The organism is Streptomyces sp. NPDC001135, assembly GCF_053598395.1.
Genome location: NZ_JBSFKD010000037.1, coordinates 1 through 93,955, shown reverse-complemented (window position 1 = coordinate 93,955; position 93,955 = coordinate 1). Strand labels below are relative to the sequence as shown.

The following is a 93,955-nucleotide window of genomic DNA, read 5'->3' as shown; positions in this document are numbered from 1 at the left end:
AGCGGTGGACGGCGTCGTAGTGCTGTGCCACGGGGTAGCTGCGGTTTCCGCTTGCGCTCCAACCGCGAAGCCTCGCGCTGCGCGCGAGGCAAGCGGGCCGCGCTCCGCGCGGCCGAGCTGGCAGCAGGGTAGGTCAGATGCCGGCTGGACGGGTCCGTATCTCTTGGGAGGTGGATGTGTAGATGACCAGGCGGCTAACGGTAGACCGGTGGAAACGGATCAGCAGGGGGCGTTGGGGGTGTGGGGATCGAGGGGGGCCAGAAGGGATCGTTCGGCGGGGTGTACGGCTTCGTCGAGCTGCCAGGACGGTGGGTAGGAAAGTGAATCTTTCCTGCGACCCACAGGAAGCCTAACGTGATCACTGTGGCCGCCACGATCGCCACTAAGTGGTAAAAAGCCCTCTTCAGCACTCCCTGATCCTCCCTCACCTGCTTCGCTGGATCAGCACCCGGCTTCTTCCATACTCATACCCCGCCTGCCTCCTGGTCTCCCGGCCCGGAATGTGGGACATCGTGCCACATCCAAGGGGCTCCCGTGAACGGGTGGTGCTTCAAATTGAAGTGGAGATAGACTATGGAATGGTGAAGCAGTACCCGGCGAGGGAAGAAAATCGGTTCTGGTCATCCTCTCTGTGCGTTCAGAGACTGGCGTCTGGCTTCGGTCACCTTCCATTGGGGTTGCTGACTCACCATCATCAGGTGCTGTCACCTAGGGTTCTTCTGCGTGATGCCCCCGGTGTGGCCCGCAGGAGAAGGCAGATCAGAATGGCAGTGAAGGAACTCCGACCTCACCAGCGAGAAGCGGTGGACGCAGTCCTGCGGGCACTCGAATTTCCTGCAAGATCAACACTGTCTGTGCGAGGGCTCCGGACACAGGTGATCATGGCAACCGGAACCGGCAAGACACTTGTCGCCGTGCGCAGCGCTGAGGAGCTGCGTGCAGGGCGTGTGCTGGTGCTCGTACCTTCGCTGGATCTGCTCACCCAGACCGAGGCCGCCTGGCGTGAGGGGGGACGCACAGGCCAGGTGATCGGGGTCTCGTCCCTGCGGGGCGAAGAGGTGTCCTTCCCCAACACCACCGACGTGACCGAGCTGGTTGATTGGGTGCGGCCGTTCGACAAGGTCACGGTGTTGGCCACGTACGCCTCGCTCGGGCTGGGCACGCTGGAGCGGGCGCACAAGGCCGGCCTTCCGGGGTGGGACCTGATCGTGGTCGATGAGGCGCACCGGTGTTCGGGGCGTATCGGGAAGCCGTGGGCGGTCGTTCACGACAACACCCGCATCCCGTCCCTGCGCCGCCTGTACATGACGGCCACGCCCCGGCTGTGGCAGCTGGACGAGGACCAGGAGCAGGGCGCGCCGGGCGAGCTGGTGGCGAGCATGGAGGACGATCCGGACGGGCCGTTCGGCGCCCGCTGCTACACGTTGACGCTGTCGGAGGCGATCGACCGGGGGATCTGCGCGCCGTACGAGGTGGTGTGCGTGGATATCACCGACACCCAGCTCCAGGCCGCGCAGCTGTTGGGCGTGGAGGGCCGCTCGGACGCGGTCCGCGGGGCTCGGCTCGCGGCGCTGCAGACCGCGCTGGTGAAGGCGTCGTCGGAGGAGAACTTCCGGCGCACGCTGGTCTTCCACCACGTCGTCAAGGAGGCCGAGGCGTTCGCGGCTGGCCTCCCGGGTGTCGCCGCGCAGCTGCACGCGGCCGACCCCGAGCTGTACCCGCGCACGATCTGGGCCAACTGGCTGTGCGGCGAGCACAAGCCGGGTCACCGGCGGCGGGTTCTCACCGAGTTCGCCGACGGGATCGCCACGGACGGCACCGTCGTAGAAAAGGGCTATCTGGGGTCCGTGAGGGTCCTGGGCGAGGGCGTCGACACCAAGAACTGCGACTCCGTCTACTGGGCCGACGTACGCGGCTCCATGCCCGACCTCGTCCAGGCCGTCGGCCGAGCTCTGCGGATGCAGCCCGGTGAGGGCAAGGTGGCCAGCCTGGTCGTGCCGGTCCTGCTCGGGCCCGGGGAGACGGTCGACAGCATGCTGACCTCGCGGGCGTTCGGCGGGCTGGCGAAGCTGTTGGAGGCGCTCAGGGCGCACGACGCCCGGGTGGTGGAGCAGTTGGCCGAGCAGCAGGCGCAGAGCGGTGTCAGGGGCGTTCAGAGTCGCAGCGGGGGCCAGGAGGGCCGAGGCGAGGGGGAGGGGTCCGGGCCGTCGACTCCGGCCCGGCAGCTGCTGAAGTTCTCCACGCCGCGTGACCCCGCGCAGCTCGCGGCGTTCATCAACCTGCGGGTCCTCAACCCCGAGCACGCCCACTGGCGGCGCGGCGTCCAGGCGGCCGTCATCTACGCCCGCGAGCACGGCGACCTGAAGGTCCCGTTCACGTTCCGCGTGCCCGGCCGCGACGACCAGGAGGCGCAGGTCGAGGGGTGGCCGGCCGCGCTCGACCGGTTCCCCCTTGGGCAATGGATCGCCGACGCCAGGCGCGTCTACGCCCGGGGGAACATGGACGCCGACCGCGTCCAGCAGCTGGAAAGGCTCGGCATGGTCTGGTCGCACTTCGACGTCGCGTGGGAAGAGGGCCTGGCCGCCGCGCGTGGATGGGCCGAGGAGAACGGGCACCTCCTGGCACCGCTGGACGCCACTCACCAGGGCTACAAGGTGGGCATCTGGCTGAAGAACGCGCGGGCCGCCGCACGGAAGGCCGCCGAGATCGAGCAGCGGCGTGCCGAGGGGCTGTCGGTTCAGTCGGTGGCCGGCGCGCTGTCGGACGAGCGGCGCGAGCAGCTGGAGGACATCGACCCCTCGTGGTGCCCGGCCTGGCCGGTGGAGTGGCAGCGCGCCTTCCACCTCGTCCGGCAGCACCTGGAGGCCGGCGGCGAACTGCCCATGTCGCCGGGCGTCGTCGTGCACCAGGGCGAGGATCTGGGGCGGTGGGTCCGCTCAGTCCGGCTGGGATGGGACAAGCTCACAGGCGTGCAGCAGTGGATGTGTGAGCACATCCTCGGGATCGAGCCTGCGGCCGAGGACGAGAAGCCACGGCCGCGCCGTACGCAGGCAGACAAGTGGGCGATGAACTACGCGGCCGCCAAGCAGTTCTACGAGCGTGAGGGGCACCTTCGGGTGCCGAGGAAGCACGTCGAGACGAGCGTCGGCGAGGACCAGGAGGAGCGGCAGCTCCGGCTTGGTGCATGGATCGGGAACCAACGCAGCAGAGCCGCGACGCTGTCGCCGGAGCGGGTGGAGCAGCTGTCCGCGATCGCCATGCGCTGGACGTAGCCGGGCGGGCGGCCGGCTGGGGGGTGGGCGGTCAGGAACGCGGTAGCCGCGCACACCGGTACTGGAAAGGGCGATGGAATGCACCAGCAAAAGATGAAATTCACCCGAACGAGGGACCGATGAAGGCGTGATCCCTAAATTCTGGCCGAAATGATGGATGTTGCCCAGATTTGCCCTTATGGGCGGGTCAGGCGGGCGCCCCGAAACCCCGTAGAATTCCCACGGGCGTTTCCCGAAGTGTCCATCTGTCGCACTCCTCCGGGTCATATGACCGGAGGAAAGCCCTCCGGTCATACCGGAAGCAGGTGATACACCCGTGGGAGACGAAGACAACGGCCCGAGCTGGGACTACTGGACCTTCATGGTCACGCTCTTCACGTGCCTGTGGGACGTGATCATGAAGCGATAGCCCCAGTCGGGCCATCACCCACCAGGAGCCGCCTCCCAGCCAGGGGGGCGGTCTCTTGTTTTATCTACCCGCCGAACCCCACCCTAACGAATCTATGGATGCGTCCGCCGCGCGGACATCATGGTACATGACTTTCTCTCCAGGTCTCGGCATGTGATTTCATTCCTGGGCACTCAAATCGCTCCTGGAGGCTTTCAGGGGCCCTCACGGGCCTCCAGGGTTCGAAGGTTCCGCAATTTGAAATGCCCGCATGCCCGTCTTGCTCTATTTCGTGGTGATTCTCGAAGCGCTGTGCGGGCCCGTGTCTTTGGGAACCCGCCGTCTGGGGGCCGGTTTCGCAGCGCCAGGGGACAGGCTGACTCGAGTACTTGCCGCGAGTACTCACGTAAGTACGATCGCCCGGCACTGCGACTAGAGCTACACGCGTGGCGCATCGGACGGCTGCCCACCGGCCTGCTCACGGTAGTGCTGGGCAGCGGCCAAGCCCCCCCCCCCCGGCAGCAGGCACTGGAGGCGCTGCGCCAGCAGGTGCGGGCCTGGTCCACTGCCAACCGGACACCGCCCTTGGCCTTCTCGACTAGGTGGTTCCTCCAAGCAGCGGGCTCGCATCACCAGAAGCATCGGGTGGGGCCTGGGTCGTGGGGACGGGCGGCAGCACGTTCCTCCTCCGCAATCCGCTGCTGATCCCGATGCAGGGCGTCCACTCGGGCCTCCGGGGTGACGGCCTCGCCGACGGTGATCGCCGCCGTGCCGGTGATTTGCGTCAGGGAGTAGCGGACGGGAGAACGGCTGGACCGCGTCGGCAGGTGCAGGCGGGCGACGCCTGCCGGGAGCTCGGCACGCAGCGCTCCGTGCCAGCGGATCCACAGCGCGGGGCGCCCTCGGAGGGCCTCGTCACGGAGCTTGTCGACGGCGGTGCTGTCGTCCGCGCGGTCGATCTCCACGGCGATCGACGGACCCTCCTTGCGAATCAGGCGAAGATCTAGGTAAGCAGACCAAGGTGGCGACCAGTAGGAAACGCAGCCTCCGCTCATAAGGCGAGGCGGGTCGATGTAGCGCATCGGCGCCTCACATCTGACCCGCCAGCCTGACACGTGAGCCCACTGAGCTACCGCGCGGGTGATGTGCTGGGTTGCTTCTTTGCCGGTCAGGCCGGTGAAGCAGAAGCGGGTGGCGGACAGGTACGCATGTAAGGCAGCGGCGAGGATTGCGGACTCGCCTGACGCTGTCGGATCGATGGCCATCCGCTGATTCTCTGCCTGGGCACTGACAACGGCTGGGCACAGCTGCGGACCAGCTGGAACATGCTCGGCGCTTGCGTGGAAGGCATCACGGCATGACGTGGTCCTTGCCCGAGCCGATGCTGACCGTGGCCGTGGACAGCCCGGTCCTGCCCGCCGGCTGGGCGGCGGGGCCCAAGTGGGATGGTTCTCCAGACACTTGAAGTTGTCCCATCCGAGTGACAGCTCGGCGTCTCGGCACGCCTCCGATCGGCACCAGAAGACCGCACAGCCCTGCAGCCTCGCGCCACAGGCGTGGACGCGAACCGTGACGCCCACATAACATGTCACCGTTAACTTAACGGCGACAACCTGAGGGCCGCGATGACCATCACCGCGCAAGACGTCTACACCTTGGCGCCGTTCGCCAGGACGCTCGGGATACGCTTCGGAGCCCTCAAGGCCGACGCTGTCACCGCGCAACTCGCCTACACGCCCGAGCAGTCCACCGTCGGCGCCGCGATGCACGGCGGGGCACTGATGGGGCTGGCCGATGTAGCCGGCGCCGTGTGCGCCACGCTGAACGGGACCGCCGACACCGTCCCCGCGACCATGGAATCCACCACCCACTTCCTGCGGCCCGTACACGGCACCGGCGCCTTCGCGACCTCCCGCCCGCTGCACGTCGGCAAGTCAACAGTCGCCGTGGAAATCGACATCAGGGATGACAAGGACCGGCTCTGCGTCCGCGTCACTCAACTCGTCGCCCTCCGGAGGCGCCATGACTAAGGGACCCGACCAGACCACGGCCGACGCCCGCGCCAGCACAACCGAAAGCCGTCGGCGCAGTCGCGCCAAGCGAGGCCACGGCGGCCGACTGAGGGACGAGCTCGTCGAAGCGGCCGGCACGCTGCTCGACGACGCCGGCGAGGACGGCGTGACCATCCGTGCGGTGGCACAGGCTGTCGGGGTCAGCACCCCCTCGGTATATCTGCACTTCGACAACCGACTGGAACTGCTGCACACCGTGTGCCTCGGGGTCTGGGACGAGCTCGGCCGACGGATGCTGAGCATCAGCACCCAGACCACCGACCCGTTCGCCGAACTCCACCAGCGCAGTGTCGCCTACATCAGGTTCGGGCTCGACCATCCCCTGCGCTACCGCCTGGTCGCGACCGGACCCGCGACAGCCGCCACTGAGCAGGTCGCCGACGCCTGCTTCCGATTCCTGCGGGAAACGGTGCAGCGATGCGCCGACGCCGGCGTGCTCCACGGTGATGTGACGGCGCTGACCCGGGCCATCTGCGCGTGCCTGCACGGTGCCGTCTCGCTGCTGATCCTCCAGCCGACCTCGAAATGGCCCGACGACATCCCCCAGTACGCAGACGATGCCGCCACCCTCGCCTGCCAGGGCGCCGCCGCCCTCTCACGCGCGCACCATGGCCGCTACGAAACGTGAACTGTTCTGCCCTGGGCAACGCTCCGCTACGCCTCGCTGGCGTTCTCATCGGCCGACGCTTGGCGCAGCGGTCGGCGGCCGGCCTGCGCGGGGCAGAAAAAGGGCTGGTCCTCCATGCCCTTGCGGTAGTGCTGGCGCAGTTCGCCGCGCTGTCCGAAGAAGACCCGCCGGGCCAGGCGGTGGCGGGCCTCGGCGATGTTGAGCTGCTTGCCGATCATGCGCCGGTTTTGAAGTGGTCCAGACAGCGAGCTGATGTGTCATGAGACATATCGAAGTCTGGAGAAGGACGGCCACCGGACCGTGCTGAGGCGGACCAACGACGGCGTCCAGCTGCAGTGGCGGACCGGCCGCGACGTCACCGCACTCTGGATGGACCTGACCGTGGCCGCCATGCGCCTGCCGCCCGGCGTGATCCTGGACGGCGAGGCCGTGGTGTACCTCGCCGGCGAGGACGGCACCGTGCACATCAGCTTCGCCGCGGCGCAGTCCCGTGCGCTGTCCCGCCCCCGCCGCGCGAGGGAGCTCTCCGATCAGCATCCGGCGACGTACGTGGCGTTCGACATCCTGGCCCACCCTGCGGCGGGCTTTCCCGATCTGCGGCCGCGTCCGTACGGGGAGCGCCGCCGTCCTCCTGGACGTGCTCGCCGACGTCGGTTTACCGATCGTGCCGGTGTGGTCGACCACGGACCTGGACGAGGCCCTGCTCTGGTACGAGACGCTCGAAGGCATGGGTGTTGAGGGAATCGTGGCCAAGCCGCTCAGGTCGGCCTACAAGGCGGGCCGGGTCTGGGCGAAGGTGAGGCACGCGGACACAGTCGACGCCATCGTGGTCGGCTTCACCGGCACGGCCCGCCATCCGAAGGCCCTCGCCGTGCGGCTGCCCGACGGACGAGTGGCGCTGTCCCAGCGGCTGACCACGGCGCTCGCATCTGTCGTCGGCCCGCGCATGGTCCCCCAGCCGGGGCGCGCGTTCACGAAGGCCGGCGACTCCTACACGCCCGCTGGAGGTGATGCCGTGGTTGAGGTTATCGCCGCTTCTCTTGGGGTTCCAGCTGTGGCCGTGACGCCTGTCAGGAGTTGAGGCTGCTCAGCGGCTGTGGCCGACAGTAGCCTGCGCAACATCTGTGGTGCTGTCCCTCGTGAGAGCGAACTCCGCCCGGATGATGGGTAGTTACCCCAAGGCGCTGTGCGATACTGAGGGCATGGCAGACCCGGGATCGCGACGACGAGTGGACAGGCGTGCTTGGCGCGTCCTTTCCCTTGCCGTGATCCACGTGTTGGCTGCGGTCGTCGGCTGGGTGCTGTACGACTTCTGGGGTGGGACCAGCGGTCTCCGTCGGGTCCCCGCGCCTCAGCCCGCGCTCTGCGAATAGGGCGCTTCGATCTCCTTTCCTTAGGTGAAGTGGGACCCTCTGTGCGTGGGAGCGCCTTCAGTAGCAGAGGCCTTCCTCTTCACCTGCTCGTTTCGGGTGTAGAGGAAGATCGAGAATGCTTCGGAAGAAGACCCTGTCCGTCCAGGCCGAGGAAACCGCCGGGCACCCTCCGGCCCAGGCGGAGGGGGAGGCGACCGCGCTGAGCGCAGGGAACTCCTCAGACGCTCCGCAGGATCAGCCGCGCAGCCCTGCTCAGGACGTAGGCGCCGCTGTTGCTCGTGGTGCGGCCGGAGGCCTCGCCAAGGGCATCGCCTTCGGCGCGGGCAAGCGCCTCTGGAAGGTGTTCGAGGGCCTCTGGGACAACCAGTAGCAGTCGTCCTGGGGGCCGGCTGCGTCGGCTCCCAGGACGGTTCATTTCCTGGACTCGCCTGATTCAACGCGCGAGTCAGTTCACGGTTGGCTTGTCGGGCTGCTTCCAGTTCTTCGGCGCGCTTTTCGAGCTCACGGTTCCTCTCGGCGAGTTCCTGCTCCAGCGTCGAAATGCGGCGCTGGAGATGGTCGACATCGACCGAGGCGCCCAGCCCGGACTCCTCCCGGACCTGTTCACCGAAGGCTGTGGAGAGGCGTTGCTCCAGTACCTTGACGCGCGATGCGAGGCGGGAGTTGCGGCTGAGGGCATGGGCGAGGTCGGTCTGGAGCGAGGCGCGGCTGACTGCCGACCTTCGCAGCCCCTCCTCGACGGGGGTGCGGCCGCGGCATGGACGCGTTCGAGGAGGTCGCCATGGCGATAAAGGAAAGCCCGGTCGACGCGGGCGGCGCGAGCGATGCCGGAGACCGTGATGTCCCCGCCGCATCGAGGCCTTGACGACTCGTTCGCGGCGGCAGGCCGAGTCGGCCCGCCGCCCGTCGATCCCGGGACCCTGGGCGACGGCAGCACAAGGCCCGCCCCAGGCAACACCCCAGCGCGTCCTCGTTGCCGGGGGTGGCCCGCGGCGCGCTCGACGACCAGGTCGGCGTCGGCCAGGGGCGGGGAGTGCTCGACGCTCGCCCCCGCCAGCTCCCAGCCACACGGCGTCGCCGGCAGCGTCGGCGAACGCGCCAGGCGCGGCCGGCGCGCCGCCGGGCAGGCCGCGAGCGCGGCACGCCACAGGACCACCGCTGCGTCCAAGGGCGGGGCACTCGGGCGGCTCGGTGCGTGTGTGGAGCCGCTGCCAGCAGTGGCGGACGTGCTGTTCAGCCTCTCGCACAACGCAGAAGGCGTCGTCTGGGAGCGGGGCCGCGGATGATGCGGCCTTGCCGGCGCGAGGTCCGATGCGACCACGCACCAGGCGGGTAACTGGGGCGAGGCGCCTTCGGCTGCCCTGGTGGAGGACGGCTGCCCGGGCGACCAGGATCGTGGCGATGACTGCTGCAGCGGTCAACGCGGCAGCCGCGTGCTGATCGGACATGACGGTGAGGTCCTTCGTAGGGGTACTGATCGGAAAGCGGGAAGCCGGTGTTCGTGTCCTACCGGCCCTCCCGCCTCCTCACGCGCGGTCAGCCGGGCCAGGTTCCGGTCAGGCGGCGGACGGTGGTGGCGCCGACGCGGTCGACGGCCGCTTTGACTCCGGCGAAGACCGCGCCCTGGAGCGTGGCGGCGAGCAGCACCTCGCGCCAGGTGCGGTCTTCGTCGGTGGCGTCCGGGGCGTCCTCGTCGTGGCCGAGCATCTTCCACGTCTGCTTGAACAGCGCTCCCGCAGCCATGCCGCTGACCGCGCCGAGCGCGAGACCGACCGGCTTGTAGGCGATCTTCGATGCCTTCACCCGGCTCATCCCTTCCGGCGGCGGCAGGCCAGCCACACCACGACGGCCGCACCCGCTGCCGCGAGCAGCACCTTGCGGTTGTCACGCGCCAGCCGCGCTCCCTGGGCGGTCTTCTCCCTTACCGGCTCGGGCGCCTTCTCCTGCCACAGCTGACCGGCCTGAGCGGTCTTCGCCCGGGCCTGCCCGGCGGCCTGGGCGGCCTTGTCCTTGACCGGATCGGGCAACTGATCCTGCGCCTGGTGAGCCAGGTCGGCGGCCTTCGCCTTCAGTTCCCCGGCCTTAAGGACGGCCTGCTCCCTCAACTCGCCGGCCTTCGCCGCGGCCTGCTCCTTGACCTCGGCGGCCTTCTCCTGGGCGCGTGCCTTGACGTCGGTCTTCGCCGCGAGCGCCTCGACCGTCTCCCCGAGCTCGGTACGGGTCTGCTCGACCTGCTCGCGCAGTTCCTCAGGGCTGGAGGCGGTGGGTTCGTCGTGAGGCGGCTGAGTCATCGGTGCGCACTCTCCTTGATCTCGGCCACGTCGGCCTTCACGTTCTCGACCGTCTGCTCGGGCGTGGGCGGCGCGGCCCGGTCGACCTGCTTCTTTCCACTCATGGCCATCACCGCGGCGATCACACCCAGCACCGCTGTGACGATCAGCCCGGCCGCCCACACCGGCAGCGCCACCGCCAGCGCGGCGATCACGGTGGCGACCAGCGCCTGCGCCATCAGGAAGCCGACCACGCCGGCGCCGCCGAACAGGCCGCCGCCCTTGCCGTAGTGCTTGCCCTTCTCCTTCATCTCCGCCTGCGCCAGGCGCAGTTCACCGCGCACCAACTCGGTCAGCTGCTGCGAGGCCCGCTGCACCAGCTCGCCCACCGGCTCCTGGCCCAAGCGGTCCGCGCTGGGGCCGGATCCGGCATGGTGCGGCTGCGTACTCGACACGGCGGTCACCTCCCGTCCCTCTCAAGTTCCTGCGGGCCGGACCGCGTCATGCGCCCGACCACCCGATGAGGGCGCGAGTACCCCGAGCAGGCGAGTTCAGGACAGGCGTATGACAGGCGTGTCTGTCTGCTTTCGCCAGTCCGCCCGGCCCGCCCCAACCTGCCAGGGCCAGTGGCGCAGGATCAGGCACGGAGCGCGCCGGGTGAGCCAGGCGCTGGCCAGGCCGATGGCGGCGCCGGTGGCCACGTCGCTGGGGTAGTGGGCGCCGCTTTGCACCCGCTCGAGCCCAACCATGGCAGCAGGCACCGCGCATAGCGCGCCAGCGGCCCGCCACTTGGTTACCACGGCGGCGGTGAAGGCCGTCGGCGCGGTGTTCGGGCCCGCGATCGGCTCAGGGGTCGTGCGCGTCCTCGTAGTACTGGCGGGCGGACGAGCCGGCGGTGGCGGTGAGCCAGTACAGGGTCACGTGCGTGAGGACCTGGTCGTCGGTCAGGCCGTTCCCCTCGCCCATGCCCAGGATCAGCTCGTTCCAGGCCAGCTGGCCGGCCGGCGAGCCCGTCAGGGCGGACGAGAGTGTCTGCGGGCGGGTCGACTGGATGGCCGCGAAACCGGCCTTCCCCTGGAAGTTCGCCAGGACCGCCAGCCGCGCGTGGTCGTCGGGGTCAGGGACTCCATCTCCCCCGGCGCGCCGGAGGGGAAGGAGAACAGCTGGAGCACATGGGTGCCCACCAGCCCCTTGGGCCTCAGCAGCCCCCAGCTGCCGTCCGACGAGCGAACCCGCGTCGCCGCCGTGGGCGCCGTAGCGGTCGCCGTAGCCGGGCCGGTGCATCAGCGCGTCCCAGGCCCGGGCGATGCGGCGGGAGCTGCACCCGCGGTCCCGGGTCGGGCCCGAGAAGGTGTAGCCGGGCAGGGAGGGGACGGCCACGTGGAGGGCGTCGGCCGGATCGCCGCCGTGGGCGCGCGGGTCGGCAAGCGGGCCGATCGTGTCCGTGAACTCGGCGAACGATCCCGGACGGCCGTGGGTCAGGACCAGCGGCAGGGCGTCGGCTTCGGGCGAGCGGACGTGCAGGAAGTGGACGTCCGCGCCGTCGATCTCGGTGGTGAACCGCGGGAAAGCGTTCAGCCGGGCCTCGTGCGCGCCAGTCGTAGCCGTCCTGCCCGTACACGGCGAGCCGGCAGACCCCGGCGACCGCGATCCCCTACTCCCAGCCGTCGCCGGGTGCATCGGCCGGCCAGCGGGTGCGGGCGAGTCGGTCGCGGAGGTCGTCCCGGGGCGGCGTCGGCGATCTCGATGCGGAACGGCCGGATGGCGTGCGTGTCTTCGTCGTGCGCGGGGATGGCTCGTCTCCTCGGACCGTGGAGGTTTCAGGCCACCGGGCCTAGGGACGGGCGGTGTCCGCGCGTGTGCACACGGCGCCGGCTTCGTTGACGCTGCGCGCAGGACCGCCGGACGGTCGCCCGGCGGCAGAGGCCGCGTGGCGGAATTCGCGCGGGCTGATCCCGAACGCCTCGCGGAAGGCCCGGCTGAATGCCGATGCTCCGGTGTAGCCCCAGCGGGCCGCGATGGCCTGGATGGGCAGGCGGGCCAGGTCCGGCCGGCCCAGGTCGGTACGGCAGGCCTCCAGCCGGCGGCGCCGGATGGACGCCGCGACGCTCTGCGGCCGCTCGCGGAAGAGCTGGTGCAGCGTGCGCACGGAGATGTGGTGGTGGGCGGCGATGGCGCTCGGGGTGAGCGCGGGGTCGCCGAGGTTGTGCTCGATGAACGCGTCGATCTGGCGGCGCAGGACCTGCGCGCGGAACTCGGCGGGCGGCTGCCCGTACGGATCGGCCTGGCCCGCGAGGCAGGCGGCCGCCATGTCGACGGCCACGGTGCCGAACCGGGCCAGCTCGTGCGGTGTGCACTCGGTGCCGTGGCTGGCGAGCGAGCGGATGAAGCCGGCGAGGACCGCCCCCATGCCTGCGTCCGTGGCGATCCGCCGGCCGAGCAGCCGGTCGATCCGGCCGGTCGGCAGGGGCATGGCCTGCCGCGGCAGCTGGAGGATGACCACCCCGATGCCGGAGGTCAGGCTCGCGGCCTCGTGCGGGTGCGAGGTGTCCCACAGGATCAGGTCACCGGGCCCGATCTCCGTGTCGCTGCCGCGCTGGGACATCCAGTAGCGGCCCTTGGTCATCAGCGCCAGCTGGTACTGCTCGGGGTCGCTGCGCCGGATCAGCGCGGGGTTGCGGCGTGAGCGCAGCGGCGAGTGGGCGAACGTCGACACCTGTGCGGCGCCGAGGGCCAGGGCGGCCGCCTCGGCGTGGAAGTCGTCGGTGTGACGCTCGCTGCGCAGCTGCGTCGGCAGCAGCGTGCGGACCACCACGTCGTGGTACCAGTCGAACCGGTCCCTCGCCGGCAGAGCAGCGGTCGTCGCTCTCGTCCACATCCCCGTGTTCCCCCTCGACGGCCAACGGCGGCCGTCGGCCGTCATCATGGCTGGTGGGGGGCCGGTGGGCTAAGGGGAATCGCCGGGCCGGGCCGAGGGAACGGTCACATTTCTTTCAACAGGCCGGCGTTCGCGCTCGTGCCGCGCGGCGCGGCCCCGCGCAGGGACAGGATCCGGCTCACGCCCAGCGCCTGGAGGACGAAGACCGCGCAGAACGCGATCCGGTAGTCGTCGCCGGTCGCGTCCAGCAGCACGCCGACCGCCGGCAGGGTCGTCATCGAGGCGATGAAGCCGCCCATGTCGGTGATCCCGGACGCCCTCCCCTGCCGGGCCGGCGGATTGGCCGGCGGGCGAAGCCGAAGCCGGTCATCGAGGCCGGGCCCCAGGCACCGAGCACCACGCACAGGGTGACGAGCAGCCACATCGGGGCGCGCGGGCCCGGGTACGCCAGGACCGCCGCCCACAGGGCCGCCGTCGTGCCGATCGTGCCCAGGGTCAGGGGGGTCCGGGAGCCGGGCCGGCGGCCGATGATCTGGCCGTAGAGCAGGCCGAAGCCCATGTCGGCGACGACCACCAGGGTCAGCAGGCCGCCTGCCGTGGACCGGTCGAGCCCCCGGTCCTCGACCAGGAACGGCAGGCCCCACAGCAGCAGGAACACCATCGCCGGGAACTGCGTCGTGAAGTGCACCCACAGCCCGAGCGGGTGCCGGGCACCCGCCAGGACCGGGCGATCTGGCGTCGTCGGCCACGTGCTCGCTGACCGACCAGCGTGCACCGCGCTCGGCGAGCAGCGCCCGCGGTTTCCCCCGCGCGCAGCGCGCGCCGTTCGACCCCCTCCGGCATACCGTCCCCCCAACTGCCCCGTATGCCCCCAGCGCCGGGAGCGTCCACCCGCGTGCGCGGGGCGCCCAGGGGATCCGGGCGGCCGCGCAAGGGCACGGGGTGAGCGTCGGCGCGCAGTGTCAATGAACTCTGCACGCTGGGCACACCACCGTCCGTCCCGGATTCCTAGGCTCCCGGAGGTACGACAACAACGACCGAAATGAGGTCACGAATGTCCAGAACGAGCCAGACGAAGACAGCCGTGAAGCGGCGCCTGGCAGGCATGGCCGCGGTGGGCGCCGCGCTGCTCGGCACCACGGTGCTCACCGCCGGCCCGGCACAGGCGGCCGGATCCTGGCACTGCACGAACATCGGCGCCGGCGATCTGTGCGTCCGGACCGTCTCCAACGGCTGGGACGCCAAGTACGCCAAGTACAGCGGAACCCCGGCAGAGGTCGACTTCAGGCTGAGCTGCAACGGCAGCAAGTACGGAACCTGGGGTTCCGACGGCCCCTTCTGGATCTCCGAGGGCGAGACGAAGACGTACGTCTTCGCCATCGGACGCAACCAGTACGACCCCGACACCCAATGTGCCGTGGTGCTGCACGACCTCCGCAGCGGCCGTGACGTGTGGACCGACTGGGTCTAGGCGATCTTGAAGAAACGCCCCGACAGCTGTCCCGCAACTGCTGACCGAGGCCCCTGCGAAGGCCTCGCAAAGAAAGAGAACGGCCTGCCATGACACTCACCAGCACCCGACGCACCGCCCTCGCCGCCGCGTCCACCACCCTTGCCCTCAGTGGCGTCCTGACCGCCGCCGGCTCTGCCAGCGCCTCCCCGGGGCAGAGCGTGTGCAGCGTCCGCAGCGGCGTCGGAACGCTCTGCATCTACGAGCGCAGCAGCGGTTACGACGCGAAGTTCTACAGCAGCATGTCCGGGAAGGTCGACTTCAACCTCATCATCAACAGCACCCAGCACGTGGGCGACGAGGACAACTTCTACGTGACGCCGCGCGATATCCCGTACACCTACTACTTCGCCACCGGCAGGCAGAGCGACGCGGCCGTCTGCCTGTACTCGCGTGACGGCCAGCTCACGCAGCTGTGCACGCCGGTACTCTTCAACTGACGGCCAGTGACAAGCAGGGGTGAGCCCGGTGCTGCACGCCGCCCGGCAGGCCGCTCCGGGCAGCGCCGCCACCATCACTACGCGGTGTCGTCACACGGTTGTGCTCTCTCCGCCACGGGTTGACCTACGACTATGCCGCGCCAGCCACGGATCCCATCGGATGGGTCGAGAGGCGCACGGTCCAGTTGACCCTCGTCGTGGCGTGCCCATGACGTGCCGTCACGGTCAACGAACATGAGCGTCGGACCAATGAGCGTGCTCTTGCCATCCATGGGATGCCAGGCAGTCCCGCCCGGCTTCTCGTTGTGCGGGGTGTCCCACCAATCCGCACCCTTGACAGTCTGATCGTCGTACCAGAGTTGGTCTTGGCTGAACACGAGATCAGAGCAGGGCGGCAAAGTGTGGAAATAGATTCCCCATCTGGGGACACGTCCCGTCCTGCTGTCCGCAGTGATGAACTCTGCAAAGACTTGTGAGACTGGGTCCGGGCTTCGGTTGGTCAGGTGGACGCGCTGCTTCCCGTCCCGCTGCCGATCGACCCACAACCACACGCGGGAGGCTTGGTCACGTGATCTGTGCTCTTCTGCCTCATTCGATTGCTGAAGTTGGTCCTCGGCAACTGCAGCACTGTAGTACGTGGCCACCCCCGTAAAAATAAGACCGCCGATGGCCGCAAGAGCACCCACAACGGCGCCCACGTGCGCCCACGCGATCCGGCGCCACCACGAAGCCTCAGGCTCAGGCTCATGCTCGGGTGTTGACTCAGGCTCGGGCAGTGGCTCAGGTTCGGGCTGTGACACGGGTGGCTCTGCGCGGGTTCGCGCCCTGACAAGGGTCGGCCCCGTGCGCTGTCGCGCGAGACGTAGGCGGGCGTGGTGGGCGCGCATACGGCGTTCGGTGTCCGGGTCAGGGGGAGGCGAGTACACCAGTGATCTCCCGCAACTTGGCGGCGGCCAGGGGGGGTGGGCGACGGCATCGGGCCTGTCTCCAGTGTGGCGCACTGGAGACGGCGATGAGGACGTCCGTCACTCCTGGGCATGACGCGACCGCCAGAACGCACGCCTGTGCAGGGGTCAGAGCGCGGCGATGCGGACGGGGTGTTGTGTGCGGGGCGGGACGTGCTGGTCGTGGTCGGCGGTGCCGTGGGCTGCTCCGCACAGCTGCGGCCGAGGAAGGGCGCAGCAGACGTGCTGGCTTGGGCGGGCGTGTCTGGTCGACGGCCAACCTCCGGGCCGTCCAGGCCGGCGCCACCAAAGCCGCCCGCGATTTCGCCGACGCCGAACCCCGGATGCCCGAGCTGCTCGTCGACGTCGCCGAGCGGATCGTCGTCCCAGTCACCGCCGAGTCCCGCTGGTGCCCCGACCTCAGCAAGGCGCCCGCTCAACTCCTCATCAAGGCGTCCCCGACGGGATCACCGTGAGCCTCGTCTGAGTCTGCGACCTCTTCCTTCTGGTCGACCAGCCACGTGTCGCCTTGCCTGACCAGACGGAGCACGTCCTTGTGCGGCACTGCTTGAACCGTCGCCCTCGACGTCAACGCATGAAGAGCCGGGGTTCAGTAGTCGGTCACCAAGACTTCCCTCGGCTCCCATCGGGCGGACGGGAATCCGGCACAGCGGGCCGGACGGCCCGACCTCCTGTGCGTCGGCGGCACCATCACGCCAACAACTTGCCGAACTCCGACACCGCCTCCCCATACCGGGTGTTCCAGCCCTCGACCACGGCCGCCTCCAGGACACCTGTGTCCACGTCCTCCAAGAGACGCGGCGACTGTTTCCCCGGCGAATTCTCGTAGTTGAACGCGATGACGTCCAGGAACACCGGACGCTTCAACCGCGTGCTGTCCAGCCTCAGCAGCAGAGACTGGGCGAGCGCCGGGTAAGGGGTGAACTCGGGGTTCCGGAGCCAGGCGGTGAGGTCCGCCTCCGGCACGCTGTAGTCGACGGCCGCCTCCCCCAGCGCGTCGATGAACGCGGTGGGCGGCGCCTGCACCTGGAGGAGCCGGCTCAGCTCCCCGCGGCCGGTGGCGTCGAGGTCCGGCGGCTGGGCGATCAACCGGAACGCCTGCCTCAGCCAGGCCTGTTCGGCCAGCCGACGCGTCGCCAGGTCGCTCCACGGCGGCTCGGGCGTCGGCCTGCGGAACGGCGCGGGCATCCGCCGGTACTGCGCCGTGATCCGGCGCAGGCAGTCACCGAGCTTCTGCACGTCGTCGGGGTGGATGCCCTCGACCCACCCCTGCGCGGTGAACACAGCGGTGGCGGACGCCGACGTCCCCTCCCCACTGACCGTCACCACCGTGGGCGTCTCGTAACGTTCCCCGCCCCGTGTGGTGAGCGTGAGCTCGAACACGTCCGGATCGATCGTGTAGTCGAGCGTGAACGCCGTCCCGTCCACGGGAACGCTCACGTTCCCGCTCAGCGCGCCCAGCGGCACACCTCCGACGGACCAGGTGATCTTGGGCTGGGGATCGACGGGCTCGCCCCTGCCGCCGAAGCCGGAGCTGCGTATACCGAAGCGGGCCGTCGTCGAGGTGGCGAAGGTTCCCCGGCGGACGGGGTCGCCGCACGGCGTCACGGTCGTCTGGACCTCACCGACGGGGCCGACCACGTCGTCGGTCTGGAGGCCCCGGACGATCTCGACCGCCTTCACCGCGCCTGCCGTGACCGACAGGTCCACCCACTGCCGTTCGGAATCGACGGCTACGGTGCGCACGACGAGCGGTGTCGTCTCGACGGCGACATCGGTGTCCGGCGACGTCGTCGGCACCGACCCCCGGTACCACGCGCGCGGCCCCTTGCCAGCGACGTCGACGATCGAGTGGACGACCGCCCCTTCCCGGGAAAGGCTCGGCCCCATGGGGTCCATGCCGGCGTCCCAGCCCTGCGGGACGCGGTACTCGACGTAGACCCGGCCCACCCCTTTTGCCGACTCGCCGGGCGGGTGCAGCACGAGCAGGCACGGGCCGGTCGACGCGGACGCCGGCACGATGCGTGCGGTGACCGGTGCGCCCGGCTGCGGGAAGGCCGCCTCGACCACCCGACCCGCCAGCGCGTCCGGCATGAACAGGTGCAGGTTCGCGCGCGCGAGGTGCGGGCCCATGGAGGAGGCACCGGCGTACGGCCAGTCGGTGACCGTCGGCCCGATGAAGGTCGGCTGGCCAAAGTACAACGGCCCCGTGCCGAGGAAGCGGCCGGCGAAGGTGGCGGATGACATGAGGTCGTAAGGGGAGCCGTACTCCTGGCCGACGATGATGGTGGCGTCGGTCGGATCCCAGTCTGTGCCGTTGTTGTCGAGCCCGAAGGTGTGGTCCAGGCCGAGGACGTGGCCGACCTCGTGGCACATGAAGGTGAGGTCGCTCGACATCACCGGAATCACGGACACCCGCAACCCGTCGACACTGGTCGTACCGCCGTCGAAGCTCTGCGTGATCGTGGCAGGCTGGCCCGGCTGTCCCGCCCGGGGATTCGGTATGGTCCGCTGTCCCGGGTGGGTGAGGACGACCAGGCAGTTGAGTCCGGGCCACTCTGGGGGGTTGGGGAATCGGGCACGCAGCGCGTCAACGGCAGCGCGGGCCTGGGCGTCCCGGGAGGTGTCGGTCCCGATCGTCATGTCGACCCACGGGAACATCGACGAGTCGACGAAGTCGAGGTAACCCCGGGTGGTGTTCTCCCAGAACCGCAGCAGGGCGTGGTCACCGGTCATGAGCATGGCGATGCAGGCGGGATCGGGGATGACGGGCACGGTGGTGTCGTGCCGAGCCCGGATGATGCCGAGGCGGACGGACTTGGCCATGATGTTCGGCTCCTTGACGGACGGCCAACACGCCTGTATCCGGTGGAAATCCGACACCACGCCCGCCCTCCAATCTACCGTGCGCCCCGGCACCTCGCAGCCGCGAGATGGAGCCAGGTCAGGCCCCTGAGAGGCCGGCCTCACGGGTCACCTCTGGCGGCAGAGCCGGATCGAGCGGGGGCTCGGCTTCCGGGTCCGTGCTGGTGGTCCGGGGGCTTTGTAGCAACACTCACCGCAGAGGGTCCCGCAGCAAGCTGACGGACGCTCATGAACGATCGAGGTCAAAGATCTCTTGACGTCGGGCTCCGGTTGCCTCTGTGGCCACCGGGTCGCAGACTGAATATCGAAGCGCAAGCACACATCGTCGAGGACTGGTTCGCCGGAAACACGCCCGCAGGAACCAACCAGACAGGGCAGGCCCACGATACCGGGAGCCCGTACTTCGAGCGCATTCCTCTGGCCGCTGGACAGCGCGGACGTGCGTGTCGCTGCGCTACGTCGGCGGCTGCTCGACTTGGACTGGCCGTATGAAGCACGCATTGTTCCCCAGTGGACTTCTCGGTCCCGTCCGACGTACCAGTGCTTGCCAATCACATCGTGGGCAGGTGATCGCCATGACTGATTTCCACCCGGCGGATGAGTACTTCCGCTCGGCGGTCGGGTTCGTCCTCGAGGACGCCCACATCCTGAGGTTCCGCTACCACCTGCTCCGGCTGCGGCTGGCCGGCCTGACCGATCAGGACGTCGAGGAACTGACCGAGCTTGCCCGGCTGGTGTTCCAGGGCAGTGACGTAAGACAGCAGACGGCCTCCATCAGGAAGCGAGCCGACGCGAGCCCACTGGCCGTCACCATCGCCGGAGTCGTTGACGAGGCTGCCTCGGGCTTGGACTTGCCCTTCCAGGCGCCCGACCTGAAACACATACTGATGGGCGCCGTGTTCGGCGCCTACCTGAACACAGCCGAAGTGCCAGATGTCGAACCGGCCACGGTGGCGTCCATCGGCGCGCTCGCCGGGGCCGTCACCATAGCGGTCAGCACCACCACCATGGGCGCCATCGCACGGATCCCACCGGACGAGTATGTGCGTACGCAGAACTGACGGCCCGTGCCGGCGCCCGACTCGGTGCGAGCTGGCGCTGGGGCGTCCACCGCCGCGGACTCGGCTCATGAGGGTGGATGGGAGTGGGGCGGCCGTGCTGCGGACGGCGTGGCGGGGAATCCGGATGCCGCTGCGCTGGCCTCCGTCCGCTTCAGCACACGCGCCCAGACGTGGCTGTCCTCCGTCTCCATCAGCGTGTAATGAACCGCCCGGTGACCTTGGAGGCTGCGCTCCACATTGTCCTCGGCCCACCGGACCAGGCCCTGGCGGCCTCGGGAACGTCACACGCTCGCAAATGAGTAGTCGCCACGACCAGGACAACGCCTGTCATCAGGGCGAGGTATCCGGGGTCAAGCGGCTCGAAGTGCGGCTTCTGGACGTGGCGCCGCGGCATGGGGGTGGATGGGTTGCCGGGTGAGCCGACGGGTCATCAGGGTGGTCACCGCGAAGGTGAGCATCGCCTCGGAGTGCTGCGGCAGCGTCTCGTGGTCCCGCGCGTTCCGGCGAGCGTGAAGCAGCCAGGCGAGTGACCTCTCCACCACCCAACGCCTTGGCAGGACCACGAGTCCCTTTGCGTCCTTTGGTCTGCTCACTGCCTTGATCGTCAGGTGGAGGAGGGACTTGGCCCAGTTGACGAGCGTGCAGGCATAGGCCGAGTCGGCCCAGACGATGGTGATCTCCGGGTGCATCAGCCGCAGCCGGAAGAGGACTTCGCGGGCGGCCTGGCTGTCGTGCACATCGGCCGGGGTGACCATCACGAACAGCAGCAGGCCCTTGGTGTCCACGACGATATGTCGCTTCCTGCCCGGGAGCTTCTTCCCCGCGTCATACCCGGACGTGGAGCGAAGGACGGTGGCGGCGGCCTTGACCGACTGCGAGTCGATCACCACCGCCACCGGGTGCGGGGACGTGCCCATGGCCCGCCGGATGCAGCGCCGCAGCTGGTCGCGGATGAGGTCGAAGACCCCGGCCGCGGACCAGCGGGTGAAGATTCCGAACACCGTCTTGAAGGCGGGTAGTCCTGCGGCAGGGAGCTCCACTCGCAGCCGGCGTCGACGATGTAGCGCAGGGCGTCGACGATCTCGCGTCGGGGATGTGCCTCCGGGCGGCCGCCCCTCGAGGTCTGGCAGGCCGGCACCGGCAGCAGCGGCTCGACGAGAGCCCACTCGAGATCTAAGAGACCATCCCATCCGGCCGGGCCATGCTCGAAGCCCTCATCCACGGCGAAGGCGACCCCCAAACCCTCGCGGACCTGGCCAAACGCAGGCTCCGCAACAAGATCCCCGAACTTACCGAGTCCCTGACCGGACGCTTCCGCGAACACCACGCGTTCCTGACCCGCCTCCACCTGGACCAGTACGACCAGCTCAGCGAACGCATCGAAGAGGCGATGGCTCCCTTTCGCGGCGCCCTCGACCTGCTCGACACCATCCCCGGCATCAACCAGGCCGTCGACGAAGTGATCACCGCGGAGACCGGCGGCGACATGAGCCGGTTCGCCTCAGCCAAACACCTCGCCTCCTGGGCCGGGGTCTGCCCCGGCCACCACGAGTCGGCCGGCCGCACCAAGAACACGAAGGTCCGCCCCGGAAATCCGTATCTCAAAGGCGCCCTCGGCCTTGCAGCCTTCGGCGCGGTGAGAACCAGGCAAACCTACCTCGCCGCCCTCAACAAACGGCTCACCGCCCGTCGTGCCCACTGCGGGCTCTGGTCGCCGTCGAGCACTCGATCATCACCGCGATCTGGCACATGCTCACCGACCACGTCCCCTACGAGGAGCTCGGCGGCGCCTACTTCACCCAACGTGATCCCGAACGGGCCACCCGCCGGGCGATCACCTCACTCAACCAGCTCGGATACACCGTCACCCTCAACCCGCTGGAAAGCGTGGCCTGACCGACCAGAACCAAAACACCCGCCATCAGCATGGCCACAGAGCGCCCGCCCCTGCCCAAAACCACCCTGACCTGCTGCTATTTACGCGTCAGAGGCATGAACAGGGAATCGTTCCGGCAGGGTGCCTCCTGTCGTGGCGAGGAGGACGGATGAGTCTCGGTTTCGAAGGGACGGCCTTGCTCTACTCGCTCAGCCCCACGAGGCCCCAGCCTCGTCCGGCGGCTTCGGTGAGGACGTGGCCCCACTCGGCCAGCAGGTCTGTGAATGCGGTGAAGTTGCCGACCCGTCCTTCGGGATCGGCGGCATGTTCAATGAAGGCCCCTTGCATCCTCTCAAGCCGAGGCCGTACCCGCTCCCAGGTCGCGGCCAGTTCCCGCACGCCGTCTGGTGACTGTGCGAGCAGCAGCCCATAGACGCTGGGGTCGTCGCTGAAGAAGTCCGGATCCGTGTGCTGCGCTGCGCCGTCCAGCCCATCCCAGACCAACCCGAGCAAGAACGCGTCCAACTCCGTCCGAATTAGAGGATCAACGTGGTCGCGGACGGATTCCCACCGCTGCCCGGCCCAGAAGTGCGCCTTGAACGATCCAGAGGTGTGCAGGAACTCGTATACGGCGAAGAAGGCGCTGTTGCGTCCCCGTGGCCACTCCCAGTCGCCCTTGACCGTCGGCGCGTCGTGATCCCACAGCCCCGTCTCGTCGGCATACCAGGCATTCCTCAGCCGCGGCAGCCGCTCGCGGGGTGGAACCTCCCCTAGCCATGACCAGTCTGCAATCATCACCGTGATGTCCAGCCCCATGGGGGTCAGCGTACCGATCGCCCATACTCCAAGGCAGCGTCGGGTACCAGGCCCAGCCGCCCCGTGTTCGGGCTTCACGGAACTGCGGCCAGAGCCCCGAATTGGGCCAGAGGTGCTCTACTCCTCAGGTGTTCCGGCTTTGGACCGTGTGGGGAGGATGGGGAGCAAGAGCACGAGGATCTCTAAGCAGGCGTGCGAAGTGCGGTGGGGGCGCGCACTGTCCTTTCTGTTTCCTGGTTCGCAGCCGTACCACCTTGGGCGCCCTGGTGCCGTCTGGAACCGTTGCACTCATGGCCATTAGACGTATTCCCACGACGCGCCTCGGTCGCCTGGCCCTGACCGCGGGGGCTGCCCTCGCGCTCTTCATCGCGCTGCCCATGAGCAGCGCCTACGCCGCCTCCGGCACTTTCTTCTATCACTCACCGGTGGGGGACTTCTCTATCAGCAACCCGCCCCCTCCGCGTGTGCGAGCCGCTCCATGAGGGTGCCACCAATGCTTCGAACCAGACCAACGCCACTGCCACGCTCTACTTCGATGGCAACTGTCAGAACCCCTGGGGCAGCCTGCAGCCTGGCCAGTTCACCAACTTCTTCGGCGACCTCCCCCACAGCGTGAGATTCGGCTCGTAGCGGCCCCCCTGCGACGGCGCGACCCGCCGATGTCCGATGTCCGCGTCCCTGCCGGCAAGAGGCATACCGGGAACGGCGGCGGGCGGCAGCTGCCCGGGAACCCGGATCGCCCTGCTGCGGCGTTCGGGTGGACCAGGGTGACGCGCTCGCCGACGGCACCGCATGACATGGACGTCGCCGCAGCCAATGCTGATCACCCCGCTTCGCGGTCCTCCGCGTCCTTCGAATCGTACCGACGGGACTACCAGCGCGCGGTAGCGTCGGCCTCGGCCGGGCCTGTAGAGAGGCGGGAGTGAGGGACATGGTGGCACGCAGACTCCTGGCGTTCGCCGACGCTCTGGTGCTTCTCGGTGCCGAGCCGCCGCGGCTGGCGGCGTTGGATCGGGCGCTCGGTGGGGCGTTGAATCTGGCGACCGCCGGGGTCAGCGGCACGGTGATCGGCATGGCCGACGCCAACGGACGCCTCCTCGGCCTCGGACGCGACGCGATCCGCGGCGTCGGCGCCCGTCTGGACCGTACCCAGGGGCGTGCGGAGCGGACCGATGTGCTGCGCGCGGCGCACACGGTCATCGTCGTGGTGGCCTTCTTCGAGGCGATGGAGGAGTTGGAGCTTCCGTTCACCCTCGCCGAGGTGCGGTTGACCCGGGACGAGCAACTCGCCCTCGCCCGAACCGAATCGGGCTCGACCCCGCAAACGCCGGACCTGGTGTCGCTGCTGCTCGCCACGGACCTGCCCTGCCCGGCACCGCACATACCGGCCTCGGCGCTCACCGCGATGCTGCTCGCGAGTTACGCGGACTACGCCCGCAGGTTCTACGCCTTCCTCGAAGGCCTTGCTCTTTGGGAGCACATGGACGCGTTGCGGCGCCTTCGGGCCCGTGCGGCTCTCATGGATGACCTGCCGCGCGCGGCTCATGACCGATACCAGAGCCTGTACGTCGAGCTCGCCAAGGAGGCACCCGAATTCGGTTTCTGGGTCACACATGTGGCGCAGCAGGCGATCCACACAGACGTCGGCCGTGCCCTGTCCGGGATCGAGACTCTCCTCACCCGCACCACCGAGGCGCTGCGCCCGCCGGTCGACGTGGCCTCCGCGCTGGCGCGCGCTCACCGGGCGGCGCTCGCTCACCCTGTGCTGGACGCCACGTCGGCGCCGGACGGCATTAGGATTCCCACCCTTCAGGACCTCTACCTCGACCCGGACTTCCGCGTCAGTGCCGTTTCCGGGCAGGCCGCACCGGCCGACCACGAGTGGTGGGGGCGACTGCCCCTCCGCCGGGACCTCACCCGCTACCTGGCCGGGGCCCTCACCTCTCCTCAGCTCGCCGAGGCGCCCCTGCTGATCCTGGGCCAGCCCGGTGCCGGCAAATCCGTCCTCACCCGGGTGCTCGCCGCGCGGCTCCCCTCCGTCGGTTTTCTCCCCGTGCGCGTGCCGCTGAGGGACGTCCGGGTGGAGGACGAACTGCAGGACCAGATCGAACAGGCGATCCGCGCTTCCACCGGCGAACGGATCAGCTGGCCGGAACTGGTGCGCGCGGCAGGTGGCAGTACTCCTGTTCTGCTCCTGGACGGCTTCGACGAGTTGCTGCAGACGACCGGCGTCCACCAAACCAACTTCCTGGAGCGCGTGTCCCAGTTCCAGCGGCGTGAGGCGGATCAGGGGCGGCCCGTGCTGGCCTTGGTGACGAGCCGGACCTCCGTGGCCGACCGCGCCCGATACCCCACCGGCATGGTCGTCCTGCGCCTGGAGCCCTTCCGCGCCGAGCAGATCACGACCTGGCTGGCCGTGTGGAACGAGGCCAACATGGCCGGACTCTCGGCGCACAGCCGCGGCCCGCTCACTTGGCAGCACCTCGAACGGCACGCCGAACTCGCCTTTCAGCCTCTGCTGTTGACGATGCTCGCGCTGTACGACGCTGCCGAGGGTGCTCTGCGGCGCGCCGACGACGACTTCGACGTCACCGAGTTGTACGAGCAGCTGCTGTCCTCCTTCGCCCGGCGCGAGGTCGGCAAGGCGACACTCCACGCCGTCTCCGACGAGGACACGGCCGCCCTCGTCGAGCAGGAACTGCAGCGCCTGTCGCTCGTGGCCTTCGCCCAGCTGAACCGGGGGCGCCAGTGGGTGTCGGCCGACGAACTCGAGCAGGACCTCACCGCCGTACTGGGCAGGCAGCCGGTGCGGCCACCGGGATTCCGCACCCCGCTCACCGCCGCCGAAACGGCGCTCGGCCGCTTCTTCTTCGTCCAGCGAGCCCAGTCAGTCCGGGACGGCCAGGTCCTCGCCACCTACGAGTTCCTGCACGCGACCTTCGGCGAGTATCTGGCCGTACGCCTCACCCTGCACCTGCTCACCGACCTGCTCGCACCCCGCCCCGCGCTCTCTCTCGGGGACACCCGCATCGACGACGACCTCGCCTACGCACTGCTTTCCTACGCCTCCCTGGCGTCCCGGCAGATGCTGCGCTTCGCCCGGTCGCTGACCGGCAGGCTGTCCATGGCGGAACGGCGCCGGCTGACCCGGACCCTCATCCAGGTTCTGACCCAGCACACGACGCGCACCGGTGACCAGCACCCGGCCTACCGGCCCGCCCTGCTGCGCACGACGACACGCCACGGCCTGTACGGTTCCAACCTCGTGCTCCTGACGGTGCTACTCGCCGAGCGCTGCTCCGCCGCCGAGCTGTTCCCGGGCTCCGCGGACCCGCCGGGTGCCTGGCACCGGCACTGCCTGCTGTGGCGCTCGGCGATGAACGAGAGCCAATGGACGGACTTCGCTCTGTCCCTCGACGTGTATCACACGTGGGACGGCGAGGGCCGGGCCCTGGAGATATCGCTTCGCTCCGAGCCAGGCACCCCACCACAGCCCCTCGACATGAACTGGCACTTCCGCTACCCGCGAGGCAGCGCAGGCCCAGGCTGGTCACGGTCGCACTGGGACGAGCTGTGGCACAAAACGGCCGTGTCCGGCGGAACCAATGACTCGGTGATGCGGCATGCCCTGGACCCGGTATTCCGGTGGCTCGGCCAGGCCGTGACCATGTTCAGTCCGGTCGACGGTGCTCCGGCCTCATCGCTCGCCCACGACCTGCTCGAACTGCTGCTGGCCGATCGCACGACCATGAGCGACAGGAAACTCGGCGATCTCTACGACCGGGCGCTCCAGGGAACACGGCTGCTGATGGACATGCGCCACCCCCACCTGGTGTCGGCCGTGCACGCCCTTCTCACGGCCTTCGGCCAGGACAGGGGACGAGTGCCCGGCGACGCACACGACGACGTCCTGCAGTTTCTGGCACAGCTCATCCAGCTCATGTTCGGTGACAGCGAGAGGGCACAACCATTGCCGGTGACCGTCTTCGATGCACTGTCCCATGCGCTGGCATCCCACCGACCCTTGGTGCACGCCCTCATATCGGCGGAAGACCGGGCCCTGATCGCGCGCCACCACGATCCGGCCACCGGCCCGCCGGAGTGAGCAGGCGGGCCGACGGCCGGCGAGGCAGTCGGTTGGCGACCCCGGTTGCTTCGCGCGCCCGAAGCCTACGTTTGTCCCGGCTGGTTTCGCTGATGCGTATGCGCTCTACGCACTTCGAGCGACAGGTGCATCGAACCTCAGCCCGTTTCAGCCGATTTGCTTCTACCTCAAGGCGCCCCGGTGATCCGGCTCCGACCCCGCATGTGCCGGACGAGATCACATCCAGCCCGGGAGCGCGGCACACGAAGCCAGGAACGACCATGAACAGCGCAGCGTCGGAATACTGCTACTTCACCAGTAGACCCGCATCACAGTGGAGGGGATCATCGGCGCGGTCACCGGCGCCGTGACCGCGCCCCGGAGTCTCCTGCTCGGCCGGCTCGACGCGGCGGGCCGGCTGCGCCTGGTCGGCCGCTCCACGCCGCTTCCCAGGAAGGCGGCTGCCGAGTTGGGCGCCGTCCTGCGGCCGGCGGGAGCAGAGCACCCTTGGTGGGCGCCGACTGCAACGACTTCGAGACGGAGGAGGAGCACGGGCCGTGCCCGACCGACCCGTTCGGCACATTCCTGCACGGGCTGCTCACCATGCCTGATCTGTTCGCCGCCGGAGGGTTCCGGGTGACCGAGAATGCCACCGACACCGTCTTCGTCGAGCCGGGCTGCTGCAACGGCCTGGAGACCTGGCGGGACTGGCTGGAGGTGCTCGACGGCACCGGCTGCTCCTGCTTCGGCCACGATCCGTCGTCGGTGGCCGAACGCGTTGGCGACATTGTCCGGCTGACGTTCGACGCTTACGGGACGGACGGCAGCCCGGTGATCGAGCTGTCGGTAGACCAAGCACACAGGCTCGTCGCGGGCGCCCAGCAGGATTTGCAGGACTTCCTCGGTCTTGCCGGAATCTGGGCTGAACAACACCTGCCGGCACACGCCGCCGCCGTCACTGCCGCCCTGGCACGGGCACCGGACCTGGCGCCCACACAGTGACCAGCTTCCTGACCCACCGATCGCACGGGCACGACGCCCGTCTCCCCCTCCGCCGTCGGCACAGCGCGCTGCGGACCTGCATCACCCTCTTTGCTCCGTACGGCTTCCGGGCGACGTACCACCACCTCACACTCAGCGCCGCGATCCCCCGGCGGCTGGAGGCGGACCCGGACGCGCTGGTGCGGGCGGTGGAAGAACTGCATGAGGCGCGGGTGCTGTGGCTCGCGCGAGCGGAGGAGTACACCGCGCAACGCCGGGCGGAGAAGCGGGCGGGGCGGCGGGCTGTAGTGAACCCGCGACCGTGGTGGCTGCGGAGCTGGTGGGAGGGCCCGAACCGCGCCTGGTACGAAGACCCGTTTCGCCATCCGTCGCTGCGGCTGCCTGAGTATGTCCGGCGACAGAATGCGATTCTGGACGGCGCCGACCTCCCCGGCTGCCCCGCCTGCGGAGACCAGAGACCGCTGGTGTCGAACTCGACCGGGCACGGCTGGGTGGAGCTGTGCCGTGGGTGCGCGTGGGTGGTGGCGCCATGTCCGTGCGGGCAGCGGCACCGGTTCGTCCCGGAGACGCCGTTCAACTGGAAAGGGATCTGGCAGCGTGCGCACATGAGCGATGACGGCATGCCGAACCCACATTGGCCTGCGGGCTAGCCGGTTGATGCGGCACGGGGGCTTGAGTGTGGCTGATCAGCTGGGTGGGGCCCGCTCTTCAGACAGTTGCCCGCCGCGCAGGTGATCGTTGCCTGGCGCTCCTCGTGTCGAAGAGATATCACGGACGCTGCTGGGAGGTCGCCAGCTGGTCACCATACGTCGACGGACCAGACGTCGCCCCTCTGATGTCCGTCTGGATCTGGGTCGCCTGACCCGTACGGGTCAGGGTCAGCGACGACGTGGATGCGGGCGGCGGACGCGGATACGCGGTAGCAGTCCATGTCGCTCGACGTGTTGTGCTTGTCGAGTTCGATCGTGTGGCCCAGGGCCAGGATGGCGGTCTGCAGTTCCTTGAAGGGGACTCTGGGTGCGAATTCCCCGTATTCCCGCGAGAGCGGGGACGGCACGGTGCTCGGGGACTGGTCGTACAGCAGTCGTTGGATCTTCACGCCGAAGCCGAAGCACGACATCTGCCCTTGCCGCCCTGGTTGGTCCGGCGAGAAGTTGATTTCCACGAGCCCGTAGTCCCGCCGCAGTAGGCCACCACCGGGAACATCGAGGCATGTCGCCCCCAGGGCGGCTTCCCAGGCCTCCGGGTCGGCACCGAGGCCAACTCCCAGGACCTCACCGCAAACGGCGACGTGAGCGTAGAAGTCCAAAGCGGACACCCGCCAGCTCCCTCAACTATCCGGACAGGGCACCACTTGCTGACCTCCGCATAGGACAAGCGGAACAGCGCCCAGTATTCGGTGATCGTACAGAGCAGCCTGTCAGGACGGTCGCCGAGTGAGTTCGTCGCCGTCGTCGAAGTCGAAGTCCCAGGCGGGATGCGTCTTTCAGATCCGCTGTGGACTTCCCAATCCTCCTGGCAGAACCGGGCTTCGCTCACCATGTCCCGTCAGCTCGGCCGGAACCCGCGCGTGGGTCCGCCGCGGCCATCAGCTGGCATGCAGGTTCCGGCTTACCAACGTTCAGGACCCCGCGCGCTTCCGACCAGGACCACTTCAAGGCCGTGAACGACGACTTCGGGCACCCGGCCGGGGACGCCGTCCTCACGGCGACCGCCGCGCGGCTCGCCGCGTGGGCGGGCCCGCGCGTCTGCGTCGGCCGTCTCGGAGGCGATGAGTTCGCCGTCGTCCTAGAGCTGCCCGCCGCGCGCATGGAGCAGCGTTTCGCGCAGCTGGTCCGCATGCTGCGCACCCCCGTCGTTCTCGAGGACGGCCGCACCCTCGTCGTGGCCGCCTCGGTCGGCGCCGCGATCCCGCGCACGGTTGGCTCCCGCGACCTGACCGCGCTGCAGCGGGCCGCCGACGCGGCCCTGACCATTTCCATAAACTATGAATATAAAAATGCTATGCTTCGAGCATGAGTCGTCAAGACACCGCTCCTGGCGCGTCCGCCGCCATCGGGGCAGCCCTCTACAGCCTGGCCACCAGGGCCGTGAGACGCCTGCCCCGGGACATGAGCCTGACGTCCGCCGCCACCCTGGCCACCCTCGACCGGACCGGCCCGCGGCGCATCACCGATCTGGCCGCAGTCGAGGGCGTCACCCAGCCCGCGATGACCGCCCTGGTCCGGGTGATGGAGGAGTCCGGCCTGGTCGAGCGGCGGGGCGACACGTCCGACAAGCGGGTCACGCTGGTGTGCCTGACCGAGGCCGGCGCCTCCTATGTCCGGACACGGCGCCAGGCGGGCGTCCACGCGTTCGAGCGGTTGATCGGCGAGCTCACCAGCGACGAGGTCGAGGCGCTGGTGGCGGCCCTTCCGGCGCTGAAGCATCTGGCAGAGCTCGAAAGCCAGGACCGCGAAGGGCCGAAGCAGTGACCGGGCAGCCGGTCGGCGGGGTCGCGGCGAAGGCGTTCCCGGTGGGGCGTTCCGAGGCGCGGCTGCTGGTCCCCGCCCTGATGTTCATCGCTCTGGTCGTGGCGGCGGTCGCCAGCCTCGGGACGCCGCTCATCACCAGCGTGGCGACCTCGTTCCACGTCTCGCTCGGCAGCGCGCAGTGGACGCTGACCGTCGCGCTGCTCAGCGGCGCCGTCGCCACCCCGGTCCTGGGCCGGCTCGGAGCCGGCCCGCACCGGCGGGCCACGATCCTCGCCACGCTGGCGGTCGTCGTCGCCGGCAGCGCGCTCACCGTGCTGCCGCTGCCGTTCGCGTGGCTGCTGGCCGGCAGGGCGGCCCAGGGCGTCGGGCTCGGGCTGACGGCGCTGATGATGGGCGTGGCCCGGGACCACCTCCCCGAGGAGCGCAGCGCGGCCGTGATCGCCCTGATCTCGGTGGTCTCGATCATCGGGGCCGGCGTCGGCTACCCGCTGGCCGCACTGCTCGCCGAGCTCGGCGGGGTACGGGCCGCCTACGGCCTCGGCCTGGTCGTCACCGCCGTCGCCCTCCTGACCGCGTGGCGCTCCATGCCCGAAGCCCCCGAAGGCCGCTCCGCCCACGTGGACGTGGCAGGCGCGGTCGTCCTGGCCGCTGCGCTGCTCCTGGTGCTGCTCCTCGCCGGCGAACGGAATCTGTGGAGCCGGCACCTCGCCGTGGCGGCGGGCCTCGCCGTCGTCGCGGTGGTGCTGCTCTGCGTCTGGGCCGTGATCGAGCGGCGCAGCACTGCGCCCCTGGTCGATGTGCGGGCGGTGCGGCACCCGGCGGTCGCCGGGGCGAACCTCGCCATGTTCGTCGGCGGGATCGGCATGTACCTCCTGCTCACGCTCATCACCCGGTACGCGCAGACGCCGCACGGCGCCGGCTACGGCTTCGGACTGACGACCTTCGTCGCCGGGCTGGTCCTCATCCCGTTCTCGGTGCTGGGGTTCGTCGCCGGCAAGCTCACGCCGCGGGTCCGGACGCGGATCGCCGACCCCCTGCTCCTGGCCGGCAGCGCCGTCGTGGTCGGCGGCGGGTTCGCCCTGTTCGCGGCGGCCCGGTCGGACCTGGCCGAACTGTTCGCCGCGATGGGCGTGCTCGGCTTCGGCGTCGGCGGCTTCTCGGCCGCGATGCCCGGCGTCATCCTGGCCGTCACCCCCACGAGCGAGACGTCGAGCGCCATGAGCTTCCACTACGTCGTCCGCAGCGTCGGGTACTCCCTGGGCAGCGCCATCGGCGGCCTGATCCTCGCCGCGGGCACCGGCCCCGGCCACCTCTTCCCCGACGACAGCGCCTACACCACCGCGGCGCTGGTCGGCATCGGCGCCGTGGCGATCACGACACTGACAAGCCTCGCTCTCGCCCGCCGACGCTCGTCCGAGACCAACCCGTAGCTCGCGCCAACAGGCGATGTGGGGAGCCTCTGCAGCAAGGCGGGCACCGGCCCCGATGAACATGGAGTCGTGACACTCTGTGACCACTGGAGAGACTGAGCCCGTCCCGCCGTCACGGCCGTCAGCCCCCCGCCTTGGGCCGCCAACCGGAGGCCCAATCATCGAGCGGCGCGAGAGATTCTCGAAGGGTCCTGCCCTGTTCAGTGAGCAGGTACCCCTCGCCGGCGTTCTCGACCAGGTCGGCCTGTCCAAGCTCGCGAAGCCTGTCTGCCAAGACGCTTGATGACACGCCGCCACATCGTTGCTGGAGCTGGCGGAAGGTCGGAGATGAGCCGTCCCGTAGCTCCCACAGGACTCGCAGCGCCCAGCGTCGGCCCAAGAGGTCCAGGAGCGCCATGATCGGGCGCCCCGTGTGCGAGCCGCGGACCCGGCGGCCTGGGAGTGGTGTTGGTCGTGTCATCTGCTTCCCTTTCCGAAGCGTCAATGTTAACGTCCCGCTATGCCTCTGAAATCGAAGCAGCCTCGCATCGAGCCGCTCTCGCCGCCCTATGGCGAGGGAGCCAGCGAGGCCCTTGACCTCCTCGGGCATTCCCCCATCCAGCTGTTCCGGGTGTGGGCCCGCCGGCCCGAGCTCGCCCGCTCCATCGCGGGCTGGGAAAGCTACTACTTCTCTCGGCGCTCCGCTCTCACTCTGCGCCAGCGCGAGCTGGTCATCGACCGGACCACCGCGCTGTGTGGCGCCGACTACGAGTGGGCTGTGCACGTCGCGGGCTTCGCCGAGAAGGTGGGACTCGACGCGGCGCAGCTCGCGTCCCTCGCGAAGGGAAGGCCGACGGACGACTGCTGGCACACCGCCGATCGTGCCGTGCTCAAAGCGGTCGACGAGCTCCATGCGACCTTTGACCTCTCCGACGACACCTGGGCGAACCTGGTCGCTGTCACCGATGAAGATGCCGCACTCGATCTGGTCTTGATGTGCGGTTGGTACCACGCCATCTCGTTCGCCGTCAGGGCGCTCCGCCTGCCCCTTGAACCCGGCACCGAGCCGATCTCCGCACACTGATCTAAGTCACATGCACTCATCCCAACACTGGAGGTTCCATGCCCCAGGGCTACCGGGTCAGTGTCTACCGCACCATTTCCGACTCTGAGAAGCTGGCTGCTTACAACAAGCTGGCCCGTTCGACCGTCGAGGCCGGGGGCGGTCGGACCCTCGTCCGTGGCGGTCGGGTCGTGGCGTATGACGCCGGAATCGCCGAGCGCACCGTCCTGGTCGAGTTCGACAGCTTCGAGCAGGCCGTCGCGGCGCGCGAGAGTGCGGCCTACCAGGAGGCGCTGGTCGCCCTCTCCGACGGCGTCGAGCGCGACTTCCGCATCGTCGAAGGCATCGACTGACCGAGGCCCAGTCGGAGCTTCACTGAAGGCTCACAGAGCTCCAAGAGGCTCGACTCGCCGAGGTGCTGTGCAACGGCAGCTACACCCTCACCCCGCTCGGCCACGACGCCCGCGAGGCCCTGCGTTCGGTCACCGAGTGGTCGCAGCGGTGGGCTGCCGAGCTTGCCGACGCCCCGCCCACTGCCGCCGAGGGAGTCGGCGACGGCCGGCGCAACCGGTTCTGACAGCGGTCCGCGCGCGGGACACCTCAGATTTTCGGCCCGTAACCACAGGACTGGAAACCACGGACCATGACAGAGTTCCCCTCACAGGCGGCGCGAACCGCCGTCGCCGCTGCCCTGGCCGAGGATGAGTCGGGCCAGGACATCACCACCGCGTGGAGCGTTCCCGAAGGCCTGGCGGCCGTGGCCGAGATCCGCGCCCGGCAATGCGGCATCGCCAGCGGTCTTCCCGTGGTCGCCGAGGTCTTCGCCCAGGTCGACCCCAAGGTCACAGTGGAAGCGCTCGTCCCCGACGGCGCAAGGCTGACCGGCGACGATGTCCTGGTGCGCCTGTCCGGCTCGGCGCGCAGCCTGATCACCGGGGAGCGTACGGCGCTGAACTTCCTGCAGCGCATGTGCGGCATCGCGACGCTCACCGACCGCTACGTCCAGGCCGTGGCCGGGACCGAGGCGCGCATCCTGGACACCCGCAAGACGGCGCCGGGCCTGCGCGCCCTGGACAAGTACACGCTGACCGTCGGCGGCGGCCGCAACCACCGGCTCAACCTCGCGGCGATGGTGCTGCTCAAGGAGAACCACATCGCCGCGGCAGGCGGCGTGACCACCGCGATCGACGCGGTCCGGCGCGGGATGGCGCGCACCGGGCAGAAGGTGGAGACCGATGTCGAGGTGCAGACCCTTGCGCAGGCCGTTGAGGCCCTCGATGCCGGGGCCCGCTGGATCATGCTCGACAACATGCCGGTGGCCGACATCGAAATGGTCGTGAAAATCCGGGCCGAGCGTGCCGACGCCTCCCGGATCCTGCTAGAGGTCTCGGGCACCGTCCGTCTGGACAGCGTCCGCGCCATCGGGGAGACGGGAGTCGACCTCATCTCGGTCGGCGCGTTGACGCACAGGGCGCCCGCGCTGGACCTGACGATGCTGCTGACGACCGACCCGGTGCCATGCCCGAGGTAGTGGTCATCGACGCGTGTCAGCGGCAGGGCCGGGGCGGCAGCCCGACCGCTGTTCTCGACGAAGCGTCGTTCACCGACGAGCAGCGATGCCGCATTCCCGGGGAACTGGGCACTTCGCACGCCGTCTTCATCCGTGCCACCGGAGTTGAGCGCGGCCGTCCCTCGTACGCGCTCCGGTTCTTCACCGCCGAAGGCGAACTGCCTGCCTGCGGCCACGGCACCGTCGCGGCCCTGGCGCTGCTCGCCATACGCGAAGGCGGCAGCGACCACCACGCCGTGCTGTGTACGAGGAGCCGCAGCTTCGAAGGCTGGGCCATCCGAAACCGCGACAGCGTGACAGCGTCGTTCGACCCGGGCCCGGTGAGCCTGCGCGTCGCCCAGGCACCCGAGCTAAGGGCGGTCACAGCCGGCCTCGGCCTGGCTGACGAAGCCGTCGTCGGCAACGCCTGCGTGGCATCGAATGGGCGGCCGAGGCTTCTCCTGCCAGTCCGATCGCGCGCCGCGTTGGCCGACCTCTCCCCAGACTTCGCCCTGCTACGTGCCGCCTGCGACCGCTACGGCCTGTTGGGCTGCTACGCCTACTCGATCCCGGACCGGCACGGCCAGGCAGCCGCTCGGATGTTCGCCCCGTCGATCGGCGTCCCCGAGGACATCGCCAACGCCAACAGCACAGCCTGCCTGGCCGCGCACATGGCCCGATTTGGCACGGATCGCCTCACTGTCGACATGGGCGATCTCCTCGGCAACCCATCCACCATCACGGCAACCATCGACAACACCCACCTGGAACACCCAGTCCGAGTTGGGGGCCAGGCAACTCTCGCACGAACAGTCGTGCGGCAAGCTTGACGTTTGCCGTCCATCTAGTTCGTCCTTCCTGACAGCGGCTCGCCGCGGCGACTTCGAGGAGTTGCTGCGGGTACTCGATCCCGAGGTGAAACTGACCGTCGGCACCCCGTCCGGCGTGGTCGTCACCCTCGGCGCCACCAAGGTCGCAGCCGGCGCGCAACTGTCCCACAGCGCAGCAAGGCAGGGGCGGCCGGTGCTCGTCAACGGCCTTCCGGGGACCAGTTCTTGGCGCGAGCACGGCACCCCGCTCTCGGGCCTTGCGTTCACCGTTGTCGACGGCCGGATCACCGACATCACGGTCGTGATCGACCCCGCCAAGCTCACGCTGATGGACCTGCCGAAACCAGCGTGAGTCCCTGCCGAGACAGTCGCCGCCAAGCGGCATCATCAGGGCAACGGCCGTTCGCTGCGGAGCCTGCGGAGCCTGCGGATCTCACCGTGTAACTCTCGCCCAGGCGTCATGATGTGGTCGCTGCACTGGCGGAACCAGGACGTCAGCTGGGTCACATCCTGCGCCTTCCCGTCATCCGGCAACTCGCCCAAGGCCTCTACCTGGTTGGTGGCACGAGACCGTCACCGCATACCCGGACCGTGGGAGCACACATGCACGATCTAGACGAGAGACGCGAGGGCGCCGTCGCCGCGCTGGAGAACCTGCTGAGCTCCGAACCGGGCGACTGGAGGCGGATCGCCCCCGAGGTGGTCGACGGCATCGGTGCCCGACGCCTGCAGGAGATCATTGAGGCCACACGAGAGCGCATCGGTTCCTTCACCCACGTCTCCGACAGTCCCGACGGACTGCTCATCCACGGCACCGACGCAAGCGTCCTCGCCTGGGCACTGCCCGGCTCCGACGGCGCTCTCAAGGCGCTGAGCATCGACCGGGAGGTCCACCAGCCCTCCCGCTCCCAGCAATGGACGCGGTGGAGGCCACTGTTCGCGCTGGCCACTCTCAGCGCGCTGGCCGTCTGGCTGCTGTGGGAGGCGGCGACCGCCTCCTCGGTCACCGCCTGGGCCCAGGTGTGTGCCGCCGCTTTGATCGTGTGGCTGACCCTGGAGGCATTCACCGCTCCGGCGACCCTCCCACGGTGGACCGCATACCCGATACGAGCGCTGAGTGCCACTACGGTCCTCACGTCCTGGCGCCTGGTCCACCTGCCGCAAGGCCAAGACACCGTCACACCGGTGATCCTCCTGTGCGTGCTCGGGTACCTGGCCTGGTCGACGTACCGGACCCGTTCGCATCAGTGGGGCACGCCGCTGTCGGCACCGCTGCGCTGGCCTTTCGAAGACGGCGCCTGGTGTGTCTTCCAGGGAGGCGGCAAGGCGACCAACCACCACGCGTCGATTCCCGAACAGCGCGGGGCGGTGGACCTCGTGGGGGTGGCCGGCCCCCTCCTGCCCTCCCGGTCCCTGCACGCCTACCGCTGCTACGGGCGCAAGGTCTACGCCCCCTGCGGCGGACAAGTGGTCTCGGCCGCCAATCGGATCGAGGAGCAGACTCCGGGGCACATCCGGTACGCGCCGCTTTACGGCAACCACGTCATCATCGACACCGGGCGGGAACGCGTCCTACTGGCCCACCTGCGTCCCGGTACCGTCACCGTCACCACCGGTGACAAGGTTCTGCCCGGCGACCTCCTGGGGGAGGTGGGCAACTCGGGAAACACCACGGAGCCGCACCTCCACCTGCACGCCGAACGCGGCGGTATCGGCCTGGATCTGCGCTTCGAAGGGATCCGGGGAAGCCTCCACCGTGGACGTGTCATACGCCCCCGCAGCTGACCGCCTCCCCTCCCCCTCCACACACTCCCCCCTCGGTGCACGTCCCGCCGGCGCGCCGAGGGTGGTTCTACGCAACCTGCCTGGAAACCGGATCTCATGAGGCATCGCATACGCCAGTTGACGACCGCTGCGACCATGGCCGTCCTGTGTACGACGGCAACAGCCCGCCCTGCTACCGCCGACACTCCGGCGCGGCACCTGCCGCCCGGATCGCACCCCGCGTACGCCACGCCACAGGCGGACGCCGGGCCGGTTCCGGTGCCCGTTCCCATGCCGCACGCTCACCGGAGCCCGACGGGCTCCCTTCCGGCCGCCCGGACCAGGATGTCCCGCGTGGAGCCCATCCCGTACTTGTCGACGTCACTGGACAGTTCGGCCACGTTCAGCAGGAGCTGCCGGATGTCGACACCGGCGTCCCGTGCCTGCCCGCACAGATCGTTCAGGGCGACCATCATGTCCGTGTGTCGCGGCCCTGATCCTCGACGGACATCTCCAGCAGTCGCTGCCGGAAGCCCTCGGGTGTGGGCTCCAAGGGCAGCACCGTGGCCCAGCAGAACGAGTGACACCGCTCCAGGAGCGCACGCAGGGCGCTCCGCACGGCCTCATCGCCCTCCTCGTAGCGGGACAGCACGCCGCGCAGCGCCGCCTCGGCCTCGGGACGGATCCCCGCCTCGTCCAGCGGACGCGGGCCCTCCTGCATCTTCCGCCGTCAGGGTCGGTGACATCCACCGGCCTCGTCGCGATGGGCTCGATGCAGGCATCGATCACTGCGACCCATTCCTCGAGCTCCGCCAGTTCGCGCATGGCGTCCCTTCCCCGTCCGAGTCTCGCTGGCATGCCGCGGCCCCGTGCTCCACGGCGAGAGGACAGAGCCGTAGGAGCATAGGACGCCACGGCCGCGGCCCGCAGACGGACCCTCTCGCCGACGCCCGGCTCGACCTTTACCTCTTGCAGCATGACCTGGACTCCTGGGAGCAGGAACTGTCCAGCCTGGGCCCAGGACGGGACGGCCAGCATCGACGGAGACCGCGGCCTGAGCCTCGACATCCACGTACACGAAGACGACTGGCTCTCGATCCAGGTCAGCGACCCGGACCGCGTTACGACGATCCTGGGAACCCGACCCCAGGGAGACCGGCTCGCGGAGCACCGCGAACGCCTGGAACAGGTCCGGCAGACCTGGCCCCGCGAAGTCATCGAGACGACCCCAGGAACCTACGAGTGGAGCCCCAATCGCAAGCGATGACAGACGGGGACCCGATTCGAGAAGCGCACCTGTCCGAGCCCGGCCTGCTCGTCATCGACGTGGCGGGCCGTGACGATGCCACCGTCTTTGCCTTCCAGACCGCGATCGCCCGCCTGTGGGCACCTCGACCGCCGAGCACACCACCCGGGACCTCGGCCAGCCCGGTGTCCGGCTGCGGATGTACACCGATCTGCGGCAGGTCATCAAGGAGGGCGCCCCGACGGAGCCGGAGTCGACGGCCACGTAGAAAGGCGTGGTCCGACACCACGGCACCACCACCAGTGGGTGAGCGAAGCCCCGGAGGTGCTGTCGTCCCCGCACCCGCGGGGATGGTCTCGTCCTCCCGGTCAGGGCCCGGCCGCCGGCTGCCCTGCTCCCCGCCCCCGCCTGCGGCACCGGCTGCTCTCGCCGTCCCACTCGGGGTCCACCGCCTGGTCCAGGTGCACCCGCAGCCCCGGTCCTTGAACTGGATGTCCACGACGGAGCCGACTGGCGCACCGCCGGGTCGAGCGAAGTCGAAGCGGGCCTGCTCGCCCCGCTCACGGATCCAAGTGACGGCTGCGGACTTCATGTACAGATGGTCGGCGCTGGCCACACCTCGGGCACGGCGCCGGCAGATGTGGGGCTGGCCGTCCGGGTCCCGGGTGGTGGGCAGAGTGGCAGGCCCGATCGGTGTAGAGCTTCGTGGTCAACTGGCCGCCGCAGCCGCCCAGCAGCAGACCGCACCAGAACGTGTCGTCCGTATGGGGACGACGGAAAGCGTCCGGCTCGATCGCCTCCAACGGCAGCATCAGCGGCACCTCCGAGTCCGCACTGCCCAGCACCGCCGTCTGAATCTGCCGCCTGTCGTCCTGCAAGAAATCCCCGCCCTTCGCCCCCAACTCCTCATGCCACCAGCACAATTAGCGTTCCAGACCACAACAGCCGAACCCGCAGCGCCGTGGACAGAGCGCCGCTGCACTTCGCCGTACGGCCGCCACCGTCGTTCTCCGGCCTGCCCCATCGCAACCCGTGGCACGACCCGGGCCAGGTCTGCGCTGGACATCTCGCAGCCGCTCATGCCTACCCCCCACGGGGCGTAGCCGAGGTTCAGGTGCCCGAGGCCGGCCAGGCGGACCCCGGGGAGGGCGTCGAGAAGGTCGGCCTGGGCGGCGCGGATCGCGGCCTGAGGACAGGCGCCAAGAGTGCGGCGGGTCGTCACGACGATCACCGTACGGACAGCCAGACAACGATCGCCCGCTCTCGCAAAGGAGATTACTTTCTGACGAGTGCGGCGTCCGCCGCCACCATCACGATGGCTCGCACCTGGTCGATGATGTCCAGCCGGTTGCGCACGAACTCCGGATCGGTGACCGTTCCGGTCGCGGGGTCGGTGTTGCCGACGCCGAACTGCAGGACTGGGGTGTGCACATGGCCGCCGGGAAGCGTGTCATGCAGGCCCAGCCGGTCCCGGAGCAGCGTGGCCCGGTAGGCGATCTCGTTGGAGAGGTAGTTGCCGCCGCCCCCGGCGCGGGCCGTGGAGCCGGGGGTTGGGCCGTCCGGTCGTACGACGGGATCGGTGCCGCCCGCCGGGATCTCGGTCACCTCCGTGTGGTCGTACACCGGGAACCGGCCCGTGTGTGCGGCCACGATGGCGGTGTAGGGCAGTGTCGTGGTCGTCCACTGCGGTTGGCTGGCCGGATCCGTGACCGGGACAGTCTCCGTCCGAGAGACGTTGTCGTTGTCCGGGAAGCCGCCTCGCCAGGCCCCGTTGGTGCGCTCGATGTCGAACCGGCCGGCCCGGCCCTGGCTCACGGTCGTGAACAGGTCCACCTTCGGCAGGTACGGCCGCAGCGTCCGCTCCACCCTGCCATCGGCGAAGTCCTGCCAGCGCACAGGAAACACGACAGTCTCGATCCGCGCGGGCCCCTCCGCGGTCTCGACGACCGTACCGTCGAGCGCGAGCGCGGTCGCCCCGGACGGGTTGGAGATACGGATGTCCCGGTCGAGGGTGAAGGGATCGAACCCGGTGAGCAGGATGCGCTTCACGTGCGCATGCCCGGGGTACCGGATGTCGGTCTGCCCGCGCGAGGTCCGCTCCAACTGATCCAGCAAGGTGTCCCGCTGGGCGTCCGTGATTGCAAACTCCGGCTCCCAGGTGCGCAACTCCCGTGTCATCCCCAACCGGGCCCAGTACAGGGGCCGGTCGTCGTCCCGGCTGAGATCACCGCCCGCCAGCCCCTGCCCCTGCCCCTGCGCCCGCGCCACGGCCCGCCGCCACAGCGCGGACCCGTCCCGTACGACGATCCGCCGGGCTTGTGTGAAAGAGTGGGTGCTGGCCAGCTCACTTGCGAACTCCGGTGCCGCGTCGTCGAATCCGGAGCGCCGGAGGATCTCCTGCGGTACGGCCCTGTCGAGCCGCAGTTCCTCGACGGTGGGCGAAGGTGTCGTCGGAACGGCAGTGGCCGCCGTGGGCACGGACAGGCCGGTGAACAGGGCAACCCCAAGGATGCCAAGTCGAACACGTATGCATTTCAAGGCGGTTCGAGTCCTTCCATCGCCGTGGGACACGTTGTGCGGCGGGCACCGGAAGTATCCCGTGGCGCAAGTGGTCTACGCCACGGTTCAGGCGATCTTCCCGGCCTCCGTATGCAACCCCCGCCGCGGGAACCTTGAAACTCGCACCGGAACCCCCTGCCGCTGAGCGAGGGATCGGCTGCGCTGGCCCGGGTGGTTACCGGACGGGCCAGCGGTAAGAAGATCGTGCTCACCCCTGAGTAGCCGACGACCTGAGCAGGAACATCCCGCCCCGGCGCACCCGCCCGCATCGCGATCTGGGAGGCGCTGCACGGGTCACCAGTTGTCCGGTGAACAGGCGCCGGGCCGGTGCCTCCACCGCTCAGTCGCCCGCCTGAGCGCCTCTCGCTCAAGACAGCCCCTCATAAGGGCGGCGATCAATGATCTTCGCGTGTCCCGGCACGGTTCAACCCCATCGCCGGACCGGTCGTCTCGGATTCCTGCCCCTGCCCCGTGGTGTGGCACGGGCGGGTATTGGCATGATGGGGTCTACCACGCCAGTGAGACTCACCTTCAGGTGACCTGCGGCGTCGTACGCGAAAGGGCCCCCCGCCGGCAAGCTGTGAGGGCCCCTTGCCTCATGCGGTGTGTCGGTTCCTGGCTACCACTGCCAGGAACCGGCCGCCCACCAGGGGATGATCCCGGCAAGCTTGAACGTCCAGTACACGGCCACCAGCTCTACGACGCCCGCGACCTGGGGAGGTGTGCTGCTAGTTGTCCTGGCGCTTGATCCACGACAGCGGAGCCGCGCTGCCGGGTGCCTGGATCATGACGCGTGCCGGGATGAGGACCGTCTTCTGCTTCCGCTCGCCGTTGGCGGGGCTGAAGTCGAGCTTGTAGACGATGTACCCGAGGTACTGGCCGGCGTTGGCGCGTGACTCGATCCGCCCCAGCACGCCGTCCGGAATGGAGACATTGCGGCTCTGGTCCACCGTGTTCGTCCATTTGTTGGTGGTGGTGGTCGACTGGCTGTAGCTGAAGTTGGCCTCCCTGCCGGACCCGCCGCTGGCCGGCCCGGCGGTTATCTCCATTTGTGAGGAGATGTTTCCGCCGATGGACCAGCCCGTGGTCCTGCTGGTGTCCTGGCCGACCATGGCCGAGGTCTTGTAGGAGAAATCCGCCTTGCCCATCTGCGGGTCCGTGCTGTTCATCCTCGGGTACGGCGTCTCAAGGCGGCCGACGAAGCCGCAGGGCTGCGGCTCGCCGCCGGGGTTGTGGCTGGGCTGGCCGCACATCGACTTGGCGTCCCAGTTGTCCAGCCACGGTTCCTTGTCATCGCTGCTGCTCTTGCGGATGTCGGGACCCTCGGTGGTGACGCCCGATGTGGGGTTGAACCGGTCTCCCAGCTGGTTCGGGACGTCCGCGAGCGCCTGATCGTGCGGGTAAGCCTTCTCGACGTCTTCGAGCTTGACCTCCTGCGAGTCCTGTCCCTGAGCCGGGTAGCCCTTGATGGCTTCCGACTGGTTCAGGCGGTTCTGGCTCTGGTTGAGGTAGTTGATGACGTCCTGTTCGGTCCTGAGGAAGGTGTTGCCGTCCTCGGCATGGGCCGGGGTGGGGGAGCCGACCAGGGACGTGCCGGTGAGGAAGGCGGTGGCGAGGGCACCCGCCACCAGGCTGCCCTTCCGCGGCCCGCGACGAGCAGGGGTGGTGCACAGCGTGGACACGTGAATCTCCTTGGCTTGTCGGGAACTTTCCGGGAACTGCTCCGGCATCGACCGCTGGTCGGCCGCGCCGCATTCAGAGGGCTTTTTTGGGGAGATTTCGTCGGCTGGTGCCGTCCCTTGGTCAACTCGCCTGGATCGAGCGCAGCATGTTCAGGCGGGCGGCTCTGCGGGCCGGCCAGATGGCTGCCAGGACGCCGATCATCAGGGCCAGTCCCAGGAAGGTGCCCAGCCTGTCCCACGGCAGGACGGTCTCGTATTCGTGTATCGAGGTCGCGGTCAGGCCGCCTGCGGCCCAAGCCAGGAAGATGCCCGTACCGATGCCGAGGACCGCGCCGAACAGTGAGATGACCACGGACTCCAGCCGGACCATCTGCCGGATGCCGGAGCGGTCGAGGCCGATGGCGCGCAGCATGCCGATCTCGCGGGTGCGTTCGAAGACCGACATGGCGAGGGTGTTGACGACGCCGAGGATCGCGATGACGACGGCCATGCCGAGCAGTCCGTACATCATGCTGAGGACCGTGGTGACGTTCTCGTTGTTGTCCTTGACGAGCTGCTCTTGTGTGCGGACCTTCAGCAGCGGGCTGTCGCCGAGTGCGGCGCGGATCTTGCGCTCAAGGCCTGCGGCTTTGCCAGGCTCGGCCTTGACCAGCAGGTTGTCGAACTGCTTCGCCACCGAGTACGGGAGCACATCGGCGCGGGTGCCCAAGGCATCGTCGACGGCGCGGGTCTTGGCGTAGATGCCGACGACCGTCAGCTTCCGCTTCACGGCCTTGCCGCCGTCCATGGCGCCGCCCATCCCGGCGTCGAGGGTGGCGCCTAGCTGGAGGCCGGCTCGCTTGGCGAACTCGTCGGAGACCGCGATCCTCCCAGGGCCGATGTTGTGCAGCGAGCCGGCGTGGAAGTCGAGCCGTGCGACCTTGCCGAACGCGTTCGGGTCGGTGCCGGTGATGACGGCGTATTCACCGTGCACGTGGAGCTGCGCCGTGGTGACGGGGGCGTCCGCGGTGACCCCGGGTACCTGGGCGATCTTGTCGGCGGCGTCCGCGTCGAGCCCGCGGCCGGTGTTGTAGTTGACCTTGTAGTCGGCGGTCAGGCCCTGGGTGGCCTCCTTGGCCATGGCGTCCTGGGCGGAGTGGGCGCCGACGGTCAGACCGGTGATCAGGGCGAGCCCGATCATCAGGGCGGATGCGGTGGCAGCGGTGCGACGCGGGTTGCGTAGCGCGTTCTCCTTGGCCAGCTTGCCGCTGACGCCGAAGAAGCGGGTGGTGACCTTGCCCGCCAGCGCGATCAGTGGTCGGGAGAGCAGCGGGGCCAGCACGATCACGCCACCGAGGGTCAGTACACCGCCGAGCATCGCGGCCATCAGGTTCGACTCGTTGGTGCCCTTGAGCATGGAGACGTACAGCATCACCAGCACCCCGGCCCCGGTGAGCAGGGTGCCGAGCACGTTGTGGACCTTCAGGGCGCGGGCGGGCGGGGCCTGGTCGACGCTGCTGAGCGCCGCCACGGGGGCGATCTTCGCGGCTCTGCGGGACGGCAGCCAGGCCGCCAGAACGGTAATGACGACGCCCACCGCGAGCGAGGCCAATGGGGCCGCGGGCGTGATGACCAGCGGTCCGTCGGGCAGCCCGGCGCCCGTCGAGTTGAGCAGTGGGCGCATGGCGGTGGCGATGCCGAGGCCGAGCGCGAATCCGCCGACGGAGGCTCCGAGGCCGAGCAGACCCGCCTCGATGAGGACGGAGCGGACGACCTGGCGGTGCGAGGCGCCCACGGCCCGCAGAAGCGCGATCTCCCGACTGCGCTGGGTGATCAGCATGGTGAAGGTGTTGGCGATGAGGAACACGCCGACGAACAGCGCGATGCCTGCGAAGACCAGCAGCGTCTTGGTCAGGTATCCGGTGTTCCTGGCGATCTGTGTGGACTGCTCGGCGGCCAGCTCGGCGCCGCTGGTGGCCCGGGCACCCTCCTTCGGGAGCAGCGCCTGGACCTGGTCGGCCAGCGCGTACTCGTCGGTCCCCGGGCGGGCGGCGACCGCGATCTCGTCGAACTGGCCGGAGTGGTGGAACAGCTTCTGCGCGGTCCCGGTGTCGAAGAGCGTCAGGGTGCCTCCCCCAGAGGGGGTACCCCCAGCGGTGACCTGGGGGTCGTCGGTGGTGACGATGCCGACCAGTTTCTTGGTCAGGGCGGGTCCGTCGGTGGCGAAGCGGACCATGTCACCGATCCGGTAGCCGGCCTTCGCTGCGCTGCCGGCATCGAGGGCCAGCTCACCTGCGGCGGCGGGGCCGCGGCCTTCCTTGATCGGGTAGTGGCTGTCCCTGCCGTCTTTGCCAGGCTGGTAGTTGGTGGCGAGATTCTGCCCGTTGGTGTCGGCGTTGACCGGGCGGCCGTCCTTGCCGGCCAGGGTTGCCCAGCCGTGGACAGTGGGGCGCACCGAGGCGACGCCGGGCAGCGCGCGGATCTTCCGCGCCAGCGCGGCATCGAGGACGGTGGCTGACGTGCCCTCCGGACCGGCTGCCGTGTCGGTGGCGGTGGCGTCCTCTGCCCGCACGGAAACGGCCACACCCTTGAGGCTCTGGGCCGAGGCGTTGCGGAAGGCGTTCGCCGTGGTGTCGGCGAAGACAAGGGTGCCGGAGACGAAGGCGACGCCGAGCAGGACCGCGAGCGCGGTCATGATCAATCGGGCTTTGTGCGCAAGGACGTTGCGCAGGGCGGTACGCAGCATGGTGGTCGGTTCAGTCCTGGGTGCGAGGTGGCAGAGCGCGGATGCGGAAGGCGAGGGAGATCCCTGGTACGGGGCGGTGAGCGGCCACGGGCGGCTTCAGCTCGGCCGCGCCTTGGCGTCGAAGAGCCGCATCCGGTCCAGCACGGTCTCGGGGGTGGGCGCGGACAGCTCGTCGGTGACGCGTCCGTCGGCGAGGAAGACCACCCGGTCCGCGTAGGAAGCGGCAACCGGGTCGTGGGTGACCATTACCACCGTCTGTCCCAACTCCCGTACAGAGTCCCGCAGAAAGCCCAGGACCTCCGCGCCGGAACGGGAGTCGAGGTTGCCGGTCGGCTCGTCCGCGAAGATGATTTCCGGGCGCCCGGCCAGTGCCCGGGCTACGGCGACGCGCTGCTGCTGGCCACCGGACAGCTGCGACGGACGGTGCCGCAACCGGCCGGCCAGGCCGACCGTCCCCACGATCAGCTCCAACCACTCCCGGTCGGGCTTGTGGCCGGCGATGTCCAAGGGCAGCGTGATGTTCTCCAGGGCATCCAGCGTGGGCAGCAGGTTGAACGACTGGAAGACGAAGCCGATCTTCTCCCGCCGCAGCCTGGTCAGTTGGCGGTCCTTCAGCCCGGACAGCTCGGTGTCACCGATTCGGGCCGATCCGGCGGAGATGGTGTCCAGCCCCGCCATGCAGTGCATCAACGTCGACTTGCCCGAGCCGGACGGGCCCATGATCGCGGTGAACCGGCCGCGCCCGAACTCCACCGTCACCGAGTCGAGGGCGACGACGCGGGTCTCGTCCTCGCCGTAGACCTTGGTCAGGCCCATCGCGCGGGCGGCGACGGAGGGGGCGCGGAGGCCGGGTGCGGCCGTGGCATGCTGCGGCATTAGTGCTCCTGGAAGGGGTGCGAAACTCCAGACCATCGTGGCCGCGGCACACCGTCGAATCCGTCGCCCTCAGGTCGCGAATACGCCCCTGCCAACAGGGCAGAACCACCGCTGCTGCCTCGCCCTGACGGACCACGGCCCCTCTACCGACAGACAGAGCCGCCTGCTCCACCCCACGGCAGGGCAGGCGGCCCCTGCCAGGTGCTTCAGCCCATGAGCCCGGCCTGGTGCGCCAGCAGCCCCGCCTGCACCCGGCCGCCGCATCCCGTCTTCTCCAGGATCGACCGGACGTGGGTCTTGACCGTCCCCACACCGATGCCGAGCCGCCTGCCGATCTCCGGGTTCGAGAGCCCGTCCCCCAGCATGACCAGTACCTCCCGCTCCCGGCCGGTCAGCCCTGCCACCCGGCTCTCCGGAGCAGCGACCCCGCCGCCGCTCAGCATCCGCTGGATGACGGCCCCGGTGACACGGGGCGAGAGCACCGCATCCCCCGCGGCCGCCGCTCTCACCGCGCGGATCAACTCCTGCGAACCCTCGTCCTTCAGCAGGAAGCCGGTGGCACCCGCCCGCAGGGCCCGGGTGACGTTCTCGTCGTCGCCGAAGGTGGTGAGCATGACCACCTGTGGCCTGGGATCGAGGGCGACCAGCGGTTCGATGGCCGCGAGCCCGTCGAGGACGGGCATGCGGATGTCGAGGAGTACCACATCCGGCCGGTGCTCAGCCGTCAGCCGGACGGCCTCGGCGCCGTTGACCGCCTCGCCCACCACGTCGATGTCGTCGACGTGCCGGAGGATCAGCCGGATGGCGTGCCGGATCATCTCCTCGTCGTCGGCGAGCAGCACCCGGATCGTGGAACCCGCCGCGGAGCCCGCCGAGTTGGCCTGGTCAGTCATGTGTCCTTCTCCCCTGCGGCGGTTCGGTCACCTTCTCCGTGACCATCGGAACGGTGAATCGGTCGATCGCGATCAGGGTGTCGGCCCGGAAGCAGTAGCGGACGATTTCCAGCCGCCCGCCCTTGGACCGCTTGTCCACATACGGATACAGGCAGTCCGTGGCGGACACCGGCCGCGCCGGCTCACGCCCGGCGGCGGCCGCGCGCACTGTGTCGGAGTCAAAGGACACGGCCCGCTCCACCCGCTCCCGCGACATCCCCACCCGTGGCTGTTCGTTGCTCCGAGGGTGGGCACCGAGCTGTGCATTGTGCACCAGAACAAGTCCGTACAGCATCATCACACCCACCCCCGCCAGGCCGACCAGCCCGATGACGGCACCGCCGAGGCGTCGCTGGAGGGCGGTCAGCCCTCGGCCGGGCTCCTCGACGGCGTCGCCCGGCTCCTCCTCATACGGCTCGGCCGTCGGCGGCTCCGCACCGGGCCCGCGCTCGGCAGGGATGTCGGCGGTCACGGCGAAGCCGCCACCAGGCGTCCGCCCCGCCTCCAGTTCACCGCCGAGCAAGGCCACCCGCTCCCGCAGCCCGGGCAGCCCCCGCCCGGTGCCGAGGCCGGTCACGGCGGCCGGCGGAACTGGCGGCACGCCGTTGCGCACCCGCACCTCCACCCGCTCGTCGGCGTGGCGGACGGACACGGTCACGTGGGCTCCGACCGCGTACCGGTGGACATTGGTCAGCGACTCGCGCACCACCCGGTGCACCGCCCGCCGCACGCGGACCGGCCGCGCGTCGAGATCCGGTCCCTCCCAGCACAGCTCGACAGGGATGCCACCGCCGCGCGACTCCTCGACCAGCGCCTCGATGTCCGCGCGCGTACCCGTCGCGTCCGTCAGCGCCTCAGCGCCGGTGTCCTGCCCCACCGGGCCCAGGACCCCCAGCACCTCACGCAACTCCCGCATCGCCTCGCGGGCGGCACGGCCCACCACAGTCGCCTCGTCCCGCAGCCCGGGCGCCTCCTTGCGCAGCGCCAGCTCCAGCCCGTCCGAGTACAGCGAGACCACACTCAGCCGGTGCCCGACCAGATCGTGCATCTCCGCGGCGATCCGCGACCGCTCGCGCACCCGCGCCTCGCTGTCCGCCAGCCGCCGCGCCTCCTCCGCGGCGGCCGTACGCTCCCGCAACGCCCGCAACAGCCGGTCCTGCTGCCCAGCAGCAGTGCCCACCAGCCCGGGCATCACGACCGTGGTCACTGCGAGCACCGCACCCAGCGCCAGACCGAAAACCCAGCTGCCCGCCTCCACCAGTGAGGCGGACACCGCACACGTCACCATCGCCACACCGGCCGCCCCGAGCAGCAGCCCCACCCGCCGCGGCGGCTCGCACTGCCGGGCCGCGGTGTAGGCCGCCACCGCGGTCAGCAACGCCGCCGCAGGCGCCATCCCCATCAGCGCCGCAAGCCCGACCACACCGACCACCGGAAAACGGCGCCGCACCAGCACCAACGCGATTCCGACGACCGCCAGGGCCGGGACCCGCCCCGCCAGTCTGGTCTCGATCCACGACTCACCCAGATAGGTGAGCAGCACCACTACGGCGGCCAGGACCGTCTCAGCCCCCGCCCGCCACAGCTGCCACCCCCGTTCGCCGGGCCCCGCGAAGGGGCTGCGGACCAGGCGTTTCTCGATGGCTGGTGGTGCGCTGGACAACATGACGTCGATTATCGGCGGCTCCGAAGGGGGATCCCCTGCACCTCACGGAGGACCCGCCTCTACCAACAGATAGAGACCCTCTCTTGGGACAGAGCAGCCCGGCCACAGCGGCATCTGCCCGCCTCACACCCCTGCCGCACGAGTCGAGGCGGTCAGCCACGGACAACCGGGAACGCAGCCCGCCGCGTTCCCAGCAGTCCGCGCTTGACTACCCAACGGGCGGTCGAGGCGTTCCACAAGTTCAGCAACTGGCTGATGTTCGCCTCCGACGTGCTCCAGGACAACGCCCCGGACCACCAGGAGAAGACCATCAAGTTCAACGAACTGCTGGCGAACTGCCTCATTTTTCATACCGCCGTGGACATCACGAAGGTGGCCAACGACCTCATCGACGAGGGCTGGGAGGTCGACCCGGTGGACCTGGCCACCGTCACCCCGTACATCGCCAGCAACAGGTGCGCGTAGGCCAGGTTCGCGCGGGTCACGTCCGCGGCGGTCAGGTCCGCGCGGGTCAGGTCCGCGCCGGTGAGGTTCGCGTCGCCCAGGTTCGCGTTGCCCAAGGACGCGCCGGTGCGGTTCGCGCGGGTCAGGTCCGCGTGGTCCAGGCGCGCGCTGCGGAGGTCCGCGTCGCGCAGGCTCACGAGGCCGAGTTTCGCGCAGGTCCGCGCGACCCAGGGAGGCCTTGCGCAGGTCCGCGAGGGTTAGGTCCATGCCGCGCAGGCATGTGTTGGTCAGGTCGCGCCGGGCAGGTACGCGCCGATCAGGGGTGGGCGTCGAGCACCGCTGGCCAGGAGGACCCCGGTCCACCAATTGCTGGAGGTCCGGACGCGCAACCAGGGCTGGGGAGGGCGCGCAGCCAGGGCAAGGCGGCCGAGGGCGGTGTCAGGGTGCGTCTTCATGGCCCCCCCCACTCTGCGGTACGGGCGCCTGTGCCGGAGCTGAGGCCGGCCGACGGCCCTGCGCTGAGTCTGGGTCGCGGTCCCACCTCCACGCCAGAGAGGATGCCGCGTGTCGTGGCGGGGGCACCGATGCCGAAGATGAAGGCTGGCCACGGCCCATCGATCTGGCTATGCGCGGCTGTGGCCACCAGGGCTCCCCACACGAGCCCGCGACCAGTACGAACAGCCGCGGCCAAGTGTACCCGGCCGTCACGACATCCAGCGACAGTGACAGCACCGAGGCAGCCCCTCCACCTGCCAGTCCGTTCAGTACACTGCGGCACGCCGACCGGGTTCCTCCACTGGCCCGAAAAATCGAACACATGATTGAATCTGGCTATGAGCTCGATTCCCGACGACCTCGCGCAAGCCCAAGAGGAGTGGCACGCCACCTACCGGCAGCTCGCCGTACGACCGCGTACCGCGCTCCGGCAGCAGCTCATCCACTTGTCGTCGGAGGTGCTGTTCCATCCGTACTGGCAGGGCCGGCGGTCAGCGGGCTGGGCGGCGCTGCATGGGGCGCGCCATGTCCGACCTACCCTCTGACCCGACCCGACTGCGGGCGATCCTGGCGCACCTCGACAAGCAGCTCGCCGAGAACGAGACGGTCGGCATATACCTCCGACTCCAGCGACAGGCCGTCCTCACTGCACTGGGACATGCCGAACGGCCGCCACAGCAGCAGCGGCCGATGCGGAAGGTGAAGGGCGCGGGCCCACTGCCCGGCTTCGTTCCCCCACCCGTGAAGACGGGCTATGTCGTCCGGCAGAAGCGCACCCCGCACGGGTCCGAGCCCGCCTTCATCCACCTGGCCGACTGCCACATGATCGAGGGCACGCCGCACCGGATCAGGGCAGACGAGGCACGGGCAGCGCTCACGGACCCGACCATCGAGCCGTGCCAGTTCTGCCAGCCGGACACGGAACTGGGCATGGATCTGGCGTGAGCATCTCGGGTGACGACGTGGTACCCGTCGGCCTGGTCGGACGTACATTCGGGTACATGCACGAGGTGCCCCGACGCATCGGCCCCTCCACGGACCGCGCGACGGCCGCCCTCATGCTGGGCTGCTCGCCGAACCAGGTCGGCTACTGCGCACGCTGCCAGGGGCCGACGCAACGCTACGGGAACAACGCTCAGCTGGCGTGCCGGGCCTGCCGCGCAGCCGAAGCCGCCAACGGTTCCTCCAGCTGATTGGCGACGGTCACCCGGCGGCCGGGACAGCACCCTGCCCGAACGTCCGGCGCGAACAGCCAGCCCCACACCAGTACCCCGAAGGGTGATCCGAGCTGTTCGAGCGACACCGGCACGCCCCGATGCAAGGCCTGCTTGACCCGAGACACCAAATGGAACATCTGTCCACGATCTGCCCCGGATCAGCCCGTTACAGGTCCATCCGGGGGCCGTTGATAGAGCACCAGTGCCCCTCGTGTGTCCATCTGGAGGACCCCGTGAATCCCGTGCCCGCCCCCGCCAGTCCTGCCACCGTATTCGAACGTCCCCACCTGGCCGCCCTCTGCTCCGCTCAATCGCGGCACCGGGTTGACGCCGCCGAGGGCGCAGCACGACCGGATACGCGGAGGGGGGCATGAGCGCCGGCAGCGATGCGGACAGCACCCCCCAGGGGGAAGTGCCGGCCCCCCGCCGGGCAGAACTACCGCTGCCGCCCGCCGCCGTGCCCGCAGGACCTGAGGACGGTGACATCACGGACGGCCTGGCGGAGGCGTACTGGTCCGTGTATGACGGCGCCTCGTCCAAGGCCACGGTGGGACAGATCCTCGCCCGGCTGCCGCGGATCGTGCGCCAGATCGGCCGGCTGGCCTGGCACGCCGGCCGGAGCGCGACCGTCGCGGTCGTGGTCCTGCAGCTGGCCTCGGCCGCGATGGCGGCCTTCGGGCTTATGGCTTCGGTGTCGGTGCTGCGGGAACTGTTCGCCCAGGGCCCCACGCCGGACAGGGTGCGTGCGGCTGTTCCCCAACTGCTGTACGTGGTCGGGTTCCTCTCCGCCCGGGCGCTCCTCGATGCTGGCGTCGCCGTCGCACAGGCCCGGGTGACACCGAAGATCCGAACCGTCCTGGAGTGCGAGTTCCTCGACCTGACCGCCCACGTACGCCTGGAAGTCGTCGACGACGCCGACTGGCACGACGAGGCGTATCGGGCGAACGACCGCGGCTTGTTCTACGCCAGGCAAATCGTCGGCCAGGTGATCTCCCTAGCCGCTGCCCTGCTCGGACTGGTGGGTACGGCCGGCGTTCCGGGCGTCCTGCACCCGGCCTTGCTGCCGCTGCTCCTGCTGTCCGTGGTGCCCGTCGGCGCGGCCGCCGTGCGCACCGCTCGGGCCCGCTTCCACTCCTTCAAGCGGTGGAACGCGCTGCAGCGCAGGGTGCGGGTCTTCTCCTGGCTGCTGCTGGAGCGGGACGCTGCCGCCGAACTGCGCTCCGACACCGCCCAGGGGGCGTTGCTGGAGGAGCACCGCCGTCTGACGAAGCGGATCGCCGAGGAGGACACCCGTCTCGGCGTGAGTTCAGCGGGGCTGACACTGGCGGGGCGGGCCGTCTCAGGGATCGGCACCGGTATCACCTACACGGCGCTCGGCGCCATGCTGATCGCGGGCTGGCTGCCGCTGGCCGCCGGCGCGGGCGCGGTCCTCGCCATCCAGGCCGCCCAGACTTCGCTGACCCGGCTCGTCGACGTCTCCCACCTGGTCTACGAGCACGCCATGTGGGTGGACGACCTCCTCGCCTTCCAGGAACGCTGCCGCGCACTGCAGCCCCGCCGCAGAGGGCTGCCTGCTCCGCAGGCGGTCAGGACCATCACGCTGGACAACGTGTCCTTCACCTACCCGGGCAAGGACAGCCCGGCACTCGACCGCATCTCCCTGACCCTCCACGCGGGTCAGACGGTCGCGTTCGTCGGCGTCAACGGCTCCGGAAAGTCCACCTGCGCACGGCTGCTCGCCGGACTGTACGACCCCCAGGACGGGGGCGCGGTCCGCTGGGACGGCGTGGACGTACGGGAGATGGACGCCGAGTCCCTGCAGTCCCGGGTGGGCTGCGTGCTGCAGGATCCGGTCCGCTTCCCCTTCAGCGCGCTGGCCAACCTCACGATCTCCCGGGGCACCCTCACCGAGGCCGAACCGCACCGGGCCCTGGACGCCGCGCGGGCCTCCGGCGCCGAGCAGGTCGTCGCCGGCCTGCCAGGCGAGTGGGAAGCGCTGCTGTCCAAACGGTTCCGCAGGGGCCAGGAGCTGTCGGCCGGCCAGTGGGCGAAGATCGCCGTCGCCCGCGGCCTGTACAAGAACGCGCCGGTACTGCTGCTGGACGAACCGACCGCCAGCATGGACCCCCGCGCCGAACACGCCGTATACCGGACGGTGTTGCGTGACACTGCCCGCCCGGACCGGATCACCGTGCTCATCTCCCACCGCTTGGCGAGCGTGGTCGAGTGCGACCACATCTTCGTCTTCGACGGCGGCCGCATCACCGAGACCGGAACACACCAGGAACTGATGGACCTCGGCCGCGAGTACGCCGCCATGTTCACCCTCCAGGCCGCCGGCTACCGCGCCGAAGCCGGGGAGGCGGCATGATGCCCGACGGCCCTCAGCCTCAACCCGCACTCCCACCGGCCGGCGCCCACCTGTCGCTGTGGCGCCACGACAACTTTCGGGGATACCTGACCGGTCAGGCTGCCAGCGTGGCCGGCAGCTCGGTCAGCACCATGGTGATCCCCGTGCTAGCGGTGCTCAAGCTGGATGCCACCACGGGGGAGGTTGCCTGGCTCACATTCCTGAGCCAACTACCACCCGCACTCCTGGCCTTGCACGCCGGGGCCCTTGCCGACCGCCACTCCAAACGGAAGCAGATGATCACCGGTGATCTGGTCAGCGCCGCCGCGCTGGCCAGCGTGCCGGTGGCGGCCGCCCTGGACCGGCTGTCCCTGACCCAGCTGATGGTGGTCGCGGCCGTGCAGGGCGCGGCGGGCGTGCTGCACGATGCCGCCGCGATCAGCCTCCTGCCCAGCCTGGTCGACCGAGCCCTGCTCCAGCGGAGCAACAGCCGCATCGGCGGGCTCTTCGCCGTCGCGGCCACCGCGGGCAGCAACCTCGGCGCCGCCCTGACCGCGCTCCTCGGGCCAGCCCGGGCGCTCCTCGGGGATGTCCTCTCCTACCTCTTCAGCGCCTGGTGCACCGCCCGTATCCACGCCCCCGAGAGGCCTCGGCCCCCGGCGAAGGACCGCCGACTGCACGCCGAGATCGGCCAGGGCCTGCGCTACGTGCACCAAGACCACCGGTTGCACACCCTGACCCTTGTCAACGCCACGACGTCGGCCGCCCTGGCGCTCCTCAATACCCTGTGGGCGCTGTACCTGCTCAGGTCCCTCGCGATGAGCGCGACCGCCTTCGGCGTGGTCCTGGGACTCGGGGCGCTGGGCGCGGCGGCCGGTGCGCTGGCCGCCCCGTCACTCGCGGCGCGCTACGGGCCCGGGCCGATGATGCTCAGCGCGCTCGCGATCACCCCGCTCACCCAGATCCCTCTGCTCCTCGCCTCCCCGGGCGTGGTCTGGCAGTTCGCCATCGCTGCCGCCCTGTTCCTTCAGCTGGCCTGTGCCGGGGCCGCGGGGACGACCCAGCGCACCATTCGCCAGATCGTCACCGCCGACGGCATGCAGGCCCGGATGCAGGCCGTGAGTACCTGGCTCACCTCCGGTGGGCGGCCGGTGGCCGCGCTCCTCGCCGGCGGGCTCGGCACGTGGATCGGCGTGCGCCCCACCCTGGTTGCCGGTACCTGCCTCCTCATCGTCCCCCTGGTGGTTCTCTACCGCTCCCCGCTGCGCGGTCTGCTGGACATGCCCGGCTCACCCGCCGTGGCTTCTCCTTCAGCCGAAGCCGTCACACCTCCGACGCCGTCGGGGCCGATCGTCCCGAATCCCGCAGTCGCCGTGAATGTGCGGAACGACCGCTCTTCGGAAGGCGGCCCGTGAACACAAACCCGGACACGGCCCCCGGTCCGAAGCCGTCATCGGCGGCCCCGCCGTCGGGCGTGCCCCTCCTGCTCAGCACCTACTCCCTGCCCTTCAACGTCCGAGGTGATCACGTGCCGCCCACCCGCTCTCATATCCGCGCGACCGTCGAGGCCTATCTCAGTCGGCATGCCGAGGAACGGGACGCTCTGGAGGGGTTGCTGGCTGTCCTGGAAGGCACCGGCGAGCCGTCGAGCCGGGCCACGCTGCCCGGTCACGTCACCTGCAGCGCGGTGGTCATCGACCGCGACCGTCGGGTGCTCCACATCGGACATCGGGTGACGGGGCTGCTTCTCGCTCCAGGCGGCCACGTCGAGGCGGGTGACCGTACGCTCCTGGCCGCGGCCGTGCGGGAGGTGTGCGAAGAGGCCGGGCTGCGTCCCGGCGACCTGTGCCTGACTCCACAGTTCCTCGACGAGCCGATCGACGTGGACGTCCATGACATCGACGCCAATGCGGCCAAGGGCGAGGCCGCTCACCAGCACTTCGATGTCCGTTTCGCGTTCTACCTCACCTCCGAGCAACCGCCCGCGCTCGCTCTGCAGGACGAGGAAGTCGCCGGGGCCCAGTGGCTCCCGTACGCCGACGTGCGCTCGCCCACACTGCGGGCCAAGCTCCTCGCTGCCGAGCCGCACGGCCTGGATGGGCGCCCGGAGCCCGTCAGCGCCAGCGCCCTGATCCACGACGGAGCTGGCCGGTACCTCCTTCATCTACGAGATGACCGCGAAGGCATGTGGGAGCCCTGGGTCCTGGCCCTCGTGGGAGGCAAACGGTCGCGGGACGATGCCAGCCTCGAGGCGACACTGCGGCGCGAGCTGGCAGAGGAGACGCCGGGCCTGGAACCCACGGGCCTGATGCCGTTCGCCGTCCAGGAGGCGACGAGCGTCGACGGCCTAGCCGTGCCCATCAGCGTCTACGCCGGGCACTGGACCGGTGATGCCGAGGCGGCGGATCTCCGCGAAGGTGTCCTTCTGACGTGGTGCACCGTGGACATGCTCGACCGGCTGCGCCTGAGTCCCGGGCTCGGGGAGCTGATCCGGCGCCACGCGGCCGAGCACCCCGCGGCGAAGGAACTGCCGGACAGCACCGGCCCGCTGGCCGACGAGGCTCCGCCGGGGACCGAGCTGCACATCGTCGGTGTGCACCTCCATCTCCAGGACGACCAGGGTCGCATCCTCCTCGGCCTGCGCCACCCGGACTCCACGTATGCGCCGGATACCTGGCACTTCCTGGCCGGCCACTGCGAGCGGGAAACGGCGATCGACTGCCTGGTTCGGGAAGCAAAGGAGGAAGCGGGCCTCACCATCGAGCCCGAGGACGTCGATCTCGTCCACGCGGTGCACCACGTCGACTCCCCCGACGCCCGGCCGAGGATCGCGCTCGTCTTCCAGCCTCGCTCCTGGACTGGCAACCCGGAGGTCCTGGAGCCCGACCGGTGCGTGGAGTGGCGGTGGTGGAAGCCGCAGGACCTGCCGGAAGCGGTCGTGCCGTACACCCGGCAGGCGATCGACGGAATCCTTCGAGGGCGCCTGTACTCCGAACAGGGCTGGGGCGAGCGATGAGCACTCTGGACACCTGTCCCGGCGGCGGCCCGGCCGGCGGGGCCACACCGACGGATGCGGAAGCGGATCCGGCAGCCGCTCGGGCGGCGATGGTCGCTCGGCTAGAGGAGGAAGGGTCTCTGTGGCCGGGCCCGGTCCGCGACGCCCTCCTCGCGCTGCCCCGCGAAGTGCTGATGCCTCAGGCGTACGTACGGCGCGGCGGGCCGGGAGAGGAGTTGCCGCAGTGGGATCTGCTGGACTGGTCGGCGCCGCTGGACCGCCCCGAGCTGCTCGGGCTGCTGTACGGAGGGGCCAGTGTGCTCGTCCAGCACGATGGAGAGCCGCTGCTGGGCCGGGCACGCGGGACGCGGTCGGGGGCGTCGATCACGTCGATGTCGACGGTGATGGGTTTGACCGTCGAGCTGCTGGAGGAGCTGGATCTGCGCCCGGGTCTGCGGGTGCTGGACATCGGGACGGGCGCGGGGGTGACCGCCGCGGTGGCCTGCCAGGTCTGCGGCGACCAGGGGGTGGTCACCCTCGATCGGGACCGGCACCTCACCGCCGCGGCCGCTGCCCGCCTGGCCGATCTCGGCTTCCGGCCGCAGGTGGTGTGCGGTTCGGGCGAACAGGGCGTCCCGGGCCGGGAGTTCGACCGGATCTTCGTGTCGTACACGGTGGAGCGCGTGCCGACGGCCCTGGTCGAGCAACTCGCGCCCGAGGGCAAACTGCTGGCGCACGTGACCAGCGCATCCCCGTCGTGGCCCGGCCTCGCCGTCATCGAGCGCACCGCCGACGGGCGGCTCACGGCGGAGCTGCGGGCCGTGGAATTCGCCCACCGTGCCGGGTACGGCATGGCGCGGATCTGGCTCAGGGAGGAGTTCCGGGAGCGCATGGCCACCGAGCCGGGCACGTGGACCCAGCGGAGCATGCTGGCGCCGCCCGCAGACAGCGATCGCGGCTTCTGGCTGGCGGCCGACCACCTCCTCGGCGGTGGTCTGGTGCGGGACTTCGGCTCTGAGCACCTCGCGATCGGCGCACCCGGCTGCGGATCCTGGATGCGAGCGGAGCCGGTGGGCCACCGGCGCTGGAGCGTCACCGTCCAAGGGCCACGGGACGTCTGGAAAGAGATCCAGGACCTCGCCGACCGGTGGCGGGCCGCACGCTCCCCCGACCGCTACCGCCTCTACTTCGACGCGGACGGTCGGCAGCGCGCCATGTCCGAGTGCGGGCGACTGTCCTGGCAACTACCCGTCGCCAGCCCGCTCGATGAGGGAGCCACCTCGTGACCTACCCCGACGGGCCCCTTCCGGGCCTTTCACCGGAGCAGGAGGCACTGTTCGAGGGCGCGGCGTTGACCTACGCCCGCCACAGCCCCGGCCTGTCGGACGCGGTGGTGCGCCTGCTCGCCGACACGCTGCGGGGCCGTCCGTCCCCGGTGCTGCTCGACCTGGGCACCGGAACCGGGCAGGTGCCCTTCGCGCTCCTGTCCGCCGGCGCTGACCTGACGCACATCGAAGCCGTCGACGTCAGCCCGCAGATGCTGCATCAGGCCAGGCAAGCCATCACCCCCGTGCTCGGCCACTGCACCCTCACCCTGGTCAACGCGGCGGCCGACGCCTACGAGCCGCTCGCGACGCTGCCCGGCGAACCGGACTCCGGCCCAGACCTGATCACCTGCTGCCGGTCCTACCATTGGATCAACGGTCCAGCGGTCCGGGAGATGGCCGACCGGGTCGCCGCACCAGGTGCCGCAGCGGCGATCATGGGCGACGGGAGCCTGTGGACCCACGACGCCGCCTGGACCCGTGCGCCGCGCCAATTGATCCAGCGCTACCTGGGCCAAGAGCGCCGGGCGGGCGCCCGCAGTTCCTACGCCGAGCCCCGCCGCTCGTACGAGGAGGACCTCGCCGCCTCAGCGTTCAACGACGTCACCGAACATCTCTTCCCCGTGACCCGCACCTGGGCGCCGCAGGAGGTACTCGGCTACCTGCGCACCACGTCCTTCGCCGCTCCTGAGCTCTTCGCAGAGCGGCACCAGGCGTTCGAGGACGAGACCCTCGGACTTCTCCACGCCCACGCGGTGGACGGGCCCCTGGTCGAGGAAGCGACGTTCAGGGTTCTGCTCGCCAGTCGTCCGGAGGGAGCGCGGTGAGCGGCGGGCAGCGGCACACCGAGCCGGTGGACGTCCACGTGATCCTGCGCCGGGAGACAGCCGACGGGCCCCAGGTCCTGCTGTCCCGGCGGGCCGGGCAGGTGTACGCCGCCGGCCTATGGCACCTGCCGTCGGGGCATCTGGACGGACCGCACGAGGACGTGGTCACCGCCCTGATCCGCGAGGCACGGGAGGAGACCGGTGTCGTCATCGACCCGGCCGACGTGCGTTCCGCCGTGACCGTGCACCACCGCAGCCCCGGAGGCGCCTCCCGGACCGGGCACTTCTTCGAGGTCCGGCAGTGGAAGGGCGAACCCGGCATCGCCGAGCCGGACGTCTGCGACGCGATGGACTGGGCACCCCTTACCGCCCTGCCCGCCCAGATGGTGGCGTACTGCCGTGCCGGATTGGACGCCTACATCGCCGGCGTGCGCCTCGCCGTGCACTTCCAACTGCCCAGCGACAGCATCGCCTTCGACCCCGGCGCCGACCGACTGCGCCTCGTTCCGGACGAGACCCGCCAGGCGTCTACCGCCCGTCCCGACGCCGCGGTCGTGGAGTTCGCGGAGCGGGCGGTCGGCCGGATCGCGCAGTGGACGGATACGTCGTGGGCGCGCGAGGAGAGCCGCGTGTGGCGGGTCCACGGCGTCCAGGGCGGCACCTGGTACGTGAAGGTCCACCAGAACGAGCGGTTCCACGGCCGGGAAGTGCGAGGGCTACGAACGTGGGCGCCGGAGCTGGGGGCGGCCGCACCCCGGCTGGTCGCCACCTACGAGACCCTGCGGGCGGTGGTCCTCACCGCGGTACCGGGCCGCCCGCTGCACGGCAACGTTTTGGCACCGGGGCGGGAGAGGGCGGTCTTCCGACGGATCGGCACACTGGCCCGCCGCATCCACCAGTCCTCTCCCCCACGGCCCACTCCCGCCGGCAGCGGCCCCGCCGTGGCCAAGTCTGACCGGCACCTGGCTGGGGCGCGGTCGCATCTGCTCCCGGGTGATGAGGAGTTCATCCGCGAGCTCGTCCGGCAGGCCGAGGACCTGCAACCGCTGGATTGGGTGGAGACCCACGGAGATTTCCAGCTCCGCAACATCCTCTACACCCCCGACGCCGCGGACGAGACGGACGACCTTGATGTCTTCGTGGCGGTGATCGACCTCGAGAGAAGTGAGCCGGGGCCAGCCGTACGGGATCTGGTCCGCCTGTCCGACGCCTGGGCCGGCCGCCCCGACCTGTTCGAGGCGTTTCTGGCCGGGTACGGCAGGTCCCTGACCGCCGCCGAGGAGGCCCGCCTCGTCATCGACGCAGCGCTCGATTCCGTGAGCGGGATCGCGTACGGCGCCGCCCACGGCGATCCCGAGCTGGTCGAACGCGGCAGGCGGACGCTGGCCCGGCTGCGCGCCGAGCACCGTGCAGCCCTTTCAACGACAGGAGATGCGACGTGAACGCCGACACGGCACCCACTGCCGCGGCCGAGCCGCGCGACGCCGCCGGGCGGCCGCCGGTCCGCGCGGCAACCGCCGCTGACGCCGAGGCCATCACCCGGATGCGCTCCGAATACGTCCTGTCCTCACCGCTGACCGAGGACTGGGTCCGGCAGTGCACGGACGACCTGGCGCCACGGCTGACGCCGGAGGGAGACGCCCGGGCCTTCGTCGTCGATGCCCCGGACGGCACGATGGCCGCCTGCGCCCTCGGCCTGATCCACCCCGTGCTCCCGGCCCCGAGCTACCCCCGAGGCCGAGCCGCCCGCGTGCAACTGGTCGCCACCCAACCCGAGTTCAGGCGCCGCGGCTACGCCCGGGCCGTCGTCTCCACACTCCTCGACCACCTCGCCGACGTCGAGGACGTCACACTGTTCGAGCTGCACACCAGCACAGAGGCCGCGCCCCTGTACCGGGAGCTCGGCTTCAGCGGCAATCCGGCACTGATGCGGATGACCCGCCACCGCCAGCCCGCCGGTGCCGTGCCCGCTGCGCAGCCGGACTCGACGTGGGTGCCGCCGCAGCAGTACGCCGACGCCCTGCCCCGGGCTGCCGCGTTCGTGTGCCTCTACGTCACCGACGAGGACGACCGGCCCCTGCAGTTGCATTCCGTCTACTCCCCCGGCCACCCCTGGCACATGATCGGCGGCGCGATGGATCTGGGCGAGCGGCCCTGGGACGCGGTGTTGCGCGAGTGCCGGGAAGAGACCGGCCTGACCGCCGCGGGTCCGCCCCGGCTGCTGGCCACCGTGTTCGGACAGCCCCGGGCACAGCGTCCGTACAGCACGCTGCAGCTGATCTTCGACGGCGGTCGCCTCACCCCTGAACAGATGCGGGGCATCACCCTCAACCCGCGCGAGCACGACGAGGCCCGCGTCCTGCCCCTTGCCGAGTGGGAGGCACTGATGCCGGCCCGCGATTTCGCTCGTCTGCGCGCCGTGGAGGAGGCCCGCCGCACCGGCGTGGCCGCATACGTCGACACCTGGGGGGACGCATGAGCAACAGCAGCATCGTCTTGATGTCCGACCGGAGAGTCGCCGCGATCCCTGTCCAGGAGCGCGGCGAGGTCCTCCTCGACGCCCGCGTGCACGGCCTGAGGGTCGACGACCGCAAACAGGACGCTGCGGGCGCCTGGGCCCACGTCCGCCAGGGCGTGCTCACCCGGCTCCAACAGGCGCAGGCGCTGCTCCCCGCCGGCGTCGTGGTCAGGCTGCTGGTGCGAAGGCCGTGATGGCCTCGACAAGGTCGGCTGGGGCTTCCAGCGGGATCAGGTGACCGGTGTGCGGGACCACCACGAAGTCGGCCTGGGAGAGGTAGGGCACCAGGTTGCCGCGGAGCACGTCGACGGGTTCGACCTGATCGTTCTCTCCGGCGACGACGAGAGCGGGAACGCTGACCATGCGCGTGTGCTCGGTGATGTCCTGCGCGATGCCGCGCAGCGGCCACTCAGTGCGGGCGGCGTCGGTGACGGTCCGCGAATCGGTCACAATCTGTGCCTTGACCGATGCGGGCAGCTCGGTGGCGGTGAGGATGTGGTCCCGTGCCCCGGTTACGGAATCGGCGGAGTCGTAAGCGTGCGACAGGGCTTCCTGGTACTCGGGGGTGATCTGTGCGGCGGGCTTCGCCGGGCCGGAGCCGACGAGGACGATGCCACGCAGGCCGGCGGGCCGGGTGGCCGCGATCAGCTGTGCGACCTTGCCCCCCATCGAATGCCCCACCAGGACGTAGTCGGTGACCCCCGCGTCGGCGAGCACGGCGAGCGTGTCGTCGGCGAGCTGACCGAGCGTGTAGGGGCCGGGCAGCGCGCTCGACCGGCTCCACCCGCGGAAGTCGACCGTGAGCACGTCACGGCCCGCGAGGCGGTCGACGACGAGGTCCCAGGTACGGGCGGAACCACCCCAGTAGTGCAGGAACACCAGGGTCGGTCCGGTCCCCGGCCGGTGGTCGTAAACGGGCAGAAGCGTCTGCTGCGTCATGCTCATGGTGGCTCTTCGTCCAATCAGTGTTCTGAGCGACTGTCCTGTGAGTTCATTGAAACTTCTGCACCCGGACGGGGCATCGGCGTGACTGGTCGCCCGATGGTGAAAACTGGACACGTGACCGTGATTCGGCAGATGACCTACCAGCCCGCAGGGCGCCGCGCCGCCGCGGTCGAGACCATGACGTTCGACCGCCTTCGCGAGCTGAACGACGGCGGCACCCAGCGCGCCGACTTCCACGTCCTCGCCGTCATCGACGCCGGACACGGCTCGGTCACGGTGGACTTCCTCCACCACCCGCTCACAGAGCGGTCCGCGGTGTGGATTCCACCCGGAGCGGTGCACCGGTGGGACGACATCGGCGATGTGGCGGGGCACCTCGTATTGTTCGTGCCGACAGCGCCGGTCACCCACGCCACCCGGCAGCTTGTCGCCTCCCCGGACCTGGCCGCGCACTGGAGCATCCCCGACGCCGACTGGCTGTTCGTCGACACCGCGCGCGACCATCTCCTCCTCGAAGCATCCGCCGCACCCGAGGACTTCTCCACGGAGCTACCCGAAATCCTGCTTTCCGCGCTCATCGCCCGGCTGCGGCCCCCGCACGCCGAAGCACGGTTCACACATCCGGTGTTCCGGTTGTTCCGCTCCAGCGTCGAGACGCACTTCCGTAACCACCACGACGCCAGCTACTACGCCCGTGCTCTGGGATACGCGCCCCGCACCCTCTCACGAGCGGTGCAGCAGGCCACAGGCCGCACCGCGAAGGCATACATCGTCGACCGGATCATCCTGGAAGCCAAACGGCTCCTCGCGCACGACCGCCTCACCGCAGCCCGCTGCGCCGCCACGCTCGGCTTCCCCGACGCATCCAACTTCTCGGTGTTCTTCTACAAGGCGACAGGCATGCGCCCGGGCACATGGAAGACGACGGTAGCCGTCGAGTGAGGCGGTGCACTCAAGCAAGGCACTCACATCCATCATCACGGAGTGTCACAACCATGATCGCCGGAACTCCGTACTCGCCTCGCTGCACTCGCCGACCGTGCCCTGCGCCGCCAGCAGTGGCTATTGCGGCTGGCCCGCTTCCCGCGGCAAAAACGCCTGGAGCACTTCGACTTCGACAAGAACCCGAACGTCACCCCCGAGGTCGTCGCCGACCTGAAGTCCCCGGCCTGGGTCCGCGACGGCCGTCCACTGGTGCTGATCGGCGACAGCGGCACAGGCAAGTCCCTCCTGCTCATCGGGATCGGCACCGCGATCGCCGAGCCCGGCATGTCCGTCCGCTACACCACCACCAGCGCGTTGGTCAACCAGCTCGCCGAGGCCGACGCCGGCCGCCGACTCTCCTCCGTGATCAACCATTACAGCAAGGTCGAGCTCCTGTGTCTCGATGAATTCGGCTACCTCAGCCTGGACCGCAAATGGCGATTGGCGACAGGGTTTGATGACGCGCTCCCCTGTCCTCACCCGCCTCGTGAGGAGACGCCAGAATTCGCCGCCAGATCGACGCCATTCCACGAGTCAAGTGACAGCCCACAGGTTCGTCCCCCCTTCTATGGTGAGGGTCAGGTGCTGCCTTACCGCGGAGGAGTGGACAGCATGACGAACACGGACGAACGTGCGACGCGGGTTCGCGTGGTGCGCCGCCGACTCACGCAGGAGGGGCCGCCGCGGACGCGAGACCAAGAGGGAGACTTCGAGACCGTCACGGTGCCCGAGAAGCACTGCGACCAACTGCGCGATCTGATGGTCTCCGAGGGGGCCGAGAAGGTTGTCGAGGTCGGTCTCGCCTACGCCAGCTCTGCGCTCGCCATCGGTGAGGCACTGACAACCGTCAACCGTCCGTTCCCCCGGCACGTCATCATCGACCCGTTTCAAGAACGCGAGTACTCCAATGCCGGCTGGGATCTGCTGTGCTCCGCGGGGCTGGACTCGATCGCTACGCTCATGCTCACTCCTTCGTCGATCGCGCTCCCCCAGCTCCTCACCGAAGGCTTCGTCGCCGACGCGGCATTCGTGGATGGCAGTCACCGGTTCCACGAAGTCTTCGTCGATCTCTACTTCTTGCGCAAGATCGTCCGACCCGGTGGCCTGATCGTCATCGACGACGACTGGTGGCCCTCCGTGCACACGGCAGTGCAGTACTACGAGCGGAACCTGGGATGGACGGTGATCCCCGACGCCTTCCCTGGCGAGACCATCAGCGTCGGACCTCAGGGCAACCAAGAGGCCCGGTGCAAGGCTTATCGCCTGCCTGACCCCTCGTTCGAGCCTTCCTTTGAGGACTTCCGCGCGTTTTGACCCCAAACCGGGGACTGGACCGACCGGGCGGGCTCCTGGCCGCGTCTTGTCAGGGAGGCAGCCAGGGGCCAGCAGTCACAAGCTATCGACACTTCACCGGCGGTATCACCGAACACCCCGCCCTGGCTGGGAGGGTCACCTGTTGAGTAGCTCCCAATCCCGCTGAAACGGCGCCCATTCTCACCGAAAACCGCGAAGCACGGTCGAGTACATCCACGTCACGAAGGGTCTAACCCTGGCGCCGACTCCCACCGAAGACGTGGAGCCCCTAAGACCCGACTAAATCAACGGGAGGAAGCCAGCAGGTGCATGTCGCCACGGTGCAGGCCCAGCACCTCACCGATCCGCAGCCCCGTACACGCCAGCAGCCCGACCAGGAATCAGTCCTGGGCACTGGGGGCGAGAGCGATCATGCGGCGGATCTGCTCACCGCTGAGGTCCTCATAGCCGGGCTCGGTGACCTGGAAACGGAACGCGGCCGCCTGCGCCTGGCGCCGCTGGCTCGCCTCGCCGGTGTCGAAGCCGGGCGGGGTGAAGCGCAGCAACTTCGGCTGGGACAGCAGCCCGGCTGTGTCGGCCGGCATCCAGCCGTGCGCAACACCGAACCGCAGGAACTCCCCCACCACCGTCATGATGGCATTCGCCGTTGTTCCCCGGGAAGCACGCATCATCGGTGCCCTGGTCAGGCTCTATGCCGTCCCCGTCTCCCGCATCGTCCAACTGACCACCGCCCGTTTCCGCCGTGACCAGACCGGCGCCTACCTCACCCTCGACCGCCACCCCGTGCTCCTGCCGCCGAAGCTGGCCCTCCTTATCGAGGAAGAGATCGCCCAGCCCGTGACCGACTCACGGATGCGCCAGCAGTTCGGCAACGACACCAGCTACCTCTTCCCGGGCAAGGCACCGGGCAGGCCACGGAACGTGGTCGGCACCCACAACCTCCTGAACCAGTGCGGGCTGCCCGTCCTCTCCGCCCGCAACACCGCCATGATCGAAGCGGTCACCAGCCTTCCGCCCATCGTGGTCGCCGACCTCTTCGAATGCATCCCAGCACGGCCCAGAGCGGACTATGCCAAAGGTGACTGGAGCACCTACTTCGCAGCCCGCATGGCCACCAAATAGTGGGCTGCTTGCTGCCTTCTGCAGTCAGGGGTTCCTCAGGGTCGATCTCAGGGGCAGTCCGGAGGTGGGGGTGCCGCATGCGGCCCTAACGTGCATGTGGCGGAAGAGCAATGCCCCACGGAGAAGGCGAGCGAGTGTTCCGGAACAAGGCTTTCAAAGCATCGCGATCACCCGGCCAGGCATTGGCCTCGGACATATCCGGGGGCGGTGCCGCGAGCGTTCGCGAGGTCGTCACCCTGACCACTCTGCACAAGACATACGGCAGCCCCGATCACCGCATCACTGCCCTGGCCGGGGTCAGCCTGTCCTTCCTCACTGGAACGTTCACCGCGATCATGGGTCCTTCGGGCTCGGGCAAGTCGACGCTGCTGCAATGCGCGGCAGGTCTCGACCGGGTCGACACGGGCCAGGTCCTGCTCGACGGGGCGCCGCTGCACAGGCTTTCCGAGCGCGCGCTGACCGAGCTGCGGCGTGAGCAGATGGGGTTCATCTTCCAGTCCTTCAACCTGATTCCGGCGCTGACCGCTCGGCAGAACGTGGAGCTGCCGCTGCGGCTGGCCGGGCGGGAGATTGACGCGGTGGCCATCGACCGGGGACTCGCCGAGGTGGGTCTTGCCGAGCGTGGCGGACACCGGCCTGCCGAGCTCTCCGGTGGCCAGCAGCAGCGGGTCGCCATCGCCCGCGCCCTGGTGACCAGACCCAAGGTGATCTTTGCGGACGAGCCGACCGGCGCGCTGGACTCACGCACCGCGCGCGATGTCCTGGAGTTGCTGCGCGGCGTGGTGGACGAGCACGGGCAGACGGTCGTCATGGTGACGCACGACCCGGTGGCCGCCTCGTATGCGCAGCGCGTGGTCTTCCTCGCAGACGGCCGGGTGACCGGTGAGCTGGCCGAGCCGACGGCCGAGTCCGTTGCCCTGCGGATGGCCCAGCTGGAGCCGGGCGAGAGCGGGACGAAGCCGTGCTGAAGATCGCCGCAGTCACCCTGCGCCACCGTCTGATGGGCTTCGTGGGCGCCTTCGTCGCCCTCGCCCTCGGTACGACGATGATCGGCATGATGACGCTGACTCTGGCGGCGACCTTCGGCACGCCTCACCCGGGCTCGCAGCGTTTCAAGGAAGCCTCGGCCGTGGTTGCACCGTTGGGCTTCGACGGGAACCCGATGAAGGCGCCCGCGATTCTCCCGGCGGACCTCGTCGCTAAGGTGGCCGCGGCCGGGCATGTCACGGCGGACCGCAGTTTCCCTGCGCGGCTCGCCTCCGGGCCCTCGGACACGACAGGCCACCCCTGGTCCTCGGCCCGTTATGCGGGCTACCGCCTGGTGGCCGGGCGGGTGCCCAGCGGCACGGGCGAGATCGCCGTGGGCGGTGGCAGCAAGGCACTGATTGGACATCAGACCGAGGTGGCGACGCGCGACGGCGTGCGCCGCTACCGGGTGGTGGGCGTCACCGGCGCGCTCTGGTTCGAGAACGCGGTCTTCTTCAACGACGCGGAGGCGGAGCGGCTGTCCCCGGGCGTCAACGCGCTCGTCACCGACCAGGACGCGGGCCGGCTCTCCTCGCTCGTGGGCGGCCGGGCCGTGGTCCTCACCGGCGAGGACCTGACGCGGATCGACCCTGATGACACCGGCGGGTCCGCGGCACTGGCCAACGCCCAGGCCATGGCGGGCAGCACGACCGGACTCGCCGTGTGCGTCGCCGTGTTCGTCGTCGTCGCGACCTTCGCCTTCGCCACCGAGCAGCGCCGCCGCGAACTGGCGCTGCTGCGGCTGGTGGGCGCCGCGCCCCGGCAGGTGCGGCGCATGGTGCTCGGCGAGGCCCTGCTGATCGGCCTGGCCGCGGCGATCACCGGATGCGTACTCGCGCCGCTCGGGACCGTACCGCTGCGCTCTTGGATGCTGGACCACGATGTGGCCCCGTCATGGTTCACCATCCCCTTCAACGTCGTGCCCTTGCTGATCTCCTTCGTCATCGGTGTGGCCGCGGCGCTGGCCGGCTCGGCCGCGACCCTGCTGCGCGTCTCGCTGATCCGGCCCATCGAGGTGCTGCGCGAGAGCGCCGTGGAACGCCGCGGTATGACGCCGATCCGCTGGCTGCTGGGGATCGGCATGCTGGCGGGTGCGGTCGTCGCGGGCATCGAGATCGCCCGGACCACGCCGTATCTGGCGGCCACCGTACGCAAGTACGAGGCGGTCCCGGTTCTCTACGTCGGTGCGGTCACCCTGCTCTCCCCGGTCCTGCTGCCTCCGGTCACCAGGCTGCTGATCCGTCCGCTGCGCCGCTCGGCGAAGGCCGGCCCGCTGCTGGTGCGCGAGAACCTCCTCGCCTCCCGGCGCCGCACAGCCGCCACCGTGGCGCCGATCGTGGTGGCCGTCGGTCTGGTAGGCACGCTGCTGACCATGCAGAAGTCCGGCGACGCCGCGGTAATCGCTCGGCAGCGGCAGGAGATCCACGCGTCGGCCGTCGTGGTGCCCGGCAGCGATCTCGGGCTCGACGCGAGGACCCTGGACCGGCTCCGGGCCGTGCCCGGCGTCCGGGTCACCCCGGTGGCCGCCATGAACGTCCGGATCGGTACGGCCCACGGCGAGCAGATCGACTCGCTGACGACGAACGCGGTGCCCAGGAAGGCGATGGGCGACACCATCCGGCCACCCGTGATCTCCGGCTCTCTCACCTCGCTGCCCGAGAACTTCCTGGTCATCGACGAGCACGCGGCCGAATCCGACGACCTGTCGGTGGGGCAGCACGTTGTCGCCCTGCTGCCGACCGGCCGCCGGGTCCCGACCGTCATCGCCGCCGTCGTCGCGCGCGGCCTGCACGGGGACGACACCTACGTCCCTTCCGCGCTGGCCGACACATTGACGACTAGTCAGGTCTACCTCGACTCCGCGGTCGGCACCAGCAGGAAACTCGACGCGCAGCAGACGGCCGCGGTGAACCGGGCACTGGCGGACTCAGGAGCCCACGTCATGACATACGACGCATACCTCAAGGCCCAGCGTTCGCACGCCGCGCGGCAGACGAACAACGCCGCGGTGGTGATCCTGGGGATCGCGCTGGCGTACGCCCTGATCGCGGTCGCCAACACGCTGATCATGGCGATGGCCGGACGGCGGCGCGAGTTCGCCCTGCTCGCACTCGCCGGCACCGCGCGCGGACAGATCATGAGGGTCGCCGCGGCCGAGTCCGCCGTGGCGGTGGTCGTCGGCACAGTCCTCGCCACCGTGGCGACCGTACTGGCCGCGGTGACCCAGCATGCCTCGCTAAGCAGGCTCATGACGGCGGCTCCGACGGTGATCCCATGGACCCAGATAGGGGGGACCGTCGCGATCTGCGCCCTCGTCGCCCTGGCCACCGCGTCAGCCGCGACCTGGAGTGCAAGCCGTCGGCCTGCCATTGAGGCCGTAGACATCCGTGAATAGCACACCCTCGGAATACTGCCCCTCCACCAGTTGGACGGCGGAGTGGAGGCGGCGGAGTACCGGGGGTGGGTTCGCGCGCCTGACCGTGTGCGGCCGGTCGACGGTGTCGACTACGACCAGGTCGCCACCGAGCGGCTGGAGCCGTCGCGCCAGTCGGCGGTCCGCGAGGTGCTCGGGGAGCGCCGGCCTTCGGGGGGCTGGCGAAGGTGCGTGAGGGGCGGGGCCCGGCCCGGGGCGTGCTGCACGCGCCGGACTGCGAAGAAGCTCCGCAGGGCGCACCGCTGCTCGATGTGGAGCACGCGCTGAACGTCGCGGGGAACCCGGGGACGCGGCTGTGCACGCTGTGCGGGTGCGCTCAGGAGCTGACGCCGATGCTGAGCGGGTTCGATCACATCACCGACTCCTGACCTGCCGTGGTCGGGTCTGTGGTCGGGGCGACCGGTGCCGTGGTCGGGCCTGTGGTCAGGGTGTGTCGCCGGAGTAGTAGAAGCGGCAGCTCACACCCGGGCCGGGCTGCGGGGTTCGCCGGGGCGCGGGTCGTACAGGGCGCGACCGCCGGGCCACCGTGACAGCTCGGTGGACAGGGCCACGCCGTCGTCGACTTCCTCGGTGCGCCAGCCGTGGATGTCCAGCAGCAGGCCGTCCAGCGGCCCGCCGACCAGCTCGGCGTAGGTCCGGTGTGGGAGCGGGCCGGGATTGGGGTCGTCATGCTCCGCGCCGTAGACCCGGCCGTTCAGCAGCTGCTCATCGCCATTCATCTGATCAGCGTTGCAGCCGCCACCGACAACGCGGGCTTGCCCAGGGCTGCCTTGGGCTTGCCCGCGCGGTCGGTCGCCGCGGCTTGCCCGGGTCAGGTGCGGAAGCGGGAGAACCAGCCGCCAGCCTTCTGCGCGGCGGCCTGTTCCTCTGCCTCCTGGCGCAGGCGCTCCTGCTCCTGGCGCTCGCGTTCGTCGGCTTCCGCCTGCTACTCGGCTGCGACGGCCCGATCCTGGCAGTCCTCGCACAGGTGCGGGTGCGACTGGCGCTTGCTCCAGTCCCGGGTGTAGCCGATCGCCTCCCACCTAGCGTCGGTGAACTTCTGCCCGCAGTCCTTGCACACCGGCCGCCGCGCCTCCCGCTGCGGGGCTTCCCGCTCTGCACGGCGCCGCTCCTCTTCCCTGGCGGCCTGGCGGCGGCGGGCGAGGTAGGCGTCCCGGCGGGCGTTGCCGATCGCGTCCAGCAGCGGCTGGCGGTGGTCGCGGCCGAAGCGCCAGAAGGCGGGCCCGGCCGGGCCGTGTTCGCGCAGCTCCTCCAGCGTGGTCGCCACCATCGGGATGCAGCAGTCGTAGGAGTGATAGCCGCCCTCGGGATGCCACCGCCCCTGCCAGTGGTGGGGGTGAGGTCGGCGACCCTGGCCATCTGGCTCTTGGCGGAGCGCTGGCCCGCCTGGTGGAAGACGAGCAGGACCGGAGGGTGCACCCGCTCGTACTCATCAGAGGCGGGCGCGGACCAGCGGGTGCGCCACAGCGGCTTCTCGATGCCGTCGGTGTCCTTCTCCTGCCGCTGGAAGAACCGGGCGTACTTGTCGAACTTCTGGGCGATGAAGACGGCTCTCTCGGTGCAGTTGTCGGCCTCGATGAACAGCAGCGGCACACCGGCCTCCGGGGCGGTCAGGACGACGTCGGCGCGGGCGCTGCTGATCGCGGGGTTCTTCCAGGTGCCTTTCACCGGGAGCGCGACCTCGGTGGCGTAGGGGGCGAGGGTGCCGATCCCGTCGGGTGCGTCGACGGCGGGCCTGCGCGGCCGCGACCGCTTCGGTCGGCTCCCCCGCGTCCAGGTCGCGGTCCAGGTCGATCGCGGCGGCGGCCAGACCGTCCTTCGTGAGCAGCCGGGTCTCCTCCCCGCCCCGCGTCCGGCCGCCGTCGAGGGCCATGCCGTGGCGCCGCAGGTCGTTCACCGCAGCCCGGTGGCAAGCGGTCCGGGCTTCCTTCCGCTTCGCTGGGGTCGGCTTGGTCGTGTGCCGGTAGGTCAGGTGCGGCGAGGACAGCCGCTGGATCTGGTCGGCTGTGGCGACCTTGAACACCCCGAGGACGCGCAGCGCATCCGCGCGCAGGTCGTTGCTCGATCCCGCCTCGTTCTCCTTGCGCTTGCCCGCCATCAGGCTCGCCCTCCCGTCGTCCGCGACCGGCCAGCGGCCGGGCGCCGGCCCCCGGCCGTGGAGGGGGCCGGGCCCCCGGACCCGATGATCTGGCGGCCTGTCCGCAGGAGTGGCCTGCGGGACCGGTGGGACTTCACCGGCGCGGGGTCGCGGCTGGGATCGTCGAGGCTGATGATGATCTCGTCGAGCAGGTTCTCGTCGAGCAGTTCCTTGCCGCTGCCCATCGCTTCTTGGCAGCCGTCCTCGATGAGCCGTTCGAGCAGGCTGATGACACCGTCGGTGCGGCGGAAGAGGTACTCGGGCATCGTGCCCGCGGTGAGCATGTCCGCTGGCGCCTCCAGCAGCCGCAAGTTCTCCTGGATGCCGCGCAGATGGTGGTGGAAGGCCGTGATGTCATCGGAGGTGGTGTAGCGGAAGTGGTCGAGTTCGACGAGGTCGAAGCGACGTTCGGTCTGGGTGACTTCCAGACCGTGGATGCGGGTGTGGTCGGTCGGCGGGAAACGCCACTGGCCGCTTTGGACATCGCGTTTTGCCTCGCGCAGGAGACCGGAGCCGGGGATGTCGGCGCCAACCAGGATGAGCGTGACGTTCATGCTCATGAAGGCCCGGATCAGGTCGAGGGTGTCCTGGTCGTCGGCCCGGTGCATGCGGAGCCGGGTGACGTCGTCCAGGATCAGGGCCTTGACGCCGTGATCGTCCAGGGAACACGCGACCTGGTTGATCAGCTGGGGCAGCGTCATCCCCTTGGTGGGTGCGTCGAAGAAGTTTAGGATCGTCTGGCACGTGCTCTTCGGCTTCGCGGTGACCGGCGTTTGGATGTAGACCACCGGAGCGTGCAGATCCAGGGTTTCCTCGATGGCGGTGGGTTGAGGTAGTTGTGCATGGCCAGCCAGTCGTCCTCGAAGGCGGCGGCGACTTCGCAGACGGTCTCGGTCTTGCCCTGGTAGCCCCAGCCGGTGACCATCACCCCGGGCCAGGTCGAGGCCCTCCTCTTCAGCGCGTTGTTGCGCAGGCGGCGGTTGACCAGCTTCGACACCTTCAACGACATCGGTGTCTCCTGCAGCGGCAGGTTCACGTGCGTCGCCGAGCGGTGCATGTCGTGCAGCGACCGCCGACGTCGCCCAGAGGCTGCTGCGCGGCCTCGGTCACAGTGCCAGCCTGATCGAGAACGCCTGGAAACGGACCGCTCTGGCGGCGGTGAACGGCGGGGTGCCCCTTCAGAAGGTGGCCCGGTGGGTGGACATGCCGTAGAGGTACTCAGGGAGATGCAGACGGCGGGCGGGCAGGAGGACGGCGGCTGAGCGCGATGCGTTGAGGGCCGAGTCGGCTGTTAGCTGATACGGCACTCGTTCGCGGCAGAAACACTGAAAACAGCGGTGTGCACCGGCGGGAGCGGCTTGGCTGGCGCGGGTGACCAGCACAGGAGCAGCCCGGCCCGGGAGCCGGCAGGGCTAGCGGGCGTGGACCAGGGCAGTGGAATCGAGGCGGTGTTCCTCGACCCGGTGGGGCACCCTGTGCAGCAGCGGTGGGCGGATGCCGCCATGACCGTGGCGTTCGAGGACCTGCCGCCGGTGTCGGCGTTCCCGGCTGTGCCGGGGCGCCGCTGGGGACCGGGCCTGTGGTGGTCGGCGACCACCGGCAGGCACGTGGCCGCGGGGTCGAACGCGATGCGCGCCCAGCTGATGGTCCTGGACCGCGATGCGGACGTGACCCCCACCTCAGCGACAACTACCCGTCTCCTTACTTCCGTGGGAGTGTTCATGCTTCTATGCACAGCCAGGTGTTGCCTGTGCGGAGCCAGAGGGAACCGTCGCGACCCTGGCCGCAGCGCATGACGACTCGACCGGGCACCCGCAGCCGGCAGCGGCGGGTTACGGCCCAGGTGAGGCCGTTGAGCTCGGCACGTATGAGCTCAACGGACCGCTTGTTGTGGTCTCGGCGGGTGAATACCGACCTGTTACCGCGGACCGCGAATCCGTCCGGGGCGGGGACGGGGCTGGGGTAGCTGGCAACGTCGCCGGTGGACGGAGTGATCCGTGTCAGGAAGGTGCCACCTCTGCCATTGCCGGAGTACCAGACGAGCCATACCTGTTCATTCTCGGTCGCGGCGGTGCAGCCTTGCAGTGGGTGGTCGGGCAGTCGGCCCTTGGGAGTCCAGGAGATCTGGCCTTGGGTGTTCCAGCCCGCGAGGCCCGCTGCTGACTCGGGGTGGCCGCCGTAAATGCCCTCGTCGCCGTAAGCCGTCCAGATGCCTCCGTCGACGTCGGTGACCAGAGCGGGAATGTCATCACCGACGCAGAACTCGGCCTCAGGTGTACCTGATGGGGAGAACATCACGGCGTTGGGCGCCCAGGGGCCCTCGGTCTCGTTCCGGAACGTACGGCCGCTCACCAGCAGGAATCGGGAATCCGGGAGCAGGGCCAAGTGACCGGGCCGGATCCGAATGTCCTTCACCAGGATGCGCCGCTCTTCCTGTCCCGTGATGGTGACCAGCTCACCCGTGAACGGGACTTTGGGCCGCCACCCGATCCACCCCTTGATGTAGCGGGTGTGATCGAGGTATCGCCGGTGGACCAGCAGGACCGCAAGCTCCCCGGCGGGCCCGACGCTCCACCAAAGGGCTCGGTGTCCCCGCACGGCGTCAGCAGTGGGAAGCCGCCACACGTGGTGTAGCGCGGCATCGGAACCAGCAGTCGTGGGGCGGAAATTCATGAGCAGTCGCCTCTAGGACTCCGGGAGCCAAGCAGCCCGAAGAGCCCTACCCTACCGGCTGGTGGCGTTCGGGAGCGCTGCGATGCGGGACCAGTTGATGCTGCTGGACCGGGATCCTCAGGTGGTGGGTCTGGCGTGCCGGCCGCTGGAGTTCGTGCGGCGGGACGGAGAGCGGCTGATCTGCGCGCCGCGCCCGAAGGGCCGAACACCCCCGCATCGGGGGGGAGGACGCGGACAACTCTGTCACGCTGCCGGGTGCCGACGGAACACCCGCGCGTCGGCGGGGAGGACCACCTCCCGACCGTCACCCAGTCCCCGCGACCCGGTTGTCAGTGATGGCGGATACGGTCGTGTGCATGAGCATGTCGTTGAGCGTGTACCTGTTGGATGTGGCGGCCACCCGGGCGCTGGTGGGCTCTCGGGATGATCAGCTATTGAATGTGATCCGGGATGAGTTCGGGGACGACCTGGAACGTGATGACCAGTGGTTCGCCGACGAGATCGCCGACGGGGCGCCGACTTCGTACGAAGCGCTGCGAGCGGTGGTGTCCGGAGGCCCGTTCCCTCAGGACCGATCTTCGGGAAGTTTCCAGTACGGCTATGCGTACAAGCGACTGTGTTCGTTGACCGGGTCGCACCTGAACAACAGTTCGTTCAGCCCCTATCGCGCGGGGTGGCTGGAGGCTGTGGATGACGGCCTGAAGGCCCTGGAGGTCACGGCTGTGTCGGTCGCGGACTTCGGAATGCCGATGGGGATGCCTGATGGGCTGCCGTGGTCGGACTTTCCGGGCTGCGGGCAATGGACGCACGGGCAGTGCGTTGCGGCACTGGAGCAGTTCCAGGCGGCTGACCGCGCTGGCCTGGAACCATCGCTCGAACCCGAGGTGGAAAGCGCACTGTCCGACTGTGTGGACTGGATCGTGGCGGCCGCGCAGCGTCCCGGATACGGCGTGATCGGATTCCAGTCCTGACTACCAGATGAATCGCCCCGCCTCATCCGCGACGACTGTCTCGCCCTCGCCACGGGACCCTGACGGGTCACAGGTTTCCAAATTGGGAACGCACCGCGGCGGGAAAGTCGCCGGCCGCGAATCTGCCGCGCGGCGCACTGACCCCGCGACCGGCATTACGTCACCTGCCGAACCGCATTTCGTCGTTAACCCCACTCGGCAGGGGGCCGCCAGCCGTTTAGCCGGACACAGGAAAGTCCAGCCCCCTGACCGGGGCATCGTGGGGACCGGGCCTGGACCCGTGGCGGTCGGGTGCCGACCAGAAAGCAACCGGTCTCGGGGTGGTGGAGCAGCAGCACTCTCCGGGCCCCGCGCTGGTCCGGGCCGGGCCGCACGCTGGCTCCGCGCTCCAGCAGCTCAGCCCAGAGAAGCTCTGCAAAGGCGGCTGGGCTCCACGAACGCTACTCAGCCCCAGGTCTCGCCGTTGACCAGGGCAGGGCCGAAATGCCGGGTGGCGATGGACGCGAGGGGCGGAAGCGGACCGTCGTCGATCGCGAGTTTGAAGGTGTGTACCAGGCACGTGCGCACAGGGTGCACCGGTCCATGGGGTTTCCAGCCGTCGTTCGTGGACAGGGGTCGGTTCTGCGGGTGGGCCAGGGCGAAGGCAACGAGCATCGTGCGCCTGTCCTCGTACTGGAAGTAGTCGACGATCGCGCGGTTGGTGAAGTCGAGGTGGCAGAAGACGACCGCGACGTCCTCGTTCCCGTACGGGGCCCGCTCCAGGGCCGGCAGCACGTCGAGAATCGCCTCGCCACGGGCCAGCAGACGGGCTCTCTCGTGCGAGTCGCCCCACGGCGGCGGATCATCGTCCCGCAGGCCTTCGGGGGACTCCTCAGAAAGCAGGACGGTACCGATCTCAGGGTCGTCCCAGCGTGCCTGTCCACTGACGCTCCCCCAATTCAAACTCGCGTTGACACACAGCTCGCCCGCCAGCAGCGCCCAGGGCGTGCACACCACACGCTCGCGCGCCAGGTCGACCACGAGCTGACCGAACTCTCTCCGTGACAGCAGAGTCGGCTCGGCAGGCGCAATGAAGGCATCCGTCCATATCCCCATGCAACGTGGTCTACAGGCAAGACACCGACGAAGACCAACGAAAATCAGAGCGACCGGACGCCGGCCGCGACGCGGTGATGGTGCTATGTGCTGGTGTGATGCGATCTTTCTCCCGGGTATTGCCCCTGGCCACAGCGGGTTTTGGGGCCCCTGGCCGGGGCACGTCGCTGGGCGAGTCCCACAGCGCGTGAGCGCGCGAAGCGCGCGTCGCAGTGGGCGCGGAGCGGCCAGACGGGCACGCGGCGACGCGGTAGGGGGCGGTAAGCGCACCGTACCGCCGACCGGCACGGTCGGCTCACCGGGGTTGTGTCCGCCGTCGACGCTAGGCGTGCGGAGCGTGACGAAGTCACAGCGCTGGAGGTCGACGTGTCACTACGGTTCATCGACATCGACCCGAACACTGGTCAGGGTGAGAGCCCGACCGTGTGGGTCCAAGGAAGACGCCGAACGGCTGGCGGCCGACGACCTCGCCGGTGACCGCGACGCCGACGGGGAGGTTGCGCACGGTGTCGGACCAGGCGGCTACGACGCGGGCTGCGTAGTCCTTGTCGCTCCCCCGCTCGGCCCTGCCACGCCAAGTCGGTTCCCGCAAGGCGTTGACCTGCACGATCACTGCCTGCGGCCCGCCGAGTGGCATGGGAGGCGGCTACGGGCCAGGCTGGAGGCGAGTGACGGCGTCACCAGAGATCAGGCGCCGAGGACGATGGGATCACCGGCCACGTGATCGACACGGACGAGCTGACCGAGCGGAACGTGAGGTTCGCCGACGGTGGATCGTTCGTCGGCCTCAAGCTGATGCCCAGAGGCGGTCTGACGGTCATCGGATGCGTCGACCCGCGTGTCGACCCGTCCGCCGTACTCGGGCTCGAGCTCGGCGAGGCAGCGGTGATCCGCAACGTCGGAGGACGGGTCACGCCCGCGACCCTTGCGACGCTGGAGATGCTCTCGAAGGTCGTCCAGGCCCGCACGGGCGGCCCCGGCCCGCGCGACAACCACTACGCGGTGCTGCACCACACCGACTGCGGCATCACAGACCTGGCCGCGTTCCCCGGCCTGCTGACCGACTACTTCGACGTGCCAGCCACCGACCTGGCCGCCAAGGCGGTCACCGACCCGGTCGCCGCCGTCCGCGTCGACGTCGACGTGGTCAGGCAGAACCTCCGGGCCGGTGTATTCGTCTCAGGGCTCGTGTACGACGTAACCACCGGGCTCATCGACATTGTCGTCCCGCCCGCGCGGGTGGAAGCATGACACCGCGCGGCGCCTGCGGCCGGTGCGAGCGCCGTGGGCCTGCGGTTCGTACCGGGGATCTGCTTTCCCGGTCGGCCGGATCAGAGGGGAGGCGGTTTCTGGCATGTGCGACGATCACGGATACTCGGATGCCGAGGCGGCCTGGTCAGCGCCTCGCCTCGCGGAGGGACCGGCCGTCGACCCGGTGGCGCTGCCCGAGGTCGACGAGGTCAGGGTCACGACGCTGGTCGACAACGTCTACGACGCCCTGCTGGCCTCCGCCGAAGGCGTCACCCGCGCGTCGGCGGGCGCCGGACGGACCGCCGCGCGGCAGTTCGCCGGCGGCGAGGCCCTCGCGGGGCTGCGTGCCGAGCACGGCTTCTCCGCCCTGGTCACCGCCCGAAGCGGCAACACGAACAGCATGCTGCTGTTCGACACCGGAGCGTCGCCGGACGGGCTAGCGGTGAACGCCGAGCGTCTGGGGCTCGATGTCGGCGGCCTGCAGGGCGTCGTGCTCAGCCACGGACACTTCGACCACGCCGGCGGCTTCGACGGCCTGGCCCGGCTGCGCGGTCGCTCCGGCCTGCCGCTGACCGTCCACCCCGCGGTCTGGACCCGCCGCCGGCTGGACCTACCGGCCGGCCAGGGTCTGGAGCTGCCCACGCTGTCCCGAGGCGCGCTGGAACGCGAAGGGTTCGAGGTGATCGAGCGGCGGCAGCCGTCGCTGCTGGCCGGCGGCATCCTGATCACCGGCGAGGTGGACCGCGTCACCGAGTTCGAGCACGGCATGCCGCCCGCCCACCAGGCCTGGGACGGGAACGGCTGGCGACACGACCCCGCCGTCATCGACGACCAGGCACTCGTCGTCAACGTGCGCGGCCGGGGACTCGTCATCATCACCGGGTGCGGACACGCCGGAGTCGTCAACATTATCCGGCACGCCATGAGGCTGACCGGCGTCAGCAAACTGCTGGCCCTCATCGGCGGCTTCCACCTGAGCGGCCCCGCCTTCGAGCCGGTCATCGGCCCCACGGTGGCCGCGCTCACCGCACTCGCACCCGAGTTGATCGTCCCCGGTCACTGCACCGGCTGGCGCGCCCAGCACACCCTCGCCACAGCCCTCCCCGACGCATGGGTGCAGACCAGCGTCGGAACCACCTACACCCTCACCGCTTCCGAGGCGGGTGGTGCCTGATCCCGACTCGGCAGTCCGGGCTCGGACGGCGCAGTAGGAACGGCGGGGAGAACACGGGTGCGCCGTGGTCAGTGCGGGTGGTCGTGGTGGTCGGAGTGGTCAGTGGTCGTGGCCAGGAGGGCGTTGGGCCAGGGATCGGGCGCGTGTGATGACCTCGTCCGTGGAGACGGCGCGCACGCTCGTGAGCACATCCTCCAGTGCGGCCAGCCAGAGCCCGTAGTAGCTGTACGGTTCGTCCTGCTCCGCCGCTGCCTCCCATGTGGTGATCCGGGGCAATCAGTGCGGCCTGGAAGTCCGGCCAGGTGAACACTCCCGCGTCGTACAGGGTGACGGCCATCCCGAAGGCGCGGCTCTCCCACGGCTCGGCGAACACCAGCTCCCCGTTGGAGCGGGGCGGTGCGGCGGGGCCTTCGATGTCCAGAGGTGCGCTCATGGTGCCGCCACCTTGGCCACTCCGACCATCGCGTCCCTCGTCACCAGAGGGACGAGTTCTTCCTCAGTCAGATGCTCGGTGCCGGGCGGCTGCTCGGGCAGCACCAGCCAGCGCACCTCGCTGGTGGAGTCGTGGACGGTGATCCGAACGTCGTCGGCCAGCTCGAGTCCCATCTCGGACAGCACCGCGCGCGGCTCCTTCACCACCCGGGCGCGGTAGGCGGGGTCCTTCTACCAGCTCGGAGGCACGCCGAGCACCGGCCACGGGTAGCACGAGCACAGCGTGCAGACCACCACGTTGTGCGAGGTCGCGGTGTTCTCCACCACGACGATGTGCTCGCCCTGGAAGCCTCCGAAGCCCAGCTCCTTGATGGCGGCCGTGCCGTCCTCGAGCAGTCGGCGACGGTACTCGGGGTCCGTCCAGGCCCTGGCGACGACCTTCGCGCCGTTGAGCGGTCCGATGTGGGTCTCATAGGTGGTGATGAGCCTGTTCATCGCCTTCGGATCGATCAGGCCCCGCTCGGTGAGCAACTGCTCGAGCGCCTCGGTGCGCAGCGCCGGGGGAAGGCGCTCGGCCGATCCGGCGGTGGTGGTCATCAGGGGGTCTCCAGATAGCTCTCGAACATGTCCACCGTGAGCTCGAAGGGCTCGGCGTCGGCGCCCCACATGTCATGGGAGTCGAAGCGCACCGAGTAGACGTACTGTGGGTTCTCGCCCAGGAAGTGCGCGTTGGAGTCCGGCAGCACGCCGGCGGGCTGGATGATGTCGACGACGCCGACCCGCCCTCGCACATAGCGCGGCAGCCTGGTGTGTCCGGCCGGCGACATGTCCCTGGCACGCACGCGCTCGCCGACGGCGAAGGCCGGCGCGGTGTCGAGGCAGCGCAGTGTGCCGTCGGCGGTCGGCGCGTAGTCGGGCTTGGCCGGCTCCGGGACCGGGGGCTCCTCCACGTGCTCGCCGCGGAGGTTGCGGGCGCGGGCGTCGACCGCACCAGGTGCCAGGACGGCGCTGTCGAGAAGTCTCAGCTCTCCGGCGTTGAGCCAGCGCCCGTAGTAGCCGTCGTCGATGTAGTGCGCCCGGTCCAGGCGCTCCAGGGCGTGCCGGAAGGAGTCCAGGTTTCCCCCGGACGCCCTGTTCGAGAGGATCGCGAGCGCGAATGCCCGGCCTTCCCAGGGCTGTGAGAAAACAGGCTCGTCTTGTCTCGGCGGATGCACGGAGCCCCAGCCTGGGGCTCCTCCCATGTCGGCAATACCGTCCATGGCCGGACCTCACTTTTGCCAGCAATAGCGGGCATAGTCAGTTGAATTAGTGTATTCGGGTGACGTCTCTGGCGTCACACTCTGGTCCATCCGCTGGTCGCGGTGCTGCCGCGGAGGTGCCGGGCTCATGGCCCCGCGTGCCAGGGAGAGAAGGCGGACGAGGGAATGGACCAGCGGTTGGGGACGCGGACGCATGCCGATCGCCTGACCTCCGCCGGGGCCGGACGTCACCCCGGTTTGCGCCCTGGCCGTACGGGCCGCAGGCTGCCCCCATGGACTCCAGTCCGGAGGCAGGCATGCGGCCCATCCTGGTGACCGGTGCTGCGGGCAGCGTCGGTGCCGTCGGCAGAACCGTGGTCCAAGGGCTGCGGCGCCGGGGCTTCCCGGTGCGTGCTCTGGTGCGCCAGGATGACGACCGTGCCCAGGCGCTGCGCGCCACGGGTGCCGAAGTCGTGGTCGGAGATCTGACGCATGCCCGTGACGTCGCCGACGCCCTCGACGGCTGCGGCCGGATGTATTTCGGCATGGCCGTGTCGGCCCAGTATCTGCTGGCCGCCGTGACCACAGCGGCCGTCGCGCGCGCCTACGGACGCCTGGAGGCGGTCGTCAACATGTCGCAGCTGACCGTCTCCGAGATGGACGCCACCAGCGGCTCCGACTCGCATCAGCATCGTCAGCAGTGGCTGGTCGAGCAGGTTCTCGGCTGGTCAGGCCTGCCCGTGGTCCAGGTCAGGCCCACCGTCTTCATGGAGAACCCGCTCTTCCAGACCGTGTTTGCCTCGATCGCCAAGGACGGCGTGATCAGATGGCCCTTCGGCGAGGCGAGAACCTCCCCGATCGCGGCCGGTGACGTTGCCGCGGTCGTCGAGGAGATTCTGGCCGATCCGGCCGGGCGCATCGGCCGGACCTATGAGCTGACCGGTCCCCGATCACAGGACGTCGCCGCTCTGGCCGCGGACATTTCCGATGCTCTGCAGCGCACGGTCGGCTACACCGACGTCCCGTTGCAGGAATGGCTCGACAATGATCTCGCGGCGCTGGGACTGCCGGCCCATGTGCTCCAGCACATCTCCACCATGGCTCGCCTGCACGTGGCCGGGCGCTATGACCGCCAGGCAGACGGCATGGAGGAGATCACCGGGCGGTCCGCCGAAGGAGTATCCGGGTTCGTCCGCAAGAACCCCGAGCTGTTCACTCGCTGACGCCGACAGCCGCCGTGAGGAACCACGCACCACGCTGCGACGGCCGCGCCCAGCCGTATCCGAGGACGAGGCGGCGCTCACCGTGCGCAGCACGACCATCACCGTACTCGCGGGAGCGGTGTACGACGCCGACGGAGACAGGCAACTCATCGTCCGACCGCGTCGTGCGCCCCGCACGTAGACGCCGGCTATTTGCCGGGCATCGCAGTGGCCAAGGGTCGCCTACTCCCCTCTTGTGCGAGGTACGGGGCCAGAACCTGGTCAGCGCCGCCAGCACTTCGGTCTGTCCTACGTTGCTGGTCCTGGGCGCTGTGGTGTCGAAGGCCCGGTACCACCCGAAGCTGCCCCGTAGAGCGTCGTGCTGGGAGGCGAGGATCCGGACGTAGCAGTCGATGACGTAGTCGGGGAGTTTTCGTAGGGCCTTGGTGGCGAACTGCCGGCCGAACCAGATGCCTTCGCGTCCCCGGACGAGTTGTTCGTTCATGTCGGTGAGCCGGTTGAAGGGGATGTGCCCCAGCCGGTTGTCGGCCTGCGCGGTGCCGATCAAGGGCGGCCATGGAGTGGCGGCCGGGAGGACCCGTCGCGGCGGTCCGGAGGGGAGCCGGCGCATACGGCCGCCCGAGTCGCGTCCCCGTCCGTCCGGTGTTCAGGAGGCCGATAGTGCCTCGTCTCCCTTGCGGTTGACCGGTCGGGTGCGCATCGGCCTGCCGGGCAGCCTTCGCCTTGCGAGCGCCCTGCGCAGAGGGCGCCCATCCTGAAAGAGGCATGCCGACCACCGTATGGACCGAGCGCAGACGGCTGCGGAATTTGCGGGGACCGCGGCCCGCGCAGGGAGTGGGTTCCTGATGAGGCTTGTCGTCGATCTCAACCGGTGCCAGGGATTCGCGCAGTGCGTCTTTCTCGCCCCGGACGTCTTCTCCCTCCACGGGGAAGAAGCGCTGCTGTTCTCCCCTCGCTTCGACGAGGCACAACGTGACCGGGTGGAGAAGGCCGCTGCCGCCTGCCCCGTCCAGGCCATCCTCGTCGACTATTCCGACGAGCCGGCAAAGGGTGTGGAGCCTCATGTCGGCTGACACGGACGTCCAGGTCCTGCGGCGCCAGGGCCGCATCGTCGTCGTCGGTGCCTCGCTGGCCGGTCTGCGCGCGGCGGAGACCCTGCGCGAGCAGGGCTTCACCGCGGATCGCTGACCATGATCGGCAACGAGCCGTACGAGCCCTACGACCGGCCGCCGCTGTGTCCAAGCAGGCGTTGCTCGGGCGGGCACGGCCCGAGGACACCGCGCTGCCGCGGCGGCGCGACATCGACGCCGAATGGCGTCTGGGCGTCGCCGCTGAGAGCCTGGACCGGGCCGCCAAGCAAGTACGCCTGGCGAACGGCGACACCGTCCCTTACGACCGCCTGCTGATCACCACCGGGACCAGAGCGCGGCCCTGGTTCCACCCGGAAGAGGCCGCGTTGGACGGGGTGTTCGGGCTGCGTACCCGCGACGACTCCGCCCGCCTGCGCCGGAAGCTGACGGGGGGCGTGTCCCGGGTGCTGGTGATCGGCGCCGGTTTCACGGGCTCGGAGGTCGCCTCCGTCTGCCGGGAGTTGGGACTTGAGGTCACGGTCGCCGAGCGCGGCCCGGCACCGCTGGTGGGCGCGCTCGGCGGAGTGATCGGCGCGGTCGCGGACCGGCTGCAGCGAAAGCACGGAGTCGACCTGCGCTGCGGCGTCAGCGTGACCGCCCTCGAGGGCGACGACGTGGGACGGCTCAAGCGCGCCCATCTGTCCGACCGTTCGGCGATCGGCGTGGACGTGGCCGTTGTCTCGCTCGGTGCCATGCGGAACACGGAATGGCTCGCCGGCTCGGGGGTGGCCGCGGGTCCCCGGGGGATCGCCTGCGACGCCGGGTGCCGGGTGTTCGACGTCAACGGCATCGTCACCGACGACATCTACGCCGCAGGTGACGTGGCCCGCAGCCCCCACCCGCTTTCGACTACCAGTTCCTGGCACTGGAGCACTGGGGCAACGCGGTCGAACAGGCCGAGATCGCCGCCCACAACATGATCGGTGCCGGTCCGGACCGCCGTCCGCACCTGTGGCTGCCGATGTTCTGGTCCACCCAGTTCGGTGTCAACATCAAGTCGGTCGGTGTTCCCTCGCTGGGCGACCAACTGGTCGTCGCCCAGGGGGCGCTCACCGAGGCACGGTTCGTCGCGGTGTACGGCTACCGGGGCCGCGTCATCGCTGCGGCGTCCTTCGGACGGCGGCGGAGGCGCCTCCGCGCTGATCGCCGCGTGCGCGGGCTCCGTGATGCGCGCCGCGACCGCCCAGGCCGAGCGCACCGGCGGCCGACTCGACCCGCCAATGCTGGCGATCCTGGACGAGGCCGCCAACGTCTGCAAGATCAGCGATCTGCCGGACCTGTACTCCCACCTCGGCTCACGCGGGATCATCCCGATCACGATCCTGCAGTCCTACCGGCAGGGCCAGAAGGTCTGGGGAGACGCGGGCATGGACGCGATGTGGTCGGCCGCGACCGTCAAGGTCATCGGATCCGGCATCGACGACCCCGACTTCGCCGACAAGCTCTCCCGGCTGATCGGCGACCACGACGTCGAGACCACCTCCACCTCCACCTCCGAGTCCGGGAAGTCGACCTCGGTCAGCATGCGGCAGGAGCGGATCCTGCCCGCAGACGCGATCCGCGCCCTGCCCATGGGCACCGCCCTGGTCTTCGCCACCGGCATGCGCGCCGCGATGCTCGATCTGCGCCCCTGTACGCCGAACCTGGCGCTGACGGGCTGGCTGCCGCCTCCGCCCGTGCCTCGAAGGCGATCACCGATCGTGCCGTCGCCAAGCACGCCCCGGGCCAGTCCGACTACGGCAGGCCGCATGAGCGGATCCCGGCTGCGCCTGGTGCCGGTCCGCTCCCGCGAGGCCAAGGGACTTCGTAGAGTGAACCGAGTTCGAGGAACACTTCGACCGCCGCAAGGTCGAACTCGGTTCCTGCGGACGCCCCTACGGCACCCCCTGCCAGCACGGGCACGCCTGCGTCCGGTGCCCGATGCTGCACGTCAACCCCAAGATGCTGCCTCGCCTCGCGGAGCTGGAAGCCGACCTTCTCGACCGCCGAGCACACGCCGAAGCCGAGGGCTAGGTCAGCGAGAGGGAAGGCATCGACCTCACCCTCACCTTCCTTCGTGCCAAGCGCGACGAGACCCAACGCCGAGCCCAACGACCGGCCGTCGACCTGGGCATCCCCAAACCCCGCGCCACCCCCTCACCACCGGAGGCCCAGCAACCAACTACATATCCCAAGCCGACGGGAGGTCCCTGCCCTGCTCACTCCTCGGCGAAGCTGATGGCCTGCACTGGGCAAGCCCTCACAGCCTCCTTCACCATCGGGTCGCCTCGACCGTCCTCCGATCCCGGACGCACCAACCCGAACCCGTCGTCGTCAGAGTCGAACACCGCCGGGGCAGTCAACGCACACTGCCCACTGCCAACGCAGACGTCGCTATCGATGCTCACACGGCTGGACATAGGCCCGCCTCTCCCAAGCTCTCAACACGCAAGGTCACACGCACATGCCATGATCCCGTGCGCCGACCTGGTCGCAGAGCAGCACCCACGGGAGCCACCCGTTCGGGTGAAGTGCAGAGAGGCACCGGCGAATACAAGATCAAGCCGATAAAGCGACAAGTCCGAGATCTCCTCGACTACCCCTACCCGCAGCGCATCCCGAAGGACGACTTCGTCGAGCAGTGGGTCGGCATCTCCACCGACGAATTCCACCGCGCCAAGGACGCCGACGTCCGCTACATGCGCAACCGCCAGCCGCTCATCGCCCTGGGCTGGTCGCGCAGCGACTGCATCCGCTATCTGACCTCGCTCGGCCTCGCCGCCAGCTGTGTGGGCTGCCCGTTCCACGGCGATGCGCAGTGGCGGCACATCCGGGACACGAGCCCGGACGAGTGGCAGGACGTCGTGGAATTCGACGCCGCCATCCGGAAGGGCAACGCCCGCGCGAACGCCGGCGGCAATCAACTGCTGGGGCAGGCGTTCCTCCACCGCTCCCGGGTGCCGCTCGACCAGGCCCCGATCGACCACGTCACGGCTGCCGAGTGGGCCGCCCGCCAGCAAGAACTCGACGACCACGCCCCCGTGGCGGAGGAGTTGGAGAACGGGGTGGTCGACGGCTGCTCTCCCTGAGCCGGCCGTGGGGGAGCCGAGGCTCGGCCGGCGAGCTGCATGACTGCGGGCACGAGGATGCCGCGGACCACGGTGGCGTCCAGTACGACGACCGCGGCCATGGTCGCGCCGAGCACCATGAGCAGGGTGACCTGGGACAGCACCAGAGCGCCCATGCTGACCGCGACGACCAGGGCGGCTGCGGTGAAGAATCTCCCTGTGTGATCGATGCCGAAGACGATGGAGCCGGTGTTGTTGCCCGTGCGCCGCCACTCCTCCGTCGAGCGATCACCGGCTACGAAGATCTTGTATGAGCCACGAGCCGCACCCTTCGCCATTCGCTAACGGCACCCCAACATCGACCGCTATCTGTTGCCGATCACCGCCGTCATGGCCCTGGGGCCACTGATCCCCGTCTGCCTGGAACTGCTTCGCTCCCGCACACTCGCCGCGCCGGGGAGAGCGCCTGAGCCCCGGCCGGCCTGTCAGTCGTCCACCAGCAAAGCAGCGGCCGTTTTGAGCAGTTCGGGCGCGACCTCGGGCATGACGCACAGCGTCTCGGTCCATGTTCCGACGCTGAGCGCCTCGGCCAGCAGAGCGTGACCGGCGGCTTCGTCCCCGGCCGCGCGCGCGACACGGGCTAGCGCCTTGGCCCGCTGGTCGGCGTCGGGCAAAGCGCGGGCCTGGACGGCAGCCTCGGCAAGGTGGCTGGCGGCCGCGTGGTGCTGCCCGGTGGCGCTCAGTGTGCTCGCCATGTCGGCCAGCGCCTCGACGCGTTCGGCGGGATCCGGGATGCTCCGGGCGGCATCCACGGCCGCCGGCAGTTCACCTGCGGAGAGCAGTGCGCCGGTCGCCTGGGTGAGGGCGGTGGCCCGCAGGTCGAGGTCGGGGATGGTCCGGGCGAGCGCGGTGGCACGTTGTGGCTGTCCGGACATGAGCAGGACGCGGAACGCATTGAATAGGACGTCGGCTTGCTCGTCCGGGTCGCTGAGGGCGCCCGCCTGTTCTACCGCCATGGCTGACCAGCGCTCGGCGGGCCGGATGTTTCCCGCCAGAGCGAGTGTGTGGGCCGCAAATGACAGTGCGAGAGCCCGTTCTCCGAGGCCGTCCGCATCGTCGACGTCGTCGGTGAGGAGCGTGACCAGCTCGACGGCGTGCCGGACATCTCCCGCTTCGATCAGTGCCTCCGTGATGTGAGCCAGGAGGCAAGGGTCCGACAGGGGTTCGCTGACGGTCAGGGCCACATCGATGGCGCGGTGCGCCAACAGGCATGGGTCGGTTTCGAAGGGGGCCTGGTCATCTGGCCGTGCCAGGGTCCGGACGACCCGTTCCATTGCGAAGGCCGTCCCCAGCGGGTCCATCGGGTCGAGGGCGAGGAAGGCTGCCTGGGTCGCCAGGTCCCAGGCAGCCTGGAAGTCTCCTGCCGCCGACAGCGCCAGGGCCATGCGTGCCACGGCGTCGGCCTTGGTCTCGGCGCAGGTCAGTGTTTCGGTGAGGTCGGACGCCTGGTCTGTTCTCCCTGCCCGCGCGAGGGCCTGGACGACGCCGGCCAGGGGACGTTGCAGGGAGCCGAAGCCGGTGTGTCCGAAGCTGGTGACGTCCCGGGCGAGGCTGGCGGCGCCTCGGAGGTCTCCCGCCGCCGCAAGAGCCAAGGCCACCTCTGCCCAGGCGTTGGCCCGCAAGTCGAGGTCGGTACTCATCCCGCTGGTTCGCCGTGTCAGTTCGGTCGACTGTGCCGTCAGGTGGGCGGCGGTCTGCAGGTCTCCGGCCTGAGCGTAAGCCTTGGCGGTGAGGGCGAGGGCGTCGGACCGTGCGGCGGGGTCGGCCAGCGACTCGGCCATGCGGGCAGCCCGCTTCAGGTTTCCCTCCCGGCTCAGCGCGTCGATCAGATAGGCCAGGGTGAGGGCCGACGGACGGTTCTTCGTGCCGGCCCGGGCCAGTTTGCTCGCTTCATCAGACACGGCCGAGGCACCGTGCAGGTCCTCGGCGCGCGCCAAGACCGTGCCCGCCAAGGCCAGCAGTTCGATCCTGTGTACCGGGTCGTCCAGTGACCGAGCGATCCGCGCGGCCTCATCGGCGAGCGCAGCGGCGTGGCTGGGTTCTCCGCAGTGGGCGAGCGCCTGGCCCGCGCTCAGCAGAGCCCGGGCCCTGTCCTGCGGTCGGGTGAGGGTCCGGCCGATCTCGGCTGCCTCCCATGGCCTGTCTACCCGTGTCAGCACCTCCGCCACATCGCGCAGGAGCTTGTCCTGGCGGTCGTTGTCTGCGGTGACAAGCCCGGCGGCTTCCAGCGCAAGCTGCGCGGCACACTGTTGCTGCTCCTTGGAGCGGAGGCCCCATGCCAGGGGAGCCTCAGCGGGCGCCAGCATGTCGCGCGCCACAGCCACCAGGTGGCTGGCCTGCCGGGCGGGGTCGGGCACCTGACGGACGAGGTTTGCGGCCTCCTGGCACAGTCCCACCGCTCGCTTCACATCTCCTGCCTCGGCGAGCGCCTGGGCGATGCGAGCGAGGTGTTCGCCCTGCACACCCGGATCCCTGAAACTCAGGGCGTGGGCCGCTTCGGCCAGTTCGATGGCGCGGCTGTGCTGTCCCGTGCGGGCCATCATGCGTGCGACACTCACGAAGTGCCCGGGTTGGCTGCCCGAGTACATGGTGGGGACCATGCGGGCCGCTTGGTGCGCGAGCCTCTCAGTTCTCTCTGCGAGTTCCTTGGCGAACGCCGTGAACTCGGTGCGCCCACCAGTGCGGCAGTCCTCGCTCGCCTCGGCCAGTGCCACGACCGAGAGGTGCAGTGCCTCGAACTGCGGCCCCGGAGCGTCACGGAGAATCCGGAAGTACTCCGACTGCCGGCCAGGGCCGGTGATGGTTTCCGCGAGGCCGACGGCCGTCCGCAGCGGCGCGGTGGGGTCCTCTCCCACTCGGGCCAACATCCGGGCGACTCGGGCGAGCATGCGCACCTGGTCCTCCACGCTGAACAAGGTGACAGTCCCGGCGCGGGCGGCGGCCTCCACCACCACATCGCGCGCGGTCGTGACCTCGGCCCCCTCCAGCAGTGCGTCCCCGATCGCCATCAGTTGCTCGACCTGCCTGGCGGGGTGGGGGTGCGCACGGGCGAGGGCGACGGCACGACCGGTGTGCCCCAGCACCGCCCGCAGGGCGACAATTGCGTCGGGGAGGTTACCGGTGTGCCGCAGGAGTCCGTCGCGCCGGTGGGACAGCCGCACCGCCGTCTTGAGATCAAGCCGGGGAGAGTTCAGCAGCAGCCGGAAAGCGTCGTCGATCTCGGCCAGCGCGGCAGCGTCCGAACCCGTCGCGTGCCACAGCCGTTCGTGGCGCACCGCATCGGTGGCCAGCCGTCCGAGCCGCTCCGTGTCGCCGAGGGTGCGCAGCAATTGGGGGTATCCGACCAGCGCATACTCAGGTGTGTCCGAGGGCCAGCCGGCCTTCCGCCAGACCTTGACGAAGTCACGCACCCGTTTCCGGTAATGCGCCAGTTCGTCAGGGCTCAGCAACCCACGTGCGCTGTCCTGCAGTTGCCTGTGGGCGAAGAAGTACAGGGCTTCCGCAGGGCAACCGTCCGCCGCGTTCCGGGAGACACGCCGTTGGAAGGACCGGCCGACCGAACCGCCCAGCACCTGCCTGACACGCCCCGCACTCGTTCGGGTCAGGTGAGCCAGATCGGTGGCGCTCAGACCGCCGCCCGCGGCCGTGGTGAGCCGGGTGACCTCCTCGCCCAGACCGCCGCCATCCAGCAGGGCCGCCAGGCTCCGCTCGGCGTCCAAACGCACCGCCCGCGCGGCCGGGGAGCTCTCCAGCCAGTGGTTGATCTCCTCACCGTGCAGCGGATGCCCTTCGGGCACATCGCTCGGCACGGGCGGGTCAGGACGCGTAGCCAGCACAATCCGCGCAGCGGGGTGGGGCCTGGTCGGCAGCAGCGCGGCGATGCTGTAGCCGGTGCTCGCGCTGGTCACCCCCGTGTCCTCGTCCAGTCCGTCCACGACCAGCAACAGCCGCCGCCCCCGCTGCGCGGCCTTCCGCGCTGCGCGCTCCAGCGCCTGGAGGAACCGGTCCCGGGAAGTGCAGTCCAGATCGGGGTCTTTGAGGTACCAGCGCAGCTGATCGCCCATGGCGGCCAGGAACGCGGTGCGGTCGGAGTGCTGGGGCTGCCGAGTGGTCACGAAATACGCCAGCACGTCCACGCCGGCGGGAGGGTGGAGGACGAGCTGCGCCATCAGCGCCGTCTTTCCCGCCCAGGCAGGCGCCATCCATCGCCAGTACCCGCTCTCCTGTCCGTCAAGCGCCGCGCAGTACCGTTCCATGGCTGTCAGTTCCCGCTGCCGTCCCTCGAACCGGGCGGCCTTGAACTCCCGAACTTCGAGCAGATGGCCGGACTCCGGCACCGACGGCCGTCCGTCCACCAGCTCCAGCACCGGTGCGCCTCCACCGTGCCGCTCCAGCAGCTCCGCGAATCCGCTACGAACGGCGAACGCACGGGTCGACAGCGCGTACAAGCGACGGTTCTCGTGCTCCACGTCGTCGAGGACCACCACCCCGACCAGCAGATCACGGCAGAACACCGCCGCCCCCGACATCCCCTCCCAGGCGCGCTGCCCGCCGGGCCGCACCCTCGGGGCAGATTCCTGGTCCAGCACCCAGGTCATGCCGGGCCCGGGGACCAGCGGCGAAAGCACTCCATACAGCTGTTCGATGCCCCGCTCGCCGTCCTCGTAGGACACGGCGTGCCTAGGGAACCCAAGCCCGTCGTAGCGCAGCGGCCTCGTGCCGTCCGGGCAGCCCCAGCGCACCGCGCCCGGGACGCCCACCGGCGCGTCCAGCAACAGCAGCGCCACGTCGTCGCCCTCGTCCGGAACCCACAGTACTGAGGCGGCCCGCCGCTCGATGGGGGGGCGAAAGGGATGCCCGACGCGCACGTCGATCCGTTCCCAGGGCACGCCCGCAGCCGGGTCCACCACCACATGACGCGCTGTCAAGACCACGCTAGATGCGACCAGATAGCCCGATCCCTCGGACCGTCGTCTCTCGGCGGTCCCGCCACGGATGTCTGCCAGCCTGCGTGGATCCACCTCGAGCGGCCCGTCACCAGTCCTTGGAGACGGAGTCGTTCACGAGGGCGTTCCGGGGGCCGTCGGGGCCCTCGCCGAGGGCCTGGTCCCTGACCTTGAGTTTCAGTACCAGCTTATGCGTCCGCGCCGAGGCGGACGTCCCGCCCACGCCCACCGAGGCCACCCCGAACGACAGCTTGCCCTCCGGCCGCACATCGGAACGCAGCTCCAGCAGCAGTTCCAGCTGTGCCTCCTCCACTTCGAAGGCGAATTGCTGCCTCACTCCCGCTTCCTGCGCCTTGTACAGCTCCTGCCGCAATTCCTCGATCGCTGCGGCCAGACCGATCTTCGACATTCCCCCGCCCCTCTAAACGCGCTGGTGGGAAGAGATACCCCCACGCGAACCCGGTGACACCACAGTGTGCCGGAGACGGTGGTGCCGGTCCTGGACGAGGACACCAACGGCAAGTTCTCGCTGCGGGTGCGCGACGGCTGGGTCACCGCCACCGAGGGCAACGTCATCGACTACGAAGCCGTTTACGCCGAGATCGAGAGCGACAACAACCAATTCACGATCACCGACGTGACGTACGACCGGTGATCCTGCGAATCCGTCCGCCCGGAGGTCGAGGACCGCACCGGCCTGGACGTGATCGAGTCCGGCACCACCTACGAGCGCATGACCGCGCCGATGGCCGAACTCATGCGGAAGCCGAAAGCCCACGAGAAGACGTACGGCAACCCGATCGCCCGGTGGATGGCCCACAACCTCGAAGCCAAGCACCCTACCGACCACCCGGACCGCGTCCGGCCGGTCCAGCCCGACCGGAAGTAGTCCGGCAAGCGGATCGACGACATGCTGGCTCTGTGCTTCACGATCGACGGATCGCTCGCCGTCAACGAGGGCGACGCCGTCGCGACATCTTCTGAGCCTCAGCCCGCAGACTCCCGGTTGCGGCGCTGACTCCCACGAGGGCCGGGCCTGCTGTGGGCCGTGAAGAGCGGCCCCGCCGAGGTCTCCAAAATCAGGGGCGTTGAGCTGGCGATGTCTGCACGGGAATAGCCAGTGGATCGGTCCAGGTGGAGCACGGTGGCGCCAAGGCTTGGCTCCTCTGCCTCGCGGACCTGCCTTCTCCGCCATACAACCTGCGGCTGCGTTGCTGCCTCAGGTGTGAACTCGTACGTGACGTGATCAAAGATCAGCAACCCGTCGATCAGCGGCTCGCTTTCCTTAATGCGGTGCAGGATGCAAGTGAAGGCGATGGGGCGCTCTTCCCACCACGCGATGCGGAACAGTTCGGAACGCTGCCAATCGGATGCGAAGCGTTCATTGAACGGCTTCGCTCTCCCCCAGACCCGGATCAAGCTGCCTCGCACGCCGTAGTAAGCCGCGTACTGATCCATGGCGATACAGATCGCATCTTGGATCTCCGGGTCGTGGATGTTGAGGCCGCGCATCGTGCGCTCAACGCGTTTCACGCAACTGTTGTGTGCATAAGCCAGGTCTTCCACCTGACTCCATGTCCCCACCGGTGGCCAGGTCTTTCGGCCGCGTTGCCACCTCTGGATCTCGAACAGGTACTCCTGAACAAGGGCTTTGAAGAACTTCCGCGTCGTCCGACTCTTGCCAGGCAGATCCGTGATCCAGTCTGGTCCGTCGTTCGTCCGGCGTCTGAACAGAACCATGTCCCACCCCCTGGAGCACGTCGCCCGATTATGGCAGGCCATGCACCGGCTTGCCCCCTCAGCTTCGCCCGACTCTGGAGGCTCGTATGCCCGTCCAGCGATTGGCTGCCACCGTCTGCCTGGCCGCCGGCATCGGCGTCCTGGCGCGGCCTGGCTGGGCGCTGCTGGGCCTGGGCGTGTGCTGTGGTGCAAGCGCGCCGGAGGCCGAGCACGGACAGCCAGAGGCCCCACGGGACGCGTCTCTGACGCGGCCCGCGAGCTCGCGGCGAAGGTCCGCGAGGGAGCCGAACGGGCCGCGCGGAAGCCGCGCCGGAGGACCGCCGTGGCGTCCATGGCCGCGGGCATCGCCAAGGTCCCGGCCGGGGCGCTGCTGTCCGTCGGCGCCGGGGCCGCCGTCATGGCGGCCGGCGGCCTCCTGATCGGCCTGGGCGTCCTCACCGGCTGGAACGCCTGACGTGGGCTGGCTGACCAGCCCGCGCGACCAAGCAGGTGGCGGGAGACGCTTTCAACCGCGACCATCTACGGCGCACCCTGTCTCGACTTCCCCAGCAGCCCGCCCTGCCATGGGAGTCCGTCGGTTCGTAATGCGTACCAGCTAGCGCACACTCCTCGATCGCAGGTCGGGCGGCATGTCGCTTGAGGCATCGGATGATCTCACGCCGGGTCTCGCCTCCTGGGTCAGCGTTCGTCATACGCCTGGCTGCGGGCATCGAAGCGCAGCCAGGTGAACACGATGCGGTGCAGAGGGGCGTTCACTCGACAGGACTGACCCAGCACAAAGCGCTAAGGACGCCTCAGCGTTCAGCCACTCGGGTAGGTCTCCCGTGGTGATCATCTTGCTACCCACGAGGTCGCCCCACACTGCCATCGCCGCACTCAAGCGTCGGGCGTGTGTGGTGGCACCAGCTCCCGCCTGGCGTCCCAGGACCAGCCCAACCCTTCTGCACTAGCCCGGGATCGGGCAAGTGGTTGTTTGGCTACGGCGGGCGAGTCCTCACGGCAGTTCCCACGCTTGCAGCCAACCGCCGCTGGTGGAGACGAACATCATGCGGCTCTCAACGGCGGGTTGTCCGCGGCCTTCTTCGCTCCACCGCGCTGGCAGCTGGGCCGTACTCCGGCGGGTGCGCGGATCCCACGCGTGCAGGACCCCAGTACGGTCACTGGCCCAGGTCCGATCGCCCGCCATGAACGGCGTGGTGGTGAAGGCGCCGCCTGCGCTCTTGCGCCACAGCTCTCTGCCAGAGAGCGGATCGAGGACTACAAGCCGCCCTGGGGCGAATGCGGCAATGTAGACGGCGTCGCCAGCAACCAAGGGGGCCGTACGGATGCGTCGGGCGACCTGAGTGTCAGACAACGGGTGTCCATTTTGCCCGTCCCAGGCCGGCGCCCGGCCGCACCCCGTAGTCAGATGAACCGTCGTGCAACGGTAAGGGCCTGGCGTCCCGAAGCCGGGATGCCGGGCCCCCCTTACCGGGGTGCGATCAGGCGGGGCGGATGTTCTCAGCCTGCGGGCCCTTCTGGCCCTGCGTGACGTCGAACTCGACCTTCTGGCCCTCCTGCAGCTCGCGGTAGCCCTGGCTGGCGATGTTGGAGTAGTGGGCGAAGACGTCGGGGCCGCCGCCCTCCTGCTCGATGAAGCCGAAGCCCTTCTCGCTGTTGAACCACTTCACTGTGCCCTTGGCCATGACTGTCTCCTTTGAGGGAAACCGGGCACGCACGCTGCGCGACCGGGAGGTGATCGCCCTGGTCCGGAGAGGCGCTGAACAGCAAGAACGCCCGTGAGGCGATCACGGGCGAACGGAACTTCGGAACCACGACTGCTGATCACAACGCTATAACGGCATGACGGAAGCCGCTAGCGAAAACGCGCCAGCATCCGGCCCGGAACGAAGGGCTGGATCGCCCGTGAGGCTCGGCCGATGGTGATCAAGCAGCTTCGCGCCCTTCTTCTGCACAAGGCTGCGGCGAGGCATGGCCTCTCCCCGCCGCCGACTGTTCTCCGGGTGGGCCCCACCGATCAGGCGTGACCGGCCCCTCCCCACACGACGTCACCTTGGACTTCCCGGAACCGGCTCGAGACCACGGACGAGCCGCCCCCGCGCGACCTCGTCGTCGAGTTCGATGGGGCACCACATCGGCTTCCTGCACGCCGGGCGGGAGCGGCAAGCGCTTCTGGGACACCGCCATCTGGCTGCCCGGCGAAGGAAGCTGCCTCGGGGCCCTCTCAGCCCACTTGCTCCTGAGCGCCGAGGACACCCGAGTCTCGACTACTGCGAGTGGACCAGTGCCGAGACCCGCCGGGAGGCAGCGAACGCCGGAAAACACGAGAGGGTGCACGAGATCTTCTCCAGCACCGGGTGAACAGTTCGGCCACGGAAGGTGGTACCGCTTTCACCGCTCCCTGTCCCCGGTCGCCGGCGTGATCCGATCCTGCCGAGGCACGCTGCGGGTGCCCCGCTCCGTCGGGAAAAGGAGATCGAACAGGTAATGGATCACCCTGTCCCGCTCTCCGGGTACCGTCAGGGTATGAGTCATCCGCACCCGGAACTGAAAGCCGCTCCTCCCCT

General features: G+C 69.5%; 89 protein-coding genes and 11 pseudogenes. 58 read left to right on the top strand and 42 right to left on the bottom strand.

What is annotated here, in order from left to right:
• The first annotated feature begins 764 nt into the window (after window positions 1-764).
• On the top strand, window positions 765-3,272 hold the full coding sequence (locus tag ACWC94_RS34385; protein ID WP_450801209.1) for a Helicase associated domain protein: 2,508 nt from the start codon (window positions 765-767) through the stop codon (window positions 3,270-3,272).
• 1,017 nt (window positions 3,273-4,289) lie between these two features.
• Here the strand turns inward: ACWC94_RS34385 and ACWC94_RS34380 are convergent.
• A complete protein-coding gene (locus ACWC94_RS34380; protein ID WP_450801208.1) occupies window positions 4,290-4,925 on the bottom strand; it encodes a hypothetical protein in 636 nt (211 codons plus the stop codon).
• A gap of 360 nt (window positions 4,926-5,285) precedes the next feature.
• Here ACWC94_RS34380 and ACWC94_RS34375 point away from each other — a divergent pair, with 360 nt between their 5' ends.
• The gene (locus tag ACWC94_RS34375) at window positions 5,286-5,690 is read left to right on the top strand and encodes a PaaI family thioesterase (protein ID WP_450801207.1); all 405 of its coding nucleotides are present in this window, start codon (window positions 5,286-5,288) and stop codon (window positions 5,688-5,690) included.
• Window positions 5,683-6,360 carry a TetR/AcrR family transcriptional regulator gene (locus tag ACWC94_RS34370; protein WP_450801206.1) on the top strand — a complete coding sequence of 226 codons (678 nt, stop codon included), beginning with the start codon at window positions 5,683-5,685 and terminating at the stop codon, window positions 6,358-6,360. Before ACWC94_RS34375 ends, ACWC94_RS34370 begins: the two co-directional genes overlap by 8 nt.
• Before the next feature lie 26 nt (window positions 6,361-6,386).
• On the opposite strand, the gene ACWC94_RS34365 is transcribed toward ACWC94_RS34370, so the two are convergent.
• Complete coding sequence (locus ACWC94_RS34365; RefSeq protein WP_450801205.1) at window positions 6,387-6,578, bottom strand: Tn3 family transposase; 192 nt, start codon at window positions 6,576-6,578, stop codon at window positions 6,387-6,389.
• A 34-nt stretch (window positions 6,579-6,612) separates the two neighbouring features.
• Here ACWC94_RS34365 and ACWC94_RS34360 point away from each other — a divergent pair, with 34 nt between their 5' ends.
• The 3 genes from ACWC94_RS34360 to ACWC94_RS34350 all read left to right on the top strand — a co-directional run bounded on the left by ACWC94_RS34360 (window position 6,613) and on the right by ACWC94_RS34350 (window position 8,103).
• Window positions 6,613-7,098 carry an ATP-dependent DNA ligase gene (locus ACWC94_RS34360; protein ID WP_450801204.1) on the top strand — a complete coding sequence of 162 codons (486 nt, stop codon included), beginning with the start codon at window positions 6,613-6,615 and terminating at the stop codon, window positions 7,096-7,098.
• Window positions 6,998-7,441 (top strand): hypothetical protein, encoded by a 444-nt coding sequence (locus ACWC94_RS34355; protein ID WP_450801216.1) that lies wholly within the window; start codon window positions 6,998-7,000, stop codon window positions 7,439-7,441. The genes ACWC94_RS34360 and ACWC94_RS34355 overlap by 101 nt, the downstream gene beginning before the upstream one ends.
• 407 nt (window positions 7,442-7,848) lie before the next feature.
• Window positions 7,849-8,103: a hypothetical protein gene (locus ACWC94_RS34350; RefSeq protein ID WP_450801203.1), complete on the top strand. Its 255-nt coding sequence runs from the start codon at window positions 7,849-7,851 to the stop codon at window positions 8,101-8,103.
• A 1,166-nt stretch (window positions 8,104-9,269) separates the two neighbouring features.
• Here ACWC94_RS34350 and ACWC94_RS34345 read toward each other — a convergent pair.
• From ACWC94_RS34345 to ACWC94_RS34315, 7 genes and pseudogenes are all read right to left on the bottom strand, one after another.
• The gene (locus ACWC94_RS34345; protein WP_450801202.1) at window positions 9,270-9,536 is read right to left on the bottom strand and encodes a DUF4235 domain-containing protein; all 267 of its coding nucleotides are present in this window, start codon (window positions 9,534-9,536) and stop codon (window positions 9,270-9,272) included.
• A 5-nt stretch (window positions 9,537-9,541) separates the two neighbouring features.
• Window positions 9,542-10,024, bottom strand: a complete 483-nt coding sequence (locus tag ACWC94_RS34340; protein WP_450801201.1) for a DUF3618 domain-containing protein — start codon at window positions 10,022-10,024, stop codon at window positions 9,542-9,544.
• Window positions 10,021-10,392, bottom strand: a complete 372-nt coding sequence (locus ACWC94_RS34335) for a phage holin family protein (RefSeq protein WP_450801214.1) — start codon at window positions 10,390-10,392, stop codon at window positions 10,021-10,023. Before ACWC94_RS34335 ends, ACWC94_RS34340 begins: the two co-directional genes overlap by 4 nt.
• Before the next feature lie 162 nt (window positions 10,393-10,554).
• The gene (locus tag ACWC94_RS34330; protein WP_450801200.1) at window positions 10,555-10,803 is read right to left on the bottom strand and encodes a phosphatase PAP2 family protein; all 249 of its coding nucleotides are present in this window, start codon (window positions 10,801-10,803) and stop codon (window positions 10,555-10,557) included.
• Between the two features lie 46 nt (window positions 10,804-10,849).
• Complete coding sequence (locus tag ACWC94_RS34325) at window positions 10,850-11,683, bottom strand: epoxide hydrolase N-terminal domain-containing protein (protein ID WP_450801199.1); 834 nt, start codon at window positions 11,681-11,683, stop codon at window positions 10,850-10,852.
• Between the two features lie 154 nt (window positions 11,684-11,837).
• Window positions 11,838-12,881, bottom strand: coding sequence for an AraC-like ligand-binding domain-containing protein (locus tag ACWC94_RS34320; protein WP_450801198.1), 1,044 nt, complete (start codon window positions 12,879-12,881; stop codon window positions 11,838-11,840).
• 69 nt (window positions 12,882-12,950) lie between these two features.
• A pseudogene (locus ACWC94_RS34315) lies at window positions 12,951-13,622 on the bottom strand (MFS transporter); the annotation flags it as partial.
• Between the two features lie 313 nt (window positions 13,623-13,935).
• On the opposite strand from ACWC94_RS34315, the gene ACWC94_RS34310 reads away from it, so the two are divergent.
• The 3 genes from ACWC94_RS34310 (at window position 13,936) to ACWC94_RS34300 (ending at window position 16,251) form a co-directional block, all read left to right on the top strand.
• Window positions 13,936-14,352 carry a hypothetical protein gene (locus tag ACWC94_RS34310; RefSeq protein WP_450801197.1) on the top strand — a complete coding sequence of 139 codons (417 nt, stop codon included), beginning with the start codon at window positions 13,936-13,938 and terminating at the stop codon, window positions 14,350-14,352.
• Between the two features lie 89 nt (window positions 14,353-14,441).
• Window positions 14,442-14,831 (top strand): hypothetical protein, encoded by a 390-nt coding sequence (locus tag ACWC94_RS34305; protein WP_450801196.1) that lies wholly within the window; start codon window positions 14,442-14,444, stop codon window positions 14,829-14,831.
• 1,195 nt (window positions 14,832-16,026) lie between these two features.
• Complete coding sequence (locus ACWC94_RS34300; protein ID WP_450801195.1) at window positions 16,027-16,251, top strand: hypothetical protein; 225 nt, start codon at window positions 16,027-16,029, stop codon at window positions 16,249-16,251.
• A 235-nt stretch (window positions 16,252-16,486) separates the two neighbouring features.
• On the opposite strand, the gene ACWC94_RS34295 is transcribed toward ACWC94_RS34300, so the two are convergent.
• Window positions 16,487-18,622 (bottom strand): hypothetical protein, encoded by a 2,136-nt coding sequence (locus ACWC94_RS34295; RefSeq protein WP_450801194.1) that lies wholly within the window; start codon window positions 18,620-18,622, stop codon window positions 16,487-16,489.
• A gap of 605 nt (window positions 18,623-19,227) precedes the next feature.
• Between ACWC94_RS34295 and ACWC94_RS34290 the strand changes: the two genes are divergently transcribed.
• A complete protein-coding gene (locus ACWC94_RS34290) occupies window positions 19,228-19,722 on the top strand; it encodes a hypothetical protein (protein ID WP_450801193.1) in 495 nt (164 codons plus the stop codon).
• Window positions 19,723-20,072: 350 nt separating this feature from the next.
• Here the strand turns inward: ACWC94_RS34290 and ACWC94_RS34285 are convergent.
• A pseudogene (locus ACWC94_RS34285) lies at window positions 20,073-20,944 on the bottom strand (IS5 family transposase).
• On the opposite strand from ACWC94_RS34285, the pseudogene ACWC94_RS34280 reads away from it, so the two are divergent.
• Window positions 20,924-21,361 (top strand): annotated as a pseudogene (locus ACWC94_RS34280) (transposase); the annotation flags it as partial. The pseudogenes ACWC94_RS34285 and ACWC94_RS34280 overlap by 21 nt on opposite strands.
• Before the next feature lie 110 nt (window positions 21,362-21,471).
• Window positions 21,472-21,618 carry a hypothetical protein gene (locus ACWC94_RS34275; protein WP_450801215.1) on the top strand — a complete coding sequence of 49 codons (147 nt, stop codon included), beginning with the start codon at window positions 21,472-21,474 and terminating at the stop codon, window positions 21,616-21,618.
• A gap of 181 nt (window positions 21,619-21,799) precedes the next feature.
• Here the strand turns inward: ACWC94_RS34275 and ACWC94_RS34270 are convergent, their stop codons facing one another.
• Entirely contained in the window at window positions 21,800-22,414 is a 615-nt protein-coding gene (locus tag ACWC94_RS34270) for a hypothetical protein (protein WP_450801192.1), read from the bottom strand.
• Window positions 22,415-23,345: 931 nt separating this feature from the next.
• Here ACWC94_RS34270 and ACWC94_RS34265 point away from each other — a divergent pair.
• From ACWC94_RS34265 to ACWC94_RS34255, 3 genes are all read left to right on the top strand, one after another.
• Window positions 23,346-26,519 carry an NACHT domain-containing protein gene (locus ACWC94_RS34265; RefSeq protein WP_450801191.1) on the top strand — a complete coding sequence of 1,058 codons (3,174 nt, stop codon included), beginning with the start codon at window positions 23,346-23,348 and terminating at the stop codon, window positions 26,517-26,519.
• A gap of 489 nt (window positions 26,520-27,008) precedes the next feature.
• Window positions 27,009-27,500, top strand: coding sequence for a hypothetical protein (locus tag ACWC94_RS34260; protein WP_450801213.1), 492 nt, complete (start codon window positions 27,009-27,011; stop codon window positions 27,498-27,500).
• Window positions 27,497-28,150, top strand: coding sequence for a hypothetical protein (locus ACWC94_RS34255; protein WP_450801190.1), 654 nt, complete (start codon window positions 27,497-27,499; stop codon window positions 28,148-28,150). The genes ACWC94_RS34260 and ACWC94_RS34255 overlap by 4 nt, the downstream gene beginning before the upstream one ends.
• 149 nt (window positions 28,151-28,299) lie before the next feature.
• Here the strand turns inward: ACWC94_RS34255 and ACWC94_RS34250 are convergent, their stop codons facing one another.
• The gene (locus ACWC94_RS34250) at window positions 28,300-28,818 is read right to left on the bottom strand and encodes a hypothetical protein (protein WP_382301594.1); all 519 of its coding nucleotides are present in this window, start codon (window positions 28,816-28,818) and stop codon (window positions 28,300-28,302) included.
• Window positions 28,819-28,997: 179 nt separating this feature from the next.
• On the opposite strand from ACWC94_RS34250, the gene ACWC94_RS34245 reads away from it, so the two are divergent.
• The 3 genes from ACWC94_RS34245 (at window position 28,998) to ACWC94_RS34235 (ending at window position 31,404) form a co-directional block, all read left to right on the top strand.
• Window positions 28,998-29,519: a diguanylate cyclase domain-containing protein gene (locus ACWC94_RS34245; protein WP_450801189.1), complete on the top strand. Its 522-nt coding sequence runs from the start codon at window positions 28,998-29,000 to the stop codon at window positions 29,517-29,519.
• A gap of 92 nt (window positions 29,520-29,611) precedes the next feature.
• The gene (locus ACWC94_RS34240) at window positions 29,612-29,974 is read left to right on the top strand and encodes a MarR family winged helix-turn-helix transcriptional regulator (protein WP_450801212.1); all 363 of its coding nucleotides are present in this window, start codon (window positions 29,612-29,614) and stop codon (window positions 29,972-29,974) included.
• Window positions 29,971-31,404: an MFS transporter gene (locus ACWC94_RS34235; RefSeq protein ID WP_450801188.1), complete on the top strand. Its 1,434-nt coding sequence runs from the start codon at window positions 29,971-29,973 to the stop codon at window positions 31,402-31,404. The genes ACWC94_RS34240 and ACWC94_RS34235 overlap by 4 nt, the downstream gene beginning before the upstream one ends.
• Window positions 31,405-31,525: 121 nt before the next feature.
• Here the strand turns inward: ACWC94_RS34235 and ACWC94_RS34230 are convergent, their stop codons facing one another.
• A complete protein-coding gene (locus ACWC94_RS34230) occupies window positions 31,526-31,801 on the bottom strand; it encodes a winged helix-turn-helix transcriptional regulator (RefSeq protein ID WP_450801187.1) in 276 nt (91 codons plus the stop codon).
• Between the two features lie 102 nt (window positions 31,802-31,903).
• Here ACWC94_RS34230 and ACWC94_RS34225 point away from each other — a divergent pair, with 102 nt between their 5' ends.
• The 7 genes from ACWC94_RS34225 to ACWC94_RS34195 all read left to right on the top strand — a co-directional run bounded on the left by ACWC94_RS34225 (window position 31,904) and on the right by ACWC94_RS34195 (window position 36,610).
• Window positions 31,904-32,467, top strand: coding sequence for a carboxymuconolactone decarboxylase family protein (locus ACWC94_RS34225; protein WP_450801186.1), 564 nt, complete (start codon window positions 31,904-31,906; stop codon window positions 32,465-32,467).
• A gap of 38 nt (window positions 32,468-32,505) precedes the next feature.
• Window positions 32,506-32,799 carry a DUF1330 domain-containing protein gene (locus ACWC94_RS34220; protein WP_450801185.1) on the top strand — a complete coding sequence of 98 codons (294 nt, stop codon included), beginning with the start codon at window positions 32,506-32,508 and terminating at the stop codon, window positions 32,797-32,799.
• 62 nt (window positions 32,800-32,861) lie between these two features.
• Entirely contained in the window at window positions 32,862-33,023 is a 162-nt protein-coding gene (locus ACWC94_RS34215) for a hypothetical protein (RefSeq protein ID WP_450801184.1), read from the top strand.
• A gap of 66 nt (window positions 33,024-33,089) precedes the next feature.
• Entirely contained in the window at window positions 33,090-33,977 is an 888-nt protein-coding gene (gene nadC / locus ACWC94_RS34210; protein WP_450801183.1) for a carboxylating nicotinate-nucleotide diphosphorylase, read from the top strand.
• Complete coding sequence (locus tag ACWC94_RS34205) at window positions 33,965-34,825, top strand: PhzF family phenazine biosynthesis protein (protein ID WP_450801182.1); 861 nt, start codon at window positions 33,965-33,967, stop codon at window positions 34,823-34,825. The genes nadC and ACWC94_RS34205 overlap by 13 nt, the downstream gene beginning before the upstream one ends.
• Before the next feature lie 85 nt (window positions 34,826-34,910).
• Window positions 34,911-35,177: a hypothetical protein gene (locus tag ACWC94_RS34200; RefSeq protein ID WP_450801181.1), complete on the top strand. Its 267-nt coding sequence runs from the start codon at window positions 34,911-34,913 to the stop codon at window positions 35,175-35,177.
• A gap of 251 nt (window positions 35,178-35,428) precedes the next feature.
• On the top strand, window positions 35,429-36,610 hold the full coding sequence (locus tag ACWC94_RS34195; RefSeq protein ID WP_450801180.1) for a M23 family metallopeptidase: 1,182 nt from the start codon (window positions 35,429-35,431) through the stop codon (window positions 36,608-36,610).
• Between the two features lie 281 nt (window positions 36,611-36,891).
• Here ACWC94_RS34195 and ACWC94_RS34190 read toward each other — a convergent pair whose 3' ends face one another.
• Both ACWC94_RS34190 and ACWC94_RS34185 read right to left on the bottom strand, forming a co-directional pair.
• Complete coding sequence (locus ACWC94_RS34190) at window positions 36,892-37,062, bottom strand: hypothetical protein (RefSeq protein ID WP_450801179.1); 171 nt, start codon at window positions 37,060-37,062, stop codon at window positions 36,892-36,894.
• Window positions 37,062-37,310 (bottom strand): hypothetical protein, encoded by a 249-nt coding sequence (locus ACWC94_RS34185; RefSeq protein ID WP_450801178.1) that lies wholly within the window; start codon window positions 37,308-37,310, stop codon window positions 37,062-37,064. The genes ACWC94_RS34190 and ACWC94_RS34185 overlap by 1 nt, the downstream gene beginning before the upstream one ends.
• A 255-nt stretch (window positions 37,311-37,565) precedes the next feature.
• On the opposite strand from ACWC94_RS34185, the gene ACWC94_RS34180 reads away from it, so the two are divergent.
• Both ACWC94_RS34180 and ACWC94_RS34175 read left to right on the top strand, forming a co-directional pair.
• The gene (locus ACWC94_RS34180) at window positions 37,566-37,856 is read left to right on the top strand and encodes a DUF5959 family protein (RefSeq protein WP_450801177.1); all 291 of its coding nucleotides are present in this window, start codon (window positions 37,566-37,568) and stop codon (window positions 37,854-37,856) included.
• Window positions 37,853-38,103: pseudogene (locus ACWC94_RS34175) on the top strand (DUF6207 family protein). The gene ACWC94_RS34180 and the pseudogene ACWC94_RS34175 overlap by 4 nt, the downstream one beginning before the upstream one ends.
• A gap of 1,007 nt (window positions 38,104-39,110) precedes the next feature.
• Here ACWC94_RS34175 and ACWC94_RS34170 read toward each other — a convergent pair.
• The 6 genes from ACWC94_RS34170 to ACWC94_RS34145 form a co-directional block, all read right to left on the bottom strand.
• Window positions 39,111-40,373: a pyroglutamyl peptidase gene (locus ACWC94_RS34170; protein WP_450801176.1), complete on the bottom strand. Its 1,263-nt coding sequence runs from the start codon at window positions 40,371-40,373 to the stop codon at window positions 39,111-39,113.
• 749 nt (window positions 40,374-41,122) lie between these two features.
• Window positions 41,123-42,076: a hypothetical protein gene (locus ACWC94_RS34165; protein ID WP_450801175.1), complete on the bottom strand. Its 954-nt coding sequence runs from the start codon at window positions 42,074-42,076 to the stop codon at window positions 41,123-41,125.
• Between the two features lie 121 nt (window positions 42,077-42,197).
• Window positions 42,198-44,801 carry an ABC transporter permease gene (locus ACWC94_RS34160; protein WP_450801174.1) on the bottom strand — a complete coding sequence of 868 codons (2,604 nt, stop codon included), beginning with the start codon at window positions 44,799-44,801 and terminating at the stop codon, window positions 42,198-42,200.
• A gap of 96 nt (window positions 44,802-44,897) precedes the next feature.
• Complete coding sequence (locus tag ACWC94_RS34155; RefSeq protein WP_450801173.1) at window positions 44,898-45,677, bottom strand: ABC transporter ATP-binding protein; 780 nt, start codon at window positions 45,675-45,677, stop codon at window positions 44,898-44,900.
• Window positions 45,678-45,883: 206 nt separating this feature from the next.
• Window positions 45,884-46,570, bottom strand: a complete 687-nt coding sequence (locus ACWC94_RS34150; RefSeq protein WP_450801172.1) for a response regulator — start codon at window positions 46,568-46,570, stop codon at window positions 45,884-45,886.
• Window positions 46,563-48,275, bottom strand: a complete 1,713-nt coding sequence (locus ACWC94_RS34145) for a sensor histidine kinase (protein WP_450801171.1) — start codon at window positions 48,273-48,275, stop codon at window positions 46,563-46,565. Before ACWC94_RS34145 ends, ACWC94_RS34150 begins: the two co-directional genes overlap by 8 nt.
• Window positions 48,276-48,479: 204 nt before the next feature.
• On the opposite strand from ACWC94_RS34145, the gene ACWC94_RS34140 reads away from it, so the two are divergent.
• Entirely contained in the window at window positions 48,480-48,740 is a 261-nt protein-coding gene (locus tag ACWC94_RS34140) for a Tn3 family transposase (RefSeq protein WP_450801170.1), read from the top strand.
• Here the strand turns inward: ACWC94_RS34140 and ACWC94_RS34135 are convergent.
• Window positions 48,623-48,916, bottom strand: a complete 294-nt coding sequence (locus ACWC94_RS34135; RefSeq protein ID WP_450801169.1) for a pentapeptide repeat-containing protein — start codon at window positions 48,914-48,916, stop codon at window positions 48,623-48,625. The genes ACWC94_RS34140 and ACWC94_RS34135 overlap by 118 nt on opposite strands.
• Window positions 48,917-49,552: 636 nt before the next feature.
• Here ACWC94_RS34135 and ACWC94_RS34130 point away from each other — a divergent pair.
• The 11 genes from ACWC94_RS34130 (at window position 49,553) to ACWC94_RS34080 (ending at window position 60,640) form a co-directional block, all read left to right on the top strand.
• Window positions 49,553-49,759: a hypothetical protein gene (locus tag ACWC94_RS34130; RefSeq protein ID WP_450801168.1), complete on the top strand. Its 207-nt coding sequence runs from the start codon at window positions 49,553-49,555 to the stop codon at window positions 49,757-49,759.
• On the top strand, window positions 49,740-50,159 hold the full coding sequence (locus ACWC94_RS34125; RefSeq protein ID WP_450801167.1) for a DUF6233 domain-containing protein: 420 nt from the start codon (window positions 49,740-49,742) through the stop codon (window positions 50,157-50,159). Before ACWC94_RS34130 ends, ACWC94_RS34125 begins: the two co-directional genes overlap by 20 nt.
• On the top strand, window positions 50,156-50,407 hold the full coding sequence (locus tag ACWC94_RS34120) for a hypothetical protein (RefSeq protein ID WP_450801166.1): 252 nt from the start codon (window positions 50,156-50,158) through the stop codon (window positions 50,405-50,407). The genes ACWC94_RS34125 and ACWC94_RS34120 overlap by 4 nt, the downstream gene beginning before the upstream one ends.
• Before the next feature lie 394 nt (window positions 50,408-50,801).
• Entirely contained in the window at window positions 50,802-52,802 is a 2,001-nt protein-coding gene (locus tag ACWC94_RS34115; protein WP_450801165.1) for an ABC transporter ATP-binding protein, read from the top strand.
• Window positions 52,799-54,196, top strand: a complete 1,398-nt coding sequence (locus ACWC94_RS34110; RefSeq protein ID WP_450801164.1) for an MFS transporter — start codon at window positions 52,799-52,801, stop codon at window positions 54,194-54,196. The genes ACWC94_RS34115 and ACWC94_RS34110 overlap by 4 nt, the downstream gene beginning before the upstream one ends.
• Window positions 54,193-55,797 carry an NUDIX domain-containing protein gene (locus tag ACWC94_RS34105; RefSeq protein WP_450801163.1) on the top strand — a complete coding sequence of 535 codons (1,605 nt, stop codon included), beginning with the start codon at window positions 54,193-54,195 and terminating at the stop codon, window positions 55,795-55,797. The genes ACWC94_RS34110 and ACWC94_RS34105 overlap by 4 nt, the downstream gene beginning before the upstream one ends.
• A complete protein-coding gene (locus tag ACWC94_RS34100; protein ID WP_450801162.1) occupies window positions 55,794-57,062 on the top strand; it encodes a protein-L-isoaspartate O-methyltransferase family protein in 1,269 nt (422 codons plus the stop codon). The genes ACWC94_RS34105 and ACWC94_RS34100 overlap by 4 nt, the downstream gene beginning before the upstream one ends.
• A complete protein-coding gene (locus tag ACWC94_RS34095; RefSeq protein WP_450801161.1) occupies window positions 57,059-57,928 on the top strand; it encodes a class I SAM-dependent methyltransferase in 870 nt (289 codons plus the stop codon). Before ACWC94_RS34100 ends, ACWC94_RS34095 begins: the two co-directional genes overlap by 4 nt.
• The gene (locus ACWC94_RS34090) at window positions 57,925-59,370 is read left to right on the top strand and encodes a phosphotransferase (RefSeq protein WP_450801160.1); all 1,446 of its coding nucleotides are present in this window, start codon (window positions 57,925-57,927) and stop codon (window positions 59,368-59,370) included. The genes ACWC94_RS34095 and ACWC94_RS34090 overlap by 4 nt, the downstream gene beginning before the upstream one ends.
• Entirely contained in the window at window positions 59,367-60,407 is a 1,041-nt protein-coding gene (locus ACWC94_RS34085; RefSeq protein ID WP_450801159.1) for a GNAT family N-acetyltransferase, read from the top strand. Before ACWC94_RS34090 ends, ACWC94_RS34085 begins: the two co-directional genes overlap by 4 nt.
• Window positions 60,408-60,427: 20 nt before the next feature.
• Window positions 60,428-60,640: a hypothetical protein gene (locus ACWC94_RS34080; RefSeq protein WP_450801158.1), complete on the top strand. Its 213-nt coding sequence runs from the start codon at window positions 60,428-60,430 to the stop codon at window positions 60,638-60,640.
• On the opposite strand, the gene ACWC94_RS34075 is transcribed toward ACWC94_RS34080, so the two are convergent.
• Window positions 60,615-61,391, bottom strand: a complete 777-nt coding sequence (locus ACWC94_RS34075; protein WP_450801157.1) for an alpha/beta fold hydrolase — start codon at window positions 61,389-61,391, stop codon at window positions 60,615-60,617. The two genes, ACWC94_RS34080 and ACWC94_RS34075, sit on opposite strands and share 26 nt — an antisense overlap.
• A gap of 114 nt (window positions 61,392-61,505) precedes the next feature.
• On the opposite strand from ACWC94_RS34075, the gene ACWC94_RS34070 reads away from it, so the two are divergent.
• From ACWC94_RS34070 to ACWC94_RS34060, 3 genes and pseudogenes are all read left to right on the top strand, one after another.
• Entirely contained in the window at window positions 61,506-62,333 is an 828-nt protein-coding gene (locus ACWC94_RS34070) for a helix-turn-helix domain-containing protein (protein WP_450801156.1), read from the top strand.
• A 99-nt stretch (window positions 62,334-62,432) separates the two neighbouring features.
• Window positions 62,433-62,798 (top strand): annotated as a pseudogene (locus ACWC94_RS34065) (ATP-binding protein); the annotation flags it as partial.
• 189 nt (window positions 62,799-62,987) lie between these two features.
• On the top strand, window positions 62,988-63,689 hold the full coding sequence (locus tag ACWC94_RS34060; RefSeq protein ID WP_450801211.1) for a class I SAM-dependent methyltransferase: 702 nt from the start codon (window positions 62,988-62,990) through the stop codon (window positions 63,687-63,689).
• 380 nt (window positions 63,690-64,069) lie between these two features.
• Here the strand turns inward: ACWC94_RS34060 and ACWC94_RS34055 are convergent, their stop codons facing one another.
• A complete protein-coding gene (locus ACWC94_RS34055) occupies window positions 64,070-64,321 on the bottom strand; it encodes a hypothetical protein (RefSeq protein ID WP_450801155.1) in 252 nt (83 codons plus the stop codon).
• A gap of 1 nt (window position 64,322) precedes the next feature.
• On the opposite strand from ACWC94_RS34055, the gene ACWC94_RS34050 reads away from it, so the two are divergent.
• The 4 genes and pseudogenes from ACWC94_RS34050 to ACWC94_RS34035 all read left to right on the top strand — a co-directional run.
• Window positions 64,323-64,811, top strand: coding sequence for a hypothetical protein (locus ACWC94_RS34050; RefSeq protein WP_450801154.1), 489 nt, complete (start codon window positions 64,323-64,325; stop codon window positions 64,809-64,811).
• A 182-nt stretch (window positions 64,812-64,993) separates the two neighbouring features.
• Complete coding sequence (locus ACWC94_RS34045; protein WP_450801153.1) at window positions 64,994-65,779, top strand: ABC transporter ATP-binding protein; 786 nt, start codon at window positions 64,994-64,996, stop codon at window positions 65,777-65,779.
• Window positions 65,773-68,232 (top strand): FtsX-like permease family protein, encoded by a 2,460-nt coding sequence (locus ACWC94_RS34040; protein WP_450801152.1) that lies wholly within the window; start codon window positions 65,773-65,775, stop codon window positions 68,230-68,232. The genes ACWC94_RS34045 and ACWC94_RS34040 overlap by 7 nt, the downstream gene beginning before the upstream one ends.
• A 33-nt stretch (window positions 68,233-68,265) precedes the next feature.
• Window positions 68,266-68,639, top strand: a pseudogene (locus ACWC94_RS34035) (DUF6233 domain-containing protein); the annotation flags it as partial.
• 55 nt (window positions 68,640-68,694) lie between these two features.
• Here ACWC94_RS34035 and ACWC94_RS34030 read toward each other — a convergent pair.
• Both ACWC94_RS34030 and ACWC94_RS34025 read right to left on the bottom strand, forming a co-directional pair.
• Window positions 68,695-68,990: pseudogene (locus ACWC94_RS34030) on the bottom strand (hypothetical protein).
• A gap of 206 nt (window positions 68,991-69,196) precedes the next feature.
• A complete protein-coding gene (locus tag ACWC94_RS34025) occupies window positions 69,197-69,538 on the bottom strand; it encodes a hypothetical protein (protein WP_450801151.1) in 342 nt (113 codons plus the stop codon).
• A gap of 69 nt (window positions 69,539-69,607) precedes the next feature.
• On the opposite strand from ACWC94_RS34025, the gene ACWC94_RS34020 reads away from it, so the two are divergent.
• Entirely contained in the window at window positions 69,608-69,964 is a 357-nt protein-coding gene (locus ACWC94_RS34020; RefSeq protein WP_450801150.1) for a hypothetical protein, read from the top strand.
• Between the two features lie 404 nt (window positions 69,965-70,368).
• Here the strand turns inward: ACWC94_RS34020 and ACWC94_RS34015 are convergent, their stop codons facing one another.
• The 3 genes from ACWC94_RS34015 to ACWC94_RS34005 form a co-directional block, all read right to left on the bottom strand.
• Window positions 70,369-71,196 carry a hypothetical protein gene (locus ACWC94_RS34015; RefSeq protein ID WP_450801149.1) on the bottom strand — a complete coding sequence of 276 codons (828 nt, stop codon included), beginning with the start codon at window positions 71,194-71,196 and terminating at the stop codon, window positions 70,369-70,371.
• Complete coding sequence (locus ACWC94_RS34010) at window positions 71,136-71,417, bottom strand: hypothetical protein (protein WP_450801148.1); 282 nt, start codon at window positions 71,415-71,417, stop codon at window positions 71,136-71,138. Before ACWC94_RS34010 ends, ACWC94_RS34015 begins: the two co-directional genes overlap by 61 nt.
• Window positions 71,418-72,127: 710 nt before the next feature.
• Window positions 72,128-73,081 (bottom strand): hypothetical protein, encoded by a 954-nt coding sequence (locus ACWC94_RS34005; protein WP_450801147.1) that lies wholly within the window; start codon window positions 73,079-73,081, stop codon window positions 72,128-72,130.
• A gap of 356 nt (window positions 73,082-73,437) precedes the next feature.
• Here ACWC94_RS34005 and ACWC94_RS34000 point away from each other — a divergent pair, with 356 nt between their 5' ends.
• A complete protein-coding gene (locus tag ACWC94_RS34000; RefSeq protein ID WP_450801146.1) occupies window positions 73,438-74,052 on the top strand; it encodes a DUF7691 family protein in 615 nt (204 codons plus the stop codon).
• Window positions 74,053-74,496: 444 nt separating this feature from the next.
• Here the strand turns inward: ACWC94_RS34000 and ACWC94_RS33995 are convergent, their stop codons facing one another.
• Complete coding sequence (locus ACWC94_RS33995; protein ID WP_450801145.1) at window positions 74,497-75,072, bottom strand: hypothetical protein; 576 nt, start codon at window positions 75,070-75,072, stop codon at window positions 74,497-74,499.
• 795 nt (window positions 75,073-75,867) lie between these two features.
• On the opposite strand from ACWC94_RS33995, the gene ACWC94_RS33990 reads away from it, so the two are divergent.
• Together ACWC94_RS33990 and ACWC94_RS33985 are read left to right on the top strand one after the other, a co-directional pair.
• The gene (locus tag ACWC94_RS33990) at window positions 75,868-76,398 is read left to right on the top strand and encodes a carbonic anhydrase (RefSeq protein WP_450801144.1); all 531 of its coding nucleotides are present in this window, start codon (window positions 75,868-75,870) and stop codon (window positions 76,396-76,398) included.
• A gap of 103 nt (window positions 76,399-76,501) precedes the next feature.
• Window positions 76,502-77,572, top strand: a complete 1,071-nt coding sequence (locus tag ACWC94_RS33985) for an MBL fold metallo-hydrolase (RefSeq protein WP_450801143.1) — start codon at window positions 76,502-76,504, stop codon at window positions 77,570-77,572.
• A gap of 99 nt (window positions 77,573-77,671) precedes the next feature.
• Here the strand turns inward: ACWC94_RS33985 and ACWC94_RS33980 are convergent, their stop codons facing one another.
• The 3 genes and pseudogenes from ACWC94_RS33980 to nthB form a co-directional block, all read right to left on the bottom strand.
• On the bottom strand, window positions 77,672-77,848 hold the full coding sequence (locus ACWC94_RS33980; protein WP_450801142.1) for a hypothetical protein: 177 nt from the start codon (window positions 77,846-77,848) through the stop codon (window positions 77,672-77,674).
• Between the two features lie 153 nt (window positions 77,849-78,001).
• Window positions 78,002-78,601: pseudogene (nthA, locus tag ACWC94_RS33975) on the bottom strand (nitrile hydratase subunit alpha).
• Window positions 78,601-79,263: a nitrile hydratase subunit beta gene (nthB, locus tag ACWC94_RS33970; RefSeq protein WP_450801141.1), complete on the bottom strand. Its 663-nt coding sequence runs from the start codon at window positions 79,261-79,263 to the stop codon at window positions 78,601-78,603. Before nthB ends, nthA begins: the two are co-directional and overlap by 1 nt.
• Window positions 79,264-79,559: 296 nt before the next feature.
• Between nthB and ACWC94_RS33965 the strand changes: the two genes are divergently transcribed.
• The gene (locus ACWC94_RS33965; protein WP_450801140.1) at window positions 79,560-80,465 is read left to right on the top strand and encodes an NmrA family NAD(P)-binding protein; all 906 of its coding nucleotides are present in this window, start codon (window positions 79,560-79,562) and stop codon (window positions 80,463-80,465) included.
• On the opposite strand, the gene ACWC94_RS33960 is transcribed toward ACWC94_RS33965, so the two are convergent.
• Window positions 80,455-81,012 carry a hypothetical protein gene (locus ACWC94_RS33960; protein WP_450801139.1) on the bottom strand — a complete coding sequence of 186 codons (558 nt, stop codon included), beginning with the start codon at window positions 81,010-81,012 and terminating at the stop codon, window positions 80,455-80,457. The genes ACWC94_RS33965 and ACWC94_RS33960 overlap by 11 nt on opposite strands.
• A gap of 298 nt (window positions 81,013-81,310) precedes the next feature.
• Here ACWC94_RS33960 and ACWC94_RS33955 point away from each other — a divergent pair, with 298 nt between their 5' ends.
• From ACWC94_RS33955 to ACWC94_RS33945, 3 genes and pseudogenes are all read left to right on the top strand, one after another.
• Window positions 81,311-81,538, top strand: a complete 228-nt coding sequence (locus ACWC94_RS33955; RefSeq protein ID WP_450801138.1) for a ferredoxin — start codon at window positions 81,311-81,313, stop codon at window positions 81,536-81,538.
• A pseudogene (locus ACWC94_RS33950) lies at window positions 81,528-82,721 on the top strand (NAD(P)/FAD-dependent oxidoreductase); the annotation flags it as partial. The gene ACWC94_RS33955 and the pseudogene ACWC94_RS33950, both read left to right, overlap by 11 nt.
• A pseudogene (locus tag ACWC94_RS33945) lies at window positions 82,711-83,405 on the top strand (TraG/TraD/VirD4 family protein); the annotation flags it as partial. The pseudogenes ACWC94_RS33950 and ACWC94_RS33945, both read left to right, overlap by 11 nt.
• Window positions 83,406-83,793: 388 nt before the next feature.
• On the opposite strand, the gene ACWC94_RS33940 reads toward ACWC94_RS33945, so the two are convergent.
• Window positions 83,794-83,994: a ferredoxin gene (locus ACWC94_RS33940; RefSeq protein ID WP_450801137.1), complete on the bottom strand. Its 201-nt coding sequence runs from the start codon at window positions 83,992-83,994 to the stop codon at window positions 83,794-83,796.
• Window positions 83,995-84,105: 111 nt separating this feature from the next.
• On the opposite strand from ACWC94_RS33940, the gene ACWC94_RS33935 reads away from it, so the two are divergent.
• Window positions 84,106-84,663 carry a hypothetical protein gene (locus ACWC94_RS33935; RefSeq protein ID WP_450801136.1) on the top strand — a complete coding sequence of 186 codons (558 nt, stop codon included), beginning with the start codon at window positions 84,106-84,108 and terminating at the stop codon, window positions 84,661-84,663.
• Here ACWC94_RS33935 and ACWC94_RS33930 read toward each other — a convergent pair.
• The 3 genes and pseudogenes from ACWC94_RS33930 to ACWC94_RS33920 all read right to left on the bottom strand — a co-directional run.
• A pseudogene (locus tag ACWC94_RS33930) lies at window positions 84,630-84,980 on the bottom strand (MMPL family transporter); the annotation flags it as partial. The gene ACWC94_RS33935 and the pseudogene ACWC94_RS33930 sit on opposite strands and share 34 nt — an antisense overlap.
• A gap of 147 nt (window positions 84,981-85,127) precedes the next feature.
• Window positions 85,128-89,615: a hypothetical protein gene (locus ACWC94_RS33925; RefSeq protein ID WP_450801135.1), complete on the bottom strand. Its 4,488-nt coding sequence runs from the start codon at window positions 89,613-89,615 to the stop codon at window positions 85,128-85,130.
• Between the two features lie 121 nt (window positions 89,616-89,736).
• Window positions 89,737-90,057, bottom strand: coding sequence for a trypco2 family protein (locus ACWC94_RS33920; RefSeq protein ID WP_450801134.1), 321 nt, complete (start codon window positions 90,055-90,057; stop codon window positions 89,737-89,739).
• A gap of 66 nt (window positions 90,058-90,123) precedes the next feature.
• Between ACWC94_RS33920 and ACWC94_RS33915 the strand changes: the two genes are divergently transcribed.
• On the top strand, window positions 90,124-90,303 hold the full coding sequence (locus ACWC94_RS33915; RefSeq protein WP_450801133.1) for a hypothetical protein: 180 nt from the start codon (window positions 90,124-90,126) through the stop codon (window positions 90,301-90,303).
• 48 nt (window positions 90,304-90,351) lie between these two features.
• Window positions 90,352-90,537, top strand: a complete 186-nt coding sequence (locus ACWC94_RS33910; RefSeq protein ID WP_450801132.1) for a hypothetical protein — start codon at window positions 90,352-90,354, stop codon at window positions 90,535-90,537.
• Window positions 90,538-90,635: 98 nt separating this feature from the next.
• Here ACWC94_RS33910 and ACWC94_RS33905 read toward each other — a convergent pair whose 3' ends face one another.
• Window positions 90,636-91,388, bottom strand: a complete 753-nt coding sequence (locus ACWC94_RS33905) for a hypothetical protein (RefSeq protein ID WP_450801131.1) — start codon at window positions 91,386-91,388, stop codon at window positions 90,636-90,638.
• A gap of 322 nt (window positions 91,389-91,710) precedes the next feature.
• Here ACWC94_RS33905 and ACWC94_RS33900 point away from each other — a divergent pair, with 322 nt between their 5' ends.
• Window positions 91,711-91,842, top strand: coding sequence for a hypothetical protein (locus ACWC94_RS33900; RefSeq protein ID WP_450801130.1), 132 nt, complete (start codon window positions 91,711-91,713; stop codon window positions 91,840-91,842).
• Window positions 91,843-92,382: 540 nt separating this feature from the next.
• Here the strand turns inward: ACWC94_RS33900 and ACWC94_RS33895 are convergent.
• Together ACWC94_RS33895 and ACWC94_RS33890 are read right to left on the bottom strand one after the other, a co-directional pair.
• Entirely contained in the window at window positions 92,383-92,700 is a 318-nt protein-coding gene (locus ACWC94_RS33895; RefSeq protein WP_450801210.1) for an outer membrane protein assembly factor BamB family protein, read from the bottom strand.
• Window positions 92,701-92,869: 169 nt separating this feature from the next.
• Window positions 92,870-93,073, bottom strand: coding sequence for a cold-shock protein (locus ACWC94_RS33890; RefSeq protein ID WP_014670069.1), 204 nt, complete (start codon window positions 93,071-93,073; stop codon window positions 92,870-92,872).
• Window positions 93,074-93,955: the final 882 nt, after the last annotated feature.

Bases quoted from the DNA above. Each gene is read 5' to 3' on its own strand.
- ACWC94_RS34385 (WP_450801209.1), top strand. From the start codon at position 765: ATGGCAGTGAAGGAACTCCGACCTCACCAGCGAGAAGCGGTGGACGCA.
- ACWC94_RS34380 (WP_450801208.1), bottom strand. From the start codon at position 4,925: ATGGCCATCGATCCGACAGCGTCAGGCGAGTCCGCAATCCTCGCCGCT.
- ACWC94_RS34375 (WP_450801207.1), top strand. From the start codon at position 5,286: ATGACCATCACCGCGCAAGACGTCTACACCTTGGCGCCGTTCGCCAGG.
- ACWC94_RS34370 (WP_450801206.1), top strand. From the start codon at position 5,683: ATGACTAAGGGACCCGACCAGACCACGGCCGACGCCCGCGCCAGCACA.
- ACWC94_RS34365 (WP_450801205.1), bottom strand. From the start codon at position 6,578: ATGATCGGCAAGCAGCTCAACATCGCCGAGGCCCGCCACCGCCTGGCC.
- ACWC94_RS34360 (WP_450801204.1), top strand. From the start codon at position 6,613: ATGTGTCATGAGACATATCGAAGTCTGGAGAAGGACGGCCACCGGACC.
- ACWC94_RS34350 (WP_450801203.1), top strand. From the start codon at position 7,849: ATGCTTCGGAAGAAGACCCTGTCCGTCCAGGCCGAGGAAACCGCCGGG.
- ACWC94_RS34340 (WP_450801201.1), bottom strand. From the start codon at position 10,024: ATGACTCAGCCGCCTCACGACGAACCCACCGCCTCCAGCCCTGAGGAA.
- ACWC94_RS34325 (WP_450801199.1), bottom strand. From the start codon at position 11,683: ATGCACCCGGCGACGGCTGGGAGTAGGGGATCGCGGTCGCCGGGGTCT.
- ACWC94_RS34320 (WP_450801198.1), bottom strand. From the start codon at position 12,881: ATGTGGACGAGAGCGACGACCGCTGCTCTGCCGGCGAGGGACCGGTTC.
- ACWC94_RS34310 (WP_450801197.1), top strand. From the start codon at position 13,936: ATGTCCAGAACGAGCCAGACGAAGACAGCCGTGAAGCGGCGCCTGGCA.
- ACWC94_RS34305 (WP_450801196.1), top strand. From the start codon at position 14,442: ATGACACTCACCAGCACCCGACGCACCGCCCTCGCCGCCGCGTCCACC.
- ACWC94_RS34295 (WP_450801194.1), bottom strand. From the start codon at position 18,622: ATGGCCAAGTCCGTCCGCCTCGGCATCATCCGGGCTCGGCACGACACC.
- ACWC94_RS34275 (WP_450801215.1), top strand. From the start codon at position 21,472: ATGCTCACCGACCACGTCCCCTACGAGGAGCTCGGCGGCGCCTACTTC.
- ACWC94_RS34270 (WP_450801192.1), bottom strand. From the start codon at position 22,414: ATGGGGCTGGACATCACGGTGATGATTGCAGACTGGTCATGGCTAGGG.
- ACWC94_RS34265 (WP_450801191.1), top strand. From the start codon at position 23,346: ATGGTGGCACGCAGACTCCTGGCGTTCGCCGACGCTCTGGTGCTTCTC.
- ACWC94_RS34240 (WP_450801212.1), top strand. From the start codon at position 29,612: ATGAGCCTGACGTCCGCCGCCACCCTGGCCACCCTCGACCGGACCGGC.
- ACWC94_RS34230 (WP_450801187.1), bottom strand. From the start codon at position 31,801: ATGGCGCTCCTGGACCTCTTGGGCCGACGCTGGGCGCTGCGAGTCCTG.
- ACWC94_RS34225 (WP_450801186.1), top strand. From the start codon at position 31,904: ATGCCTCTGAAATCGAAGCAGCCTCGCATCGAGCCGCTCTCGCCGCCC.
- ACWC94_RS34220 (WP_450801185.1), top strand. From the start codon at position 32,506: ATGCCCCAGGGCTACCGGGTCAGTGTCTACCGCACCATTTCCGACTCT.
- nadC (WP_450801183.1), top strand. From the start codon at position 33,090: ATGACAGAGTTCCCCTCACAGGCGGCGCGAACCGCCGTCGCCGCTGCC.
- ACWC94_RS34205 (WP_450801182.1), top strand. From the start codon at position 33,965: ATGCCCGAGGTAGTGGTCATCGACGCGTGTCAGCGGCAGGGCCGGGGC.
- ACWC94_RS34195 (WP_450801180.1), top strand. From the start codon at position 35,429: ATGCACGATCTAGACGAGAGACGCGAGGGCGCCGTCGCCGCGCTGGAG.
- ACWC94_RS34190 (WP_450801179.1), bottom strand. From the start codon at position 37,062: ATGGTCGCCCTGAACGATCTGTGCGGGCAGGCACGGGACGCCGGTGTC.
- ACWC94_RS34185 (WP_450801178.1), bottom strand. From the start codon at position 37,310: ATGCAGGAGGGCCCGCGTCCGCTGGACGAGGCGGGGATCCGTCCCGAG.
- ACWC94_RS34180 (WP_450801177.1), top strand. From the start codon at position 37,566: ATGACCTGGACTCCTGGGAGCAGGAACTGTCCAGCCTGGGCCCAGGAC.
- ACWC94_RS34160 (WP_450801174.1), bottom strand. From the start codon at position 44,801: ATGCTGCGTACCGCCCTGCGCAACGTCCTTGCGCACAAAGCCCGATTG.
- ACWC94_RS34155 (WP_450801173.1), bottom strand. From the start codon at position 45,677: ATGCCGCAGCATGCCACGGCCGCACCCGGCCTCCGCGCCCCCTCCGTC.
- ACWC94_RS34150 (WP_450801172.1), bottom strand. From the start codon at position 46,570: ATGACTGACCAGGCCAACTCGGCGGGCTCCGCGGCGGGTTCCACGATC.
- ACWC94_RS34145 (WP_450801171.1), bottom strand. From the start codon at position 48,275: ATGTTGTCCAGCGCACCACCAGCCATCGAGAAACGCCTGGTCCGCAGC.
- ACWC94_RS34130 (WP_450801168.1), top strand. From the start codon at position 49,553: ATGAGCTCGATTCCCGACGACCTCGCGCAAGCCCAAGAGGAGTGGCAC.
- ACWC94_RS34125 (WP_450801167.1), top strand. From the start codon at position 49,740: ATGTCCGACCTACCCTCTGACCCGACCCGACTGCGGGCGATCCTGGCG.
- ACWC94_RS34115 (WP_450801165.1), top strand. From the start codon at position 50,802: ATGAGCGCCGGCAGCGATGCGGACAGCACCCCCCAGGGGGAAGTGCCG.
- ACWC94_RS34110 (WP_450801164.1), top strand. From the start codon at position 52,799: ATGATGCCCGACGGCCCTCAGCCTCAACCCGCACTCCCACCGGCCGGC.
- ACWC94_RS34100 (WP_450801162.1), top strand. From the start codon at position 55,794: ATGAGCACTCTGGACACCTGTCCCGGCGGCGGCCCGGCCGGCGGGGCC.
- ACWC94_RS34080 (WP_450801158.1), top strand. From the start codon at position 60,428: ATGTCCGACCGGAGAGTCGCCGCGATCCCTGTCCAGGAGCGCGGCGAG.
- ACWC94_RS34075 (WP_450801157.1), bottom strand. From the start codon at position 61,391: ATGAGCATGACGCAGCAGACGCTTCTGCCCGTTTACGACCACCGGCCG.
- ACWC94_RS34060 (WP_450801211.1), top strand. From the start codon at position 62,988: ATGACGAACACGGACGAACGTGCGACGCGGGTTCGCGTGGTGCGCCGC.
- ACWC94_RS34055 (WP_450801155.1), bottom strand. From the start codon at position 64,321: ATGACGGTGGTGGGGGAGTTCCTGCGGTTCGGTGTTGCGCACGGCTGG.
- ACWC94_RS34050 (WP_450801154.1), top strand. From the start codon at position 64,323: ATGGCATTCGCCGTTGTTCCCCGGGAAGCACGCATCATCGGTGCCCTG.
- ACWC94_RS34010 (WP_450801148.1), bottom strand. From the start codon at position 71,417: ATGTCGTTGAAGGTGTCGAAGCTGGTCAACCGCCGCCTGCGCAACAAC.
- ACWC94_RS34005 (WP_450801147.1), bottom strand. From the start codon at position 73,081: ATGAATTTCCGCCCCACGACTGCTGGTTCCGATGCCGCGCTACACCAC.
- ACWC94_RS34000 (WP_450801146.1), top strand. From the start codon at position 73,438: ATGAGCATGTCGTTGAGCGTGTACCTGTTGGATGTGGCGGCCACCCGG.
- ACWC94_RS33985 (WP_450801143.1), top strand. From the start codon at position 76,502: ATGTGCGACGATCACGGATACTCGGATGCCGAGGCGGCCTGGTCAGCG.
- nthB (WP_450801141.1), bottom strand. From the start codon at position 79,263: ATGGACGGTATTGCCGACATGGGAGGAGCCCCAGGCTGGGGCTCCGTG.
- ACWC94_RS33965 (WP_450801140.1), top strand. From the start codon at position 79,560: ATGCGGCCCATCCTGGTGACCGGTGCTGCGGGCAGCGTCGGTGCCGTC.
- ACWC94_RS33955 (WP_450801138.1), top strand. From the start codon at position 81,311: ATGAGGCTTGTCGTCGATCTCAACCGGTGCCAGGGATTCGCGCAGTGC.
- ACWC94_RS33940 (WP_450801137.1), bottom strand. From the start codon at position 83,994: ATGTCCAGCCGTGTGAGCATCGATAGCGACGTCTGCGTTGGCAGTGGG.
- ACWC94_RS33920 (WP_450801134.1), bottom strand. From the start codon at position 90,057: ATGTCGAAGATCGGTCTGGCCGCAGCGATCGAGGAATTGCGGCAGGAG.
- ACWC94_RS33905 (WP_450801131.1), bottom strand. From the start codon at position 91,388: ATGGTTCTGTTCAGACGCCGGACGAACGACGGACCAGACTGGATCACG.
- ACWC94_RS33890 (WP_014670069.1), bottom strand. From the start codon at position 93,073: ATGGCCAAGGGCACAGTGAAGTGGTTCAACAGCGAGAAGGGCTTCGGC.